Here is a 113,113-nt window from a genome sequence, read left to right on the forward strand (position 1 = left end):
ACCGATACGCTTTCGCCCGAACCCGTCACCACGAAGCCGAGGCGGGTCAGGATATCCTTGCTCTCCTCGGTCGAGACTTCGAGGCCGGTCAGGCGCCTGACTTCGCTGTAGGGGAAATCGACGATCTTCGGCTGATACCCCTTGTAGCCGACGACATCGGCCTTTGCCGGCGTGCCGCCGCAAAGTTCAAGAACGAGTTCGGTCGTGCGCTCCAGTCCGGGAACCATATATTCCGGATCGACACCGCGCTCGAAGCGATAGCGGGCATCGGTGATGATGCCCAGACCGCGGCCGGACTTGGCAATATTCATCGGGTCCCAGAGCGCAGATTCGATCAGCACGTCAGTCGTCTTTTCGTCGCAGCCCGAATGCTCGCCGCCCATGATGCCGCCGATCGACTCGATGCCGTCCGCATCGGCGATCACGACATTGTTGGGCCCAAGCTTGTATTCGCGCTGGTCGAGCGCCAGCACCGTCTCGCCTTCCCTCGCGCGGCGGACGGTCAGATTGCCGCTGACCTTGGCAGCGTCAAAGACGTGCATCGGCCGGCCCTGGTCGAAGGTCATGTAGTTGGTGATATCGACCAGGGCATTAATTGGACGCAGACCGATTGCCAGCAGCCGCTGCTGCATCCAGCGCGGGCTCGGGCCGTTCCTGACGCCGCGCACGAGGCGGAGCGCAAAACCAGGGCAGAGCTTTTCGTCGTCAAGTTCGAGCTTCACCCTGACAGGCGTCTCGCCCTCGACGGCAAAAGACGGCGCAGGCCGCGCCTTCAGCGTGCCGAGACCCGAAGCGGCCAAATCGCGGGCGATGCCAAAGATGCTCGTGCAGTCCGGACGGTTCGGCGTAAGATTGATCTCGATGACAGGGTCGTCGAGATGGGCATAGGCCGCATAGCTGGACCCGATTGGGGCGTCTTCGGGCAAATCGATGATTCCCTCATGATTGTCAGAAATCATGAGTTCCTTTTCGGAGCACATCATGCCGTGGCTTTCAACGCCGCGGATATTGCCGACGGAAAGCGTCACGTCGATGCCGGGAACATAGGTGCCCGATGCGGCAAATGCTCCGATGAGCCCCGCCCGGGCATTCGGCGCCCCACAGACAACCTGGATCGGAGCACCCTTGCCGGTATCGACCGAGAGAACCTTGAGGCGATCGGCCTGCGGATGTTTTTCGGCGGAGAGAACCTTGGCGATGATGAAAGGCCTGAAGGCCGCCTTGTCATCGACGTCTTCGACTTCCAGCCCGATCATCGTCAGGCGGGTGCAGATTTCATCCAGGGCGGCATCCGTTTCCAGATGATCCTTCAGCCAGGAGAGTGTGAATTTCATGGTCTCAATCCTCCCTTACACGCTCAAGCCGCCGAACAGCGTCGGCATGTCGAGCGGGCGGAAGCCATAGTGGGTCATCCAGCGAACATCGGCGTTGAAGAAATCGCGCAGGTCGGGCATGCCGTATTTCAGCATGGCGATGCGGTCGAGGCCCATCCCCCAGGCAAAGCCCTGATATTCGTCCGGGTCGAGACCGCCATAGCGCAGTACGTTCGGATGGACCATGCCACAGCCGAGGATTTCCATCCAATCCGTTCCCTCCCCGAATTTGACGATCGGGCCTGATCGATCGCATTGGATATCGACTTCAAAGGACGGTTCGGTGAACGGGAAGAAGGACGGGCGAAAGCGCATTGTCACGCTGTCGACCTCGAAGAAGGCCTTGCAGAACTCTTCGAGCACCCAGCGCATGTTGGCGACATTCGCCTTCGTGTCGATTACCAGTCCCTCGACCTGATGGAACATCGGCGAATGGGTCGCATCCGAATCCTGACGATAGGTCTTGCCGGGGATGATGATGCGGATCGGCGGCTTCTGCGCTTCCATGGTGCGCACCTGTACGGGCGAGGTGTGCGTACGCAGCACCTTGCGCTCGCCGTCCTCATCCGGTTGGAAGAAGAAGGTGTCATGCATCTCGCGGGCCGGGTGGCCTTCGGGGAAATTCAGCGCCGTGAAATTGTAATAGTCGGTCTCGACATCCGGACCTTCGGCTATCGAGAAGCCCATGTCGCCGAAGATCGCGGTGATTTCGTCGACGATTTGGCTGATCGGGTGAATGCGGCCGCGCTCGGCGGGCGAGGAGCGGACCGGCAGACTGATGTCGACCGTCTCGGCCTTCAGGCGGGCATTGACCGCCGCTTCCTTGAGCGTCGCCTTGCGAGCGGCAAGGGCATCCGCGACCTCATTCTTGAGGACGTTGATTGCAACGCCCTTGGTCTGGCGCTCTTCGGGCGACATCGTGCCGAGCGTCTTCAGGAGCTCGGAAACGGAACCCTTTTTCCCGAGGGCCGAAAGGCGCACGGCTTCGAGTGCCGGTTCGTCGTTAGCGGCAACAATTTCCGCAAGCAGCGATGATTTGAGCTGGTCGATATCTGACATCGTCAATTCTTTCCGTCCGGGATCAGGCGGGAATCGGAGGCTGGTTAAACCGGCCGGGCAAGGAGTAAAGAGAAAGAAAAACCCGCGCCAGCCCAAACCAGCGCGGGTTTCCCAAAATTCTAAAAAGCGTCAAGCTTGGGAAGCGCTGGTTAACGAACCGCGCTTTCAAACTCGTTCGTCGTACCGGCATCCTTGAGGTACTCGAGGGCCTTCTTGGAGGCTGCGACGAGCGCGCCGAATGCTTCCGGCTCATGGATCGCCATGTCGGAGAGGACCTTGCGGTCGACTTCGATGCCAGCCTTGTTCAGGCCGTCGATGAAGCGGCCGTAGGTCAGGCCGAATTCGCGGACGGCAGCATTGATGCGCTGGATCCAAAGCGCGCGGAAATTGCGCTTGTTGACCTTGCGGTCACGGTAGGCGTACTGCTTGGCGCGATCAACGGCAGCCTTGGCGGTACGGATGGTGTTCTTGCGGCGGCCGTAAAAGCCCTTTGCTGCCTTCAGAACTTTCTTGTGCTTGGCATGGGCTGTAACGCCTCTTTTTACACGTGCCATTTCATGATCTCCTTAATCTAAAGCGTTCGCGGAATAGTCCTATAGACCGTTCGGCAGGTAGTTCTTCACAACCTTGCGGCCATCGGGTTCTGCGAGAACCATCGTGCCACGTGCGTCGCGAATGAACTTGTTGGTACGCTTGATCATGCCATGGCGTTTGCCAGCAGCAGCGGCCTTGACCTTGCCGGTCGCGGTAATCTTGAACCGCTTCTTGGCGGAGGATTTCGTCTTCATCTTGGGCATTTTGCTACTCCGTTTCTATCCTCCTGCGCGCTTCTTCAAAAAAGCCCTCCTGCGATGTCCGGTCTTCCGGCCGTCGCAACAAGGTGCGGGAGCGTTTGTTGTTGATCCGCGGGCATGGCGACGAAACCGTCCCGCAAGCATTCGAAACTGCCACGGCATGCCCTGCCGGTCAGTTCGGACGCGCGCTTATACCCGCAGCGCCGCGAAAGTGCAACGGGGCAGAGGAGGATTCTTCAGTCATGCTGGATAGGCAGGATTTCGGCGAGGAAGCGGGCGAGCGAGGACAATGACCCGTTGACCTCGGGCTCAGCCATCTCGCCCTCTCACCGCCCATGAAGTGGTATCGTGATCGGGGTGCTGGTTGTTGCTCCCCTTGATCGCCGCGGCCCACTCGGCGCCGTTGTTTTCGGTCGCACCGGTATTTTCTATGCCCGTGATCTTATCGAACCATGCCACCATGTTCTCGGTGCAGGTATTGGCAAGCGGCGAGAAGGCGTGTGGATCGTCAAGCGAACCGATCATCAGGTTGGTGCGACCGTTTTCGAGGTGGTGGAAGAACAATGGGGTGCCGCAATTGGCGCAGAAGCCGCGCTCGACAAGCTCCGAGCTCTTCCACACGCTCGGCTTGCCGCGTGTCCAGGTGAGTGCATCATCGGGTGCGGCGACGAGCGCGGCAAAGATGTTGCCCGAAGCTTTCTGGCACATGCGGCAATGGCAGAGATGTGAGTTGTCGAGCATTGCGGTTGCGTGGTAGCGCACGGCACCGCACTGGCAGCCGCCGCTCACCTCCATCTCGATGCGTTTCATTTCTTCTCCTCCTTCAAGAGGCGAGTTTGGGATTAGTCTCTTTTAAGTTTTCGCCTTTTGGTCGTCCAGCCTCCCCGGAGCGGATCCAAATCTGGTGTTAGTGGGCGTAGTTTGCGAGCCCAAAAAAATGGACCCGATCACGCCTTATCGACCGTTCTGCCCACTCCTTCGGCTTCAACCGCCGGTTAAGTCGATGGCCGAAGCTGGCAGAGACTGTTGAGGTGGGTCCGCAGCCCACGAAGTTCCGGTGCAGACGCTGGTAATTTCCGCTTTTGGAAGTTGCTCAACGTGGCTTCGACGACCGATATGCGGCGCTCACGCGCGTTCGCCTTTGAGAGGCTGCGTCGGGTCCTCGGTGTCAATTCGGCCGAAACGGCTTGCCGGAAGCCCCGATTGGGGAACGGATCACCTGCTCGACAACTGTTGCGCTTCATTCTCTGGGCCTGTGAGGGGGCGAGAACTCACCTTGTCCCCGCAGTGAGCTTCCTGCGACCGCTAGTGCGCGAGCAGTTGCTCATAGGTGCCTCGTAAGCGGTCAAGGCGATCATTTTCCGGCAAAAGACGCTCCCTGGAAGTCCAGTCGGGTCCTTGGCGGTGTCCGCCAACTCATTTCCATCCGTTCGACTGCCCCACGGCGTGAACGCAGCTTCGATCCATTCAGCGATCATGATGTCGTCGTACATGTCTTTCACCTGGTTCGATGTGTCCGGGCAGCAAAATCCGACGAAGCGTGCTGATGTTGAAGACGTTAAACAGGCAAGACATCATTCCATCTCGTGAGTGAAATCAGGCCAAACGTGATGCGTTTCCGCCAGGTCGGGTCGATCTTGGCCGCCAGCTTTTTTCCAAACTATTGCGTCAACTGCAATTATGAACTGCCAAACGGGGCCGTTCTCATTGGCGGCCACCTGTCGCACCTTCGGCATGCGGATCGGGAATGGACCCGGCCAAGTTCGCAGGAGCACAACATGAAACTTTATCATCACCCTCTGTCGGGTCACTCGCATCGGGCACGTCTGTTCGTCTCGCTGCTTGGCCTGCCCCACGAGCTGGTCGAGGTGGACCTGAAGTCCGGCGCGCACAAGACGCCCGAATTTCTCAAGCTGAACCCATTCGGCCAGGTGCCGGTGCTGGAGGATGGCGACGTCGTGATCGCCGATTCCAACGCCATCCTGGTCTATCTCGCAAAGAAAGCGGCCCGTACCGATTGGCTACCCGAAGACGCCAAGGGCTCCGCCGCCGTCCAGCGCTGGCTGTCGGTTGCCGCCGGTGAAGTGGCTTATGGTCCGGCAGCGGCGCGGCTGATCACAGTCTTCGGCGCCAAATATAATCCCGAAGAGGTTATCGGCCGCGCCCATGCGCTGCTGCGCAAGCTCGAAAGCCAGCTTACCGATCACAACTGGCTCGTCGGCGACAGGCCAACGATCGCGGACGTTGCGATCTACAGCTATGTGGCCCGTGCGCCGGAAGGCAACGTCGACCTCTCCACCTACCCTGCCGTCGACGCGTTCCTTCGTCGTATCGAAGCGCTGCCAGGCTTCGTCCCCTTCGTTCAAACGCCCGTCGGCCTTGCCGCTTGAGGCCAGGGTACGGGCGTGCGGCTTGCGTGCGCCCGATCTACATTTTCGGGGAAACAGGACATGAACGAGACCTTGAAGCCCCTGCCGGTCTGGCACGAAGGCGAGACCTATATTCAGCAGAAGGTCGGCGTCGCCGAACGCATGGCGGCCATCGGCCAGCGTGTCATCCGCGATTTCATGCCAGACCAGCATCGCGACTTCTACGCTCAGCTGCCGTTCGTCGTGCTGGGCAGCGTCGACGGCCGCGGTGACGCCTGGGCAACCTTCCTTGAAGGGCACCCGGGCTTCATGTCCTCTCCATCGTCAACCGCCTTGAATATCGCGGCCACAAGAGATCCCAGCGACCCCGCAAGCGAGGGTCTGGCCGAGGGCCGGCCCATCGGCCTGCTTGGCATGGAGATGCACACAAGGCGGCGCAACCGCATGAACGGCTTCGTCTCCAATTCACCCGACGGCTTCCGCGTGGATGTCGACCAGAGCTTCGGAAACTGCCCGCGTTACATCCAGCTGCGGGATTTCGAATTCGTTCGAAATCCCGGCGGAGATTTTTCCGGCACCGTCGAAGACCTGCCCGACCTCGATAGTGCTGCACGCGCCATGATCACGGCGGCGGATGCGTTTTTCGTCGCCTCTTATGCCGATCGCGAAGATCGACGCCAGGTCGACGTGTCGCATCGCGGCGGCAAGGCCGGTTTCGTTCGCGTTGCGGGCGACGGGACACTGACGATCCCGGACTTTGACGGGAACCTCTTTTTTGCAACGCTCGGCAACATCCTGTTGAACGGCAAGGCCGGGCTTGTCTTCGTCGATTATTCCAGCGGCGACATGCTGCAGATGACCGGTGACGCCGAGGTTATCCTTAATTCACCGGAGATCGCGGCCTTTCAGGGCGCCGAACGACTGTGGACGTTCAAGGCACGTCGGATCATCCGTCGGCGGAACGCATTGGCACTGCGCTGGTCCTTCCGGGACGACGGCTGGTCTGCCAATTCGTTGATGACCGGCGATTGGGCGCAGGCGGCGGACCGGCTGCGCGCTGCGGAAGTGGCCACCCGGTGGCGCGCCCTGACCGTGACCAGGATTGTGGAAGAAAGCGCCTCCATCCGTTCGTTTCACCTTCAGCCGAGCGATGGGGCAGGTTTGCTGCCGCATGTTGCCGGCCAGCATCTGCCGATCCGCATCAGCGTTCCAGGCGTCGACAAGCCTGCTATCCGAACCTATACGCTGTCAGTGGCACCCTCGGACGGCCTTTACCGCATCAGTGTCAAGCGCGACGGTGCGGTATCGCAACATCTCCACGATCACATCCGCGTCGGCGACACGATCGAGGCGCGCTCGCCGGCCGGCAGTTTTACCGTCGACGCCCGCGCTGCCCGTCCGGCAGTGCTGCTTGCCGGCGGTGTTGGGATAACGCCCCTGCTTGCCATGTTGCGCCACGTTGTCTACGAGGGGCTGCGCAAGCAGCGCATTCGCCCGATCTTTCTTTTTCACGCGGCGCGTTCCAGGCAGGAGCGTCCGTTCGATCGGGAAATCGCCGAGCTCGTCGACGCCGCGCGAGGCGCGGTGAGGCTGATCCGGGTCTTGAGCGATGCCAATGGCGCTGAAGAAGGCGTTGACTACGACGCCATCGGGCGCATCGATATGCCGCTCCTGTCCCGCCACTTGCCGTTCGACGATTATGACTTCTACCTCTGCGGGCCGCCGCAGTTCACGCAGTCACTGTACGATGGCTTGCGCGGCTATAATATTGCTGATGCCCGCATTCACGCGGAGGCTTTCGGCCCGTCATCCCTGGAGCGAACGCTCGACGCCGGGGTGAGCCCGCCCACGCGTCGACCGCCATCCACAAAGCCGGTACCGGTCGCCTTCATGGGATCGCTGAAGGAAGCCCGCTGGACACCGGAGGCCGGCACATTGCTGGAGCTGGCGGAAGCGCGCGGCCTCAGTCCCGAATTCAGTTGCCGGGAAGGCAGTTGCGGCACATGCCGCACCAAGCTCACCAGGGGGGCAGTGACCTACATCAAGGAGCCGACGGCGGCGATTGCCGAAGGCGAAGTACTGCTGTGCTGCTCGGTCCCCGCCGCACAGGAGGGCGGTGAGGAAAACCAGATCCAGCTCGAACTCTGACGCTTCCCATTGATGCATCCGGCGCAAGAGTATCTTCCGCTTTTTCAACGTTCATCATCCGGCAGAACGGGAGCATCTTCCAAGTGACGAAGGGGACAGCCTTTCGCAATTAAACCAAGGAAATAGACATGTCTCGCATTGCCACGCCCGCCACAATCAACGATGCACCGGAAGCTTCCCGCCCCGTGTTGGAAGCCATTCAGAAACAGATTGGCTGCGTGCCGAACATCTTCCGCCTGGTGTCGAACAGCCCGGCCGCTCTGAACGCCCTGGCGGCCCTGCAGGGTGCTCTCGGCAAGGGCAAGTTGGCTCCGGCCACCCGCGAGCGGATCGCGCTCGCCATGGCCGAGGCCAATGGTTGCGACTACTGCCTGTCGGCGCATAGCTATACCGGCGCCAAGTTTGCCAAGCTGGACGAGAGCGAGATCGAGAAGAACCGGCGCGGCACTTCGAATGATCCAAAGGCAGCCGCCGCCGTCGAATTCGCTCGCGCTCTTGTCGTCGCCGGCGGTTCCGTGGCCCCAGGCGATGTCGAAAAAGTCCGCGCCGCGGGTTACAGCGATGGGGAATCCTCGAGATCATCGCGCATGTCGCGCTGAACACCTTCACCAATTATGTCAACGAAGCCCTGGGCACCGAAATCGACTTCCCCAGCATCGACCGCCTTGCAGCATGACTAACTCACGGTGGTCGCCTGGGCGGCGGCCACCCGCCCTATCCATTCCCAATCTATAAGGAACCGAACCATGTCTCGTCCGCCACTTCCCCCTTTCAATGAACAGAGCGCCGTCGAAAAGGTCCGCCTTGCCGAAGATGGCTGGAACAGCCGCGATGCCGCCAAGGTCGCGCTCGCCTATACACTCGACACACGCTGGCGCAACCGCGTCGAATTCGCGACCAACCGTGCCGAGGCTGAAGCTTTCCTCAGGCGCAAATGGAACCGCGAGCTCGACTACCGGCTGATCAAGGAGCTTTGGGCTTTCCAGGGCAACCGCATCGCCGTTCGATATGCCTACGAATATCACGACGACAGCGGTCAGTGGTTTCGTGCCTATGGCAACGAAAACTGGGAATTCGCCGAGGACGGGCTGATGCGGGCGCGGCATGCCAGCATCAACGAGCGCCCGATCACGGAGGCGGAGCGCAAGTTCCGCTGGCCGCTCGGCCGCAGGCCTGACGATCACCCGGGCTTGAGCGATTTGGGCTTCTAAAGCCAGGTCCGCATCAGGAAGCTCGCCACCATGGCAGGTTTCAAGCTCGATGCGCGGGCACGGCTGTCGATCGAGCTCGCGCTTACCGCCGGACGCGGAGATCCCATTTTTGCCCGACAGCAGGAAATGGACGCGAAGGCGCTCGGCATTACGGGGGCTGAAGTCGATATGGCCCGCAAGGGCTCGAGCTTCGATTTCCAGCTTTCCAAGGCGATAGCCTTGGCCCTCAAACCAGACGCCGAGCACCGCGAGCGCACCATGAAAGCCGGTATCGACGCACAAGCCTGTGCCGACATCGAAGAACTGGCGGCGTCCTACATCAGCCGATCTCGGTTGCGATCCCCATAGGCCATCGTCGACCTTTCACGACATCTCCAGCCATGTCATTCGTATCAATCTCGAAACGGTCTTGCTCGATCTGTTTCGGGATTGATACATTTCTGGGCGACGGTCACGTTGAGCAACACGAGCAATCTTTGAGGGGCGAATGGATCGATGGCAGGCAATGCGGATTTTCGCGAAGGTTGCGGAGACCGGAAGTTTTGCGGATACCGCGCGCCACATGCATATGAGTGCACCGGCTGTCACCCGCGCCGTCGCAGCGCTTGAAGATCTGATTGGCGCCCGCCTTTTCGTTCGCACGACGCGCTCCGTCAAGATGACGGAGGCAGGCACACGGTATTTCGAGGATTGCCGCCGCATATTGGCGGATATTGCCGAAGCGGAGGCTGCCGCGGGTGGCTCCTATGCCACTCCAACGGGTACGCTGGCCATCACGGCTTCAGCATTGTTCGGGCAGATGTATGTGTTGCCCATCGTGACCGAGTTCCTGAACACCTTCCCGACCATGCATGCACGGACCCTGTTCATCGATCGCCCGGTCAACATCGTCGAAGAAGGGGTCGACGTGGCCGTTCGTATCGGACACCTGCGGGACTCAGGTTTCTCTGCCATAAAGGTCGGGACCGTTCGGCATGTCATCTGCGGGTCCCCGAGCTATTTCGAGAGCCACGGCGTTCCAACCACGCCCGCCGACCTCAAGAACCATCGCATTGCCGCGTCCACAAGCGCCTGGGCATCGCCGGAATGGCGTTTTGCAAACGATCAGCGGGTGACGATCGACCCCCTTCTACAATGCAACACCAACGACGCCGTTATCACGGCCGCACGGGCAGGCTGGGGACTGACCCGAGTCCTGCACTATCAGATCGGCCCGGCCTTGCTTGCGGGGGAGCTGCAGATCGTCCTCAGCGATCATGAAGAGCCGCCAATGCCCATTCACATCCTTCATCCGGAAGGGCGACACGCGCCCGCCAAGGTTCGGGCCTTCGTGGACATGGCGGCGGCGCGTCTTCGGGAAAACCGGTTGTTGAACTAAAACCACCGCCGCATTCTTCCGCCGAAATGGTGCCAGATCCCGCCGTTGAGGGGCGCGGATCTCCAGTGACAGCTGCTGAAGCAACCCAGGTCGTGACGTCGCTCATTCTTTCACACGTCGTAATTATCACTTCCACACTGAGCAGATTATCGTTTCTATGTGAAAGGATATGTTGGTCTCCAAGGCAGCCGCAGCTGGCGCCTGACCGCCATGAAACGCCTGATCATGACCCTGATGCTGGCTACCGTCAGCTTTGCCCCCATGTCCTTTGCAGCCTCGTCCACGCCCGACCAAGCTATCATCACCCGGCAGGCTCCCGTTACCCTCCACTATCGGACCGCAGCAATCGATGGTGTGAACATCTTCTACCGCGAAGCAGGTCCGAAAGACGGCCCCGTAGTCGTTCTGCTGCATGGCTTCCCGACGTCTTCGCATATGTTCCGCAATCTGATGCCACTTCTCGCCGATCGCTATCGAGTCATCGCGCCGGACTATCCGGGCTTCGGCCAGAGTGACGCTCCGGACCATACCAAATTCGCCTACACTTTTGGTCATTATGCCGACCTCGTCGAGGGTTTGCTCGATCAGCTTGGTGCAAAAAAATACGCCATGTACGTCATGGATTATGGTGCGCCGGTCGGTTATCGGCTCGCCTTGAAGCATCCGGATCGCGTGACGGCTCTTATCGTGCAGAACGGCAATGCCTATGACGAGGGCCTTCGCGAATTCTGGGATCCGATCAAAAAATACTGGGCCGATGGCTCGAACGAAAGCCGCGACGGGCTCTCTGGCCTGGTCGCCCTGGAGACCACGAAATTCCAGTACACTGACGGCATGAGCGATCTGAGCCGCATCAGCCCCGACAACTGGATTCATGACCAGGCGCTGCTCGATCGTCCCGGCAACAAGGACATTCAGTTGGACCTCTTCTATGACTACCGCACCAACGTGCCGCTCTACCCGCAATTCCAGGCCTTCTTCCGCGATCGCAAGCCGCCGACGCTGATCGTGTGGGGCAAAAACGACAAGATCTTCCCTGCCGAAGGCGCGCATCCCTATCTTCGCGACCTGCCGGATGCAGAACTGCATCTTCTCGATACCGGCCACTTCGCGCTGGAGGACAAGCTGGACGTGATGGCGCCGCTTATTCACGACTTTCTTGGCCGAGAACTCGCTGGGAAAAACTGAATTCAAAGCCGCGCAGTCCAAGGACTGCGCGGCTCATTCATGCACTTCGCCTCTACCTGTTTTTCTGTGCTGCAGACGCGCTTTGGCTCTTTTTTTCATGCACCCTTTTTATGAAACCGATCCACCGATCTTCAACGTTGCAAGATCTCAGTGAACAGCCGCAATCACCGGAATTCCTGCTTTCTCGGCAGCGCGAATGAGCGCGGCACGCGCTGTCTTTGCCGGGATATCACCCTCAATGGCATCCAGGCATGTCTTCACTGCGGCAATATATGCTCGCCATCGTCTGTCGGCCACGCGGCGATCAGGTCGCCGGCAAGCTCACTCAGCGACCGCACCAGCCTGTGCTTTTCCTGACCGCTCATTACAAGCATCACAGGCGCGAAATCTTCGCTTGCTCCAATATCCCGACCGTTCGCATCACTATCTGTTCCACCATGGATCGATAACCTGGCGCTTCATCAGGAAAGGTTTAGATCGGGTTCAGCAACAACGACCAGCACCTCCTTGATGTCCTTTCGACAGGGTGAGCAGCATCTATGGCAGACGATGCCGAGGGAAAGCAGGACCTAAGTCGGACTGGCCACCGCAGGGCGCGGTGCTCATATACGGATATGATGCAATGTTGAGTCCGTTGAGGGGCGGAACAGGAGAAGGATATGAGATTCGGCCCCGACAATCACGAAGAGCGCTGCTTTGAAGGCCATAGTTCGGCATCGACCATCGCGACGATATCAGCAGCCCTTTCCGCCGACCCGGAAATTGACAGCAGCGCCATCGAGATCAGGATGCTCGGTCCGGTCGTGCTGCTGGAAGGCTACATAACGAAGGCTGCAGATCGCGACAAAGCGATCTCGATTGCAGCCATGATCGTAGGCTGGGAAAATGTCCATGACCGGATGCTGAGCCGCTTTCCCATGCAGTAGTCGACGGTGACTGGCGGGGGTCGGACGAAGGTCCCATCATGCCTCCGCCTAAAGTCCCAGCTCTGGAACACTTCTTCCATCTCCCCGTTGGCTTTCAAGGAAGCAATCGCATCAAAGGAGGAAAGAAGATGAATATCAAATCGATTGGTTTTGCCTCGGGTATTCTGTTGGCGTCGACGTGTGCCTTTGCGCAGTCCTCGACGGTTACAGGAGCAGCGGGTGGCGCTGCAACGGGTGCTATTGTCGGTGGCCCGGTCGGTGCGGCTGTCGGCGGCATCGTCGGCGGCGTGGCAGGCAGCATGATCGATCCACCGCCGCCGAAGGTGGTGACCTACGTTGAGCAGGCTCCCGCCCCGGCTGAACGCGTCGTGGTGAGGGAGAAGGTCGTCGTCGGGCAGCCCCTGCCGGAAACCGTCGTCGTCACCCCCGTTCCCGATGATCCGAAATATGCATATGCAATCGTCAACGATCAGCGCGTTATCGTCGAACCTTCCTCCCGGAAGGTCATCCAGGTCATTCAATGACCGTCGGGCGGTTCACACCGCCCCTTCCAACAACAAGGGCACGCATGCGAGGCATGAGAATGCGGGCGGCATGGCGTGCCCGAAGCCAGGAGATTGTCCCGAAGAGACGCCATCTCACCATGCTCGCTGCAACGATAGTGGCTGCCCCCACCCCTCGATAAGATTTGATCCGAGCGTGCTTGCAATAGTAGCGGCCATAAACGACGCTGGGGTGCCACAGCGGCCCAGACAGCTCCATTTAACGCACCACGCGCCATGCCTGGCGCAAAAACACAAAAGCCGCCCTTACGGACGGCTTTGATGCATCGATGTGGCCCGCTCACTTCGGCGCGAGCACCATCATCATCTGGCGGCCTTCAAGCTTCGGCTCGGCTTCGACCTTTGCAAATTCCAGTGTGTCGGCCTTGACCTGCTGCAGAAGCTTCATGCCGAGTTCCTGGTGGGCCATTTCGCGGCCGCGGAACTTCAGCGTCACCTTCACCTTGTCGCCTTCCTCAAAGAAGCGGCCCATAGCCTTCATTTTCACCTCATAATCATGGGTGTCGATGTTCGGCCGCATCTTGATTTCTTTGACTTCGACAATCTTCTGCTTCTTGCGCGCCTCGGAGGCCTTCTTCTGGTTGGCGTATTTCAGCTTGCCCAGATCGAGAATCTTGCACACAGGCGGTTCGGCGTTGGGAGAAATTTCCACAAGGTCGAGGCCGGCTTCTTCAGCCATTCTCAGGGCCTGATCGGTGGGCACCACGCCCAAATTCTGTCCTTCAGCATCAATCAACTGAACCTTAGGAATACGGATTTCCCGGTTCGAACGCGGCCCTTCCTTCACGGGCGCGTCGGTTTTAAAAGGTCTGCGAATGGTCGTACTCTCCTCGAGTTGTTTCAGATCGCAGCTTCGCGCTCCATTGGGGCGCAACGAAGTCTCGCTGCCGCTGCGATGTCGTCAATAACACGCTTTAGCGGAAAAATCACCTGCTGTCAGCCTATTCAAGAATCTGTTTTATAGGCACAAACAATGGGAGTTAGTGCTTATGTCCGAAGCAACAGCCATATCCGAGCCGCAGTTCCTGACGGTGGGCGAAGGTGACGCGGAGCGAAGGATCGCTTTCATCATTCGTCAAGCCACCTCGAAGGATTGCGGCCCGACCTTCGTCTGGCTCTCCGGCTACCGGTCGGACATGAGCGGCACAAAGGCGTTAGAACTCGATCGGCTGGCCGGTGAACTCGGACTTGCCTGCATCCGCCTCGACTATTCGGGGCACGGACTTTCCGGTGGAGAGTTTAAGGACGGAACGATTTCCCGCTGGCTGGAAGAGGCGCTTGCCGTCGTCCTCCATGCAAGACCCGAGCGCATCATCCTCGTTGGCTCCTCCATGGGCGGATGGATTGCATTGCGGCTGGCGCAGGAACTTGCAAGCTTGGAGGGGACGCCAAAGCTCGACGGGATGGTGCTGATTGCGCCGGCACCCGACTTCACATCGGATCTCATCGAGCCGCATCTGAGGAAAAAGGATCGCGCCTCGCTCGCCGAACGCGGCTATTTCGAAGAGAAGTCCGACTATAGTCCGGAGCCCAACGTCTACACCCGTGCACTCCTGGAAGATGGTCGCGAAAACCGCGTACTGACCGGCATCATCAACACGGGCTGCGCGGTACATATCCTGCAAGGCATGAAAGATCCGGACGTTCCCTACAGCCACGCGATGAAGCTGGTTGAACACCTGCCCGCCGACAATGTCGTGCTGACCTTCATTCGCGATGGCGACCATCGGCTTTCGCGGCCGCAGGATATCGAGCGGATACTATCGGCCGCTAAAAGCCTCGTTCGTTAGCCGAAGCCGGCGCCTGCGGCCTCTACCAGAGTTCGAGACCGCACTCTGCAAAAAACCACCGGTTGTGTGGCATTTTAACCATGTCTGGTTGTTAGGGCAGAGCCGCAAGAAGTAATGATTGACTCCTCAACACCCTCTCCGTTAACTCTTTGTTAACAAATACAAGGGCGATGCAGGGAAACGGGCGTGCGGATCAAGGGTTACTTGATGGCTATGATGGCCATTTGTGCGATGTCTTCGGCCGCGTTACCGGCCCCCACAAGAAACCTCTCGATGGTTACAGGCGGCGCCACCTCGCAGCCAATCGGCCATTATGATTTCTGCCAGTTGCACCGGATCGAATGCGGTGCGGACCGCAATGCAGGGCCGGCGGAAATGAATGGCGAGAAATGGGCTCTTGTCCGCTCGGTCAATTCCACCGTCAACAGTACCATCACCCCGATGACGGACAAGGAAATCTACGGCAAGGACGAAATCTGGTCTTATCCGACAACGGCGGGCGACTGTGAAGATTTTGCTCTCCTCAAGCGCCGCATTCTGATCCAGCGCGGCTTTGATCCGGCAAATCTTCTGATGACCGTGGTGCGCAAGCCAGATGGCGAAGGCCACGCCGTGCTGACGCTTCGCACAGCCGAAGGCGACTTCATTCTCGACAACCTCGCTTCCGGCGTGAAACCCTGGTTCGATACGGCTTATTCCTTCGTCAAGCGCCAGTCGAGCTACAATGCCGGCCGCTGGGTGACGATCGAAAACGGCCGCGACGTCCTGGTCGGCGCTCTGAAGTAAGAATTTCAATCTTCAAGCACGAAGGCCCGCGACCGTCGGCCGCTTTGGGAGACTTTGCTTTACGCACGGTCTCCCGTCTCTTCGATTGAGTTCAAGGCGTTCGGCGCTGCAACCGTATCCCTTGGTCGATTGCTTCGGCTGCGCGCCTGACCGGGCCTTACCCATTGCCGATCAGGATGCCGGCAGCCAGCACGAGACCCCCGCCAAGCACGACCTGAAAGGCCGCGCGCAAAAATGGCGTTTCCATATATCTGTTCTGGATGAACGCGATCGCCCAGAGTTCGAAAAAGACGATGACGACGGCAGTGATCGTCGCAGTCCAGAATTGGGGGATGAGGTAGGGCAGTGCGTGGCCGAGGCCTCCGAGCGTTGTCATGATCCCGCAGGCGAAACCGCGCTTGATTGGCGAACCGCGCCCGGAAATCTTACCATCGTCATGCGCAGCTTCGGTGAAACCCATCGATATACCCGCGCCTACCGAAGCCGAGAGGCCGACGAGGAATGTCTGCCACGTATCCTGCGTCGCAAAGGCGGCGGCGAAGATCGGCGCCAGCGTCGAGACAGAACCATCCATCAAGCCTGCAAGGCCCGGCTGCACATAGGTGAGCACGAATTGTCGCCGCGCCGTTTCGTCCTCGGCTTCCTTTACATCCTCAGGCGTATGTTTGTCGCCGAGCATTCTGGCAATGTCTTCATGACCCTGTTCGGCGAGCGCGAGATCGCCGAGAAGCTGGCGCGTCGAGGCATCCGAAGTCTGCTTTGCCGCCTCGACGTAGAAGCGATAAGCCTGCTCCTCCATCGTCTCGGCTTCCTGCCGAACCGCTTCCAGTGACAGGTTCTTGCGCAGCCAATCCGGCTTGCGCTCATAAAAACCCTGCACATGCTCGCGGCGAATTAGTGGAATGCGTTCGCCGAAACGCTGCCGATGTATCTCGATAAGCGACTTGCGGTGCGTGTTTTCGACTTCCGCCATGTCCTCGAGGATCTGCGCCGAGGCGGGATAAGCGACCTTCAGCTTGTCGGCATAGGCCCGATAGATGCGGGAGTCGTCCTCCTCTGAGGCAATCGCCAGCGCCAGAATTTCTTGTTCCGACAATGATTTGAATGAACGTTTGAAAGAGGTGAAAAACCGCGGCAGCATAACAAAGCTCCATTTTAGAATAATTCTAAATCTAAACAGTGCGCCGCAAAGCGTCAAGCATCGGGCGTTCGATCTGACAGATTGCCGCAATACAAATTGTGCACTTCAGCTGGACGAGGCAGGTGCCTATATGAGGCGTGCCGCAACAAAGCGATCATGGGTATGGGATGAATAGTGAATTGCAAGGCCGGGCGGCGCATGCCGCCGCAATCCGCCAGCGAGCGGAAATGGAAATGAATGCCATGGGCATCGACAATGCCTTCATCGACAGGCTGGTCGAGACTTTCTACGGCCGCGTCCTTGCGCATCCCGAACTCGGCCCCGTTTTCGACGCCCGGCTTTCGGGCCACTGGCCGGAGCACATGGCGAAGATGAAGAGCTTCTGGTCCTCCGTCGCATTCCGCAGCGGCGCCTACGGCGGCAAGCCGGTGCAAGCACATGTCGGTGTGGCCAACATGACGCCCGATCTTTTTCCCCAATGGCTGGAGCTCTTTTCAGCAACGCTCGACGATATCGCTCCGAATGCCGGGGCAAAGGCCTGGTTCATGGCGACGGCGGAACGCATCGCGAAGAGCTTGACGCTATCGCTATTTTACAATCCCGCACTCGACGATCCTGCTCGCAATTCCGCCTAAGCTTTTTCGGTTGAAAAGGTCGCACCTGCGCTCGCCGCGACGACCAGCGCGGTCCCGAGCATCTGCAACAGCGTCATGGGCTGGGCAAGGATGAGGAAGCCTGCGAGCGCACCGATTGCCGGTTCCAAGCTCATGAGGATGCCGAATGCGGCCGTCGTCATCCGTCGTAACGCAATCATTTCCAGGGTATAAGGCAGGAGCGGAACGAGGATCGCCAGACCTGCCATCTCGAAGAGACCGTAGCCATCGAAGTTCGACGCGGCACCGGCAAAGCCGAAGGGCGCCGCCACCACCGCCGCCGCGATCAGCGACATGGAGAGGCCTTCGAGCCCCTTGAACGCCGCGCCGACCTTTTTCGTCAGCATGATATAGCATGCCCAGCCCGCGCCGGCGCCGAAGGCAAAGAGAACGCCGGGCAGATTGCCGACCCATCCTTCGCCATCATAGGCGAGGAGGAGAACACCGGCTGCGGCGATCACCGGCCAGATCAGGCGCCGCGTCAGGCCATAACCGAACGTCGCGACGGAGAGCGGACCAAGAAAATCGATCGCCACCGCAAGCCCCAAAGGAATTCGCTCGATCGCCGCAAAGAAGGACATCGTCATCAGCGCCGTCGTGGTGCCGAGAACCAATGCGCCGATCCATTGCTCGCGGCAGTAACGCAGCAAGGGCGGACGAACGGCGATTGCCAGGATGGCTGCCGCGAAGGCAAGCCTAAGCCAGGAGGCACCTGCCGATCCATATGCTGCGATCGCGCCGGAAGAGAATGCCGCACCGAACTGAATGGACGACATCGAAAGCAGGCACATCAATGAACCAGCCGCAATACCGCCGGAAAATGCAGGCGCAGCTGCGGTTAACGCAACGACAGCGCCGTTTGGCGTTGGTTTGCCCCTCTTCTGATCCATTTCCTGCTCCCGATTTGCATCACTGATACGAACGCAATCACAGAGCGGCAAATGCAAACTTCTGATCCGGACATAAGCGGTCTTTATGCACCAAGACGCTAAAGCGCCAGCCCGGGTTCGAGCACCTCTTCAGCCTCGCCGCGGCTCATGGCGAATACTTTCCTGCCGATCTCAAAGCTGAATCCATTCCGGGCAAAAGCTGAAAGCTCCTTCACCTTTCGCTTCTCATCAACGTCGCAATGCCGGAACGGACCAAAGGAGCGCTTGCGGGCGAAGACGACGGCGGCGAACAGATCGTCGGCATGCTCGATCGCGGTATCGACGATATCGCTTGCCACCCCTTTCGAGGAGAGCTTTTGCGCGATGCTCCGTTTCGATTTGCCGCCGCGTACCGACGAACGGGTGCTCACCGCTGCATAGGCCACGTCGTCCAGAGCCTTCACGTCGTAGGCGAATTTGACCGCCGAAGCGGCAAGTGCCTTCAGCTGCGCCGGACTGATGTCTTCGAATTTCTGCTTCGCCTTTCGCGTGATCGCATCGAAGAGCTGTTTTTCCGTCATCATCCGGCGCTCGAGGCGATAGATCGTCGAGTTGCGTGCCCAGGAGAGCATGCGCGGCGTCGGAACATCGGATGGCTGATTTTGGTCGTCCATTGAAGGCTTCTAGGCCTCGAGCCCTTTCAGCATATTGGCGACGTTGAAACCGATTTCCCTCACTCCATAACCGCCCTCCATGCAGGTCAGGACTGGAAGGCCCGCCTTGGCGATCAACGCGCCCATGCGTGTGAAATCATCGGAAGTCAGCCTGAAAAAGGAGATCGGATCGCGTTCGAAAGTATCGACGCCAAGCGAGACGATGATGGCTTCGGCACCAAAAGCCTTGATGCGCGCAAGCGAATCCGCAAGCGCTGCCGACCATGCAGCCCAGGCCGTACCGCGCGGGAGCGGGTAGTTCGCATTGCAGTTTTCTCCTTCGCCCTCGCCGGTTTCATCTGCATAGCCCCAGAAATAGGGAAAGGCATTGGCAGGTTCGCCGTGCAGCGATGCAAAAAAGATGTCGCCGCGGCGGTAGGTGATGTCCTGCGTGCCGTTGCCGTGATGGAAATCGACATCGAGGATCGCAACCTTCTTTGCGCCGATATCCAGCAGGCGTTGCGCCGCGACGGCGGCGTTGTTGATGAAGCAATAGCCGCCGAAGAGGTCGATGCCTGCATGATGGCCGGGAGGCCGGCAAAGCGAGAAGGCGAAACGGTTTCCGCAATTCAGCCAATCAGCGCCGGTGATCGCGCATTGCATCGAGGCGACGGCCGCCTCGTGGGTGCCGTTGGTGATCGAGGTTTCGGTGGCATTGGCGTAATAGCCGAGCATGCCGTCGATATCGTTCGGTACGCGCTGCGTTGCACGGCGCACCGGCAGCGAGGTCGGGATCGCCTCGCCCGCAGCCCCGCTTGCCTGCCACATAGTCCAAGCCTTTGACAGGAAGTCGAGATAGCCGGCGTCATGCACTTTCAGTGCGGTTTCCAGTCCATGCCGTTCCGGCGCAACAACATCCGAAAACCCCGCCTCTTTGACTGCTTCCAGGATCCACTCTGCGCGAAACGGTCCTTCGAACGGCGTCACCAACAGGCCGCCATGCAGCTCTGTCTTCGCATCGCGCAGCTTGTGGTCTTCGGAATAGATGACGCGCACCGGCTTCTCCCGATCTGTTTTGTTGGATAAGGCGCGGCAGACGGCTGCCTTGTCAATGGTTTAAGCGGCGATGCGCTTGTAGAAAAGCGTGGTCGCGCAATAGCCGCCCTCCGGCCACATCGCATAATCCGGGATGACGCCGGCGCGCTCCCAGCCGAGCCGCGGATAGATCGCCTCCGCTTCGCTGCCGGTTGCCGTGTCGAGCACCAGCAGGCGCTTGCCATGTCTTGCGGCTTCGTATTCGATCGCCTCCATCAGCAGCCGTGCCAAGCCTTTGCCGCGTGCAGACCGATGCACGAGCAGCTTCTTCAAATCGCCACGGTGCGGCTGGTTCGGCATCGAGGCAAATCCGACCTGCACTGTTCCGACGATCTTTCCGTCGATCTCCGCCACGGCGAGCAAGTTGACGCCCGCCCCGACTGTTTCTGCGACGCTCCTCCAATAGGGCTCCGCGTCGGCCGCCGTGTAAGGCTGCATGAAACCGACCGAGGCGCCGCCCTTCACGCAGTCGGCAAGTATCTCGCAAAGTTCCGGAATGGCCGCGTTGGCCTGTTGTGAATCAAGAATACGAATAACGGTCACGATCTCTCTCCTGAAATCAAATCAGCGGGTGCCACGGTTGAGCACGACGCAATAGCGGGCGGGTCTGGTGGTGGGATTGCAGAAGACATGGCCCTCCCCGACCGGCATGAAGAGGCAATCGCCGGGCAGAAGGTGATGCACCGTTTCGCCGGTGGTCATCTCCATCTCGCCTTCGAACATCCAGACGTGCTGGGTCATGCCGTGGCTTGCCGTATGCGGCGGAAAGCTGACGCGGGCGCCGGCGGGAAACTCTACGTCGACGATATCGACCCCGGACGAGGTTGCGGGCGGCGAGACGGAGCGGCGCAGATAACCGGTTTCCGGATCGCGCCAGACCTGCTGCTCGTGACGCCTCGCAATTGGCGAGCCCTGCCCTTCATCGGCAAAGAAGGACGAAAGCGATAGCCCGAGCGCGGCACAGACCCTTGCAAGCAGCGAGGCCGTCGGGCTCGCCTCCGCCCGCTCGATGCGCGAAATCATCGCGCGGCTGACGCCGGAGGCATTGGCAAGGTCATCCAGCGTCAGCCCCTTTTCGATCCTGAGCTTGCGAATGCGAATGCCGATTGCCGTCTCGAGTTCCGTTTCCATCGTTCGATCCATATATTCCAATATAATAGAAATACATGGTCATATAATAGAATCAAGTGGTTTTTGCCACCGCCCATGACATGCATTTTATCCTAAACGGAGTCCTTCTTTTCCGCTTTGCGGCGGGGGGCGGCACTGCTATATGGCGCGCATGAGCACCAATCCGACGACTCCGCTGTCCCACATCCGCAACTTCTCGATCGTGGCCCACATCGACCACGGCAAATCGACGCTTGCCGACCGCCTGATCCAGACGACCGGCGGCCTTGCCGAGCGCGAAATGTCCGAGCAGGTGCTGGACAACATGGACATCGAGCGCGAGCGCGGCATCACCATCAAAGCGCAGACCGTGCGTCTGCACTACAAGGCGCAGGACGGCGAAACCTACATCCTGAACCTGATCGACACCCCCGGGCACGTCGACTTCGCCTACGAAGTCTCGCGCTCGCTCTCGGCCTGCGAGGGGTCGCTGCTCGTCGTTGACGCGTCCCAGGGCGTGGAGGCGCAGACGCTTGCCAATGTCTACCAGGCGATCGACAACAACCACGAGCTCGTCACCGTCCTCAACAAGATCGACCTACCGGCGGCAGAACCTGAGCGCATCAAGGAGCAGATCGAGGAGGTGATCGGCATCGACGCTTCCGACGCGGTCCTGATTTCCGCCAAGACCGGTCTCGGCATTCCAGCCGTGCTGGAAGCCATCGTCCACAAGCTGCCGGCGCCGAAGAGCCCGGGCGGCGAAAAGGCGCCGCTCAAGGCCCTGCTCGTCGACAGCTGGTACGACGCCTATCTCGGCGTCATGGTTCTGGTGCGCGTCATCGATGGCGTACTGACCAAGGGTCAGACAATTCGCATGATGGGCACCGATGCCAAATATCAGGTGGAACGCGTCGGCGTGCTGACGCCGAAGATGGTCAATGTGGATTGCCTCGGTCCTGGCGAAATCGGTTTTATCACCGGCAGCATCAAGGAAGTGGCCGATACCCGCGTCGGCGATACGATCACCGAGGACAAGCGACCGACTGCCGAAGCGCTGCCTGGCTTCAAGCCGGCCCAGCCCGTCGTCTTCTGCGGTCTCTTCCCGGTCGATGCTGCCGATTTCGAAGATCTGCGCGCCGCGATGGGCAAGCTGCGCCTTAACGACGCCTCCTTCTCATTCGAGATGGAATCGTCCGCAGCACTCGGCTTCGGCTTCCGTTGCGGCTTCCTCGGCTTGCTTCATCTCGAAATCATCCAGGAACGCCTGGAACGCGAATTCGACCTGGACCTCATCGCAACCGCGCCTTCCGTCGTCTATAAGATGTACATGACCGACGGTACAGAGCGTGAGTTGCACAATCCCGCCGACATGCCGGATGTCGTGAAAATCTCAGAAATCCACGAACCCTGGATCCGAGCTACGATCCTGACGCCGGACGATTACCTCGGCGGCATCCTGAAGCTCTGCCAGGATCGTCGTGGCATCCAGATCGAACTAACCTATGTCGGCACGCGGGCAATGCTGACTTACGATCTGCCGCTCAATGAAGTTGTGTTCGATTTCTACGACCGGCTGAAATCGATTTCGAAGGGGTACGCCTCCTTCGACTATGCGTTGACCGACCACCGCGAAGGCAACCTCGTCAAGATGTCGATTCTGGTCAACGGCGAACCGGTCGACGCGCTGTCGATGATGGTGCACCGGACAGCGGCTGAAAAGCGCGGCCGCGACATGTGCGAAAAGCTCAAGGAGCTGATCCCGAAGCACATGTTCAAGATCCCGATCCAGGCCGCGATCGGCGGCAATGTGATTGCCCGCGAAACCATCTCAGCGCTGCGCAAAGACGTGACCGCCAAGTGCTACGGCGGCGACGCCACCCGCAAGCGCAAGCTGCTCGACAAGCAGAAGGCCGGCAAGAAGCGCATGCGCCAGTTCGGCAAGGTGGAAATCCCGCAGGAGGCGTTCATCGCAGCGCTGAAGATGGGCGACGAGTAGATCCTTGTTTTCGACGTTATGCCCAGATTGTCTGCCCATAACCTGCGCCGGCGTTGCGAGCACTGTTGGCCGGCTTCTCTATGCAGGAGCCGCTCCGGCATCATGATGCGGCTTGATCCGCTTGTCGTCTTCAACGCGACATGACATGGCGACAGAACGCATGGCAGAAGTGCTAAGCGGCGAAGCACCTGCCCCTGAAAAGCAAGTTACCGTCCCGCTCCGCCGTGGCCGCGCAAGATTGCGCCGGCTTGCAAGCCGCCGCCGTTCCTACAGTTTCCAGCAGCAGACGACGAATCGCCCTTGGCCGATCGGTGCACCCATGCGATCGTCCTTGAAACATCTGCCGGAAGAACAGCAGCGCGAGCTTGCCTGCGGCGTTGTCTTGGTTGGCTGCTCGAGCGGACAGAAAACCTCCACCGTTCCGCTGAAGCGATCTGCAGGAGCGCCTGGCGGAACTGGAGCGAGGACAGCGGTTATCAACTTAAGATCGGATCAGAGGACAACATTGTCTGCAAGGGCATCGTGGTCGAACCCTCAAATCAAGAGATCGTTGGCGTTGTTCAGCCGGACGAAACGGGGGATTGGTCGCAGACCTGACTTCGAAAGGCAACGAGATTTCTGCCGCCTGAATTTCTCTGATCCAAGGCTTCTAAGCCTCATCCCGCGCCATATACTCCTTGACCAGCCCCTCATAGGCATTCATTTCCGGCAGCGTCTCAAAGCTATAGACCGCGCCGGTTTCGGCAAATGACAGCTTCTCCCTCGTCCAAGTCTCGATGAAAGGTGCGAACCAGCTTGTATCATCCAGCATGGTTGCACGCAGATTGACGAACCAGTCCATGCCCTCGGGTCGCGTAAAAATCCAACTCATGCAATGTGGGCAGAAATAGTGCCTTGTTACGCCGTGCAGCCCGCCAATTACGGGTTCGCCCCGCGTTATCTCGAAGCCTTCCGCCGGTATCGCGGCGCTCAGAGAATAGGCGCTGGACGACATTTTCTGGCAGCCGGCGCAATGACATGCCATTGTGAGCAGCGGCTTTGCGCTGATCTTCAGCCTGACGCGGCCACAACGGCAGCCACCTTCCCATGGCAGGTTCTTCTTGGCCATCGCCTATCCTCCGTGTTCGCCGTTAATCTAGCGCCATCCGGCGTCAATCAAGGCCAATGTCGATATGGATAAGAAATCACATCTGTATCCGAGCCGGATTGCCGACGACCCTCGCACCGCTCGGCACATCTTTCGTCACAACCGCGCCTGCGCCGACGATTGCGCCATCCCCGATCGAGACGCCGCCAAGAATGGTTGCGCCGCCGCCGATCCAGACATCCTCCCCGATTGAAACCGGCCGTGCGATCTCGATCCCGGCTTTGCGAAGGGCCGCATCCTTGTGATGTTCCGCGCAATATATATGCACGCCCGGCCCCAGCATGGAACGCTCGCCGATTGATACCGTTGCCGAATCGAGAATGGTACAGCCGGCATTGAGATAGACGCGATTGCCGAGGGCTATGTTCACACCATAGGAGCAATGAAACGGCGCCTCGATGAATGCGTCGGCAGGCGCCTTGGCAAACAGCACCGCCAATGCCGGTGCCATATTGCCGCGTTCGTCCGGCGGCATCGTGTTGTGCTGATGAACCGCCTTGCGCGCTAGCCGGCGCAGCCCCTCGAGTTCGCCATCAAGACAACAATACCACTCGCCAGCCGCCATCTTCTCCCGCTCGTTCATCTGCCTCTCCCGCTTTTGTCCGCCTATCATGCGAACTTGCCCGCAAAGCACCACAGCTGATTTCGTGACATGAACATGCCATGGCCTTCCCGCGCAAGCCGGACGTTGCGAAGCGGCCACGAAGGCCCTAAATCGGAATATTGAAAGGAACCTGCCGATGACCGACAAAGCCCGCGTGACGATCCTCTACTGCACCCAATGCAACTGGCTTCTGCGCGCCGGCTGGATGGCACAGGAACTGCTGCACACCTTTGCGGACAGCCTCGCCGAAGTGGCGCTCGTTCCGGGTACGGGCGGCAATTTCGAAATCCGCGTCAACGGCGACCTCATCTGGGAGCGCAAGCGCGACGGCGGTTTCCCAGGGCCGAAGGAACTCAAGCAGCGGGTGCGGGACATCATCGAGCCCGGCCGCGATCTCGGTCACGCCGACCGCGTTTCGCTCGAGAGCTGATCCTCAGTCGAAGGGCGATTTGCAGGTCTTGTAGATGCCCTCGTAGGTCACGAAACGATCGGTCCTCGGATTGTAGGTCCGGTACTGATTTCGGCACCATTCGACATGCATATCCTTCGCTGGCGGACGTATCCGGCGGATTGGCGGCGGATCGTAGTAGAGCTGCCGCCTGGGCTGGGCGCGCGGCTGGTAATAGGTCGGTCCTCTCGCCTCCGGCGGACGATAATTCGGCTGGATATAAGCAGGACGGTGCCATTGTTGCGGTCCGAAGCCGAAGCACCCGCGATAGTCGCAGTAGGTCGACTGAACATTGATGATCGTCGGATTGCGCTGTTGCAGCGGCGCAAGCGGAGGCGCGGCACTGGCCGCAAGCGGCACGACGGCGATGACGGAGCCAAAGATGATCGTTCGAAGAGCAGACATCACTGATTCCTTTCTGCTACTGCAGATATAGAACACCCGCCGCCGCATGGCATCCACCACAAGATTGAAATCCGTTCAGTTCGGCGTGATCGTCCCGTATCGACTTCTTCGGGAGGCATATTCGCTCTTTTTTCCAGCCTGTCAGGAAAACTTCAAAAAGCCAGTTGACAGCAAAGAGCCACCCCCTTACATGCCTCTCCGTCGCCCAGATGGCGGAATTGGTAGACGCGCCAGCTTCAGGTGCTGGTACCCGAAAGGGTGTGGAGGTTCGAGTCCTCTTCTGGGCACCATTCCCACTTAACTTGTTGATTTGTTGATAACGGCTTCCCGGCCGCTCGCTGGGTCATTGGCGCGGGTCACAGGTGATAACTCGAATGCTGCGGAAACGTCCGGACCGTTCCCCAGCCTCGGGGACCCCGATCGGCGAAGTAGCTCAAGGTTCGGGCAGCCGCATAAGGACCGAAGACGGGATCATGGTCATCGCGCCCGCTGTGGATGGCGAGAGCCTCAGTAGCGAGCGGATTGCGCCATCCATCAGGCAGTCATCGCTACTGGCCTCATTCGTCAAGTCCAAAGGCGGGCCCCCTCTTTATCGTCGCTCATCCGCGAAGCTAGCGTCGGGTTCACTGACGCACGTCACGCGCTCCGCCATTACTTCAGGAGCGCTGACTATGCGTAAAATCGCATCGCTTAGGCGACACGCATCGCCATGCGGCCGATTCCGATGACGCGAGCGCCTCAATCCCCGGCAGCGTCCAAAGCCCAACATCGTCGGTGACTTCGAATTTCCGGAAGATCCTCCTGAATGCCGTGACGCTGCCTAAAATAGCGGGGTCCTTCGCGCAATCGATAATTCCAAATGGCTAATATATAGAGCGGCTTCAACGTGATATTCAATTCATTCCAGTTGTGAGCTAAGCCACGGAGGGCAAGATGTTTCGGTTGAGCGCCCGGTTCGCATTCTTGGCCGCCTATGCAATGTGTCTGCAGCCTTCCATGGCAGCGGCTGCCGACGATACGAAGATTGCCCGGGGCGAATATCTCGTCAGGATCGGCGGCTGCAACGACTGCCACACACCGGGATATTTCTTCGGAAAACCGGATAGCTCGCGATTTCTGGGCGGCTCGGATGTCGGTTTTGAAATACCGGGGGAAGGGGTTTTCGTCGGCCGCAACATTACGCCTGACAAGGAGACCGGCATCGGCAGCTGGACCAGGGAGCAGATCGTGACTGCGATTCAGACCGGGCAGAGACCCGACGGTCGCACCCTGGCGCCAATCATGCCGTGGCATGCATTCGCGGAGCTCACTGAAGAAGACGTGACATCGATTGCAGCATTCCTTCAAAGCCTGAAACCGGTCAGCCATCAGATACCTGGTCCTTTCAAGCCGGGGGAGAAGGTTTCGACCTTTATGTTCCGGATCTTACCACCGGGTGAAACCGCAGCCGCTGCGCCAAACTAGGATACCGCGAGACGGTGACGGTGGAGTTATGAGCCTCAGCCGGCACCCGAAGCAGCCGACGAACGCTGCATCGATCCCTCCTATCTCAGCACTTCCTCCAAGGTGGTGTCCTGTCTCGGCCAAAGCCGGTTTTGCCCTACGCCCTTTGAAAACGAGCTTCGTTTCCCCGGTAAGGGCAGCTTGCGGCTCGAGGTGCACAGGGCCCCCGCCGCTTGCGCTTGTTCAGCGCCTTGATCTGCTCTGCCGTGTATCGGGCACCGTGGTAACAGCGGCGCGCGTTCTGTTGCTTACGCGAGATATTCCTTCTTCAGCTTGCAGTGATCGACGCCCGAAGATACGGGCCCCTGAGCAGGGACAGCCTACGTTTGTGGCGTCATCACTTTTGATTAGGGAATGTGGTTGTACCGCCGCTCGACTCACTTCAAGCCTGGGCGCAAAATTGCGCATCCAACCGGGCGGTGCGTAATGATCAAGGAACTCGTTACCTTCTTCTTGAAGATCTGGATCTTTCTCGGGACCCTCTATCTTGCGGTCGTAGTTTCCGACCGCTACAGCCTTGTGCCGCCGCCACCGGCGAAATGGACGGCGGAACTGCGCAACGCTCGCGAGCTCATAGACGAAGCAAACAAGCTCGCGGACAAAGCCCAACCGGTGGCGAAGGCCGCTTCCGACGTTTCCAACGCGGTCACGGCTCCTCTTCAGCTACTCACGCAGGTTTTAAAAGCCATTCCGTCAACATCGCCAGGTGCAGGCGGGATCCGACAAGCTCCAGAGCTGCCGATCACACCTCCTGGGCCAACCAGTCCCCCCGGCACCTCGGGCGGAGCAACAAACCCCCCGCCCAGTACCTTGCGGCCGCATATATTCGATCCGAGTCGGGGGGTCTTGCAGCCCCCCAAGTTTTGGTGATTGCCTGGTATTCTGAGCGCGATCCGACAACGTTAGTTACGCTATTGCTTGGGCCGCCTGAACCAACTTGTTATTCAAATCGTTCCTAAGGTCGGCATCGCAAACTTGGGAGGACGGAATGGCAGACAACAAGAAGGCCACAGGAAGGGATCGCACACGGGTTGCAACCAACCAGCCGTACGAGCTGTACTACTTCAAGCAAAAGCATGGCCTAACGGTAGAGCAAGCGAAGGACATCATAAAGAGGGCCGGCAATAGTCGCGACAAGGCAAACGAGTTGGCGAAAGCGCTGCAGAAATAACCGCTCAGGTTCAGGCGATGAGCACGAAGCATCGAAAACCACCGCGCCGCATGATGACGTTCGTCGCGATAATCTTTCTGATCGCTTGCGCCGTTGCGTTGATCTTCACCTGGACAACGCACCCAGGTGATCCGGAAGGGCAATCCCCTCCCCATGCGATCGATCAATCGCAATGAACACGAAGTCGGCAAGATAGAATACAAAGGGGCCGCCGAAACATCCCCGTAATTCGCGAATTCGACAATCACTTGTGTCTATCGCAGGCTTCCAAAGCCGATGGCGAAGACACGTCGCCTCGTAACCACCGCTCTCTTACCACTTCAGATATCGTGATCCGATCAGCGCGCCGATGGCTGTCACTGCCGCGATTGCCGTGGTGTACCAGACCGCGATAAATAGCGGGCTGTCGTCCGTGCAGTGCCAGGCATAAAGAGCTGCCGCTATCCCGCCGGCAGCAAGGCCGGCTGCGGCTCCGGCAAGGCCCGGGCTTTCCGCAGCACCACTTTTCAGCGCCCAGAGAAAACCCGCAAGCGGCGCGAGCGACAGGACCGGGATGAAGAACAGGCAGAAGCTCGCGTTGCGCCCGAGCATCGCGGTTTCCCATGCATCCTGCGGTGTGACCGACAGTTCGGCGGCGGCGCCTGTCACGAGCAGGATCAGCGGCACGAACAGCGCCAGGCTTGAAAGCCAAAGCGGAACGCCTGGACGGCCTATGCGAAAGACAAGCCCGCAAGCGGCGACGGCAAGCGTCAAGGTCACAACCACCTTGAACAGCACGCGTGCCGTTTCGATCGCGCTTGCCATGTCGGGGCGAATACCGACTGCCGACAGAAGCAACGCTGTCGAGACTGCGACGCCGATCAAAAGCGCTCCCACGAGCAAGGGCCCGAGCCGCATGCGGATGGGCGCGTCTTGTGCCAGCAGGCTGATCAGGTCATCGGTCTTCACTCGTCTCACTCCGGTATAAGGCCGCCAGCGACTTCAACGCCCGGTGCAGCGCCACGCGTACCGCACCTTCGCTCATCTTCAGCCTTTCGGCCGTTTCGCGAACACCTGCTCCCTCGATCGAAATCGAACGCACGATATCACGCTGCGGATCCTTCAGGCGATTCAACATATGTTCGGCGTCGAGCCGATCCAAGTTGCTGGCCTGTTCTTCCGCCTCGAGCGTTGTCATAACATCGTCGATCGGCACATCGATGTGACGGCCGCGGCGGCGCAGGCTGTCTATCAGCTTATTGCGCACGATCGTCGACAGCCAAGGTCCGATGGGCCGAGCCGGATCCCAGGTTCCGCGTTTCAGGTGAACAGCAAGCAGCACCTCCTGAACGACATCCTCCGCCTCGCCTGCCGGCGCGCCAAATTGCTCGCAGCGCCTGCGGGCCATGGCGCGCAGATGAGGCGTTACAGCTGAAAGAAAGCGATGATAGGCCTTAACATCGCCATCCATGGCGCTCCGCATCCAGCCTGCCCATTCCTCTTCCCGCGCTGAATATTTCACCCGACATAATCCTCTACGAGAGGGCACACATCTTTGTTACCGCTCGTTCGAGATTATTTCGCGGTAGCGGGCGAGCCTTTGTTCTCAGGCCTTTTCCCCTGCAATCGCGAAGTCGGCAAGCCGAGCCGGCAAAAAAAATGCAATACGCGATGTAACATTCCATCGATCGCCTCCGTAGCCCGCAATGCAAGCCAATCACGGATTGCCATTCTCACGGAGATGAACAATGAAAAACAGCATCGTTACGCTGGCTCTCGCAGGCTCGCTCGCTGCGGCGCTTGCCACTCTTGCCGCTCCTGCCGCTTCGGCCGCGGACAACAAGGAAAAGTGCTACGGCGTTGCCATGAAGGGTCAGAACGACTGCGCGGCCGGACCGGGGACCACTTGCGCCGGAACGTCGAAGGTCGACTATCAGCAAAACGCCTGGAAGCTCGTTCCGGCCGGTACCTGCGAGGCGATGAAGACGCCGAATGGTCACGGCTCTCTGAAGCAAGGCCCGGCCCCGGCCTGACATCCAAACATATGCGAAAAGATCGGCGGCGCCCGACTATCAGCACCGCCGTCCCACTTCCAGGAGAGATGACATGAAAGCGTCAGGACTTCCCCGTCGCGCCGGCGTCGGCTTCAAGCCGCAGCATTTCACCGACATCAATGCAAAGCCACAGCCGATCGGCTTCTTCGAAGTGCATGCCGAAAATTACATGGGTGCAGGCGGGCCGCCGCATGCCCAGCTTGGAAAGTTGCGAGAAGATTACGCGCTGTCGATCCATGGCGTCGGCCTTTCCATCGGCTCGACGCAGCCACTCGACAAGATACATCTTGCCCGCCTGAAATCCCTTTGCGACCGCTACGAACCGGAGAGCTTTTCCGAACATCTCGCCTGGTCGACGCACGCTGCAGTCTTCCTCAGTGACCTCCTGCCGCTGCCTTATACCGAGGCGACGCTTGCGCAGGTCGCCGAACATGTCGATGAGGTGCAAAACACGCTGAAGCGGCAGATGTTGCTCGAAAATCCGGCCACCTATCTGCTCTTCGAGGAAAGCACGATCGAAGAGACCGATTTTCTCGCCGAAGTCGTCAGGCGAACCGGCTGCGGCCTGCTCCTCGATGTCAACAACGTCTTCGTCGCCTCCACCAACCATCATATGGACCCGCGCGATTATCTCGCCCGCTTTCCAGTTCAGTTTGTCGGCGAAATCCACCTGAGCGGCCATTCGGAAACGATGGACGATTTGGGCGCGCGGCTTTTGATCGATTCGCATGACACGCCCGTAAAGGATCCCGTCTGGGCGCTCTACGAGGAACTGATCAACCGAACCGGGCCAATCGCAAGCCTGGTGGAATGGGACAACGACGTGCCGGAATGGCCGGTATTGCGCGCCGAAGCAGAGGCCGCTGATGCGATCCTCAAGAGCTCCGCACGCCGGGCCGCATGAGGTTCTCTGTGCCAACCACGACGCAAGACGACTTCGCAGCAGCACTGACCGACATCTCCCTGCCGGTTCCCGAGGGCTTGACCGCCTGGAATGGGCCGCGGCCGAAGCGCCGTTTTGGCGTCTATCGCGACAACGTGGCGATTGGACTGACGGGGGCGCTCGCCTCTCGGTTTCCCGTGGCCGAAAAGATCGTCGGCAAAGAGTTCTTTGCCGCGATGTCGCATGAATTCATTCGGCTCTGTCCGCCGCGCTCGCCGCTGCTTCTTGCATACGGCGACGACCTTGCGGATTTCGTCGAACGCTTCGAGCCCGCCAGGGACGTCGCCTATCTTGCGGATGTGATCCGTCTGGAAGCGGCGCGCGGGCGAGCCTACCACGCGGCAGACGCGGCTCCGCTGCAGGCCGAGCGGCTGGCCGCAATCGATCCGGATCGCCTCGCCGAGTTGACATTCCTCGCCCACCCCTCCCTGTCGGTCCTCACATCCCCTCATCCGATTGTGACCATCTGGGCAATGAATGCCGGCGAGATGGAGCTTCGGCCGATTGAAGACTGGAGCGGCGAGGACGTGTTGGTCGTGAGGCCCGGTACGATTGTCGAAGTGCATCGTCTGCCGGCAGGCGGAGCGACCTTCCTATCGGAACTTGCAAAGGGTGCCGCACTCGTTGCCGCCTTGGAGCACGCCACGGAAGCGGCGCCGGATTTCGATCTTTCATCCAACCTCGCCGGCGCGCTGCAGGCCGGCGCCTTCATCGACGTGCGCTGGAACGGCGCGGGAGACAATCATGAATGAAGAGAGCACCATGACAAGGATAGAAGCTCGCGGCCTTCCGCAGAAACTCAGCGGTGTGCTTCGTCTCCTCGGTCATATCCCGCACGACCTGATCGCCCTGGTTTCACGCATCTCGATCGGCGCGGTTTTCTGGCAATCCGGGCAAACCAAGCTCGACGGCTGGCGCGTTTCCGATAATGCCGTCTATCTGTTCCAGACGGAATACCGGCTGCCGTTTATCGATCCCTGGCTCGCCGCGCATCTTGCAGCCTTCGCCGAGCACCTGTTCCCGGCTCTTCTCATCATGGGATTTGCAAGCCGGCTCTCGGCACTGGCTCTTCTCGGAATGACGCTGGTGATCGAAATCTTCGTCTATCCCGATGCATGGCCGACACATGGAACCTGGGCCGTCTGCTTTCTGGTTATCATCGCAGGCGGACCGGGACGCATTTCAATCGACCACTTCATCGCACGACATTTTGCCCGCACGGCATGAAGCCTCAGCGCACCGGCTGATAATGGCCTCTTGCAGGCACTCTCGTCCCTTGGGTCACATAGCCGTCGCGATCGCAAACATAGACGGTGGTTGGCATGCCGCCGGAGCGGAAGATCCAGTCCCCATTGCGACGGATGCCGCGTGTTTCGGTGCGGCAGGCATATTGTTCCTCATCCTTCTTGTCAGGCTGAGACTTGACACCGGGGAGATCGGGATAGGGATAAAGGGGCTGAATGTCTGCTTTGCCCGCCCGGCTCCAATCCGCTGCAAAAGCCGGCCCGGCGATCACGCCGCTGACAACAGAAAGGGCAGCGAGCAACATCGGCAGGGATCGCATATCGGTGACCTTTCATCGCAGGACGGGCTCCAGCGTCCTCAAATCTAGGAAGCAGCAAAGCAGGCATCAAGCCGTCGAGCAGGCACGGGCACGACAAATTGATTTCGAAGCCCTTTACCGCTGGGCCTGCCGGCGGAAATAGCTCCGAATGACCGGATGGGCAAAGAGGCTTGCCAGGATCGCAAATGCCGCGCCGGCGGCAAAGCCGGTGAACAGCCCGCCGATGACGCCGGCGACCAACAGGGTCTTCTTGCCGGGGCCGTCCGCTTTCGTTGGGGGTTCGGCTTCTGAAATGACGCGGATATTGCTCTGCGGAAGGTTCTGCTCCTCGGTTGTCTGGCTGGAGCGCTTCAGGACGCTCTCGTAGATTTCCCGGGCGGCCGTCGCCTTGCGCTGCAGTTCGTTGAGTTCCACTTGCTTGTCGGACGTGGTCGCCTGCAATGCCTTTTGAATGTTAAGTTCCTTGGCAATCGCCTCCTCGGCCTTTGTCGCCTGCTCGTAATCGGCGCGCGCCGAAGCCACCATGCGCTGCAATTCCCCCTTTATTTCGCCCGAAATGCTCTGCAGTGACGAGCGGGCGGCCTGCAGGCGCGGATGGCGCGCACCCATCTGGCTTTCGAGGCTGCCGACGGCTGCGGCCTGCGCGGAATATTGCTGTCGAAGGCTCGCAAGCGACGAGTTCACAGAACCGCCCTCGGTTCGACTGTTGGCGACGACATCCTCGAAGCTCATGTTGGCGGCCGCATCCGCGCGGGCCTTGGCCTGAATCGTCTTTTCCTGCGCAGTCAGCAGCAGCGTATTCAACGAGGCAAGGCGCTGGTCGGAAATCAGATTGCCCTCCGTTGCCGCCATGTCGTTGCCGGCGCGGAAGGTCTCGACGGCCTGCTCGGCCTCCTGCACTTTCTGGCGCAGATCGGTCAATCGAACATCGAGCGTCGCCGTGGTATTTTTATACAGACCTGTCGAGGCACTGCTTTCCTCCTGCATGAAGGAGGTCACGACCTGGTTTGCAAGCGCGGCGGATTTCTCGGGGTTGTTCGTCACGGCCGTCAGCGATACGACATAGGTACTGCTCTGGCGGGTGATCGTGAGCGCCTTCTCAAGGGCGCCGACCACAGCTGCGTCGTCGCTCCGGCCGCCGTTGAATTCCGGATCCTCTGCAAGCTTCATCGTATCGGCAACCCGGCGCAGCACATTTCCGGACATCAAAATCTGCACCTGGCTGTCGATCATCGACGAAATCATCTCGGGCGAAATCGTCGTTGATTGCGTCTGCGGATCAGCAAGTCCGATCTGGCGCGGGTCGAAGTAAAGGCTGGTGCTTGCGGTGAATTTTTGCGGCAGCAACGGCAGCAGGGCGCCGCCCGCCAAAGCGCCGAGCGCGGCCAGGGCGAGGACAATCAGCCTTCTGTTCCAGATCGCAAAGATGACCGAGCGCGTATCGACAAGCGGCGCGTCAGGATCGACTGAAACCGGCACTGCGCGGACAATGGCAGGCTGCGGCTTCAATGGCACAGGCTGTGTCCGGCGCAAGTCCTTTTCTGGCGGTGCGGGCGACGGCTGCGCCTCCGGCTCGGGATTGGATTTTGCGAAATCACCAGGCCTGAGGACAGGCGCGCGCGCGGGAGAGCTTTCCGGCGCGGTTGGCGCAGGCTCGTAGCTTCGCCAGCTAGGCAGCCGACTAACCCTGTTCCTGTCGAATTGACTCATGAACACACTCGTGACCTGCCGACACAGATCTTTGGCGGAGGTAGACCGACTTTAGAAATCCTTAGCTAACGGAGCGTTAAGATACCCTACCCGATATTGCCGGAACATGGCAGAACTCCTGAAAGCGAGATCGATGAAGGCCGCGTTTTCCACAAGGCGCCACATGCTGACGATTGCCGCGGCAGCAATGCTGCCGTGGAACGCGGGCCCTGCCGACGCCGCGGGCCCCTGCTTTCGCGGCATCAATCTTTCCGGTGGCGAATTCGGCAATCCGGATGGAGCGATTTTCAAGGACTATGCCTACCCCTCCGAAGTGACGATCGGCTACTTCAAGCAGAAGGGGATGAATATCGTCCGCTTGCCTTTCTTGTGGGAGCGGCTGCAGCCCGAGCTCGGGCAGGCACTGAACGACGCCGAACTCCAGCGCATCAAGGACACGGTGGCCCTTTTTCGAAAACATAAGATGAGCGTCATTCTCGATCCGCACAATTATGCCCAGTACAGGAAAACCCAAGTCGGGACACCGCCGGCAACGACGCTGGCATTTGCAGATTTCTGGACAAGACTCTCATCCGAATTTGCCAACCAGGACGACGTGATTTTCGGGCTCATGAACGAGCCCCACGACATTGCCAGCGACAAATGGCTGAGCGCAGCCAACGCGGCGTTCCGCGGCATCCGGGCAGTCGGCGCCAACAATCTGATCCTCGTGCCGGGCACGAAATGGACAGGCGCCCATTCCTGGCAGTCCGATGGCCCGGGCGGGCCAAACGGCACGGTGATGCTCGGCGTCAAGGACCCGCGCAAGAACTATGCCTTCGAGGTTCACCAATATTTCGACAGCGACTTTTCCGGCACGCATGACGAATGCTCCGGCAATGAGAATGCCAGGAATGCCATCGTCGGCATGTCCGATTGGGCTCGCAAGAACGGCACCAAGGTCCTGCTGGGCGAATTCGGCGTTTCGCAGGCACCGGAATGCATCGCCGGCTTGAAGGCGGTTCTGGATGCGATCCACGACAATTCCGACGTCTGGCTTGGCTGGACCTATTGGGTGGCCGGCGACTGGTGGCCAGAAAGCGAGCCCTTGAACGTGCAGCCCCACGAGGGCCATGAGCGAAAGCAGATCGCGGTGCTGGAAGCCGCCGCCAAGGCGCCTTCTCCTGCCGAGGACGCGTGCCGGACGATGGGCAGGTAGCGGAGATGGAGCAGCGAGATGCAACAACGAAGGAACCGATCGACTACGGCATCCTGGCAGTCGGCGTGCTGGCGGTCACTTATAATTGCATTCTCGCCTTCATCAATCACAACATCACGCCCCTTGCGTCGTCACATGTCGCCCTCAGCGAAATCCTGCTGCTGATCTATTCATTTGGCTTCCTTTTGAAGAGGGGCCTTTATGAAGAAGACCTCGCTCCGCTTGGCTATTTGCTGGCGACAATCTTCCTCACCATCTATGTGATCGCGGTCAATCGCTCAGGCTATATCGACCACCTGCGCAACGTGCTCATCATCTTCGCTTTCGTCATCATGGGCCGATGGACGAACGAACGAACGCTGAAGCTGATATTCAAGTTATGCTGCGTTGTCGTGCTGGCGGTGCTGATCTGCGAGATTGTCTCTGTGCAAGCCTATGTGGCGCTCTTCCATCCGGCTGAATATTTCGAAAACACCCGCGGCGTGCCGCGCGCCACCTATAGCGACATCGGGCTGTTTCGCGGCGCGCTCGGCTTCCCGTCCCGCTTTTCCTTCGGAATTATCGATCACCGGTCCTCATCGATCTTCCTGGAGCAGGTGTCCCTTGCCAATTTCTGTGGCGTGCTGGTCATCTATCTCGTCAGTTTTTCCAATCGCCTGAGATCGTTCGACCGGCTGCTCTTCGTGTTCACCGTCATGCTGATCCTCGTCACCAACGACACGCGTACGATGCTGATATTCAGCCTGGCCTGCCTCGGCGGCTACTTTATCTTTCCGTGGATTCCGAAGATTTGCGATTTCTTGATGATGCCGACGATTATCGTCATGGGCTTCGTCATCCATGCATTCCGTCCCGATGCCCATGACGACGATTTCGTCGGCCGCATCAGCGGTACAATCCGGAACATCCTCGCGATGGATATCCCGGCTGCACTCGGCCTTGAACTCGAGAAAGCCACGACCTTTGTCGACAGCGGCTACGTCTACATAACCTATGGCGCCACGATCTTCGGCCTCATCCTCTTCTGGCTGTTCGTCTCCTTTTTCCCGGCAAGCGAGACGCCGAACCAGAAGCGTCTTGCCCATTCGCTGTCGCTTTTCATGTTCCTGAACCTGATGATCGGCTCCACGGCGATATTCTCCATGAAGACGGCCGGCCTCGTCTGGCTGCTCGTCGGCTTCCTGAGGGTCAACGAGGGCGTGCGCGGGAAACGCACTGCCGGTAAAGTGGGCATGCCGGTTTCTGCCTGAGCGGTTGCGCGGCGGGGATACGCGACGGCGCAGGCGGAACAAAGCCTCGCCATGATTTGCGTAAGTTGGAGCGTAACGAGCGGATGCAGGAGCCTGCAAGTCCTTGACAGCTTCTCTTGCAAACGTTGCACGAACGAAAGAGCTTCGCCCGATGCGGCGTAGCTGCTTTGATCTAAGCAGACCTGTCGGCTAATGCCGCGAGAGAGAAGAAAGCCATGACGCATTATGTACTGACTGTATCGTGCCAATCGACGCGCGGCATCGTGGCGGCGATTTCGAATTATCTCGCCGAGCAGGGTTGCAACATCGTCGATAGCTCGCAGTTCGACGACCTCGACACCGGCAAATTCTTCACCCGCGTCAGCTTCATTTCCGAGGAAGGCGTTGCACTGCCGGCGCTGAAGGAAGGCTTCAAGCCGATTGCCGAGAAATTCGCGATGGAGGCTGAAATCCACGACGGGGACAGCCGCATGAAGGTGCTCTTGATGGTCTCCCGCTTCGGCCACTGCTTGAACGACCTGCTCTACCGCTGGAAAATCGGCGCACTGCCGATCGACATCGTCGGCGTCGTGTCCAATCACTTCGACTATCAAAAGGTCGTGGTCAACCACGACATTCCCTTCCATCACATCAAGGTCACCAAGGAGAACAAGCCGCAGGCCGAAGCCCAGCTGCTTGAGCTCGTCGACCAGACCGGCACGGAACTGATCGTGCTCGCCCGCTATATGCAGGTGCTTTCCGATGCGATGTGCCGCAAGATGTCAGGCCGGATCATCAATATCCACCATTCCTTCCTGCCGTCCTTCAAGGGCGCCAACCCGTACAAGCAGGCCCACGAGCGCGGCGTAAAGCTGATCGGCGCCACGGCGCACTACGTCACCGCCGACCTCGACGAGGGTCCAATCATCGAGCAGGACACGGCGCGCATCACGCATGCCCAGAGTGCCGAGGACTATGTCTCGATCGGCCGCGACGTCGAAAGCCAGGTGCTGGCACGCGCCATTCATGCCCATATTCATCGCCGCGTCTTCTTGAACGGCAACCGCACCGTCGTCTTCCCGGCAAGCCCGGGAAGCTACGCCTCCGAACGTATGGGTTGAAACCGCACCCGAAAGGGTAGTAGTGAGCGCTTGCCTATGCCATGCATTCGATTATCTGCTTAATGTGGAAAATCGAATCATGCTGGGGGATGCCATGACCGATGATGCGCGTGCCGATCGTATGGAATTGCCGCGCCCGGACGTAACGCCGGCCGAAGCAGAAACGATCCTGCAATCCCGCTACGGGCTCCACGGCACGATCACGGAACTCGGCAGCCAGCAGGACCGCAACTACCGGATCAATACTGGTGATGGCAGCTATGTGCTGAAGATCTGCCACATGGCCTACGATACGCTGGAGCTGGAGGCGCAGAATGCGGCAATCCGGTATCTGACCAGCAAGGACGGTACGCCCCGTGTCCCGAGAGTCATGAGCTCGACGGACGGCCAGGACATCATCGCCGTCACGGTCCGCGAACAGACCTTCAAGGTGCGCCTGCTCGAGTATCTCGAAGGCGAAGGGCTGACGCATCGCAAATACCTGCCCAAGGCTTCGGTCGCAGCCCTCGGCGCGCTCTGCGCCCGGTTGGCACAGGCGCTCGCCGACTTCAACCATTCCGGCCTCGACCGCAGCCTGCAATGGGACCTGCGCCGGGCAGGGCCTGTTGCCGTCCAGCTGCTTTCGGCCATCACCGACAGCGCGGCGCGCGACCGCATCGCCAAGAGCATGGTGCTTGCCGTCCGCCGCATCCAACCGCTTGCGCCATCGCTTCGCGTCCAGGCCGTGCACCATGATGTAACAGGCGACAACGTCGTCTGCAGGATTGATGAGCAAGGACGGCCGATGCCTGATGGCGTCATCGATTTCGGCGATATCATTCGAGGCTGGCTCGTCGGCGACCTTGCCGTTACCTGCGCCTCGCTGCTGCATCAGGCTGATGGCGATCCGTTCTACATCCTGCCCGCGGTCAAGGCCTATCACGAGATCTATCCGCTGACAGACGAGGAACTGAAGGCGCTCTGGCCGCTGATTGTGGCGCGCGCCGTCATTCTCGTCGCAAGTAGCGAACAGCAAATTTCGATCGACCCGGAAAACGATTACGTCCGCGCCAATCTGAAGCTTGAACGGCAGATCTTCGACACGGCCATGTCCGTTTCCTTCGAATTGATGGAGGCGGCAATCCTCGACGCCGTGGGCGCCGACATGGCGACGGTCGACATGTCCGGCTGGCACGCGCTTCTGCCGGAGATCGACCTTGCAAACATCGCCTATCTCGACCTCGGCGTTCAAAGCCCGCATTTTGCGGCCGGAAACTGGCTGAATGCGGAAATGGACTGGCGGCTCTTGGCGCGCGCAGCGAATGAGGCGGGAATCGCCGCGACCCGCTACGGCGAATACCGGCTTTCGCGCGCCGTTCTTCGAAGCGCCAGGCAGCCATCGACCTACGCGCTGCATACCGACATCTGCCTCCCCGGTGGCAACCGCGTTGCTGCACCTTTTGCAGGACGCATTGATTGCAAGAACCACCATCTCGTCCTGATCGGCGACGGTATCAATCTGCATCTCGATGGCCTCGAACTCTCTGTCGAGGATGGCGCCGGGGTGGAACAGGGGCAGATCATCGGGACCGTCTCGGGCGACGTCTCTTCGCTCGGCGGCTTGCGTGTCCAGCTTTGCACGGTTCCCTCGCTCGAACCGCCGCTCTTTGCCTCGCCGCAGGAGGCCGCCGCCTGGTCGGTCCTTTGCCCCTCGCCTGCAGGCCTGCTTGGGCCTGGCGCCCGTGCGCCCGAGCCGGAGGCGGAAGGACTGCTCTCGAGGCGAAAGGCACATCTCGCAAAACCGCAGAAGAATTACTACGAGGTGCCGCCGCAGATCGAGCGCGGCTGGAAGGAACACGTGTTCGATGTCGAGGGGCGCGCCTATCTCGACATGGTCAACAATGTCACGATTCTCGGCCACGGGCATCCGCGCATGGCAGAAGCGATCAGCGAACAATGGCTGAAGCTCAACACCAATTCGCGCTTCCACTATGCAGCGATCGGCGAGTTCTGCGAGCGACTGGCAGCTCTGGCGCCCGACGGACTGGACCGTATCTTCCTCGTCAACAGCGGATCGGAGGCAAATGACCTGGCGATCCGGCTCGCCTGGGCGCATACGGGAGCGCGCAACATGCTTTGCCTGCTGGAAGCCTACCATGGCTGGTCGGTCGCAAGCGAGGCTGTCTCAACCTCGATTGCCGACAATCCTCAGGCCCTGGCGACCCGGCCGAATTGGGTGCATGCGGTCGCTTCACCCAACACCTATCGCGGCGAATTTCGGGGGCCCGATTCGGCCGGAGACTATCTCACCGCGATGGCGCCTGATTTGCAGTCGATCGATGCCGAAGGGCAGGGGCTTGCGGGCTTCATTGCCGAATCCGTCTATGGCAACGCCGGCGGCATTTCTCTGCCGGACGGATATTTATCGCAAGTCTATGCTCAGGTTCGCGCCCGCGGAGGAGTCTGCATCGCCGACGAGGTGCAGGTCGGCTATGGCAGGCTTGGACATCACTTCTGGGGCTTCGAACAGCAGGGCGTCGTGCCCGATATCATCACCATCGCCAAGGGTATGGGCAACGGCCACCCGCTCGGCGCGGTGATTACGACGCAGGAAATCGCCGGATCGCTGGAAAAGGAAGGCTATTTCTTTTCCTCCTCCGGCGGCAGCCCCGTCAGTTGCGTTGCCGGCATGACGGTGCTCGACGTCATGGTGGACGAAAAACTCCAGGACAACGCACGCGATGTCGGGGACCATCTTAAAAGCCGGCTCGCAGCTCTGATCGACAAGCACCCGATTGCGGGCGCCGTCCACGGCATGGGGCTCTATCTCGGTCTTGAATTCGTGCGCGACAGAACGACGCTGGAGCCAGCCACGCAAGAGACGGCGGCCATCTGCAACCGTCTTCTCGAGCTCGGCGTGATCATGCAGCCAACCGGCGACCACCTGAACGTGTTGAAGATCAAGCCGCCGCTTTGCCTGACCATCGAGAGCGCCGACTTCTTCGCCGAGATGCTGGAAAAGGTCCTGTCCGAGGGCTGGTGATCCTCCTGCGCCATTAAACAATGCGGTCATTTCGAGGCTTTCGGTTTTTTAATCAAAAGCCCCATTGCCGGAATCAAAACGACTTCCTATGTCTTTCCCGGTGATCGAAACGAGGCTTCCGGCCGTCACGCAATTTGCACAAAGATCTGATAGGGTTCTTTCAGCAAGTATGACTGTGGTGGAATTATTTTTTTCGAAACGTCGATATTTTGACACGTTTCGGAATATGTTTCTGACAGGCTGTACTCTATTCTCTACAAATAAGGTAGATTAAGAGATAGTCGTCGCCGGGTCCCGACCCTTTCGAGACCTCAAGAGTGCAACGCCAACACAAGGAACGAGACATGATTGATATCGGTATTCTCGCCACCCTCCTTGGGCGAATTGTGCTCGGTAATGACCGTCCGGGCGCTCTCTCCCGCCCGAACTGTCGAATGTGACCTTCGTCCCCTTTCAACGGTATCAGACAAGTCAATTCGTCATCGCCTCGCAGTCCGCGCGGCAGGAGTTCTACGCATGAAAAAGCAAGTTATCGAATATGCAGGCGTTCCCGTGGGGATCGTCATTCCAGATGAAGACCGGCTGAAATTCATCGCCGTGAAGTTTCACGTGCACGACCTTGACGAGCAGCGTTTCAGTTCGCCGGACGAGGTGAAGCTCGCGATCCACGACCTGATGACCCGGCGCCATCCAAAGCCAATCCATGCCTGAAAACAGGCTTTGGTTGCCGCATTTCATCGCGTTTAAAGGTTCATGACCGGTCCCAAAACGGGGCCGGTCTTGTTTTTTCGTGCTGGTTGCGATCCTATCCGACGTCAACAAGGACGGCGCACTTGCTCAATCTCATTACCGACATCGAAGGCGTTTCGGTCGGCCAGGCAACGGACCTGAAGCTCGGTTCCGGCGTCACCGCGATCATCTTCGACGAACCGGCGACGGCTTCGGCCACCGTTCTCGGCGGCGCGCCCGGGGGGCGGGACACCGCCTTGCTCGATCCGTCGATGACCGTCGAGAAGGTTGATGCCTTCGTTCTTTCCGGCGGCTCGGCCTTCGGGCTGGATGCGGCAGGCGGCGTCCAGGCCGGCCTGAGGCAATCAGGCCGCGGATTTCAGGTGGGTACAGTGCGCGTGCCAATCGTACCAGAGGCGATCCTCTTCGATCTGCTGAACGGCGGTGACAAGGATTGGGGCCTGCATTCACCTTACCAGGAGATGGGCTATGCGGCCTTCCAGGCAGCGGCGAAGGGCGAATTTCCGCTCGGAACGGTGGGGGCTGGAACGGGTGCGACGACAGCGACATTCAAGGGTGGGCTCGGCTCGGCAAGCGCGGTCAGCAGCGCCGGGCATCGGGTGGCGGCAATCGTCGCAGTCAATGCGCTCGGTTCGGCAACGATCGGCGACGGGCCGCATTTCTGGGCCGCACCCTTTGAACAAGACAGTGAATTCGGCGGGCTCGGAATGCCGGAGGTGGCAGATCATCGCTTGCGGCTGAAGGGCCTGACGGTGCCTGCAACCACGATCGGTGCTGTCGTGACCGATGCGGCGCTGACGAAGACCGAGACTCACCGCTTTTCGCTGGGCGCACAAGACGGGCTCGCAAGGGCACTGCTTCCGGCGCATCTGCCGCTCGACGGCGATACGGTCTTTGCCGCCTCGACCGGTGCACGAGCGATGGCCGACAGGGGCGAACTGATGGAGCTTTGCCATCTTGCAGGGATGGTCATGGCCCGGGCCATCGCGCGCGGTGTTTACGAAGCGACAGCGCTGCCTTACGAAGGTGCGCAGCAAGCCTGGCGGGAGCTTTACCCGTACGGGCGCTGATTGCCTGGACGAAGTAAAGAAGGCCCAAGCGGCGGAGAGAAAAAATGCAGATCCGGGCCCTGATGTATTTCGACGAGCTGGTGAGGACAAAGTCCATGCGCCAGGCCGCCGAGAACCTGGGCGTCGCGCCGACTGCCGTCAGCCGCCAGATCGAGAATCTCGAAGAACATTTCGGCGCGGCGCTCGTCGAACGCAGCGCGCGCGGCGTGACACTGACGGCCGCAGGCGAGCTGCTTGCAGGGCGCGCAGGCAGGACGCTTCGCGAACTCGAGCACGTGCAACAGCTGATCGAAGATCTCAAGGGGCTCGGGCGCGGCAGGGTGACCATCTACGCCAATGGAGCGATCGTCACCAGTCTTCTTGCTCCCGCGCTTTCGCAGTTCAGCCTCAGCTATCCCAATATTCGCTTCGAAGTGACGATCACCAGCGCGCGGCAGGCCATCGAAGCGGTGAACGCAGCACAGGCCGACATGGCCCTGACGCTATTTGCGCCGCCGATATCGGAGGCAAAAGTGGTCACACGATTTGAGATCGCTTACGACGTGATCGTGTCGGCGCGTCATGCAGCGGCGCTCCGCAAGGAAATCAGCCTTCGCGAATTGGCGCGCGATAAGCTCGCTCTGCCCGAGAAGTCGTTTGGTTTCCGCCAGAGCTTTGATGCACTTGTCGAGCGGCAGGGGCTGACGATCGACCCTGTTTTCACGGTGAGTTCGCTGGAAATGCTTAAGGAACTCGTGCTCAGCGATAGCGCGGTGACGCTCCTGCCGGCCCTTGCTGTCCGCCGCGAGATCGAGGCGGGTCAGCTTGCTGCAATTGCGCTTTCCAGCGAAAGCTCCATCCGCACCCATGCCGAACTTTCGATCGCACCGGACCGGCAGCTCTCCTTCGCCGCCGGCAAGCTCATCGGGTTTATCGAGAATTTCATGCGGACGAAACTGAAGAGCCGCTGAGACCGCGGTCGCGAAGGCAGACCGCTTGCATTTCTTCTGTTTTTGGTGTGTAGCTTTTTTCGATACACTGTGAACACATAATGTGCATATCGCTTCACATCGTTTTTTTAGGATCCGCAGGACCATGATCACCAGCCTGTTGCCGGCACCGTTCACACGCCTTGCCCACGGCATTTTCCTCAGCGCCGCCCTTTCCGTCGCGATGATGGCTTGCGCCGTCATGCCGGCACAAGCGGGCAAGGCGGCGCTCAATCTCGCCATGAGCGTCGAGCCGACCGGGCTCGATCCGACAATCGCCGCACCGGTCGCGATCGGTCAGGTGACCTGGCAGAATATCTTTGAAGGGCTGGTGTCGATCGACGAGGTCGGCAAGGTCCGACCGCAGCTCGCCAAGAGCTGGGAAATTTCGCCGGACGGGCTGACCTATAGGTTCAAGCTTCAGACCGGCGTCAAGTTCCACGACGGCGAAGCCTTCGATTCCGCGACCGCCAAGTTCGCGTTGGAACGTGCCCGCGGCAAAGATTCGGTCAATCCGCAGAAGCGCTTCTTCGCCTCGATTGCCTCCATCGATACGCCGGATCCCGAAACGCTGGTCCTGCGCCTCTCGCAGCCGACGGGAAGCCTGCTTTACTGGCTTGGCTGGCCGGCATCGGTCATGGTTGGTCCGAAATCTGCCGCGAGCGACAAGACACACCCGGTCGGAACCGGCCCGTTCAAATTCGTCAACTGGGCGAAGGGCGACAAGGTCGAGCTCGCGAAAAACGAAGCCTACTGGAACAGCCAGGTATCCGTGAAGCTCGACAAGGTGACCTTTCGCTTCATAGCAGACCCGCAAGCACAGGCTGCCGCATTGAAGGCAGGCGACGTCGACGCCATTCCGGAATTCGCCGCACCCGAGCTGATGAGCTCCTTCGAAGGCGATCGACGGCTCGTGACGAAGATCGGCAATACCGAACTCAAGGTCGTTGCGGGCATGAACAATTCCAGGAAGCCATTCGACGACAAGCGGGTGCGCCAGGCTCTGATGATGGCGATCGACCGCCAGACCGTCATCGACGGGGCCTGGTCGGGTCTCGGCACGGCGATCGGTAGCCATTATACACCGAACGATCCGGGTTATCAGGACATGACCGGCGTGTTGCCCTACGATCCCGAAAAGGCCAAGGCGCTCCTTGCGCAAGCCGGTTATCCGAATGGCTTCACCTTTACGATCAAATCGCCGCAGATGGCCTATGCGCCCCGCAGCGCCCAGGTCATGCAGGCAATGTTTGCCGAGATCGGCGTGACCATGAATATTGAACCGACGGAATTTCCGGCAAAATGGGTCCAGGATGTGATGAAGGACCGCGCCTACGAAATGACCATCGTGGCGCATGCCGAGCCGATGGATATCGACATCTATTCCCGCGATCCCTACTACTTCAACTACAAGAACCCCGTCTTCAACGATCTGATGAAGAAGGTGCAGGAGACGACCGATCCCGCCTTGCAGAGCAAGATCAACGTGGAGGCGCAGAAAATCCTCGCCGAGGATGTGCCGGCGCTATATCTGTTCGCCATGCCCAAGCTCGGCGTATGGGACAAGAATCTCAAGGGCTTGTGGGAAAACGAGCCGATTCCTTCGAACGTTCTGACGAATGTGGCATGGAAGGAGTGAGGCTGAGTTTGGACTGGACATGCAGAAGGCATGAATAGGTGACGCGCAATTCTCCTTATTCTCATCCCTGTGCCTGTCACAGGGATCCAGAACGCCGAACCCCTTGGGCGCAAATGAACCTTTCGATAGGGTCGTTCGCGCCACCTGCGCGCCGTGGGTGGTTTTCTTTGCTGACCTTCGGCACAAGCGCGGGGACAGGAAATGTGTCGGCTGCAAGCAAGCTGCGCCTATGATCGCTCTTCTTGGCCGCCGCTTTGCCGGACTGATCCTGACGCTTGCCGCCGTCTCCTTCCTGGTCTTTGCGGTCATGGACCTGCTGCCGGGCGATCCCGCTTCGATCATGCTCGGAACCTCGGCGACGCCCGAGACGCTTCTAGCACTTCGCCATGAACTCGGCCTCGATCAGCCTCTGATCCTTCGCTACGGCCAATGGTTAGCCGGGGTGTTTTCCGGCGATCTCGGCCAGTCTTATACCTATGGCGTGCCGGTTGCAGGACTGATCCTCGAACGGTTGGCGGTGACGCTGCCGCTGGCGCTGCTCGCGATCCTCCTTTCCGTCGTCATCGCCGTGCCGCTCGGTTCCTTTGCGGCGGCTCGGCCGAACGGCATCGCCGATATCATGGCGACGCTCTTTTCACAGCTAAGCATTGCCGTTCCCGCCTTCTGGGTGGCACTGCTGCTGATCATCGTGTTTTCGACAACGCTCGGACTATTGCCTGCAGGTGGCTTCCCCGGCTGGAATGGGGGGCTTTGGCCGGCACTGCAGGCGCTGGTTATGCCCGCCACGGCCTTGGCGCTTCCGCAAGCGGGCGTGCTGACGCGCGTCACCCGCACAGCGGTACTGGAAACGCTGCACGAGGATTTCACGCGGACGGCATTGGCGAAGGGATTGTCCGGGCGCGCCGTCTTATGGCGGCACGCCGTGCCGAATGCACTGGTGCCGATCCTGACGACCCTTGGACTGCAGTTCACGTTCCTGGTAGCGGGCGCGGTTCTGGTCGAAAACGTCTTCAACCTTCCAGGTCTCGGACGGCTTGCGTACCAGGCATTGTCGCAACGCGACATCATCGCGATGCAGGACGTCGTGCTGTTTCTTGCCGCGCTCGTCGTCATCATGAATTTCCTCGTCGAGATGTCCTATCTGGCGATCGACCCGCGACTGCGAAGGAATGTATGACAATGGCGTTCGCATCCGATACTTCCATCAAAAGGCGCCCATTTATCATTAGCCGGCACACAAGGCTTCTCGCAGGATCATCGGTCGTCGGACTGCTTGTTTCGGTTGCACTTCTGTCACTCGTCTGGACGCCGGTGCCGCCAGCAAAGATGCACATCATCTACAAACTGCAGCCGCCTTTCGCTTACGGCGTGCTCGGCACCGACCAATTCGGCCGCGACGTTCTTTCGATGCTGATGGCCGGATGCTGGAATTCGCTGTCGATCGCCATCACCGCGGTAGCCATCGGCGGCGCGATCGGTTCGCTTGCCGGCATTTCGGCAGCAGCGACCCGAGGCATTTTCGAAACACTGCTGATGCGCGTCTGCGACGTCATCTTCTCGCTGCCGCCGATCCTCTCGGCGATGATTCTCGGTGCTTTTCTCGGATCCGGCAGGGCCACGGCGATCATGGCGATTGCCGCCTTCATGATCCCGGTCTTCGCGCGGGTGACACTTGCTGCTGCCCTTCAGGCCTGGAGCCGCGACTATGTGCTGGCGGCGCGCGCGATCGGCAACAGCCGCTTGACGATCTCGGTGCGCCATGTGCTTCCCAACATCATGAACCAGATCATCGTCCATGGCTCAATCCAGCTTGGGCTGGCGATCCTCACTGAGGCCGGATTGAGTTTCCTTGGCCTCGGCGTGGCGCCGCCGACGCCGACCTGGGGTCGGATGCTCGCCGATTCCCAAACCTATCTTGGGCTGGCGCCATGGCTTGCCATCCTGCCCGGCCTTGCAATCGCGCTCGCCGTTCTCGGCTTCAACATGCTGGGCGATGGACTGCGCGATTTCCTCGACCCGCGGCGATTTTGATCAGACCGGACGGCGGTAGCCGGTCGGCTGTTGGTAGAGCTCGCCGATCCGTTTGACGGCCGCCTCAAAATTCTCGCGGGCAACTGTCATCGTGTAGCCGTTGGCGTGAATGATCGTTTCGGGGTCCTCCATGATTGCGACATGTCCCTTCCAGAAGACCAGGTCGCCGCGGCGAAGTCCTGAGCGATCGATCCTCTCGCCAAGACCTGCTGCCTGCATGTCCGTGTCGCGCGGCGCGCTTCGGCCGGTCATCAGCATGGCCAATTGAACGAGGGCAGAACAATCGATGCCAAGGCCTGAACGACCGCCCCACAGGTAGGGTGCATTCATGAAGCGCGACGCGATCTCGACGTAGTCGTCATCCTTGCCGGCGCTGACCGGCTGGACATGCCTTGCAAAAATGGCGGTGCCATCCTCCAGAACCACGTAGTGGTTTCCGCGCACCTCTTCCTCACCCGCGACCCTGACGCGGCTGCCCATGGAAAGCACGAAACGATAGGGCGTTCGCAATTCGGGTTGCGGATAGAGGAACGTGCGCTGCACGGTGACGATATGTGTCGGCTCCGCCTGGGCGCCTGACAGCATCTCCTCCGGCATGTAGCCGACATAACCGTCCGAAGAGGCCTTTATCCAGCACCAGCCCCCGGCGCGGTCAAAGACCGTCACATCCTCCCCGAGGAGCAGTTCGGTGTCGATGCCGACCGAAATGTCCGGTTGCGGGCGAAGCGGTGCAACGGGAACGGCGATCCGCGCCGGGCTACCGGAAACGAAGCGCAAGGCCTCGACCTTGCCTTCAAGACCCGCTTCGGCAAGATCGGGCCGATAGGCATGCAGGCGGCGGTCGAGCATCGTCATCTCCATTCCACTTAGATCGGCAGGCGGCGCCCCTGGTCACGCACCAGGTCGCCGAGCTTCTCGAGATAGAGCGCGCCGCCGACGGTGCGCTTGATGATCACGTTCCGGCGGTCACTTTCGTCGCGTGCCCGATCGACAAGGCCCATTTCGCCCATCGTATCCAGCGCCCGGGTAATAACCGGTTTCGTCACGTTCAGCGTCGAGGCAAGCCCACGCACCGTATGGGGCGGCGGCACCAGATAGATATGCAGCAGGATCGCCATCTGGCGCAACGTCAAATCACGTTCGTCATGGTGAACCTGGTTGAGGGTCACGCCGTGCCAAAGCCGCAGGGCCTGCGATGCAGTCAGTTCGATCGGCAAGGCTCCTCCGGAAAATCATTACGCCAGCGTTCTATTTTCCCGGACAGGATGCCGGCAGGCAAGAGGCGCCAGAACCTGCCGCCCCGCAAGGTGAATAAAATTTTAACGATTGCCAGTCAGCCGTGGCGGATATGGTGGTAAAGCGCGCGGATTGCCTGCGCCTCGCCGCCGCCTGGCGAATGAGCCCGCTCGGTCGGCGCCCATCCGTAGATGTCGAAATGCGCCCAGCTCTTGGCGTTGCTGACAAAGCGCTTCAGGAACAGTGCTGCCGTGATCGCACCCCCCATGCCGCCCGCCGGGGCGTTGGTGATGTCGGCGATCTTGGCGCGGATATCCTTGTCATAGCCCATATAGAGCGGCAGCCGCCATAGCGGGTCGTCCGTCTCCAGGCTTGCTTCGGTCAGATCGTGGGCAAGGTTTTCGTCATCCGTGAAGAAGGGCGGAAGATCAGGGCCGAGCGCAACGCGGGCAGCGCCCGTCAGCGTCGCCATGTCGATCAGGAGATCCGGTGATTCCTCGTCGGCATAAGCCAGCGCATCGGCGAGGATCAGGCGGCCTTCCGCATCGGTATTGTCGATCTGGACTGTCAGGCCCTTGCGGCTCTTGTAGATGTCTCCCGGGCGGAAGGCATTTGCCGAGATCGCATTTTCAACGACGGGAATGATGACGCGCAGCTCGACCTTCAGCTTCGCGTCCATGATCATCAGCGCAAGGCCCATCACGTTCGCCGCACCGCCCATGTCCTTCTTCATCAAGAGCATGGAGGAGGCCGGCTTGATGTCGAGGCCGCCGGTATCGAAGCACACGCCCTTGCCGACCAGCGTGACCTTGCGATGGCCCTTCTTGCCCCAGCGCAGTTCCAAAAGCCGTGGCGCGTCGGCGCTGGCGCGGCCGACGGTGTGGACCAGCGGGAAGTTCTCCTTGAGCAGATCATCGCCGATGATGACCGACATTTCCGCCTTATAGTGCTCGGCAAGGCCGCGGAAGGCCGCTTCGAGCTGTTCGGGGCCCATGTCATTGGTCGGCGTGTTGATGAGATCACGGGCAAGGAAGACGCCAGCAAGCTGACGCTTGATGTCCGCGCCGTCGGCATCACGCGGGATCATCAGCGTCGCGGCTGCCTGCTTGTCGGAACGATAGCGGTCGAAACGGTAGCTGCCGAGACCGAAACCGAGCGAGAGGCGGTTTGCCGTCAAAGGTGCGGTTTCGACATGCCAGTCGCCGGCGGGCAGTGAACGGGCAAGCTTGCCGGTGATATAGGGCTGCTCCGATGGATTGGCGCCGAGACCGAAAAGCGCGCCGCCCAGATGACCGGCGGCGGTCGGGATCAGCAGCAGCGAACCGCTTTCTGCCTTGTAACCTGCCTTCTTCGCCCAATCGAGCGCGATCGGATCGATCGTGCCGGTCTCGATATGGGCCGGAGTAACCGCGAAGATCGGCAATGTGGAACCGCCTTTGGTGTTGAAAGGCGTGGGTCTCTCGATGAACTGATAGGGGGCCATATTTATCCTTCGACGATGTCCGGGAATCGTTTTTTTAACCGTCCGTTAGGGTTAACAGACTATTGCTGGAGTGAAGATTGCGTCAAACCTTTCCCTGTTCCGCTTAGAGGTCAGGCGCCAGTTTCTGAATTCAGGAAAGCGCAATGCCTCTCCCGGCCATCCATCCACTCAAGAACCGTATTCTCCCCTGTGTCGCAGCAGCGCTGGTTGTCGCCGCGCTCGCCGGTTGCTCGGCGACCAAGGACAAGATGACGACGGGTTCGGTGCCGAAGTTAACAAAGCCCGTCGAAACCATGGATTCGAACGAGCTTCACGCAATGACGGAACGGGTCGGACAGGCCTACGAGAAAGATCCCCGCGATCCGGTAAACGGCGTCAACTACGCCAACCTGCTGCGCATGGCCGGGCGCGACGCGCAGGCCCTTGCTGTCATGCAGCAGGTTGCGATTTCCAATCCCAAGGATCGCAATGTCCTTGCTGCCTATGGCAAGGCTCAGGCAGCTGCAGGACAGTTCCAGCAAGCGCTCGACACGATCGGCCGGGCGCAAACCCCCGACCGGCCCGACTGGAAGCTCATTTCTGCCCAGGGCGCGATTCTCGACCAGATGGGCAAGCCCAGCGATGCGCGGGCGCGTTATCGCGATGCACTGGACATCATGCCGAACGAGCCTTCCGTGCTTTCAAACCTCGGCATGTCCTACGTGCTGACAGGCGATCTCAGGACCGCCGAAACCTATCTCAAGCAGGCGGCGGGCCAGCCGGGTGCCGACAGCCGTGTCAGGCAGAACCTCGCCCTTGCTGTCGGCCTGCAGGGTCGTTTTCGGGAGGCCGAAGAGATTGCCCGTCGCGAGCTCGCCCCGCAGCAGGCAGACGCCAACGTCGCCTATTTGCGTTCGATGCTTTCCCAGCAGAATTCATGGCAGAAACTGGCGGCGAAGGACAGCGCCCCGCCAAGCAACACCAACTGACCTCCGACTACCGAAGCATCGCGCCGGAGAACATCAGGCGCAATCCCAGCCCGCCCATGACAACCCCGGCTGCGCGGTCGATCCAGTGCTTGGCGGCCAAATAGACCTGGCGCGGACGGCGGGCGGAGAAAGCCAGCGCCACGATCGAGTACCATCCGGCCTCAATCGCGAAGATTCCGATCGGCAGACCGATCATGACACCTGCGGGCACCGTTTTCGGCAGAAAAGCTGCAAATATGCTCGCATAGACGATGATGGTCTTCGGATTGCTGAGCTGCGTCAGCAACGCCATCGAGAAACTGCGTCCGAGCGACGCCCTGCCCTCAACCGCACCCGGGACCTCGAGAGGCGCCTTCGCGCCCTGCCAGATGCGAAACGCGATGTAGACGAGATAGGCACCGCCTGCAAATTTCAGCACCAGGTAGAGCCACGCGAATTGCGTCAGCAAAGCCGTCAGGCCGGCAAGCGCAAGAATGCCGAAGATGACGCCACCGACACCCATCGCCAGCGCCGCCGCCAGGCCATCAAGGCGCGAGCGGGAAATGGCGATGCGGGAAACGACGACAAAACTCGGGCCGGGGCTCATCGCGCCGACCATCAGTGCTGCAAAGATACTGGTGAGGATGGCTGCAGAAGACATCATGGCTCCTCCTGATTTCCAAAGGCCCCAGACGAGCGGAGAGCCCGTCGGCACTTGCCTGGTCTTCCATCTCATTTGCCACGGAGAACTACGGCTAGCCGGTTTCCGTCTCGCCTGCAAGCCGCATCAGAACCTGTCGGCGATCTGGATGCCGGCCGGGCCGAGGATGACGGCGACGAGGACGGGAAGGAAGAACAGGATCATCGGAACGGTCAATTTCGGCGGCAAGGCAGCCGCCTTCTTTTCAGCCTCGTTCATGCGCTCGTCTCGTCCTTCCTGTGCAAGAACGCGCAGCGCCTGCGAAATCGGCGTGCCGTAACGGTCGGCCTGGATGAGGGCCTGGGTGACGGACCGCACGAGATCGATCTGCGTGCGCGTGCCCAGATTTTCGAGTGCCTGACGGCGGTCGGGCAGGAAGGAAAGCTCGGCCGTCGTCAGCACCATCTCCTCGGCAAGCGGCGGCGATTGCTCGCCGAGTTCTTCCGATACGCGGCGCATCGCTGCTTCGATCGAAATGCCGGACTCGACGCAAATCAGCATCAGGTCGAGGGCATCGGGCCAGGCACGCTTGATCGAATGCTGACGCTTCGACATGCGGTTCGAGACGAAGATGTTCGGCGCATAGAAGCCGAGATATCCCATACCGATCATAGCAAGCAGGCGGATGGGAAGCGGCTTGGCTGCGAGGTTGCCGAGACCGAAAATCCAAAAGGCTGCGAGGGCGAGGAAGACAAAGGGCAGAAGGAAGCGGGCGACGAGGAAGGTGTTCAGGGCGTTTTCCGAGCGGTAGCCGGCTGCACGCAGCTTGTTCATCGTGTTTTCGTCGACGAGCGCCTTGCGCAGGTTGAAGCGCTCGACGATCTGGCGGACAGAGCGATTGTTTTGGTTGCGGAGAGACCCCTTGTTTCCCGCCTCCGTCATGCGGGCACGCTCACGTGCGCGAATCTGGTCACGCTCGGTCGAAACGGCACGCATGCGCTTGTTCAGGTCGCCGCGCTCGAAGAAGGGAATGGCGATCGTGTAGAAGGTCGCAAAGACAGCGACCGCAACGAGAAGCGCGACGAGCATGGCCGGATCGGTCAATCGCGCTGCAAGATCTGCTGACATGACGCGTCCCCCCAGGCTAGATGTCGAAATTGACCATGTTGCGCATGACGAAGATGCCGATCGACATCCACACCGCCGATAGCCCCATGATGAAGTGACCACGCGGATCGGTGAACAGAACCATCATGTATTGCGGCGATGTCAGGTAGACGAGCGTGGCGACGATAAAGGGCAAGGCGCCGATGATGACAGCCGAAGCCTTGGCCTCCATCGACAGCGCCTTCACCTTGGCCTTCATCTTTTTGCGGTCGCGCAGTACCTTCGAGAGGTTGCCGATCGCTTCGGAAAGATTGCCACCGGCCTGCGACTGAATGGCGATCACGATCGCAAAGAAGCTCACTTCCTGCAGCGGCATGTAGTTGGTCATGCGCCCGCAGGCGTCGGGAACACTGAGGCCGACCTGCTGGGATTCCACGACACGGCGAAATTCGCTCTTGACCGGATCGCGGCCTTCATTTGCGATGAGGCGGATCGCATCGTTCAGCGGCAGGCCCGACTTGATCGAACGCACGATGACGTCGAGCGCGTTCGGAAACTCGTCGAGGAATTTGTTCTGGCGGCGCTTTATCAGGAAGCCGAGGATCCACCGCGGCAGACCGAGGCCGGCAACGATCGGAAGCGCAAGTACGAAAAGCATCGGCGCGCCCGCGAGCAGCGCAATCAGCATCAGGAACAGGCCGAAGGCGGCGCTGAACATGTAGAATTTGGCGGGCGTGATCGCAAAGCCCGCCTGGGTCAGCCGCGACTTCAGGGACAGTTTGCGTTTTGTGTTTTCCTGCTGGCGCTTTTCGAGATCCTTGAGATTGTCCTGGACCGACTTGCGGCGCTTCGACATTTCCTGGACACGGTCGCGTGCCGCCTTGACCTTCACCCGGTCGGTCTCGGTTGAAGCAACGCGGCTGACGCGATTGGCAGCCTTCTTCTCGGTTTCCAAACGGCTGAAAAGCAGGCCATAGCAAACCGCGCCCGCAGCGACCGCAACCAGCACGATGATGGCGAGCACTATCGGATCGAGACCGAACATCATATTTCCTTCGACTTTGCTTCCATCTCATCCAGGGCGGCGGCCAGGCGCTTTTCCTCGTTATAGTAGCGCGCGCGATCCCAGAAATGCGGTTTGCCGATACCGGTCGACATATGACGGCCGATCAGCCGGCCGCCAGCGTCCTCGCCTTCAATCTCGTAGCGCATCAGGTCCTGGGTGATGATCACGTCGCCTTCCATGCCGATTACCTCGGTAATGGCTGTGATGCGCCGCGAGCCGTCGCGAAGACGCGCTGCCTGGATGATGACGTCGATCGAGCCGGAGATGATCTCGCGAACGGTCTTTGCCGGGAGACTGTAGCCGCCCATGGCAATCATGGATTCGATACGGCTCAGGCATTCGCGCGGCGAATTCGAGTGGATCGTTCCCATCGAGCCGTCGTGACCGGTATTCATCGCCTGCAGAAGATCGAAAACCTCCGGTCCGCGCACTTCGCCGACGATGATGCGTTCGGGACGCATGCGCAGGCAGTTCTTGACGAGGTCACGCATGGTGATCTCGCCTTCGCCTTCGATGTTGGGCGGACGGGTTTCCAGCCTAACCACATGTGGCTGCTGCAGCTGCAGTTCGGCCGTATCTTCGCAGGTGATGACCCGCTCGTCTCTGTCGATATAGTTCGTCAGGCAGTTCAGAAGCGTCGTCTTGCCCGAACCCGTACCGCCGGAGATCACCACGTTGCAGCGCACCCGGCCAATGATCTGCAGGAGCGTTGCGCCTTCGGGCGTGATCGCGCCGAAGCGGACGAGCTGATCGAGGGTGAGCTTGTCCTTCTTGAATTTACGGATCGTGAGCGCCGGACCGTCGATGGCGAGCGGCGGGGCGATGACGTTGACACGCGAGCCGTCCGGAAGACGGGCGTCGCAGATCGGGCTCGATTCATCGACGCGGCGGCCGACCTGGCTGACGATGCGCTGGCAGATCGACAGAAGCTGGCCGTTGTCGCGGAAGCGAATTTCCGATTCGACCGTCTTGCCGCCGACTTCGATGAATGTCTTGCCGGCCCCGTTGACCATGATGTCGGCGATATCGTCGCGCGCGAGCAGCGGCTCCAGCGGACCATAGCCGAGAACATCGTTGCAGATGTCTTCGAGCAGCTCTTCCTGCTCGGATATCGACATGGCGAAATTCTTGATGGTGATGATGTCGTTGACGATGTCGCGAATTTCCTCGCGAGCGCTTTCGGCATCGAGCTTGGCAAGCTGGGAGAGGTCGATCGTATCGATCAGCGCCGAGAAGACCTGCGCCTTGGTGTCATAATATTCTTCGGTGCGGGCCGGCCGCCGGCGCTGCGGCGCCTGCATCGGCGGCGGTGTCACCTGATGCCTGCCAGGATCCCTTGCCGGCTCGACCAGCACGGCGGGCGCGGAAGCGGGAGTCGCCGCGGCCGGCGGCGGTGGCGGTGCGCTTACTGCGCCGACCTTTCCGAGGCCTTCATTTCCGCGTTTTCCGAACATACCAAAAGATCCAATCTACTCGTTTTCGTCTCTTACTTGGCGCGCTTCAGCAGCCCCATCAGCCCGCCCCGCTTCGCCTTCTTGATCGCCACACGGCCGGTGACGATGTGTGCCAACTGAGAGAAGGTTTCGGCAGTCGGCGATTTCGGGTCCATCTCGGAGATCATGCGACCGCTATTGGCGGCATTGCCGAACAGAGCGACGTCGAAGGGAATGATCGCGATCGGCTCGATCTCGAGCGGTTCGCAGAAATCGGACGGGGCGATTTCCGGCCGTTTCGGCATGCCCACCTGGTTGAGGATCAGATGCGGCATCTTGTCGTTCGGGCGCAGCTTGCGCAGGGCATCGAGCATGTTCTTTGCATTGCGCAGGTTCGCAAGATCGGGAACGGCGCAGATAACGACCTCATCCACTGCAGCCAGGACCGAACGCGTCCATTCCGACCAGGCGTGCGGGACATCCAGTACCGTTACCGGCGCGCTGCGCTGCAGCACTTCAAGAACCGGCTGAAATGCCTGGCCATCGAAATCATAGGCGCGGTCGAGGAGCGAGGGTGCTGCAAGCAGCGACAGGTGTTCAGAACATTTCGTCAGCAGTCGGTCGAGAAAAACCTCGTCCAGCCGATCGGGAGCAAAGACCGCCTCTGCGATCCCCTGCGTCGGATCCTGGTCGAAATCGATATTTGCCGTGCCGTAAGGCAGATCGAGATCGGCAAGGATCGTCTCGGTCGAGAACAGATTGGAGATGCCGAAGGCGCAGTTGTGGGCGATCGTCGAGGCACCGGTGCCTCCCTTGGATCCGATGAAGGCAATGCTGCGGCCAAGCGGCTCGGCATCTGGGTCGACGAAGATCGACGCCAGGGCCATCATGACGTCCGGCATCGCGATCGGCTGAACCATGTATTCGGAAATGCCGTTGCGGATCAGCTCCCGGTAAAGCGCGATATCGTTGTAGTAACCGACGATAACGACCTTGGTGCTTGGATCGCAGACGGCCGCAAGCGGCGCAAGCTCCAGGAGAAGGCTTGCCGCATTGGCCTTTGTTTCGAGGATGATCAGATTTGGGGTCGGAGCGCTGGCGAACATGTTCGCAGCAGCCGCAATGCCGCCGCTGGTGATCCGCAGGCTGACCTTGGCCATCCGCCGATCGTTTCCGCAGCGCTCCATCACTCGCTGAAGCGCCTCGCTTTCGCAGAAGGCATGCACGGAAATCCGCGGCAGCGGCCGCATGTTTTCCAGCTCGCCCATGCGAACGGCGTCTTCGGCATGCTGCAGCTCCGTCGTGTTCTTGATCTCGTATTCGATCGGGCTCATCGTCTGGATCCGCTCCTCATTAGAATGTGTCTGAGTTGTTGTGCTCGAGGATGGTCCTGTATTCGCGATATTCGGTAATGGCGTCATTGCGGCGCGCAGCATCGATCGGCGTCATGCCGCGCGGCGCAATCAGATCTTCCGGATTGGCGATCTGTGCGGCCAGATTGTTCTGGGTAGCGCAGCCGAAATTGTAATAATTCTGGTTGTCGAAGCCGCCGCCGATATCCTTCGGCCATTGTCCGCACTGCGTGGTCATGGCCGTCATGCCCACGAAACTGAGGCGGATCGGCGCTGCATCGCCAGGAGCTGCCGAATAACTGGCATTGACGATCTTGGAGCTCGGTATCCCTCTCTTCGAGAGCTCGGCCCGCACCTGGCTCCGCAACTGGCTTGCGGCAGCCGAGTTTGGCGAACCTTGCGGGGCCATGACATAGACCGGGCCGGACGCCCGGGATGTATAATTGGCTGCAAAGCCGCGGATCATGTCGCGCTGGGCAATCGTCAAGCGCCGATCCGTCGTGGCAACCGGGAGGTCGACAGTCTGCTCGGCCTCGGCCACCACGATCGGATGGCGTTGGCGGTAGTCGTCGGGGATGCCGCCGGTCGTCAGATTGTCGCGTGGAGCCGCGCAGCCGGAAAGCATCGCGGCCGCAAGTGCCGCGCCAAGCATGGTCCATCGCATCGTGGATTTCGCGCCTTGAGCCATCGCCCGGTCACCATGTCGTTTCATCGTTTTCGATCCTGCGCCGCTCATTTGTAGATAAACCCAATGGAACCGTGGAATTGCGCGTCTGCCACCGGGGCTTCGCGCCGGCCATAAACCTTGTTGACACGGTTCATGAGGAACGCCTGGCCATCATGTTCCGGGCTGAAATTGTCATCCGGCCGGTTAAGCTCGTTGCGGGCGACGGGGCGTACCAGATAGGGGGTTGCGATAATGACAAGCTCGGTTTCTTCGCGCTGCACCGTCCTTTGGCGGAACAATGTCCCCAGCAGGGGGATCTTGTTCACACCCGGCGTGCCGTTCGACGTCTGCGAAACGTTGTCCCTGATGAGGCCGGCAAGCGCAATCGACCCCCCGGACGGCAGTTCGACGGATGTCTCGGCCGAACGCCGCTGATAGGTCGGCTGCGAACCCGAGACGGATGGGGCAGGCTCGGACACGTTGGTCACGATTTCAAGACTGATGCGCCCTGAGGAGAGGACAACCGGCTTGAAGGAAAGATTGATGCCGTAGTTGTAGGGGACAACGGTCACGTTGCCGTCGTTGTCGGTCGTAGAATAGAGAACCTGACCGCCCGAATTGAAGACGGCAGCCTGTCCGGAAATCGCCGTCAGCGTAGGCTCGGCGAGCGTTCTGACGACTTTGGCCTGCTCCAGCGCATTCAGATAGGTTGAGATGTCGTAGCGGCCGATCGAGGTCTTGAAGAGGGCTGCAAGTCCACCACCGAGCGTCGCAGCGGCGCCATCCGCAGCAGGCGAGCCCAGCTGCGCCACAGTCATACCAGAGGAATTGGATACAAGATTGTCGAAGCCGATCTGCTTCAGGATCTCGCGACGGACTTCGGCGATCGTCACCTTGAGCGTGACCTGGTCCTCGCCCTCGATCTGCAGCAGATTGACGACCTGCGATTGCTGGCGCGCCTCGGCGAAGATCGCGACATCGCCCTGTTGTGCGGTGCTAGCTGCCGTCTCGGTTCGCGTCGTCGCTTCGCCACCTGTGAGAAATGCCTGGGCAAGGTCGGCAGCCTGCTTGGCATCCTGCGGCGTGCGGACGGTGCCGGTCAGCACGATGTTGTCGGACACGATCTCGACCTTGATGTTGGAGTCGACGATGAAACGCCTCAGGTTCGTCTCGAGGCCGGAGACATCGCGCTCGATTTCGATGTCGAGGCTCACGACCTCCTGGCCATCACTTCCGAAAATGAAGATGTTCGTTTGACCGACCTTCTTGCCGAAGAGATAGATGCGGCGCGAGGTGCGCGTTACGGCATCGGCCATCGACGGATCGGAGACGAGAATATCATGCGCTTCTTCGGGCAGGTCGACGACGACCGCCTTGTTGAGCCCGAGTTTCAGCCGGCGGTGGGCGCCGGGACCCGTCCGCGAGATCTGGATGACGCCTTCCGAACCTGCATGCGCAGTCCCTGCGCCGACGAGTGGCGCGAAGCCGGGAGGCGTTAAGCCCGAAGCTGCGACCGTCAGTGTGAGAAAGCCTGCAAGGAAGGACTTGGTGCGCCGCATCATATTGACCATTACATTCCCCTCATTCGGCCTTTGGCGCACTGCTGTCTGTGACGATCGAACCGGACTTGATGACCTGAACCAGCGCGCTTCCATTGTCTCCGTTCAGGAGATAGTCGGCAGCGCTCGTATCCTGTTCCTGCGCGTCGGCTACTGAACGCAAGGCCAGCGACAGCTTGTCGGCCATCTGCTGCGCAACCGTCAGAACCTTGGTTTGATCGGGCGTCAGTTCGAGCGTCGCGGTGGTTCCAACGACAGATTTGGAACCATCGTCTTTCTCTTGAATCTGCTGATCGATGGCGAGAACGCGGACATTGCTCAGCACGGCTTCGGTCAGGAACTTGTCGCTTCCCTGCTCCCTGCGGACCATGATGACGTCGACACGGTCGTTCGGAAGGATGAAGCCGCCGGCGCCGGTTGCGACGGAAATTTCCGTTGCGACGGCGCGCTTGCCGGCGGGCAGAAGCGCCGAGAGGATGCGGCTGTTGGAGTCGGCGATTTTTTCAGCACGGATCGGCTCGCCCTCGAAGATCGGCAGGCGGATAACCGCGCCCAGCATATCCTTGACCGCATCCGGCTTGTCGGTTTCAGTGATGAAGCCCTGTACGACAGCGCCCTTGGGCCAGGCCATCCAGTGAACTGCCTTGTCGTCGATGCGGGCGCCAACCGGAAGATTGGCGCTCGAGACCAGCACGTTGACCGTCGGCTCTTTTTCGACGACCGATTGTACCTGCTTGACGACACCGCCCCGTCCGGCAAGCTGCATCGCCAGTAGACCGGCGAGGCCAGCGGCAACGACGGCCACTGAAAGTATTATCAAACGGGCGGGTTTCATTATTCAGTCCTCGGGAGACGGCATGTTCACCCGAAGAATGCTCAGAAATTGGTGTAATTATAGTTAACGGAACACTTACAACTTAAGTTAACGGACGTTTAAATCACCGTTACTTCAGCGATTCCAGCGCACCGTTCAATATTGGCGAACTCGGGAAGGCCATGAAGCCGCCAATGGCGATCGCGATACCGTAGGGAATTTTCTTTGCAAGCAGAAGTGAATTGGGAACAGGCAGACCGATGGCAAGGATCGTATTGGTCTGGGTACGCAGGAGAAGAATGAGAAAGGCGAGGAGGCCGCCGAGGAGACCTACAGTGGTGACGAACAACAGAAGCGATTGATTGAAGCCGAACCACATGGCCGCAGCACTCAACAGTTTTGCATCGCCCCCACCCATCACGTTAAGGGCAAACAGCACGAAGCAGGCAAGAAATACAATGAACCCCGCAAGGAGGTGCATGCCGATGGCAGCAAGCGGCATGCCAGACAGCAAAGTGATGATGGGAAACGCAGCAATCAAAATGAGCGACACACGATTGGGGATCGTCATCGTGAACAGATCGGAAAATGCCGCCATGGCCAAGCACAGAGGAAGGGTCAGGAATATGGCAGCTTCCAGCATCGGGGCTTCTCCACTCGGCAGAAAAATAAAAACCGCTCATATGAGCGGTTTTCGCTTGCTTGAGCATAGCAAGAATAGTCAGGATTACTGGGTCTGAGCTTCCGCGTCGACCATCTTATCCGAGATATTCTGGAACGTGTTGTTCAGCGAGTTGCCGAGGGTGGTTGCACCGGCGATAAGCGCTACGGAAATCAGCGCTGCGATCAGGCCGTATTCGATTGCGGTCGCGCCGGATTCGTCCTTCAGAAAACGGCTAAAAAGCTTGGTCATGATTACTCCTAACTCCAGTTGAGGTTCAGCACGTCCGCCAACTGTTGCCGTTGATCGGATGCCACAACCTAGCGAGGGGCTGTTTCAATCGGCTTAAGGAAGAGGGTTACCAGATCGTAAATGCTAAAGTAAAAACTTCCATGGTAAGCATTTCGTTACTCGGATATATTCAAATTTATCTATGTCGGAAATCCTTTAGAACACAGATCTTCGGGATGAACCAATACATTACATAAGCTGCGCCATTACTGATCATCCTGCCACCGTCAATCCTCCTTGCCTGACCCGATTTGAACAAACACGTGCCGCCATCATGCAGGACCGGCAATTCTTAAAGCTTCATTCACCATTTTTTTCCATTGTATCTTGAGATTTCCACCGGACTATGATCCGGATCCAATAAAAGAGAACGCTATGCCATCGAGCGGCAAGACCATCTCCTTTACCGCGGCTGCCATCCTCGTGCTTTGCGGGCTGCAGGCTCCCGTGCGCGCCGAGGATGACGTGCTGCGCGTCTATATGGATCACGCGCGTGTTTTGAAGCTCGACCGGCCAGCCAGCAAAGTGATCATCGGCAATTCCAAGGTCGCCGACGCCACCGTTGCCGACCCAAAGACGATCGTGCTGACAGGCCGCAGTTTCGGGACGACCAATCTCGTTCTGCTCGATGTCGACGGCAATGCGATCCTCGACGAGACAGTCCTCGTTTCCATCGACGAAGGCAACACCGTTCGTGTCTATCGGCAGACCGATCGTTCCGTCCTTTCCTGCACACCGAACTGCGAACAGCACACGCAGCAGAACAATGCGGCAGATGCCGGCGGCTGATCGTCGTCATCCATTAAACTGTTGACCCGCCATGAAACGGAAAATCAACGAACATACTTTACGATCGCTGCATGAACGTTCCATCGGACGGCCCCGTCGCGGCCAATGATCATCAGGCAGACAGAACCTGCATGCCGGCCGGCCGGCAGGGCAAATGGCTAGCTCTTGCGCGCTCGCGCGACGGATCGGCGGCGATAGAATTTGCGCTGCTGGCCATTCCCTATTTCATGGTGATCTTCGCAATCCTGGAGACCTTCATCGCCTTCGCCGCGGAAGAACTGGTCTCCAACGCCGTCGATACCATGAGCCGCAAGCTGCGGACCGGACAGATCACCAATGTCGTCGGGCAGACCACCTATAAGGACCGCACGGCATTCCGGCAGGAATTTTGCGAGGAAGTCTCGATCCTGATCCAGTGCTCCGACAGCGAAATCGCCACGCCGAACAAGCTTTGGCTCGATATCCGCACATTCAGCAAGTTTTCCGATATCCCCGTTACCATTCCGATGAACGCAACGGGCCTCGATACGACCGCAATGCAATATTCGCCCGGCGGGTCAGGCGCGATCAACATGGTTCGCGCCTATTACCACTGGCAGGTCGTTACCGATCTTATCCGGCCCTATATCACTCCATATCGCACGACCGACGGATCGAGGCTGAACGATTACCTTATCGTCGCCACAGCCGCCTTCCAGAACGAGCAATACTGATGGCGGCGAGCAAAACCCTGATCAGGCTGAAAGACAAGCTCGTCCGGTTCGGGCGCGATCGAAGTGGCGTTGGTGCAATCGAATTTGCGATCCTCTTTCCCGTCCTGGTGATGCTTTATATCGGCGCCTTCGAGATCACGATCGGGTTGAATGTCAGCAAACGCACCAGCCGCGCTGCCGGCTCGATCGCAGACCTGATCACGCAGCAGCAGAACGTCACCAAAAGTTCGCTGAGCGAGATCAGCTCTGTTGCCGGCGGGATTTTCGCTCCCTTCGGTACGACCGGTATGCAGATCAAAGTGACCGGCATCACCATCGATGCTGGTGCCAATGCCAAGGTTTTATGGTCTTGGGCAAACGACGCGACGACGGCGCCATACGCGGCCAATTCCGCCGTTACGGGCATTCCGGCCGACATGCAGAAGGCAGATAGCTTTCTCGTGCGGGCCGATCTCAGCGTTCCCTACACGCTGTTTGCGTTCGGCCGTGATTTTCTTCCAGGCGACATCCAGGAACTCACCATTCGCCGCACCTACTATTACCGCCAGCGACAGGGCGACAATGTCGCCTGCAACGATTGCTGATCGCAATCCATTGAAATTTGCCAAGCCCGCGGCGGCATTATATGCCTGAGCCGAATTGCGGCTCTTGGCCGCCCAGCTTGATGGTTTGCGATGGCACGTGCATTTCTCTTCGTTCTTGATTCCTTCGGCGTCGGCGGCGGGCCGGATGCGGCACAGTATGGCGACGAAGGTTCGGACACGCTTGGCCATATCGCGGAATTTTGCGCAGCCGGGGCTGCCGACAGGCAAGGCTTGCGGTCCGGCCCGCTTTCGCTTCCCAATTTGTCGGCACTCGGCCTGATGCAGATTGCCAGAACCGCAACCGGGCGTGCTCCAGCCGGTATGCCGGTTCCAGATAAAGTCTACGGCATCCATGGCTGCGCCAACGAGATCTCCCGCGGCAAGGATACGCCGTCCGGCCATTGGGAAATCGCGGGAACACCGGTGACATTCGACTGGGGCTATTTTCCCACCGAAGGCGAGGCCTTTCCGTCGCAGTTTATCGAGGCGCTCTGCAACGCGGCGGAGGTCCCGGGCATTCTCGGCAATTGTCACGCCTCAGGCACGGAAATAATAGCTCGGCTCGGCGAGGAGCATATCCGCACCGGCAAGCCAATCTGCTATACCTCGTCCGATTCCGTTTTTCAGGTCGCGGCCCACGAGACCCATTTCGGTCTCGACCGGCTGCTCGGCTTTTGCCGCATCGCCCGCACACTCCTCGACAGCCACAACATAGGCCGGGTGATCGCCCGGCCCTTCGTCGGCGAGAGGCCCTCAACATTCGAGCGCACCGGCAACCGCCGCGATTTCTCGGTGCCGCCGCCGGAGCCGACGTTGCTCGATCGTCTCGTCAATGCGCAGCGCAAGGTTCATGCCATCGGCAAGATCGGCGATATCTTCGCCCATCAGGGTGTTTCCAGGGTCATCAAGGCGAACGGCAATGATGCACTGATGGACGCGTCGCTCGCCGCAATGGAAGCGGCCGAAGACGGCGACCTGGTCTTCACCAATTTCGTCGATTTCGACATGGTCTACGGCCACCGGCGCGATGTGGCTGGCTATGCTGCCGCGCTCGAAGCCTTCGATGCGCGGCTGCCGGACGTGCACCGCAAGCTTGCACCCGGCGATCTCGTCGTCCTTACGGCCGACCACGGCTGCGATCCAACCTGGCGGGGCACGGATCACACGCGCGAGCGCGTGCCGATCATCGCCTACGGGCCGGGTTTGAAGTCGCGCGATATCGGCATTCGCAGCACATATGCCGATGTCGGCGAGACGGTTGCCCGCCATCTCGGCATCGCAGCCGGACCGCATGGGAGAAGCTTTCTGTGACATCACATTTGAAGAAGGTCGAGCTGCATTGCCATCTGGAGGGCGCGGCACCTCCGGCGCTGACTGAAGCGCAGGCGCAAAAATACAATACCGACATCAGCGCTTATCTCCGCGACGGAACATATGTCTGGCATGATTTTGCGAGTTTCCTCGAATGCTATGACAAGGTCTCCGAGGTCTACAAGACCGACGAAGACTATGCGCTCCTCACCGAGACCTACCTGCAGGAGCTTGCGGGGATCGGTACGATCTATAGCGAACTTATCGTTTCGCCCGACCACGGCGATCGTATCGGGCTTGGGGCAGACGCCTATATCGCCGGCATCTGCGAAGGCATTCGCCAGGCCAAGGCAAAAAGTGGCATTGAAGCGCGGCTCATCGTAACCGGCGAGCGGCATTTCGGGCCTGAGCGCGTGATCGCCGCTGCGAAATACGCGGCAAAGGCCGACAACCCGCTGATCACCGGCTTCAACCTGGCTGGCGAGGAGCGCATGGGGCGCGTTGCAGATTATGCCCAGGCCTTCGATATCGCCCGTGACGCAGGCCTTGGCCTCACCATTCACGCCGGCGAAGTCTGCGGCGCCTTCAGCGTCTCCGATGCGCTCGACGTCGTGCGTCCATCGCGCATCGGCCATGGTGTTCGTGCAATCGAGGACGCCGACCTCGTCAGGCGGCTTGCCGATCTCGGCACAGTTCTCGAGGTTTGCCCCGGCTCCAATATTGCGCTGAACGTCTTTCCCGATTTCGCTTCCCATCCCCTGCGCAAGTTCAAGGAAACAGGCGTTCGCGTGACGATCAGTTCCGACGACCCGCCCTTTTTTCATACTTCGTTGAAGCGCGAGTATGAGCTCGCCGCCGATGCGTTCGGTTTCAGCGACAAAGAAATCAACGAACTGACGCGGACCGGCATCGAAGCGGCTTTCGTTGATGAAAAAACCCGCATGGCGCTGCTCGCCCTCATTTGAACCGCCCGGGCCTGAAGATCATCCCATGAAAATCGCCTCCACTCTTGCAGTTGAGGCGCTTTCCGTGAAAGAAACGTCCGATAAGAACAATTAAAGGAAGGCCCGGCCATGGAAGGCGTCATCGTCATCGATCACCCGCTCGTGCAGCACAAACTCACCATCATGCGGCGCAAGGAGACATCGACGGGCAGTTTTCGCAGGCTGCTTCGCGAGATCTCGACGCTGCTCTGCTACGAGGTGACGCGCGATCTCGAACTGACGATGGAAACCATTGAAACGCCCCTTCAGACAATGGAATCGCCTATCCTGGAAGGCAAGAAGCTCGTCTTCGCCTCGATCCTGCGCGCCGGCAATGGCTTGCTCGAAGGCATGCTCGACCTCGTGCCTTCTGCCCGCGTTTCCCATATCGGTGTCTATCGCGATCACGAAACGCTGCAGCCTGTGGAATATTACTTCAAGGCGCCGGAGGACGTGGCAGAGCGTCTTATCATCGTCGTCGATCCGATGCTCGCGACCGGCAATTCCTCGATTGCGGCGATCGACAAGCTGAAGGAACGGGGCGCACATAATATCCGCTTCCTCTGCCTGCTCGCTGCTCCGGAAGGCATCAAGAATTTCCGTTCGGCGCATCCCGATGTGCCGGTCTTCACGGCAGCGATAGACAGCCATCTCAACGAGAAGGGCTATATCGTGCCTGGACTAGGCGATGCGGGCGACCGCATGTACGGGACGAAGTAACTTCAGCTTTCCTTTACCAAGTCCTTGGATATAGAAGGCCCGGAGCACGGATCCGGGCCATTTTAACTTCGCCATTAGCGACTTGTCAGCAAATGCGGCGTAGCGGTCTTGAAGTCTCAAACCCGCATGAGGCGTGGTTCATACAGGCAGGATTTCCGTTCATGCTCATGCGTATCGCCATTTTCGCGAGCATTATCGCCGCATTCGCCACGCAAGTCCCCTCGTTCTTCGAAAGCGGCCAACCGGCTACCGAGACCGCTTCGGCCAACATTGTCTCAACCGCCACTGAACAGCCTGTGACACCCGCCCCGGCTCCTGGTAACGGCCGCATGCGCCTTCAGGCCAATGCGCAGGGGCACTATACAGGCGACTTCAAGATCAACGGCAGACCCGTGAAGGGACTGATCGATACCGGCGCGACCTATGTGGCGCTGAACGAAAGCCTTGCCCGCCGTCTCGGCTACAGTGCCAATCAGCTCGACTTCCGGCATACAGTAAATACGGCCAACGGCCAGACCAAGGCCGCACATGTCACACTCGATCGCATGGAAATCGGCGGCATCCGCGTGCAGGGCGTGGAGGCTTTCGTGCTCAATGATGATGCACTTTCGACAACTCTGGTCGGCATGAGTTTCCTGAAGAAACTGGAGTCTTATTCCTTTGCGGACGGCTCGCTCAATCTGAAGCAATAATCAAATGCGGTCGGAAACAACCGGCGGCAACGAAGGCGTCTTGCCGTGGATGCGGTAGCTTGACGCGATCGAGGCTGCCGCCTTTTGCGCCGCCGCCTCGCTTGCAGCATGCACGATCGCGAGCCTATCGCCCTTGTCGACGCGCGTGCCGAGCGGCAGCAGAGCCGAGAAGCCGACCCGATGGTCGATCTTGTCTTCCGGACGGCGTCGCCCGCCGCCGAGATCGATAACGGCCAAGCCGATCTCGCGAGCATCGCAAGCTGAAAGCCATCCGCTCTCACTTACGAGAACCGGCATTTCGATTGGCGCTTTGACCAGATATCTCGCGGGCTTGTCGACAAAATCCGCCGGGCCGCCCAGCATATGCACCATGCGGGAAAAAATCTCGGCCGCCTTGCCAGAGGCCAGCGCCTCACGGGCTTTCACTTCGCCGTCTTGCAAAGACGGGCAAATGCCGGAGCTCACCAGCATCTCGGCTGCGAAAGCCACAACGACGGTCTCCAGCCGGGTTCCAGCTTTTTTTCCGGACAGGAAATCCAGGCAGTTCCATATTTCAACGGCGTTTCCCGCTGCGTCTGCCAGCGGCTGGTTCATATCGGTGATCAACGCGGTGGTCTTGATCCCTGCCCCATTTGCCACATCCACCAGAGACTGCGCCAAAAGCTTTGCCTGCGCGTGATCTGCCATGAAGGCGCCGTTACCGGTTTTCACGTCGAGCACCAAGGTCTGAAGCCCGGCGGCGAGTTTCTTGGAGAGGATGGAGGCCGTGATCAGCGGGATGGAATCGACCGTCGCCGTGACATCGCGCACGGCGTATAGTTTGCCGTCGGCAGGCGCCAACGAGCTCGTCTGTCCGATGATGGCGCAGCCAGCTTGGCTGACGACGTTGCGGAAGAGTGCTGGATCCGGCGTAATTTCATAGCCGGGAATGGATTCCAGCTTGTCGAGCGTTCCCCCGGTGTGACCGAGGCCGCGACCGGAAATCATCGGTACAGCAAGCCCGCAGGCAGCCGCAATCGGCGCCAGCATCAGAGAAACATTATCGCCGACGCCGCCGGTTGAATGCTTGTCGACGATCGGGCGATCGATCCCGGGCCACGTCAGCACGTCGCCTGAGCGTGCCATGGCGAGCGTCAGCGCGACGGTCTCACCGCGCGACATGCCCCTGAACCAGACGGCCATCGCAAATGCGCCGATCTGCCCCTCTGATAACTTACCGGCGGAAAGCGCCGTAATGAACGACTGGATCTCATCCGTGGAAAGGACATCGCCGTTCCGCTTTCGCCGGATGATCTCCTGCGGGATCATGCTCAATAGCTCGAGGCCTTGGCGGGCGCCGACTGGGCGCCGCTGAGAACAGCGAGAATGTCATCGAGCAGGCCGGAGGCCCCGAAACGGAAGGTAGACGGCATCGGCCAGTCCGGCGTCATGATCGTTTCGGCAAGGCTGAGATAAAGGGCGGCATCGGCGACGGAGCCGATGCCGCCGGCCGGCTTGAAGCCAACCTTGCGGCCGCTGTGACGGATCGCGCGGATCATGATATCTGCTGCTTCGAGCGTCGCGTTCACGGCTACCTTGCCGGTGGATGTCTTGATGAAATCCGCGCCCGCGTCGATTGCAAGTTCGGAGGCGCGCCGAATGAGGCCAGGGTCCTTGATCTCACCCGTCTCCAGGATGACTTTCAACAATACGCCGCCGGTGCATTCAGCGCGCACCGCTGTCACCATGTCGACGACGGCCTTTTCGTCACCTTCGCGGAATTTCCGATAGGGGATCACCAGATCTATTTCATCTGCACCGTCTGCAATTGCCTCCCGGGTTTCAGCGGCGACATCGGCCACTTCCATCTCGCCGGACGGGAAATTGACAACCGTTGCAATTCGGACCGCATGGCCTTTGCCAAGAACCATGCGGGCATGGGCCACGAAGCGTGGCCAGATGCAGATCGCGGCACTATTGCCGTAGGGAGTCTGCGCGCGGGCGCAAAGCGTATCAATCTGCTCCTGCGTGCAATCGTCCTTCAGATTGGTGAGATCAAGCAGCGACAGCGCGACCGCTGCCGTCTCTTTCTGCGAGTAGTTATTCATTATTGCTTCCTCCACCCGCAATCGTTTCCTTCAAGATTGCGGCGAGACGCGCGCCGCCGACGGGCGCCATGTCTTTTGTTTCTTCGTGGCTGAGTTCGGAACCCGTCATACCAGCTCCATAATTGGTGATTACCGAAGCTGCGGCAACCCTTAAACCCAGCATGCGGGCGATGATGACCTCCGGTACGGTCGACATGCCGACAGCATCCGCGCCTAAAATCCGCGCCATGCGGATTTCCGCAGGCGTTTCAAAGCTTGGTCCCGAAAACCACATATAGACGCCGTGAAAGAGCTTGATGCCAAGCTTCTCGGCCGCCTTGCGCATCGATGAGGAAAGATCACCATCATAGGCGCTCGTCATGCCGACGAAGCGGCGGTCGCTTTCCTCGCCGATGAGAGGATTCATGCCGGAATAATTGATGTGGTCGGTAATCTGCATAACCGAGCCCGGCGCCATCTCCTCAAGTAGCGAGCCTGCGGAATTGGTAAGAAACAGCGATTGCACGCCAAGGCCCTTCAGCACCTCGATCGGCAGCCGCATGGCGTCGGCATCGCCCTTTTCGTAGTAATGGACGCGGCCCGACAGCATGATGACAGGCACGCCGCCGAGACGACCGGCAACGACCTCGCCCGCATGCCCGGAGACGGCGCTGACAGGAAAGCCCGGCAGATCCCGATAGGGAATGCGCACTGCATCCGTCAGTTCGCTTACCAGCGAGCCAAGGCCCGAGCCGAGCACGATGCCGTGTCGGGGCACGAGCCCACCGAGTTTGCCGACGAGCAGATCGATGGCGGCCTTCATCCGAGTTCGGTCTCGAAGCTGAAGGGAAGAAGTTCTTCCATCGTCATGGCCTTCTTCACGCCCGTCTCGTCGCAAAGATAAATCTTCGTATCTCTCGACGCAAACTCAGAGATCTTCTGCCGGCAGCCGCCGCAAGGCGGGCAAAGCGGCAGCTTTTCGGCAATGACCGCCATTTCGACGATTTTCTTCGCTCCGCCCATGATCATGGCGCTGATGGCCGTCGGCTCGGCACACCAACCCTGCGGGAAGGAGAGGTTTTCGATATTGGCACCGGTATAGATCTTGCCGTCCTCGGCGCGGATCGCCGCTCCGACCGGGAATTTTGAATAAGGCGCGTGGGCAAAGGCCATCGCACCACGGGCGGCTTTAAAAAGGTCGTGCGACATATTTCAACGCTCCTTCGTATAGGGGACCCCACCGGCCTTCGGCGGAGTTGCAACGCCGATGAATCCAGCAAGCAAGATACAGGTGAGAATATACGGCAGAGCCTGGAATATCTGCACCGGCACTGCGCCGATCAGCGGCACCTGCTTGCCCTGCATGAAATTGGCAAGTGCATCGAGGAAGCCGAAGAGCAGGCAGGCGAACATCACAGGCACCGGTTTCCATTTCGCGAAGACCAGCGCGGCAAGGGCGATATAACCCTTGCCCGCCGACATGTCCTTGATGAAGGCTGCCGACTGGGCGATCGCCAGATAGGTGCCCGAGAAGCCGCAGAGAACGCCGGCGCACATGACGGCACGGTAGCGCAGCCAACTGACCGAGATACCGGCTGTATCAACCGCTCCTGGATTTTCGCCGACGGCGCGAAGGCGCAGCCCAAAGCGCGTCCGGTAGAGGATCCACCACGAAAGCGGAACTGCCAGGAATGCGAGGTAGGTCAAAATGTTGTTGCCGGAGATCACGTTCGAATAGAGCGGACCGATGATCGCAACCTCGCGGATCGCATCTGCGCCCGGAAGCGTAATTGGCGAGAACCGGCTTGCGGGGGATAGCTGCGGCGTGCGGCCGCCCTGACCGAACCAGGCCTGGCCAAGCACAATGGTGATACCGGCGATGAAAAAATTGATGGCAACGCCCGAGATAATCTGATTGCCCCGATTGGTGATCGATGCAAAGCCGTGCACCAAACTCAGCGAGACAGAGCACAGGATGCCCGCGACGAGGCCGAGCCAGGCCGAGTCGGTGATGTATGCAACGCAGGCGGCGGCAAAGGCCGCGCCCAGCATCTTGCCTTCCAGACCGATGTCGAAGACGCCGGCGCGTTCGGAAAAGAGGCCGGCAAGGGCAGTAAAGATCAACGGGATCGAGAGTCGGATCGTCGAACTTAGAACGTTGATCAGGATGTCGTAGTAATCCATCGTCCGCCCCTCACTTGACCTTGAACTGTTGGTAGACGTGGACGAGCGCCGGGCGGAACATGTACTCGAGCGCGCCCGCAAAGAGAATAACCAGACCTTGAATCACAAGGATCATTTCGCGGGTAATGTTCGGCATCTCGAAGGAGATCCAGTCGCCGCCCTGATAGAGGATTCCGAAAAGGATCGCCGAGAAGATGATCCCCACGGGATGATTGCGTCCCATCAGCGAGACGGCAATTCCGACGAAGCCGGCGCCGCCGACGAACTCGACCTGCAGGCGCGCTGAAGAGCCCATGACCGGGTTCAGCGCCATCATGCCGGCCAGCGCGCCAGAGAGCAGCATGGCGATCATGACCGTGCGGGCATAGGGAATGCCTGCATAGGAGGCGGCAGTGGGGCTTGCGCCGAGCGTGCGCATCTCAAATCCAAGCTTCGTTCGCCAGACGAGCAGCCAGACGAAGTAGGCGGCGACAAGGGCGATGATGAAGGAGACATTGAACGGCGCGGCCCCGAGCTTCGCACCGAACAGGTTCATCACCCATCCGAGCTTCGGCAACTGGCCCCCGTCGAGGAAGGTGCGCGTTTCCGGCGCCATCTTGCCGGGCACGATCAGCACGTGGACCAGCAGATAAACCATCAGCGCCGCGCCGATGTAATTGAACATGATGGTCGTGATGACGATGTGGCTGCCGCGTTTTGCCTGGAGGAAGGCCGGAATGGATGCCCATGCAGCGCCGAAAAGGCCGGCGCCGACAACGGCAACCGGCATCGTGACATACCAGGGAACGAAGCGGTCGAGCGCCAGCGCAACCAGTGCGCAACCAAGGCCCCCGAGATAGGCCTGACCTTCCGAGCCGATGTTGAAGAGACCGGCATGGATCGCAACCGCGACCGAAAGGCCCGTGAAAATGAAGCTTGTGGCGTAATAAAGCGTGAACCCGATGCCTTCGCCGCTGCCGAGCGCACCCTCGATCAGCAAGGAAAGAGCACCAAGCGGGCTTTCGCCGATCAGCCAGACGACAACGCCGGAGATCAGGAATGCAACGATCAGGTTCAAAACCGGGATGAGACCGTAGGTGATCCAGTTTGGAAGAGAAACGGAAGCAGTGCTCATTAAGGCCTCACGCGGCAATGCCGGCCATCATCAGGCCGAGGGTCTGTTCACCGGCATCGGGCGTCTTCTCGCCGACGACATGGCCGGCAAACATGACAAGGATACGGTCTGAAAGGGCGCGGATTTCATCGAGCTCGACGGAGACGAGCAGGATCGCCTTGCCCGCGTCGCGCATCTCGATGATGCGGCGGTGGATGAACTCGATGGCGCCGATATCGACGCCGCGCGTCGGCTGGCCAATGATGAGCACGGCAGGGTCGCGCTCGATTTCGCGGGAAACAACGATCTTCTGCTGGTTGCCGCCCGAGAAATTGGCCGTCTTCAGCCGCGGGTTCGGCGGACGAATGTCGTATTTCTCGATCTTCTCCATGGCATCCTTGCGGATCGCATCGAGGTCAAGCAGCGGTCCTCTGCTGTAGGCAGGCTTGCGGTGATAGCCGAGAACCGAATTCTCGTATTCCTCGAACTTCAGCACCAGACCCATGTGGTGGCGGTCTTCGGGAATATGGGCGAGCCCCAGCTCGCGCAGCCGCGCCGCGTCGGCCTTGTCGATCGGCTGGCCATCAAGGAAAATCTCGCCGGAATGCGGCTTGCGGATGCCCGCGATCGCCTCCAGCAGCTCCGACTGGCCGTTGCCCGCTACGCCTGCAATACCGACGATCTCGCCGGCCCGGACATCGAAGGAGACGTTGTCGACCATGGTCACGCCGCGATTGTCCTTGACTGTCAGGTTTCGCACCGACAGCAGCACATCGCCGGGCGTTGCCTCGCCCTTCTGGACGCGCAAAAGTACACGGCGCCCCACCATGAGTTCGGCAAGTTCTTCGACCGTCGTTTCCGCCGTCTTACGGGTCGCCACCATCTCGCCGCGGCGCATCACCGAGACGGTGTCGGTGATGGCCATGATTTCACGCAGCTTGTGCGTGATGAGGATGACGGTCTTGCCCTGGTCACGCAGCACCTTGAGGATGCGGAACAGGTGGTCGGCTTCAGCCGGCGTCAGGACACCTGTCGGCTCGTCGAGGATCAGGATTTCAGCGCCACGATACATGGCCTTGAGGATCTCGACCCGCTGCTGCAGGCCGACCGGGAGCTGCTCGATCAGCGCATCCGGATTGACCTCGAGGCCATATTCCTTCTCCAGCCGTTTCAATTCGGCGCGAGCAGACGCCACGCCTTTTGCCAGAAGTGCGCCGCCTTCGGCGCCGAGCATGACGTTTTCCAGGACCGTGAAATTATCGACTAGCATGAAGTGCTGGTGGACCATGCCGATACCAGTCGCGATCGCCGCCTGGCTGTCGCGGATGGTCACCGGCGTGCCGTTGACGCGGATCTCTCCGGCATCGGCATGATAAAAACCGTAGATGATCGACATCAACGTCGATTTACCGGCACCGTTTTCCCCGATAATCCCGTGGATCGTGCCCTTGGCGACGGTAAGGTTGATGTCCTTGTTTGCGTGAACGGCACCGAATTTCTTATCGATGCCCACAAGTTCAATAGCGGGCGTGTCTGTCACTGCAGGCTCCAAATACGAAAAGGGCGTATGGCGGATAATCTGGCCGCCATACGCCCATCTCAGTCGCGGATCACTTCGGGCAAGAGTTGTCCGTCGTGTAATCGTGAACCTTGATGGTTCCTGCGATGATGTCAGCCTTTGCCTTGTCGACGGCGGCCTGCATTTCCGGCGTGATCAGCGGCTTGTTGTTGTCGTCGATCGCAGCGCCGACGCCGTCTTCCTTGACGCCGAGAGCCTGCACGCCGCCTGTGAACTTGTCATTCTTGGTATCGGTGTAAGCATTGTAGACGGCAAGATCGACGCGCTTGACCATCGAGGTCAGCACGGAGCCCGGATGCAGATGGTTCTGGTTGGAATCGACGCCGATCGAAAACTTCTTGTTGTCGGCAGCCGTCTGCAAAACGCCAAGGCCGGTCGCGCCTGCAGCGGCGTAAATGACGTCGGCGCCCTGGTCGATCTGGTTTTTGGCGAGCTCGCCCCCACGAACCGGGTCGTTCCAGGCAGCACCGGTTGTGCCGGTCATGTTCTGAAAGACTTCGATGTCCGCCTTGACGGAGCGGGCGCCCTGCTCATAGCCGCATTCGAACTTGCGGATCAAAGGAATATCCATGCCGCCGACGAAACCGACCTTACCGCTCTTGGAAGCCATGCCGGCGAGTACGCCGACGAGGAAAGAGCCTTCTTCTTCCTTATAGACGACCGAGCGGACATTCGGCTTGTCGACGACCGAATCAACGATGATGAACTTGGTGTCCGGGAATTCGGCGGCGACCTTTTCGATTGCCGAGGTCCATGCGAAGGACACGGCTACCACCGGGTTGAAGCCGCGGCTTGCGAAGTTGCGGATCGCCTGCTCACCCTGTGTGTCGCCGGTCGGCTCGAAGTCGCGATAGGCTATGCCGGTTTCGGCCTTGAACTTCTCAGCTCCATTATAGGCTGCTTCGTTGAAGGACTTGTCGAACTTTCCGCCAGTGCCGTAAACCAGAGCCGGCTTGACGTCGGCAGCGAGCGCCGTCGTGGACATCGCGGCCACGGCCAGGAAAGAAAGAAGGGTTTTTTTCATAGTGCAGCCCTATTGTTGCTATTTGTCTGGGTCCTCCCGCAAGCCCTTGCCAGGCATGTCTGCGGAACCACCAGGCCTCCCCCCGGAGGCCTGGCTGCGCGCATCCTTGCATGGCTCACGGAAAAATTCACGAGAAATTTTTCGGCTGGTAAAAATTCGACGTAGATGCTGAAAAACAGTCCAAACGGGCTGATTTTTGCGCAAAATCAGCGGTTGGAATGCGATTTTACGAACCAATCGGGCGCCTCGCTCCGGTTCCTCAAAGACCGCAATGACCCTCCGGATCCTTCGCCAGATGCGGCCGGTGATAATCTCGGCATGGTAGTATTTTCGCGCCCCAGCGATCCCCGGGGTGATCTTCGACGTGCGGCCGGCAGATCTGGCCTCCGTCTGGAACGTGTGGCCAAGCGCTCTGGCATGGCAAGCTTTGCGTCGTCGGCGTGGATGCGGGCTCAAAGCCGTTACGAAGGGATCGCGGTTTGTTAGGCGGTAAAGCGGCCCGCCACCGGCGGCTTCTTGTAGCCGATCATCCAAAGCAGCAGCGCGATCACCAGAAAGACGGCAAAAGCGGGCTGGAGCATCAGCCATTGGAATACGAAGGCGTAGAAGCGCGGGTGCACATAGTAAGAAACAGACGACTGGAGTGCCGAAAGCGACGAAGGGCTCAAATCCTGCCAAGCATCGCCCATCGGAGTCATCACGACTGCCGACGCCGCAACGGATTGAATTGAATCGATCGTTCCTGCAATCACGGCTACCGCAAGCGCGACAAGGCTAGCCAAACGCAACAAGAAACGCATCAATACCTCCGACGCCCCGCCGCCGGATTTTTCCAGTCAGCCGCGCCATTCTCCACCCTAGCCAATAAATAATTATCTCACGCTCAAAGCACAATGGACAGCGCGGGCGGAGTTTTATCGCAAGAAGTCAAAAAACTGTTAGATTTAGGTTGATCAGCAAAAATTCATCGGTATATATCGCGCCGTTCCGACGATTTGCTCCTCTCCGGGTGCGAAACGCAAATGGACAGGTGGCCGAGTGGTTGAAGGCGCACGCCTGGAACGCGTGTGTACGTGAAAGCGTACCGAGGGTTCGAATCCCTCTCTGTCCGCCACTTCAGTCTAAAGTGGGCGCTGAGTTCGATTTGTAACTGTCCGGTCGGTCTCAAGGTCTCGGGTAACAAAGCTGGGCGCATATCGGCCCTTTATGTGCTGCGTGACCAGCTTCGCGGAAGTCATACCTGTCGTTCATCGAAAGATTACCTGACACCGGCGTGGCCTCTGCGTGCGTCAAGACTTCCACCGCGTAAGAGCGCCTTACTGCGAATTCTCTTCCTCCCAGCCGAAGACGCTTCTGCCGCCCCAGTCGGGTGAGTTTCGAAATTCACCGGCGACGATCTCCTTGAGGTCGGGGCCAGTGGCATATCGCTCGAGCTGGCGGGACTGGTCGTCGAGACGCTTCAGCGCCTGCAGTTCCTCCTCGCGGCCGAGCCTGCCCTTTTGCACGGCAGACTTCATCACCTTGATCGTCTCATCATAGACCTTCAGCGGGACGGGAAAGGGATGCCGGTCCTTGCCGCCATGGGCAAGCGAGAAACGCGCGGGATCGGAAAAGCGGCAGGGCGCACCATGAACCACTTCGGCCACCATCGCCAGCGCCTGTACCGTTCGGGCTCCGACGCCGGGCACGAGCAGAAGCTGCTCGAAATCTGCCGGTCCGCGGTCGGCGGCGGCTGCAAGACTGCCGTGCAGACGCTTCATGTTGACGTCCTTTTCGCGCACGTCGTGATGGGCGGGCATGATGAGATGCGGCAGAAGCGGCTGGTCGGGCTGTGGCGCGGGCTTTGCGGTATCGAGCGCCAGAGCTGCCGCTTCGCGCAAGATACGATCCGGACCGAGCGTTGCTAGGAGATCAAGCTGCCCCGAGCGCGAACGCTCCGCACGCCTGTCGGCCAGATTGATGATATTGCCCTGGCTGCGGCCCTCGATTGCCGTGTGCGGCGAATTGACGAAGCTCTCCAGGCCTTCCGAGAGCCAGTGATAACGCCGGGCCTGCCGCTTGTCGCCATTCATGCCTTGCTGCACCACGACCCATTTGCCGTCATCCGTGACAATGAAGCCATGGAGATAGAGAGCAAAACCATCCTGAACCGCGGCGCTATCGACTTTCGCCACAAGCCTGCTCACAGTCGCCAGCGCCCTGCCATCCAAACCAACACGGTTACCGATCGCAACGAGTTCGTCCGGCGTCTTGCGGGAATGCGAACCGCGGCCACCGCAGACATGCAGGCCAAGTTCGCCTGAAAGCGGAGTGAGCCCGCGCTTGAGGGCACCGAGCACGCTGGTGGTTATTCCGGACGAATGCCAATCCATGCCCATCACGGCACCGAAAGACTGGAACCAGAAGGGATGCGCGAGGCGCCGGAGCAGTTCATCCCGGCCATAATGGTGCACGACTGCTTCGGTGACCACGGCTCCGAGCTTCGTCATCCGCTCGCCAAGCCACCTCGGAACTCTGCCGCCATGCAATGGAAGATCAGCGCTGCCTGCTCGTTGGGCCATGCTGCGACTATAACGCGGCCGACGGCGTGAAGGAATGTTTTCCTTGCATGCGCTTCGCAAATAAAAAACGCCGGTTGCTAGGCAACCGGCGCCCTTGGGAGGAAAGCCTGAGGCTTAGGCAGCAGCCGAAGCGAAGCTAGAGGTCGGGACTTCCGATATCGTCTTCAGGACCTGCGAAGCGATCTGGTAAGGGCAACCCTGCGAGTTCGGGCGGCGATCTTCCAGATAGCCCTTGTAGTCGTTCTTGACGAAGGAGTGCGGAACCCGGATCGACGCGCCGCGGTCGGCAACGCCGTAGCTGAACTTGTTCCACGGGGCCGTTTCGTGCTTGCCGGTCAGACGCAAGTGATTGTCCGGGCCGTAGACGTCGATGTGAGCCTGCAGGTTCTTGTCAAACTGCGCCATGAGCGCTTCGAAGTAGGCCTTACCACCGACTTCGCGCATAAACTTGGTCGAGAAGTTGCAGTGCATGCCCGAGCCGTTCCAGTCGGTATCGCCGAGCGGCTTGCAATGGAACTCGATGTCGATGCCGTACTTTTCGCAAAGGCGGAGAAGCAGGTAGCGAGCCATCCAGATCTGGTCGGCGGCGCGCTTGGAGCCCTTGCCGAAAATCTGGAATTCCCACTGGCCCTTGGCCACTTCGGCATTGATGCCTTCGTGGTTGATGCCAGCAGCCAAGCAGAGGTCGAGATGCTCTTCGACGATTTCACGAGCAACGCTGCCGACGTTCTTGTAGCCGACACCGGTGTAGTACGGACCCTGCGGAGCCGGATAACCCTGCTCCGGGAAGCCGAGCGGACGGCCGTTTTCGTAGAAGAAGTATTCTTGCTCAAAGCCGAACCAGGCGTCTTCATCGTCAAGGATGGTTGCGCGGCTGTTCGACGGATGCGGGGTGACGCCATCGGGCATCATGACTTCGCACATGACGAGCGCACCGTTGGTACGGGCCGGGTCCGGATAGACGGCAACGGGCTTCAGTACGCAATCGGAGCTGCGGCCTTCGGCCTGCATCGTGGAGGAGCCATCGAAGCCCCACAGCGGAAGCTGCTCAAGAGCAGGAAACGCGTCAAATTCCTTGATCTGCGTTTTGCCGCGCAGGTTCGGCGTCGGTGTGTAACCGTCGAGCCAGATGTACTCGAGCTTATACTTTGTCATTGGCCAGTCTCTCAAACGTAAGGGTGTGAGCAAATTCCGAAGCGACCGCTAAGCGCGTGCTTGATCACCACCGGATGCCAGGTACCAAGCACGTGGCGTGCCAGTTTCGAGCAGACAGACGACTGCAACGAGACGCGCGGCGGGAATCAAACATCAGACGATCGCCAACTTTCAACGAAAGCGAGGGTTTAGAGCCACGGAACTCATCGGCGCACCGCACGTTTTTTTGATCTATACTCAACGCCTCAAAAAGATGCAGGCAATCCGAGGCATTTTCGACGTTTTATCAAGTGCTTATGAATCCCCCAGCTATTGGCGTTTTTTTAGGCGATTTGCGCAAATGATGTGCACTCTGTTACTATGAATACCCGGGCAACCGGTATGCGAAGAGAATGGAAGGCAAGTCGATGCCAGCAAATGTTCATCGCGAAACCGCGAAGATCTATCAGTTCCCAGTGAAGTTCCGCAGGCCGGACGAACGCCTTGGCGCCCGCAAGCCGCTCGACATCGATCCCGATGTCTGCGACGCCGCCTTCGATACCTGGTACCACGAAGACGCCATTCGCGAAGCTGAAGAGAAGCGAAAACCGCAAGCATGAATATCTGACCGACGCGGCGGGGGAACAAGCGGCTGCGCGGTCAGTTTGCCTTGCATGGCAAGGAACGGCACTATCCGTATCGGCATATCCGGCTGGACCTATGCGCCTTGGCGCGGGGTGTTTTATCCTGAGGGCCTGCCACAGAAGTGCGAATTGAATTTTGCCGCTCGCAATTTTGCCTCCATCGAAATCAACGGCACATTTTACGGGTTGCAAAAGCCTGCCGCCTTCGCGCGCTGGCGCGAGGCGACACCGGACGGCTTTGTCTTTTCCGTGAAAGGTTCACGCTACATCACGCATTTGAAGCGGCTTCGCGATGTCGAGACGCCGCTTGCCAATTTCATGGCGTCCGGCCTCCTGCGGCTTGGGCCAAAGCTCGGCCCCATTCTTTGGCAGTTTCCGCCGACCATGAAATTCGACGGAGAAGTTTTCGCACGATTTCTTGCAATGCTGCCGAAGGACACGGATGACGCGGCAAAGCTTGCAAGGCGACACGATGACCGGCTGAACGGCCGCGACTGGTTGGAAAGCGATGTGCAGCAGCCGCTTCGCCACGCGCTGGAAATTCGCCACGACAGTTTCTGCTCCAAGCAGTTCATCGAACTGCTGCGCGAACATCAGGTGGGGCTCGTCTGCGCCGATACCGTCCAGTGGCCGCTTCTGATGGATGTCACTGCCGACTTCGTCTATTGCCGCCTTCATGGATCCGAGGAGCTTTATGTCAGCGGATACGACGACGCGTCGCTCGATGTCTGGGCCAAACGGATCGCGGCATGGGCGCGCGGACACGAGCCGGAAGATGCCAATCGCGTATTGCCGCCGCTTAAGACGTCAGCCAAAGGCCGTGACGTCTTCGTCTATTTCGACAACGACGTGAAGGTGCGCGCACCAGCAGATGCACGCTCGCTTGCCGAGAGGCTTGGCGTTGCCTCGCCATTCGAGGAAACTGCCATGTCGGCCAAACCGCGGAGAAGAAGTCGGCGGAAGGAAAAGGAACAGGCAAGGCCGCACTGGCCCTCCCCATAACCTTTATCAAACGAAAACCGTTTGCTCAGTGCGGTCTTCCGCGCCGAAGAATTTGAGGTAACGCTCGACCTCTGCCGGATCTCCAGTTGCCTTTTGAGGATTGTCGGAGAGCTTGACCGCCGGGCGGCCGTTTGCCTCGCTGACCTTGCAGACGATCGAGATCGGGTTGAGCCCGGAAATTTCGGTCGGCGCGCAGCCCGCAAAATCATTGGTCAGATTGGTGCCCCAGCCGAAGCTCATGCGAACACGGCCCTCGAAATGCCTGTAGGTATCGATGATTGCGTCGACATCGAGTCCATCCGAGAAAATCAGCAGCTTCTGGCGTGGATCGCGACCCATCTTCTTCCACCAATCGATGATCTTCTCGCCACCCTCGATCGGCGGCGCACTGTCCGGCCGGAAGCCGGTCCAATCAGCGACCCACTCGGGCGCGTCGCGCAAGAACGCAGCGGTGCCGAAGGCATCCGGCAGCACGATCAGCAGGTTGCCGCCGTAGAGTCTGTTCCAGTCCCGCAGGATCTTGTAGGGCGCGTTGCGCAACTCCTCGTCGGTGTCGGCAAGTGCGGCGGCCACCATCGGCAGCTCGTGGGCGTTTGTTCCTACGGCTTCCAGATCGGAATCCATAGCAAGCAATACATTGCTCGTGCCGGTGAAAGCGGGACCGATACCTTCCTTGAGCGCCTCAACGCACCACCGTTGCCACAGGAAGCTGTGGCGGCGGCGTGTGCCGAAATCGGAGATCCGCAGGCCGGGCAATTCGCGCAGCCGCTCTACCTTTGCCCACATCTTGGCTTTGGCGCGTGCATAAAGCACATCCAGCGTGAAAGGTCCGAGCGCCCTCATCGCCGAGCGCGAGCGCATCTCGTTGATAATCGCCAGCGCCGGGATTTCCCACATCGTCGTCTCCTTCCACGAGCCATGGAAGTCGAGCACGTACTGGCCGTCCTTCTTTGACAGCTCGTATTCCGGCAGTTGGAAATGAGAAAGCCAGGCGAGAAACTCCGGTTCGAAAATCTGCGCGCGGCCATAGAAACTGTTACCGGCGAGCCAGATCATCTCCTTCTTTGAGAGCCTCAACGTACGGGCATGATCGAGTTGATCGCGCAGTTCCCCCTCGTCGATCTCCTCGGCCAGGCGCACACGCTTGGTGCGGTTGATGAGCGTGAAAGTGGTGCTGACATCCGGATAAAGCTTCCAGATCATTTGCAGCATCAGTAGCTTGTAGAAGTCCGTATCAATCAGGCTACGGACGATGGGATCAAGCTTCCAGGCGTGATTGTAAACGCGCCTTGCAATGTCTGTCTTGGCCATGCTCCATCCCGTCCCAATCCGGTCGGGTGCCGCAAAAGGCCAGCACACGACGACCGGCTCGTGCGCCTTCTTATCGAAAAATCAGCGGGTAATGTCCAGCGCAAATAAATGCCCTGCCGCAGCACGGCGGCAGGGCCTCTTTCGACGACCGCCTTTTACCCGAGCCTATTGCGCCGGCTGAGGTGGCGCTGGTGTGCTGGGCGCGGCGGGATCAGCGTTCGGTGCCGGTGGCTGCGTGTTCGGCGTCACGGTGGGAACCGCACTGCCATTTTGCAGGGTTGGCGGCGCAGCCGGTGCCGGTGACTGGGACTGCATTTCCTGACCTGGCTGCTGTGGCGCAACTTCATCAGCTTCGCGGTTGCCCCAGATTTCGACCGGGATCCAAACGACGAATGCAAGAATGAGCGCAACGACCAGGACCATCAGGATGCGGGCACCAGTGCGGCCCTGCTTTGCCTCTGCCGCGGAAATCTGCTCTTCGGCATGCCGCTTTCCATCCGCATTTTCCCAGCGCTTTTCCATCTGATGAGCCATCTTCGTCTCCCTTACGATGTCTCGTGGGCCGCATGCCGGCCCGCCTCAGAACTGTCGTTAGGGGCAACGGATATGCGGCGGCATGGTTCCACGCCGCCTCAGTAGCCTGCCGTCCGGTCCACCACGAACTCCAGCGGCTCACCGCGCTCGTAGCGGGCAATCTGCGCCTCGACATGGCGGAAGAGCGCATTCTCTTCGGAGATTGCGGCATCATGCGGGGTGATGAAAACGCACTCAAAACCCCATAGCGGGTCGTCCGCCGGGAGCGGCTCGACCTCAAAGACATCGAGCGATGCGCCGCCGAGCACGCCGCTTTCAATCGCCGCAACGATGTCGCGTTGCACCTGACTTTTGCCGCGGCCGGCATTGATGAAGACCGGCTTTGCGAGTGCACCGTCCCGACGGAGCTTTGCAAACAGCCGCGCATCATAAAGGCCCGACGTTTGCGGCGTCAGCGGCAGCAGGCCGACGAGGAAATCGGTCTTCGACAGAAAGGTATCGAGTTCGCTTGCGTCGAAGGTTTCGATCCCATCAAGCCGCTTGCGGCTTCGCGACCAGCCAATGACATTGAAGCCCATGGCCTTCAGCTTGCGCACGGCATCCTGCCCCAATACCCCAAGTCCCATAACGCCAACGGTGATGTCGGCAGCTTCCGGCGGCGCCATCTGGCTCCAGATCCGATCGCGCTGATGCCGGTCATGTGCGCGCTGCTGGCGCAGGTGCATCAGGCACTGCAGCACCACCCATTCGCTCATTCGCACCGTCAGGCTTTTGTCGACGAAGCGAACGACCGGCACATCCGGCAATCCCGGAAGGTTCATGAAGCTATCGACACCGGCACCACCCGAGAAGATCACCTTCAAGTTCGGTGCGCGTTCGAATAGGTCGGCATCCGGCTTCCACAGCAAGGCGTAGTCGATCGCGCTCAAATCGCGGTTCCTGGCCGCAGGATCGGCAAGATTGATGCTGCCGCGATCAGGAAACGCTGTTTTCAAAATACGGGCGATGCCTTCAGGGTTGAACTTCAAATCAACGAGAACAGGAGGTCTTGCGGGCATAATCTCTTCTACTGCTTTACGGCAGGCGCCGGCACTGCCTCGATATTGAAAGCGGCCGCCATCAGCGCCTTGGTGTAGTCGTCTTTCGGCGTCCGGAAAATTTCTGCCGACGGCCCCTGCTCTACCACCTTGCCGAAACGCATGACGATGACGTCGTTGGCGAGCGCCTTGACGACCTTCAGGTCGTGGCTGATGAAGAGGTAGGCCAGATCGTGCTTCTTCTGCAGGTCGCGCAAAAGGTCGACAACCTGTGCCTGGACGCTCATGTCGAGGGCCGATGTCGGCTCGTCGAGCATGACGAAGCGCGGCTTCAGCACCATGGCGCGGGCAATCGCGATACGCTGACGCTGACCGCCGGAGAATTCGTGCGGATAGCGCCAGCGGGTCAGCGGGTCGAGGCCAACTTCCTCCAGCGCCCAGCAGACGCGCTGGTCCCGCTCTTCATGCGACTGCGAGCGCTCATGCACTTTCAGCCCTTCCGCGATGATATCGCCGACCGACATGCGGGGGCTGAGCGAGCCGTAGGGATCCTGGAAAACGACCTGGAGCTGGTTGCGTAGCGGCCGCATTTCGGTGAACGAATAGTCTGCTATATCCTTGCCGACGAAGCTGATGCGCCCCTTGGAGGAAATCAGTCTTGTGAGCGCAAGTCCGAGCGTCGTCTTGCCAGAGCCCGATTCGCCGACAACTCCGAGTGTCTGGCCGGCGCGCAGCGAAAGATCGATGCCGTCGACGGCCTTTACATGGTCGACGACCCTGCGCATCAATCCCGCCTTGATCGGGAACCAGACCCGGATATCCGAGCCCTCCATCACCAACGGCTTGGACGGATCGGCAACAGGTGGCTCACCGCGCGGCTCGGCGGCGAGCAGATGGCGCGTGTAGTCATGCTTGGGATTGCTGAAGACCTCTTCGACCGTACCCGTCTCGACAATCCTGCCTTTGGTCATGACACAGACGCGATCGGCGAATTTGCGGACGATGCCGAGATCATGGGTAATGAAGAGCAGCGACATGCCGTGCGCGGATTTCAGCTTGCGCAGCAGATCCAAAATCTGTGCCTGGACCGTGACATCGAGCGCCGTCGTCGGCTCGTCGGCGATCAAGAGTTCGGGCCGGTTGGCGAGCGCCATCGCGATCATGACGCGCTGGCGCTGGCCGCCGGAGAGCTCGTGCGGATAAGCTTTCAGCCGCTTTTCGGGCTCGCGGATGCCGACCTGGTTCAAGAGTTCCAGCACCCGCGTGCGGGCCGCCTGTCCCGTGACGCCCTGGTGCAGATCGAGGATTTCGGCGATCTGCTTTTCGATCGTGTGAAGCGGATTGAGCGAGGTCATCGGCTCCTGGAAGATCATCGTGATATCGTTGCCGCGCACCTCGCGCAGCGCCCTCTCCGATGCCTTGAGCAGATCCTTGCCCTTGAAGAAGATTTCGCCAGTCGGATGGCTTGCTGCAGGATAAGGCAAAAGCCGCAGGATGGAATTTGCGGAGACGGATTTGCCCGATCCCGATTCGCCGACCAGCGCCACGACCTCGCCCTTGTTGACGTCGAAGGAGATGCGGTCGACAGCCAGCGATGTTTCGCCGCTTTGATGGAAGGCGACGGAAAGATCGCGGACGGAGAGAAGGGGTTCATGCATCTGGCTCATGCGAAGGTCTTTCTCGGGTCGAACGCGTCGCGCACGGCCTCGCCGATGAAGATCAGTAGGGAAAGCATGATCGACATTGTGAAGAAGGCCGCCAACCCCAGCCATGGCGCCTGAAGATTGGCCTTGCCCTGCGCGATCATTTCGCCGAGCGACGGCGAACCGGGCGGCATGCCGAAACCCAGGAAGTCGAGCGAGGTGAGCGTCGTGATCGAGCCTGACAGGATGAAGGGCAGGAACGTCAGGGTTGCCACCATGGCGTTCGGCAGCATGTGGCGCCACATGATCGTCCGGTTGTTGACACCGAGCGCGCGGGCGGCGCGGACATATTCGAAGTTGCGGGCGCGCAGGAACTCCGCGCGCACGACACCGACGAACCCCACCCAGGAGAAGAGCAGCATGATGCCGAGCAGCACGAAAAAGCCCGGCGGCAGGATCGCGGCGATGATCAGCAAGATGTAGAGCACGGGCATCGAGGACCATATCTCGATGAAGCGCTGCAAGAGCAGGTCCGTCCAACCGCCGAAATAACCTTGCACGGCACCGGCCGTCACGCCGACGATTGCCGAGCAGATGGTCAATGCAAGGCCGAAGAGCACGGATATACGAAAACCGTAGATGATGCGCGCCAGCACGTCGCGCGCCTGATCGTCGGTTCCGAGCCAGTTGAGATTGCCGTAATTGCAATTGGGATCGTTGACGCCTTGCGGATAGCCTGAGCAGCGCTCCTCCTTGCTCATAAGCCAGAATGGCGGCGTCGGCGCGGAATGCGGGATGTTGGAATTCACAGACCGATAGGAATAACGGATCGGCGGCCATATCATCCAGCCATTGGCCTTGATCTCATCGGCAATCACATCCGAGCGGTAATCCGTTTCCGCCAGGAAGCCGCCGAACTTTTCCTCCGGATAATCAACCAGCACCGGAAACAGAATTTCCCCCTTGTAGGAGGCGATGACCGGCTTGTCGTTGGCGATGAATTCCGAAAACAGCGTCAGGACAAACAGCGCCATGAACAGCCAGAACGACCAGTAGCCGCGCCGGTTCGCCTTGAAATTTTGCCAGCGGCGAATGTTCGTTGGGGAAAACAGGCCCTTGCGCGGTGGCTTGACCGGCGAAACCGACGTCGGGTTGGCAGCCGCATCCATCAGACATCCCTCCGCTCGAAATCGATACGCGGATCGATCCAGGTATAGATCAGGTCAGAGATCAGGCTGACGAAAAGGCCGAGCAGCGAGAAGATGTAAAGCGTTGCAAAGACGATCGGGTAGTCGCGGTTCACGACCGAGAGATAGCCGAGGCGGCCAAGTCCGTCGAGCGAGAAGATATTCTCGATCAGCAGCGAACCGGTGAAGAAGGCGGAAATAAAGGCGCCCGGAAAACTGGCGATGACGACCAGCATGGCATTGCGGAAGACATGACCGTAGAGCACCTGCCGCTCATTCAAGCCTTTGGCGCGGGCCGTCGTGACATATTGCTTCTTGATCTCCTCGATGAAGGAATTCTTCGTCAAAAGCGTCGTTGTCGCAAAAGCGGAAAGCGAAAGTGAAATCAGCGGCAGGGTCAGGTGCCAGAAATAATCGAGCGGCTTCTGCCACCAGGCGAGCTGGTCGAAATTGTCCGAGACCAATCCGCGGAGCGGAAACCAGTTGTAGAACGAGCCGCCGGCGAAAAGCACGATCAAGAGGATGCCGAACAAGAAGCTCGGCACAGCGTAACCGACGATAATGGCGCCGGACGTCCATACGTCGAAGGTCGATCCATCCTTCACCGCCTTGCGGATGCCGAGGGGAATGGAAATGGCGTACGAGAAGATCATGATCCAGATGCCGAGCGAAACCGAAACCGGCAGCTTTTCCTTGATGAGATCCAGCACCGAGGTATTGCGAAAGAAGCTCTCGCCGAAATCGAAACGGATGTAGTTCCACATCATTTCCAAAAAGCGCGTCAGTGGCGGCTTGTCGAAGCCGAACTGCTTCTCGAGCTTGGCGATCAGTTCCGGATCGAGGCCCTGAGCACCGCGGTAACTGGAATCGCTGCTATCGAACTGCTGTGCGACATCGCCGCCACCGGAAATCCTCTGGTCGGCACTGTCGGCCTGGCCTGTCAGCTGCGCAATGACCTGCTCAACAGGGCCACCAGGCGCAAACTGAATGACGGTAAAGGAAATTGCCATGATGCCGACAAGCGTCGGTATCATCAAAAGCAGGCGTCGAAGAATGTATGCTCCCATCAGCGCCCAGCCTTCCAGGTCTCGAATTTCATCAGGGTGCGCGTTGCATCAGGAGTCTTCAATTCGCCAGCCTTCCCGCCGGGCGCACCGGCTTTTCAGGGTTTCCGAAGTGATTCGGACGGTCCATTTGGAACCCAGCCATTCCGGCAATGCAAGCCCGCTACTTTGCGTCCTTCGACCACCACACGTCCGGGAAGCCGAGGGAGTATGCCGGCAGCTCCGCCGGCCGTGTGATCGTGTTCCAATAGGCAATCCAATAGCTGTCACGATAAAAGAGCGGGATGACATAGTTGTTGGCAAGCAGAACGCGGTCCATGGCCTTGATCGCCGCCACCTGTTCGGCGCGGTTCGGCGAAAAGATGATCATGCGGACAAGCGCGTCGACTGCCGGATTGGCAATGCCGGCATAATTGCGCGAGCCCTGTTGAGCGACCGAATCCGATCCCCAATAGTCGGCCTGCTCGTTGCCCGGATTCATCGTCTCTGCCCAGACGTTCCAGATCATGTCGTAATCGAAACTGCGCACCCGATTGGTATATTGCGAGGCATCGACGGTCCTGACCCGAGCATCCACGCCGATCTTCTTGAGGTTGTTGACATAAGGCACGACCCAACGCTCCAGCATCGGGCTCGACAGCAGGATCTCGAAACTCATCGGCTGACCGGTCTTGGCATTGACCATGCGATTGCCCTTGAGGTTCCAGCCGGCCTCCTTGAAAAGCGCGATGGCCTTGCGAAGGTTGTCACGGCTCTTTTGTGGATCGCCGCCAACCGGATTGCTGTAGGGCGCAGTGAAGACCTCCGGTGGCACCTTGTCCTTCAAGCCTTGAAGAATCTCCAGTTCCCGGCCCTGCGGCAGGCCGGAAGAGGCAAGCTCGGTATTCCAGAAATAGCTGTCGATACGCTTGTAGCTGTTGAAGGCGACCGTGCGGTTCAGTTCTTCGAAATCGAACCCGTAGTTCAGCGCCTCGCGCACCTTCTCGTCCTTGAAGAGGTCACGTCGCATGTTGGGCACCAGAGCCTGCAGAATGCCGGTGGCACGGAGCGGGTTGGTGGGTGCCTCCTTCTTGACGCGGCCTTCCCTTACCGCCGGAAAATCGTATCCGGTCGCCCAGCGGCTTGCCTGCGTTTCCTGCCAGTAGTCGATATTGCCGGAGCGGAAGGCCTCGAATTCCACGTCACGATCGCCGAAATAGGTGTATGTGACCGAACGAAAGTTGTTCTGGCCGACATTCACATTGATGTCCTTCCCCCAATAATCGTCCCGCAGTTCATAGCGGATGGTTGAGCCTGCGGAAAAGGCAGCGATCTTGTAAGGTCCCGACCCCATTACCGGCTCGAGCGTCGTCTTCGAAATATCCCTGGTTTTGCCGTCCGGGCCGGTGCCCTCCCACCAATGTTTGGGGACGACAACAAGCTGGCCCAGAATATTGGGCAATTCCTTGTTGTCTTTTTCATCGAAGGTGAACTTCACATCGCGATCGCCCACTTTCTCTGCCTTGACGACATGCTTGTAATAATTGGCCTGAAGCGGACTGAGTTCTTTGGTCTTATCGAAGCTGAAGATGACGTCTTCGGGCGTCACAGGCCGGCCATCCGCCCATTTTGCCTCCACGCGAAGCCGGAACGTCGCGCTCGATACGTCGTCAGGAAAGGAAACGCCCTCCGCCAGAAGGCCATATGACGAGAGCACTTCGTCATCGGCGGATTTCAGTAAGGTTTCGAAGGACAATGCCATCCCGATCGCAGCCTCGCCCTTCGCAAGCACAGGGTTGAAGGTGTCGAAAGTGCCCGATGTCGAAAGCCTCAGGTTCCCCCCTTTCGGTGCCTCCGGATTAACGTAATCGAAATGTTTGAAGCCGGGCTGGTATTTGAGCTCGCCTATCGTCGAGGTGCCAATCCTGAAGTCCTGGTCTTGCGCCGACACTCCCATTGGCAAGGAGATCAAGGCAACCAGAGCAACGAGCATACTTCTTTTCGACCATGCGAGTGCCATTCACCAAACCCCGTACTATCTTAGCTTTCTTCGAGAATACGGGAAATACAGGCAAAAAACAGGAAAGTGTGACGTTTTCGTCCATCTCGCAGAATTTTGACCGCCTGCAGGCCCTCCCGCCTCACGCAAACATCGTCCGGACCTTTCTGCCAAAACATCGATTCACCAAAATTGCTTTTCACGGTAGGCTCGATGCAAATCACTTCGGCAGACATTCGAGATACCGCATGACAATCCGCCTTGCTGCGCCTTTCCAGACAATCGGCAGACTCGCCTTGGCGGGTATTATCGGTGCGAGTCTGATCGCGGGCGATGCGGGAGCACAGCAGAAACAGCCGAGTCCCGGCAGCGCCAAAGCACTCTTCGGTTCGGCTTCCCTGCCCGCACAGGGCCCGGCCCAATCGATCGGCTTCTATTCGAAGGGGTGCATGCTGGGCGGCATCGCGCTACCCGTGGACGGTCCGACGTGGCAGGCGATGCGCCTTTCCCGCAACCGCCGCTGGGGCAATCCGGCAATGATTGCATTGCTTGAGCAATTGTCCCGCGATGCGCAACAGAAGATCGGCTGGCCGGGCCTGCTGGTCGGCGATATTGCCCAACCTCGCGGCGGGCCCATGTTCAACGGCCACGCCTCGCACCAGATCGGCCTCGATGCCGACGTCTGGCTGACACCGATGCCTTCACGCCGGCTGACAGCACAGGAGCGCGAAGAACTTCCCTTCACCACGACGCTGCAGAAGGGGAAGTTCCTGACCATCGACCCTAGGGTCTGGACGCAATCCCATGCCAAGCTCCTGATGCTTGCGGCAAGTTATCCCCAGGTGGAGCGCATTTTCGTCAACCCCGCGATCAAGAAAAAGATGTGCGATACCTGGACGGGCGAGCGCACGAACCTCGGCAAGCTGCGTCCGATATACGGCCACGATTCGCATTTTCACATTCGTATGAAATGCCCGCCAGGCGCTGCGGCTTGCAAGCCGCAGGCGCCAATTTCCGACGGCGATGGCTGCGGCAAGTCGCTGGCCTGGTGGTTTACCAAGGAGCCGTGGGCCGCGCCGAAGCCAAATGTCCGGCCACCTAAGCCGCCGCGCGAGATGATGGTGTCCGATCTTCCGAAATCTTGCGCTGCCGTTCTGGATGCGCCGCCGGCTGCATCCATCGCGGCGGCTGATGGCGGTCCGGACGCAACCGCCCTGACAGTGGCACCAGCCGTACCAGCAGCAGCCGGTGACCTTCTTCCTGCCATCGGCCCGGTCCCCACCGACAAGCCCCTGGTGCAATGAGAGCGGAAATGCTTGTTTTTCAGATCATGGGCTTGGTATAGAAGCGGCCAAATCGATTGAATTCAAGGGTTGGAGGTTCTTTTTCATGGCCGGCGGCAAATGCCTCGCATTGATTGCGCATGACCAGAAGAAGAACGAGATGGCGGAATTTGCCCGCCGCAACAAAGACCAGCTTTCCAAATGGAAGATCGTGGCAACCGGAACAACCGGCGGCCGCGTCCTCGATGCCGTCCCCGATCTCGACGTCACCCGGCTGAAGAGCGGGCCGCTCGGCGGCGATCAGCAGATCGGCGCATTGATTTCGACTGGTGAAGTTGGCGCCCTCATCTTTTTTGTCGATCCATTGACGCCGATGCCGCATGATGTCGACGTGAAGGCATTGATGCGGCTTGCGATCGTTTACGATATTCCGATGGCGCTGAACGAAGCGACTGCCGAAAAACTCATCCCGACTCTGCACGCCTAGACACGGAAAACGGCTATGTCCATGCTCAAAACAAAGGGTGCCCACCTGCCTTTTCCAATCCTGATTGGCGATATCGGCGGAACAAATGCACGCTTCTCCATTCTCGCGGACGCCTCTGCCGAGGCCGTCAATTTCCCCAACGTTCGTACCGCCGATTTCGGAACCATCGATGAAGCGATCCTGAAGGGCGTTTTTGCAAAGACTGAGATGCGCCCGCGTGCGGCTATTCTCGCCGTTGCCGGTCCGATCAACGGCGATGAAATTCCGCTGACCAATTGTGACTGGATCGTCCGTCCTGGCACGATGATTGAAGATCTGGGGATCGAGGACGTGATTGTCATCAATGATTTCGAGGCACAGGCACTGGCGATTTCCGCCCTGGGTGAGAACGATCGCGAGCGCATTGGCGCCGCATCCGGAGAACTTGTCGCTTCCCGTGTTGTGCTCGGTCCCGGCACCGGGCTTGGCGTTGGCGGGCTGGTGCATGCGCAAGGCTCGTGGATTCCCGTTCCGGGCGAAGGCGGACATGTCGATCTCGGACCGCGCAGCAAGCGCGACCTTCAAATCTTCCCGCATGTCGAGACCATCGAAGGCCGCGTCGCAGCCGAACAGATCCTTTGCGGGCGGGGCATCGTCAATCTCTACCGCGCGATCTGCAAGGCCGACGACATTGAAATCAAATACCACGATCCAGCCGATATCACCTCTCATGCGCTTGCTGGAACCGACAAGACGGCGGGGGAGACCATCTCGCTTTTTTCAACTTACCTCGGCCGCCTCGCGGGCGATCTGGCAATGATCTTCATGGCCAAAGGCGGAGTCTATCTTTCAGGCGGCATCTCACAAAAGATCCTGCCGGCATTGAGACGGCCCGAATTCCGCGCCGCTTTCGAGGACAAAGCGCCGCACTCGCACTGGCTGAAAGCGATTCCGACTTATGTGGTGACTCACCCGCTTGCAGCTCTTGCAGGGCTTTCCTTCTATGCACGCCAGCCCGCAAGCTTCGGCGTCTCAACCGAAGGCCGCCGCTGGCGCCGATAGCCCCGCTCTAGCCAAAGGCGCGCCAACTCTTTATAGAGCCGCCGCAAGCGCGCGGCTCATGTGGCGCACGCAGTCCGAGACAGGAAGCTTATTTTTGGAATCGTCCGCGAACAAAAAGCGCACCGTCAGCAGCGATACCATCACCGGCGTCTTGAAGCGCATCATCGCCGAAAACGGCCGTGATCATATCGGGGGCTATGCTTTCGCAATCAGCTGCCTCGTTGTTGTCGCCCTTTCGACTGCGTTCACCGCGTGGATCATGAAGGTGATCATTGACGAAGCTTTCGCCAATCGCCGTGCGGACATGGTCTGGATCATTTGTCTTGCGATCTTCATCGCGTTCGTACTGCGTGGCTTTGCGAGCTACGGCCAAGCAGTGGCTTTGTCCAGGATCGGAAACAATATCGTGGCGCGCTACCAGCGGCGCCTTTATGCCCACCTGATGACGCTGTCCGTCGGCTTCTACAACGAAGCCCGTTCGGCGCATATCGCAGCGCAAGTCAGCCAGAATGTCGGCGGAATCCGCGATGTCATGAATTTGACCATCACGTCGACTGCGCGAGACCTGCTCACTTTCATCGCTCTGATCGGCGTAATGGTTTTTCAGGATCCGCTGCTGACACTCGCAGTCTTCATCCTGGCTCCACCGCTCCTCTATGGCTTGCGGTACCTTTCCAAGCGTCTGCGTCAGGTGACCAGGGAAGCCATTCATCTCAACAGCCACGTCTTGGGCGCAATGCAGGAAACGATCCAGGGAATTGCGATCGTCAAAGCCTTCACAATGGAAGCCGAACTGGTACGCAAGCTCGACAAGCTTGTCGCGGCTGCTGAAAACCGTGCAAATCGGATCGCGCGCCTCTCGGAGCGCAACGCGCCGATGACGGAGACCTTCGCCGGTTTCGCCGTCGCCAGCATCCTTGCCTATGCCGCTTACCGTTCGATCTATCATAATGTGCCGCCGGGCGCATTCTTCTCCTTCGTAACGGCATTGCTGCTCGCCTACGATCCGGCCCGCCGCCTTGCAAGGCTGCAGGTTCAGCTGGAGCGCGCCGTCGTCAATGCCCGCATGATCTACGAACTGCTCGACATGGAACCGCGTCAGCGCGATCTTCCCGATGCCAAGCCGTTGAACGTGACGAGCGCCAGCATCGAGTTCCGTGACGTGTCCTTTGCTTACAGTGCCGATCCGATCCTCAACAACGTGAGTTTCGTTGCAGAGGGCGGGAAGACGACGGCGCTTGTCGGCCCTTCCGGTGCCGGCAAGTCGACGGTCATCAATCTCATTCCGCGCTTCTTCGACCCCACGAGCGGTCAGATCTTCATCGATGGCCAGGATATCGCACATGTCGCCAAACAGTCGCTCCGCCAGCAACTCGCCTATGTGTCGCAGCAGCCGTACCTCTTCGAAGGCACGATCCGCGAAAACATCCGTTACGGGCGGCCGGAAGCCACGGACGCCGAGGTGGAAGAGGCCGCCCGGCTTGCCTACGCCCACGATTTCATCCTGGCGCAGCCCAACGGCTACGACACGCCTGTCGGAGAAAACGGCGTGACGCTTTCAGGCGGCCAGCGCCAGCGACTGTCGATCGCCCGGGCGCTCGTCCGCAAGGCGCCCATCCTGCTTCTCGACGAGGCGACGTCGGCACTCGATACGGAATCCGAGGCGGCCGTGCAGAGGGCGCTCGATGAAGCGATGACCGGCCGCACCGTGGTCGTCATCGCCCATCGTCTTTCCACCGTCATGCGTGCCGACAAGATGGTCGTGATGCAGCAGGGTCGTGTCGTCGAAGAAGGCAATCACGAGACGCTTGCGAAGCGTACCGACGGACTTTACGCTCGCCTCAACAATCTTCAGCGGCCCGCCGCCTCGGATTCTTTTTGACACGGATTATGAGCTGACATGAGCGATACTGCGATGAAGCTGGTGGTGGTGGGGGCAGCGGGTCGCATGGGACAGGCGCTGATCCGGCTTATCCATGCCATGGAGGGTGTCACGCTGCATGCGGCCGTGGCCCGGTCTGGTTCGCCATTCGTCGGCAAGGATGCAGGCGAAATTGCAGGCCTTGGACCAAACGGCGTCACCATTGGCGACGATCCTCTCGCGGCCTTTCTTCATGCCGACGGCGTCCTGGATTTTACGACGCCCGGGACAACAAACGAATTTGCTGCACTCGCCGCTCAGGCGCGTATCGTCCATGTCATCGGCACCACCGGGTGTTCGGATGCGGATAATGCCAAAATCGTGGCAGCATCGCGTCATGCGCGTATCGTGAAATCGGGCAATATGAGTCTTGGCGTGAACCTCCTCAGCGTTTTCGTGGAGCAGGCCGCACGAGCGCTCGACGCTGCCGATTGGGATATCGAAATCCTCGAAATGCACCACAAGCGCAAGGTCGATGCGCCGTCGGGCACCGCATTGCTTCTGGGAGAAGCTGCCGCCAAAGGCCGGAATATCGACCTGTCGGCGCAATCCGTCCGCGTTCGCGACGGCCATACCGGCGCGCGCCAAACGGGTACGGTCGGCTTTGCGACGCTGCGCGGCGGTTCGGTGATCGGAGAACATTCCGTCCTCTTCGCCGGAGAAGGCGAGATTGTATCGATGTCGCACAGCGCCGCTGACCGTTCGATCTTCGCTCGAGGCGCCATCAAGGCGGCGCTCTGGGCGCGCGACAAGAAGCCCGGCTTCTACTCCATGCTCGACGTGCTCGGGCTCCCTTCACATTGATCTCATTACGGAGGCATATTTCATGAGCGGCACCCTCGTCCTCGTTCGCCACGGCCAGAGCGACTGGAACCTGAAAAATCTCTTCACCGGCTGGAAGGATCCAGGTCTCACGGAACTCGGTATCGAAGAAGCCAATGCGGGTGGACAGGCGCTCGCCGACTACGGCATGAAATTCGATATCGCCTTCACGTCGGCGCTCGTGCGCGCGCAGCACACGCTTACGCTCATTCTCGACAAAATCGGCCAGCCGGACCTCGAGACGATCCGCGACCAGGCGCTTAACGAGCGCGATTACGGTGACCTCTCGGGCCTCAACAAGGACGATGCACGCGCCAAATGGGGCGAGGAGCAGGTTCATATCTGGCGGCGTTCCTACGACGTCCCCCCTCCTGGCGGCGAAAGCCTGCGCGATACGGGCGCGCGCGTCTGGCCGTACTATCTCACCGAGATTCTTCCACGCGTATTGCGCGGTGAAAAAGTGCTTGTCGCTGCCCACGGCAACTCGCTGCGTTCGCTGGTCATGGTGCTGGACCGCCTGACCAAGGAGCAGATCCTGGCACTCAACCTCGCGACCGGCGTTCCCATGGTCTACAAGCTCAATTCCGACTCCACCGTCGCTTCCAAGGAAGTGCTCGGCGACATGTCCGGGGCCCATTAAGCCTTCGAAATCTCATTCAAAAGCCGGGCTCGCTGCCCGGCTTTTTCAATTCAGTTCTCTATCGTGAACTTCACCCTGTCGGCTGCAAAGCGGCTGATCGAATATTGAACCGGCACGCCGTCAAGATCGGTATTCGTCGCCTTGGCGACGAGCAGGATGGCGCCCGGCGTCAATTCCAGCGTGGCAATGTCGTGTGAATCGGCGTGGGCGGCGGTAATCTCGGTCGTTGCACGGACGTAATCCGGCAGGCCGAGCTCGGCAAAGGCCTTGGTGATCGATTCCGTCTTGCGATAGACTTCGTCGATACCGGCAAACCGGTCTGCCGGAAACCATGTCGTTGCGCAAGATACCGGCCGCTTGTCGGCCAGACGCAATGTTTCGAGGCGAATCACCGCGGTCCCGGACCTAAGTCTCAGCCAGCGCGCAACGTCAGCATCGGCTCTCTCTTGCGCATGGTCGAGCAGCAGGCCGCGCATCTCGCGCGCCTGAGCGCCGATACCAGCGGTGAAGCGCGTGCGCCGCGTAATCGGGAAATTCAGCCTCTCCTTGCGCTCGATCAGGGTGCCGCGGCCCTGCACTGCGCGCACGATCCCTTCCTGAGCAAGGGCAGCAAGCGCGCTTCGGACCGTATGACGATTGACCCCGAATTGCAGCGCCAGGACCGTTTCCGGCGGCACCATGCCGGTCTCGTCATAAGCCCCGGAACCGATAGCGTCGCGAATACGGTCGGCGATCTGACGCCAGAGCGCCACGCCCGTTTGTCTCTGTACCTGGTTCAGTCCGGCCATTCGTTCCAGCCCTGCACTTTCGCTTGAGTGTTGTCACACGCTTGTCACGTCCTCCCCTTAAGGCTACAACTACCTTGTACGGTTGTCTATATCAATAGACATTTAAGGAACGGCAATGACATCAGCAAAGCACCAGAGTCATGTGACCCAGCCAGCCAGTGAGCGCAAGCGCGTTGCCGATCTTCTCGCGCGGGCTGAACGGAACGAACTCGTTGAAGCCTTTGAGGCAATCACGGACAAGCCAGCGGTCCAGCCGGTGCGCGGACCGGAAACCGGCCTCGTCATGGTGCGCGGCCGCATCGGCGGCGGCGGCGCCTCCTTCAATCTCGGCGAGGTCACGGTTACGCGCGCGACAATGAAGCTTGGGTCTGGCGCCGTGGGGCATGCACAGGCGCTTGGCACCGATCGCGAAAAGGCAAGGCTTGCCGCGATCTTCGACGCACTGTGGCAGGACGATGCGATGAAGGATTTCGTCGAGGAGAGGCTTCTTTTGCCAATCGCGGCCCGGATCGCCGGGGTCGATCGGCGCAAGGCGGACGAGACGGCGGCGACACGGGTCGATTTCTTCACAATGGTGCGCGGAGACGACTGATGAACATCAAGACAGAAGCCCTGACGGGCGGATTTGGCCAACCGGTCTTCCACGCCCAAAGCGTCTTCAAGGCCATGATGGACGGCATGGCGCGGCCCGGCACGATCCAGACCATCGCGCCAGAAGTCGCGCCACCTGCGCCACTTGGCATGGCCGCAGCCGCAATTGCACTGACGCTGTGCGACCATGAGACACCAGTCTGGCTATCTTCCCGACTCGCCAAATCCTCAATGGTCGATTGGCTCGCCTTTCACACCGGCGCATACGTGGTGCCGGAAAGGACTGAAGCCCGATTTGCCTTTATCGAGCACGGCGTGGCGCTTTCCTCGTTCGGACTCTTTGCCTTGGGAACCCAAGAATATCCGGATCGCTCGACGACGCTGATCGTCGAGCTTGCAGGCCTCGAAGGCGGCTCCCGGCTCGCCTTGACGGGCCCCGGCATTCAAGGCGTCAGCGAGATTGCGCCGGCCGGCCTGCCGCAGGCGTTCCTGCGTCTGTGGACGGAAAACCGCGCCCTCTTTCCGCGTGGCATCGACCTCGTCATGACGGCAGGCAGCCGTTTTCTCTGCTTGCCGCGCACCACCAAGATCATCGCAACGGAGATGTGAGCCATGTATGTTGCCGTCAAAGGAGGTGAGGCCGCCATCGACAATGCCCATCGCCTGCTGGCCGACCGCCGTCGCGGCGACCGCTCGCTGCCTGCGATAGGCATCGACCAGATCGTCGCACAGCTGGCGCTTGCCGTCGACCGTGTCATGGCGGAAGCCTCGCTCTACGACCGCACGCTCGCCGCACTTGCCATCCGTCAATCGCGCGGCGACATGATCGAGGCAATTTTCCTGCTGCGCGCCTATCGCACGACGCTGCCACGCTTCGGCTATTCGAAACCGCTCGACACCGCGGCGATGAAGATCGAGCGTCGCGTTTCGGCGACCTACAAGGATTTGCCTGGCGGCCAGCTTCTCGGTCCAACCTTCGACTACACGCACCGGCTGCTCGATCCTTCGCTGCTTTCCGACGAGTCCGTTGAAGAACCGGCCCAACGCCCGGCAGAAGCCGGCCGCATCATGCGCGTGTCGGAGATCCTTGGCCAGGAGGGGCTGATCGAGGCCGACGGCGATATGCCGGAAGATCACGAGATCGGTGACCTTACCCGTGAACCGATGGAGTTTCCGATGAGCCGCGACCTTCGCCTGCAGGCGCTCGCTCGCGGCGACGAGGGCTTCCTCCTGGCACTCGGCTACTCCACGCAACGGGGCTATGGCCGCAATCATCCCTTCACCGGGGAAATCCGCATCGGCGAGGTCGAAGTCGAATTTTACGTTCCAGAACTCGGCTTTGCCGTGTCGCTTGGCACGATCCAGTTGACCGAGTGCCAGATGGTCAATCAGTTCAAGGGTTCGGCCAAGGCCCCGCCGCAATTCACGCGCGGTTACGGCCTCGTCTTCGGCCAGAGCGAACGGAAGGCGATGTCAATGTCGCTGGTCGATCGCGCCCTACGCGCCGAAGAGCTCGGGGAAGACATCACGGCGCCGGCACAAGACGAGGAGTTCGTCATTTCTCACTCCGACAATGTCCAGGCGACCGGCTTCGTCGAGCATCTGAAATTGCCGCACTACGTGGATTTCCAGGCCGAACTGCACCTCGTGCGCCGAATGCGCCGCGACTTCGAAGCCAACCGTGCCGGCGGCGACACCACCAAGGAGGCGGCTGAATAATGAGCGATCTTGCCACCTACAACTTCGCCTATCTCGACGAACAGACCAAGCGGATGATCCGCCGTGCCATCTTGAAGGCCATCGCGATTCCCGGTTATCAGGTGCCTTTTGCTTCGCGCGAAATGCCCATGCCCTATGGTTGGGGTACCGGTGGGGTCCAGGTGACCGCTTCGATCATTGGACCGGACGACGTGCTCAAGGTCATCGACCAGGGCGCCGACGACACCACGAACGCTGTCTCCATCCGCGCCTTCTTCCAGAAGGTTGCAAACGTCGCGGTGACCACTCACACCAAAGATGCGACGATCATCCAGACGCGTCACCGCATCCCTGAAGAGCCGCTCGCAGCCAACCAAGTGCTCGTCTATCAAGTGCCGATTCCCGAACCGCTCCGCTTCCTCGAGCCGCGCGAAACCGAAACGCGAAAAATGCATGCGCTGGAAGAATACGGCCTCATGCATGTGAAGCTCTATGAGGACATCGCCCATAACGGCCGCATCTCCAAGACCTATGCCTATCCGGTCAAGGTCGCCGGCCGCTACGTGATGGACCCTTCTCCGACGCCGAAATTCGACAATCCGAAAATGCATATGTCGGATGCACTGCAGCTGTTCGGCGCCGGCCGCGAGAAACGGATCTACGCCGTGCCGCCCTATACGGAAGTCGTCAGCCTCGATTTCGAAGACTACCCTTTCGAGATCCAGCGCTTCGGCAAGCCCTGCGCGCTTTGCGGCGCGCAGGACGTCTATCTCGACGAAGTGATCCTCGACGACAAGGGAGGACGTATGTTCGTCTGCTCGGATACCGATCATTGCGAAGACCGCCGCGAGCAGGGACACGCAGGCGAGATGCTTGCGCCGAAGGAGGCTGCGGAGTGACCGACGCCCCTCTTCTCAAAGTCAACGACGTCTCGAAATTCTACGGCAATCGTATCGGCTGCCGGAATGCATCTTTCGAACTCTGGCCCGGCGAAGTGCTGGCTGTCGTCGGCGAGTCCGGTTCCGGGAAAACGACGCTACTCAATTGCATCTCGACGCGCCTGATGCCGACGACCGGTAGCGTCGAATATCATATGCGCGACGGCAACTATCGCGATCTCTACCGGATGAACGAGGCAGAGCGTCGCTTCCTGATGCGCACCGATTGGGGTTTCGTGCACCAGAATCCGGCCGACGGCCTGCGCATGACCGTTTCGGCCGGCGCCAATGTCGGCGAACGGCTGATGGCGATTGGCGATCGGCACTACGGCCAAATCCGCTCGACGGCCGTCGATTGGTTGGAGCGTGTCGAAATCGACGCCAGCCGTATCGATGATCAGCCCCGTGCTTTCTCTGGCGGCATGCGCCAGCGCTTGCAGATCGCTCGCAATCTCGTCACCAAGCCGCGGCTCGTCTTCATGGACGAACCGACCGGCGGCCTCGACGTCTCGGTTCAGGCGCGCCTGCTCGATCTGGTTCGCGGTCTCGTCAATGATCTCGGCCTTTCGGCCATCATCGTCACACACGATCTCGCAGTCGCGCGTCTGCTCTCGCATCGCATGATGGTGATGAAGGACGGCTGTGTCATCGAACACGGTTTGACCGATCGGGTGCTCGATGACCCACGCGAGCCCTACACGCAATTGCTCGTCTCATCGATCCTGCAGGTCTGAAAGGCAACAATCATGGCAACGCCCCTCGTCGTTTCCGAAGTCTCGAAGAGCTTCACCATGCATTTGCGCGACGGCATCAAGCTGCCGGTCGTCTCCGATGTCGCCTTCTCCGTTGCCGCCAGCCAATGCGTCGTCCTTGGCGGTCCTTCGGGGATCGGCAAGAGTTCCCTGCTCAAGATGATTTACGGCAATTACGCAGTCGACGCCGGCCAGATCCTGATCAGCCACAAGGCCCGGATTGTCGACCTTGCCTCTGCGGACCCACGCACCATTATCGATGTCCGGCGTCATACGCTCGGCTATGTCAGTCAGTTCCTGCGCACCGTGCCGCGCGTTGCCGCGATCGATGTCGTTGCCGAACCGCTGGTTGCCCTTGGCGAGGCGGCAGCCGGCGCTCGCGAAAAGGCTGCAGCACTACTCGAAAAGCTCAACCTTCCCGAAGCGCTATGGCAATTGCCGCCTGCGACTTTCTCGGGTGGCGAGCAGCAGCGCGTCAACATCGCTCGCGGTTTCATAACGGAGCATATGGTGCTGCTGCTCGATGAGCCGACCGCTTCTCTCGACGCAAGAAACCGCGCCGTTGTCATCGGCATGATCGCGGAGAAAAAAAAGGCAGGTGTTGCCCTTCTCGGCATATTCCATGACGAGGAGGTGCGAGAGGCGGTCGCCGATCGCATCCTCGACGTCCAGCAGTTTTCACCGCGAAAGGCGCTTGCAGCATGAGCCGGAAGCTGGGCGACATGCCCTTTATTCATGAGACCGCCTCCGTCAGCGATGCCACCCTTGGCCGTTATACCGAAATATCCGAGCGCTGCCGGATCAGCGAAGTCGAATTCGGCGATTATTCCTACATCATGCAGGACGGCTCCATCTGGTGCGCGACGATCGGCAAGTTCGTCAATATTGCCGCCGCCGTCCGCATCAACGCGACCAACCATCCGACATGGCGCGCCACGTTGCATCACTTCACCTATCGCGCCGCGGACTACTGGCCGGATGCGAACATGGAGACGGAATTCTTCGAATGGCGGCGTTCCAATCGCGTCGTCATCGGCCATGACGTCTGGATCGGCCACGGGGCCACCATCCTGCCCGGCGTCACCGTCGGCAATGGTTCGGTGATCGGCGCAGGCGCCGTCGTTTCCAGCAATGTCGCACCCTATACGATCGTCGGCGGCGTTCCCGCAAAGCTTATCCGTGAGCGCTTTCCCAAGGAAATCGGCGAGCGCATGGACAAACTTGCCTGGTGGGACTGGGAACATTCACGGCTGCGTGCAGCGCTTGAGGATTTCCGTGCACTGTCGGCCGAAGACTTCCTTTGCCGGCATGCTGGCTAAGGCTCAGCTTACAAGGAAAGTTCTATGTCGCCGCCTGATCATCATTCTGTCACGGAAATCTTTTAGCCGGGGAGCTTGCTTGCAGTGCGTCGCCAAATCACTGACATTGCGGCTCTGCTCGACCATTTTTTCAGGACAAGAACGTTGCGCTACGCCCTTTATTTCACGCCGCCGAAGGACGATCCCCTGAACGTTGCTGCTTCCGTCTGGCTTGGGCGCGACGCATTTGCGGGAGAAACTTACCCGGCTCCCGAGGAACAGGGGATGCCGGCGGCAGAGCAGTTCGCGCTGACAGCCGATCCGCGCCGTTACGGCTTTCATGCGACCATAAAGGCGCCTTTTGCGCTTGCCGCTTCAGTCAACGAGAAAGACTTGATGGCTTTCGTCGAGGATTTCACCGGCCGTACACCGGCTGTCGAAATCCCCGAAATTGTCCTCGGGCAGATCGGTCGCTTCTTTGCGCTCGTTCCAGGTTTTCTGCATGCGCCGCTTCAGGATTTTGCGGCAAGCGTGGTAAAGTCCTTCGAGCCGTTTCGCGCAGCGCTTTGCGAGGCCGATATTGCAAGACGAAAGCCTGAAAAGTTGACTGAAAGCCAGCGCGCCAACCTCATGCGCTGGGGTTATCCCTATGTAATGGAGGACTTCGGTTTTCACATGACGCTGACCGGCCAGGTGCCCGAAGAGCGATCGGCATTGATGAAATCGATCCTTGAAAAGCGTTTTGCCGCCTTCATTGGCCGGCCGCTTTCCATCTCCGGCCTCGCCGTTTTCACTGAAGAAGATCGGGGCGGGCCCTTCAAGATTCATTCCTGGCTGCCGCTTGCTGGCGCCAAACGCTGAGAGATCCGCAGATGACCACAGAGACAGTGCTTTCCAACGCCCGAGTCGTTCTTCAAGACGAGATCGTCAATGGCTCGCTTTTGATCCGCGATGGCAGGATTGCCGATATCTCCGAAGGCAATTCGGCAAGTGGAGAGGATTTCGAAGGCGATTACCTCATCCCCGGCCTCGTCGAACTCCATACCGACCATCTGGAGGGCCACTATTCGCCTCGTCCCGGCCTGCGCTGGAACAAGACGGCGGCAATCCAGGCCCATGATGCCCAGATCGTCACCTCCGGCATCACCACAGTTTTCGACTGCCTGCGGATGGGCGCGGACGAGGACGGAGGCTTTGAACATGGCGAAATGCGCGAGATGGCTGATGCCATCCAGAAGGCAGAGCAGGAAGGCAGGCTTCGCGCGGAGCACCTGATCCACCTGCGCTGCGAAGTCTCGGCCCACAACGTGCTGGAGCACTTCGCGGACTTCGAGGACGATCCCTATGTTCGCCTCGTTTCACTGATGGACCACGCGCCGGGACAGCGTCAGTTCCAGACCATGGATCAATACGTCTTCTACTATCAGAAGAAGCGCGGCCTTTCGGACGAGGAGTTCGCGCGCTTCATAGAAAAGCGGCTCGGCGAATCGGCTCGCAATTCGACGCCGCACCGCACCGCGATCGCCAAGGTCTGCAAAGAGCGCGGTATCACGGTTGCGAGCCACGACGATGCGACCCTTGCCCATGTCGACGAGGCGATCGAAAACGGCGTGCGCCTTGCGGAATTTCCCACGAGCTTCGATGCTGCCAAGGCATCGCACGAACATGGAATGAGCGTGTTGATGGGCGCTCCCAATGTGGTGCGGGGCAAGTCTCACTCAGGCAACATCGCCGCTCGCGATCTTGCCGAGCGCGGCGTCCTGGACGTGCTCTCTTCCGATTACGTGCCGCTCAGCCTGCTTTACGCACCCTTCATCCTTGCCGACGAGGTGGAGACCATTTCGTTGTCCAGGGCCATCGCAATGGTGACCGCCACGCCCGCGCGCACCGTCGGCCTGGATGATCGCGGCCGGATCGACATCGGCCTTCGTGCCGATCTTGTCCGCGTCTTCCGCAAAGAAGGCGTCCCGGTGACCCGTTCCGTCTGGCGCGAAGGGCGCCGGGTCGCATGATCCCCTCGCACGAGCCACACTTGGTACCAGGCACCGAGCGGGGCATCATGGTCGTTGTCGTCGGCCCGAGCGGCGCCGGCAAGGACACGCTGATAAACCTGGCGGCACAGCATTTCGCCGGCCGTCCCGACGTGCACTTCGTCCGCCGCGTCATCACGCGGGACGGGGATGCCGGCGGCGAGAATCATCTGTCCGTTTCCGACGGAGGCTTCGTTTCTATGGAGCAGTCCGGCAACTTCGCCGTTTGGTGGGAGGCGCATGGCCTGAAATACGGAATTCCAGCAGAGGTTTCCGTCGCGCTCTCCAAGGGACACCTGGTAATCGCCAACGGCTCCCGCTCGGCACTCCACCTGTTTCACGCCGTTTTTCCCCGCCTCAAGGTTATCAACGTAACCGCCCGCCCAGAAGTGCTGGCAGGCCGCCTCGAAGCCCGCGGCCGCGAGACGCACGAAGATATCATGGCCCGCCTCGCTCGAGGCCCGCTGACCGTCCGCGGCGACTACGACGTCACCGAACTTGACAACAGCAGTTCCCTGGAAGAAGCCGGGCGCAAGATCATCAAGACGCTCAGCGGCTTCCTCGCCCAAATTGGTTAGCCGACTTCATTCTTCGCGCCCCGAGACGATCTCACGTTTGCCGACATGGTTCGCGGGGCCGACGAGGCCCTCCTTTTCCATGCGCTCGACAAGCGATGCCGCCCGGTTATAGCCGATGCCGAGGCGGCGCTGGATGTAGGAGGTCGAGCACTTCTTGTCGCGCAGCACGACCTTGACAGCCTGGTCGTAAAGCTCGTTGCCATCCTCGGACGCGATCGCGCTCTTGTCGAAGACGGCGCCCTCTTCAGGGTCGGCATCTTCTTCTTCGTCAGCCGTGACCGTCTCCAGATATTCCGGACGGCCCTGCGTCTTCAGATGCGCGACGACCTTTTCGACTTCGAGGTCGGAGACGAACGGGCCATGAACACGGGAAATCCTGCCGCCACCTTGCATGTGCAGCATGTCGCCCTGGCCGAGCAGCTGCTCGGCGCCTTGTTCGCCAAGGATCGTGCGGCTGTCGATCTTCGACGTGACCTGGAAGGAAATCCGGGTCGGGAAATTCGCCTTGATGGTGCCGGTGATGACGTCGACGGACGGACGCTGGGTCGCCATGATGAGATGGATGCCGGCAGCGCGCGCCATCTGCGCCAGGCGCTGGATCGCGCCCTCGATCTCCTTGCCGGCGACCATCATGAGGTCGGCCATTTCGTCGACGATGACGACGATGTAAGGCATCGGCGTCAGATCCATTTCCTGCTGCTCTTCGATCGGTGCACCTGTGCCCTTGTCGAAACCGGTCTGGACCATGATGTGGACCGTCTCGCCCTTTTCGCGGGCCTGCGCGACACGGCCGTTGTAGCCGTCGATGTTGCGCACACCGAGGCGCGACATTTTCCGGTAGCGCTCCTCCATCTCGCGCACCGCCCATTTCAGCGCCATCACAGCCTTCTTCGGATCGGTAACGACGGGCGTCAATAGGTGCGGGATGCCATCATATACGGACAGTTCCAGCATCTTCGGATCGACCATGATGAGACGGCACTGTTCCGGTGTCATGCGATAGAGCAGAGAGAGAATCATCGTGTTGATGGCGACGGATTTTCCGGAGCCGGTTGTGCCGGCGACCAGCAGGTGTGGCATCTTTGCAAGCTCGGCGATCACCGGCTCGCCGCCGATCGTCTTGCCGAGGCCGAGCGCCAGCTTATAGCCGCTCTTCTCGAAATCCTGACTTTCGATCATCTCGCGGAAATAGACCGTCTCCCGCATCGCGTTCGGCAGTTCGATGCCGATGACGTTGCGGCCGGGCACGACGGCGACACGAGCCGACAGCGCCGACATGGAGCGGGCGATATCGTCGGCAAGTCCGATGACGCGCGACGACTTCACTCCGGGTGCAGGTTCGAATTCATAAAGCGTTACGACCGGACCCGGGCGGACGTGAATGATCTCGCCCTTGATGCCGAAGTCCTCCAGCACGCTTTCCAACAGCCCGGCATTCTGCTCCAGCGTTTCCTGGGGCATGATTTCGCCAAAGCGCTCCGGTGGTTCCTGCAGCAGCGAGCGCGGCGGAAACTCGTAGCCGGATGGATCGATATGCGCCGGGATTGCCTTTTGCGTTACGGCCCGCGGTGCGGGCGCCAGCGGTGCAGGGGCCTGCACACGGACCGGCATCGGCGCGATCGGCTGGGTTTTCGCGCTCAGCGGTGCTGGGCCCGACCTGGCCGCCGGAGCCTCGGCCGATATGGACCTTACAGGCGCTGGAGCGGCTATGGCCGTGGCTGGTGCGTCGGGCTTGTGCAGTCTTGCTCCCGGGCGCCATTCCATCACGCGGAAGTGTGAGATGATCGATTCCGCTGTTGCCTCAACCTTCGGCAGGAAGGCAACCGGCAGGATAATCGGGGCCGCAGTTGCTTCCTCGAAGGCCATGACTTCCCAGAAGGCGAAATCGGAAATGTCTGCAAGCTTTGACGAAGCGCGAAATTCAGGCTCGACCTGGACGTTGGGGATATATTTGGGATGATCGATCTCGGACACGGATGGCGCGGCTTCCGGCTCATAGATGTCGAACGGCACGTCGACCATCACCGGTGGCTCGACATCAACGGCCGGCTCTTGGCTGACGGTCGCCTCGCCATACGGCTGTTCCGATTCGGCCGGCGGGCGGCGTTTAATGATCAGGTTTTCCGGCGTGCGGGTAAAGCGCACGTTCGGTGCGAGCGAGAAATTGCTCTGCCAAACCGGTGCTGCGGGAGCGACATTCACGTCGTCGCCCGCGTGCTGTACGTCTATTTCCGAGGAAAAATCACCGGCATCCGTCAAATTCGTTCTGGGAAAACGCATGCGACCCGCTACTCACTCAAATTTCCGACCCGACCGGATTAGAAAATGAAGGTTAACAAGTTCCTTCCAGCCGCATCTAAACGGGACACCTCAAATACAAAAAACAACGCTTCGCCAATGAGTTAAGTCATCAAGAAAAATCTTTGAGGCCGAAAGCACGAAGGGCTCAGTGCGCTTGGTCCCAATTGGTAGCGGCACGGGCATCGACCTTCAACGGCACGCGCATTTCAAGGGCCGGCATGGCGGCGTTTTCCATGACGGAAACAATGATCGGCATCGCCTTTTCGACGTCGGCATCCTCGACCTCGAAGATCAACTCATCGTGCACCTGCAGCAGCATGCGAACCCGATCCGCAAGGCCGGCTTCGGCGAGTGCCGGTTCGATCTTGATCATTGCCCGGCGGATGACATCGGCAGCCGAACCCTGGATCGGTGCATTGATCGCCGCCCGCTCGTTAAAGGCGCGCACGGAAGGATTGGAGGAGCGGATTTCCGGGTAGTTGATTCGCCGCCCGAAGATCGTTTCGACATAGCCCTTGTCGCGCGCCATCTGTTTGCGGCTGTCCATATAGTCGCGAATGCCGGGAAACCGCTCGAAATATTTCTTGATGTAGTCACCCGCTTCCGAGCGCTCGATCGAGAGCTGGTTGGCAAGGCCGAAGGCGGAAATACCGTAGATGATGCCGAAGTTGATGGCCTTGGCACGGCGGCGCACTTCGGCCGGCATGCCATCGACAGGAACGCCGAACATTTCGGAGGCCGTCATCGCGTGAATATCGATGCCTTCGGCAAAAGCCTGTGTGAGCTGCGGAATTTCCGCGACATGTGCGAGCACGCGCAGTTCGATCTGGCTATAATCGGCAGAGATCAGCTTATGCCCGGGCGTGGAGATGAACGCGGTGCGGATTTTCCGGCCCTCCAGCGTGCGCACCGGAATATTTTGCAAGTTCGGCTCGGACGACGAAAGGCGCCCTGTTGTCGTCGAAGCCAGCGAATAGGAAGTGTGGACGCGCTTCGTCTGCGGATGCACGTATCCCGGAAGCGCATCTGTATAGGTGGATTTCAGCTTGGTCAGCTGGCGCCAATCGACGATCTTGCGCGGCAGCTCGAAACCCGCGGCAGCAAGGTCTTCCAGCACGCTTGCCGAGGTCGACCACTGCCCGGTCTTCGTCTTGCTGCCACCAGCAAGCCCCAGCTTGCCGAACAGGATATCGCCAAGCTGCTTTGGCGAGCCGATCGTGAATTTCTCACCCGCCAGCGCATAGATTTCGTCCTCCAGGCGCGCAGCGCCTTGCGCCAGTTCACCCGATAGGCGGGACAGGATCTGACGGTCGACCGTGATGCCGCGTTCTTCCATGCGCGCCAGTACCGGCAGCAGCGGGCGCTCCAGGCGTTCGTAGACGGCCGTCAGCTTTGCCGCGGCAAGACGTGGCTTCAGCACCATCCAGAGCCGCAATGTCACATCGGCGTCTTCGGCAGCGTAATGCGTAGCACGTTCGATATCGACGAGGTCGAACGTGACATTCGCCCTGCCGCTTCCTGCGATGTCCTTGTAGGCAATCGGTTTATGTCCGAGAAATTTTTCCGAGAGCGAGTCCATCCCGTGGGCGCCGGTGCCGGCGTCGAGCACGTAGGACATCAGCATCGTGTCATCGAAGCTCTTTGTCTCGACGCCGTATCGCTTCATCAGCAGATAATCATATTTCAGGTTCTGCGCGACCTTGAGGACGGACTCGTCTTCGAGCAGGGCTTTCAGCCGCGGCAGCGCGTCCCGCATCGGTATCTGATTGTCCGCAAGCCCTCCACCAAGGAGATCGCCGACGCCGTTCTTGTGGCCGATCGGGAGATAGGCAGCGCGCGTCTTGACACCTGCCGGGTTCTTGTCGTTGTCGGCAATCGCCATCGAGAATCCCACCAGCTCCGCCTGCATCGCATCAAGTGAAGTGGTTTCGGTATCGAATGCTACCAGACCGGTTGCCCGCGCATCGGCAATCCATTTGTCGAGCGTGGCAAGATCGCGAATCGTCACGTAGGTAGAATGATCGAATGGCAGCGCTGCAAACGCTTCGGCGCGGGTCCTGGCAAGTTCGGCGGGCGTAAAGCCTTTGCTGGCAGGCTTGGCCTTGACGGGGATCGGAACGGCGGCGCCCTCAACATCCGGAATGCCCCCCGCAACCGGCTCCGGCTCAACGGCATCGAGATCGGGGCCATGGGCAGCACTACCCCACTCGACTTTTACGTCGGCCGCCTCGATGGCACTGGCATCGCAATTGCACGCCTCCGCCACCCGGCGCGTCAGCGTCGTGAATTGCAACGCCTTCAGAAAGCCAATCAACTTCGGGCCGTTCTGCACTTCGAGAACGAGGTCGTCCAGACCAAGCACCAGCGGCACATCAGATCGCAACCGCACCAACTCGCGCGAGAGCCTTGCCTTGTCGGCATTTTCGAGGATCGCCTGGCGGCGCTTTTCCTGCTTGATCTCATGCGCGCGGTCCAAAAGCGTGTCGAGATCGCCATATTCCGCAAGAAGCTGCGCGGCGGTCTTCGGACCGATACCGGGAATACCGGGGACGTTATCGACCGAATCACCGGTCATGGCCTGCAGGTCGATCATCTTTTCGGGCGACACGCCCCATTTCTCGATCACGTCCGGGATGCCGATCTGCTTGTCCTTCATGCTGTCGTACATGTGGACGTTCGGCGTCACGAGCTGCATCAGATCCTTGTCGGAGGAGACGATCGTCACATCGGCGCCGGTCGCTTCCGCCTGTCGGGCATAGGTGGCGATGATATCGTCGGCCTCGAAGCCCTCGGTCTCGATGCAGGGCAGGTTGAAGGCGCGCGTCGCCTCGCGGATCAGCCCGAACTGCGGTATCAGCTCATCCGGGGGCGCAGAGCGATTTGCCTTGTAGGCATCATACAAATCCTTGCGAAAGGTCTTTGCCGAGTAGTCGAAGATAACCGCAAGATGCGTCGGCGTGACGCCGACGGAGGTGTCACGCGCATCGGTCAGCAGCTTCCAGAGCATATTGCAGAAGCCAGAGACCGCGCCGACCGGCAAGCCGTCGGACTTGCGCGTCAGCGGCGGCAGGGCATGAAACGCCCGGAAGATGAAACCCGAACCGTCAACAAGGAAAAGATGATCGCCTTTTTTCATGGCTGCATGGATAGCGTGGCGGGATGGAAACGTCCATTGCACATGGAGTTTGCGGAACTATTTTATTGCTGGGACAACTGACCTTCGCAAAGGGTTACCGTCGGAAAAGCGCAGCATCGCGGCGGCCCAGGCCGTGCCGTTTGTCTCGTGGCAGTCGTCTTTATCAGTTGCTGCGCACTTGCGGCGGTCGAGGACCTGCGATTGGTTTGTACCAGCAGATTTCAGCGGCTGAACGTTCTGCTTCTTTCCCGGTCAGCCCTTACGAGACTTTGCCTCACTGGGCTGATCTGCGCCCTTTGAGGCATGACGCTAATGCCGGATGGACCTTGGGTTCTGCTGGAATGGTCGCTCAAGGGCGCGGGAATAGTGCTTCACCGAACTGTTACCAATTTGTAATTGTCGGCTCGGCCGGCTTCCCTTGAAAAACCACATTCCCGGTCACAAATCAGATGTACCGGCGTTTGATCGCGCCGAGGGTCTGATTACCGGCTTGTCCCCCGCCGCATCAGGCTTGGACAAAGGCCTTATCCCCCTCTCCGGGCCTTTGTCCCCATTTTCAAGCCGCCATGGCCAACCTCCAGGCCATGGCGGCTTTGTTTTTTGTCGAAGATGCACATTTATGAAGCTGAAGGACAAGTTTTGATCCATCGCATGCGATTTGTTGCATTGTTTCGCGCCAGTTTTTGAGCCTAACTGCAATCATGGGATTCAACAGGATGGATTCAGGAGCATACCTTGCCAGCCAGTTGGCCAAGGGATTTGCCCGCTCGCTGCAACAGCGCGCGGCGGGGTTAGGTTTTTCTCCCGGGCAATTCCCGATCCTTCTCGAACTTTGGGCAGAAGACGGCCTCACGCAGAAGCAATTGCTCGAACGCGTCGATATCGAACAGGCGACGATGGCCAATACGCTTGCGCGCATGGCGCGCGATGGCCTCATAGAGCGCCGCCCCCATCCTTCAGACAAACGAGCGCAACTGATCTTCCTGACGCCCAATGCGCGGGCCATCGAAGATGAAGCGGTCAAGATCGCGCGTGAAGCCGATCTGGCGCTTTTCCAAGGCTTCAAGACCTTCGAACGCGAACTGATGCTGGAATATATCCGCCGCCTCCTTGAAAACGCGAAGAAAATCTGAGCGATTACGCCCTGTCTTGTTTCGATTTTCTTCCTCGAAACGTTCCCGCCTTTGGTCTATCGTCCGCCGAATTTCGAAAGGAGTCGGAAATGACAGACGTATCCTCGGTGCTTTCGCGCGCCGATCAGAATCTTGGTTCAAGCCTGGACAGACTGTTCGAGTTGCTGCGGATCAAATCGATCTCGACTGACCCTGCGTATAAAGCCGAGTGCCGCACGGCCGCCGAATGGCTGGTGGCCTATTTGAAGACCCTGGGCTTCGAGGCTTCCGTTCGCGATACTCCCGGTCACCCGATGGTCGTTGCGCATCATGCCGGCGCCAGTGCGGATGCGCCGCATATGTTGTTCTACGGCCACTACGACGTTCAACCAGTCGATCCAATCGAGCTTTGGGAAAACGATCCCTTCGAACCAGTCGTCAAGGACATGGGCAATGGCCGCAAGATCCTGACGGGCCGCGGTACAGCCGACGACAAGGGCCAGCTCATGACTTTCGTCGAAGCCTGCCGGGCCTACAAAGAGGTCAACGGCGCGCTTCCTTGCCGCGTCACCATCCTTTTTGAGGGCGAAGAGGAATCCGGCTCGCCGTCCCTCAAGCCATTTTTGGAGGCAAATGCGGCAGAACTGAAGGCCGATTATGCGCTTGTCTGCGATACCGGCATGTGGGACGGGCAGACCCCGGCGATTGCTGCTGCGCTTCGCGGCCTTGTCGGTGAAGAAGTCGTCGTTACGGCTGCCGACCGCGATCTGCATTCCGGGCTTTTCGGCGGCGCGGCGGCAAATCCCATCCATGTCCTGACAGCGGCGCTTGCCGGTCTCCACGACGATACCGGTCGCATAACACTCGAGAATTTCTATGAAGGCGTCGAGGAAACGCCTGCAAACATCAAGGCCTCATGGGAAAAGCTCGGCCAGACCTCTGAGGACTTCCTGGGCCAAGTCGGCCTTTCTGTGCCGTCCGGTGAAAAAGGCCGCTCCGTTCTGGAACTCACCTGGGCGCGTCCGACGGCTGAAGTCAACGGCATATGGGGGGGCTATACCGGCGAGGGCTTCAAGACAGTGATTGCCGCCAAGGCGTCGGCCAAGGTTTCCTTCCGCCTCGTCGGCAGACAGGATCCAGCAAAGATTCGAGAGACGTTCCGAAACTATGTCCGCTCGAAGCTTCCGGCCGATTGCTCGGTCGAGTTCCATGCCCATGGCGGTTCGCCGGCAATTCAACTTGCCTACGATTCTGCGGTGATTACCAAAGCAAAGAACGCGCTTTCGGACGAATGGCCCAAGCCCGCCGTCGTCATCGGCATGGGCGGCTCTATTCCGATCGTCGGCGATTTCCAGAGGATGCTCGGGATGGAATCGCTGCTCGTCGGTTTCGGCCTCTCAGATGACAGGATCCATTCGCCCAACGAGAAATACGAACTCGCCTCCTACCACAAGGGCATCCGCTCCTGGGTGCGCATCCTCGACGCATTGGCAGCTTGAATAAAAAGCGTGCCTGGCAATTTATGCCGGCACGCATCCAGACAGAACAATAAAGGCCGGATAAACCGGCCTTCATCAATCCGCTTCGCTTCAATGCCAGTACATCCGTGGTCAAGGAAAAAGCGGACTTTGGAGCCAAGATTGATCCCGAAAGATTAACACGCGATTAAAGCGCATTTGCAGTCGGGATGATAGGGAAACGGTCAAACGCCCGAGGCGCACGAAAACAATCCACCTGGCTTCGATCTGTGGAACCTGATATCGGAAGCCGCTCGGGCACTTTCAAGTGCCTGAGCCCGGAATCTTCCGTTCAAGCTGCGTTCATGCAATACGCGCTATAAACCATTGAAAGACAAGACGAATGGTTGCCGACTTATCAAAAGCGGCAAGGGCTTCGACTATTGCTCGCAACCGGCAAGAGCCGGAGCAAGAACAAATACCGGAGTGGCATGATGCTGCCTCCCAGGGAGTTGAAAACGTGAAATGTACCCTCTTGAAATTTGCCGCGGCCGGTATGGTGTTGTTTGCTCCGGCGATCGCTCAGGCGGCAGAAGGCTTCGCGACGACGAACGTCAATCTCCGGGCCGGCCCCAGCACAGCATATCCGGCAGTCACCGTTATTCCGGCCGGCGAATCCATCGAAATCTACGGCTGTCTTGCCGACGTGCCATGGTGCGACGTGGAGTTCTACGGCGCCCGTGGCTGGGTGCATGGCGGATATATCCAGGCTCTTTATCAAACGCGCCGCGTTTATGTCGGGCCTGAATATTATCGCCCGCTCGGCATTCCCGTCGTTGTCTTCAGCTTCGGCAGCTATTGGGATCGTTACTACCGTGACCGTGACTTCTATCGCGACCGCGATCGCTGGCGCCGCGGACCGGACTTCTATCGCGACTCGGATCGCCGTGAAAGGCGTCGGGACTTTGATGATCGTTCTGATCGCCTGCCTGATTTCGATCGCGCGCCCGACCGCAGGCCCAATATCGACAGGCAGTCGGACTTTTACCGTGATCTGCGCAGCGGCGATCGCAACCGCCGCAACTTCGAACGCCGAGACGATGATGGCGATCGCGTCATCCGGCGTAGCGACGACAATCGTGATCGCAGCCGCGGCGACAATGACCGCCGCAACTTCGAACGCCGAGGCGATGACGGCGATCGCGTCATCCGGCGTAGCGACGACAATCGCAATCGCACCCGTGGTGACAACGACCGCCGCAACTTCGAACGCCGAGGCGATGACGGCGATCGCGTCATCCGGCGTAGCGACGACAATCGCAATCGCACCCGTGGTGACAATGACCGCCGCAACTTCGAACGCCGAGGCGATGACGGCGATCGCGCCATCCGGCGCGGCGACGACAATCGCAATCGCACCCGTGGTGACAATGACCGCCGCAACTTCGAACGCCGAGGCGATGACGGCGATCGCGCCATCCGGCGCGGCGACG

General features: G+C 59.7%; 111 protein-coding genes, 2 tRNA genes and 3 pseudogenes (1 of these 116 only partly in view). 62 read left to right on the plus strand and 54 right to left on the minus strand.

The annotated features are described in order from the left end of the window. From pheT to EV130_RS12095, 5 genes are all read right to left on the minus strand, one after another. Positions 1-1,334: the 5' portion of a phenylalanine--tRNA ligase subunit beta gene (gene pheT, locus EV130_RS12070; protein WP_074059875.1), read on the minus strand. 1,090 nt of this gene lie to the left of the window's left edge; the window shows 1,334 of its 2,424 coding nt (coding positions 1-1,334); the start codon lies at positions 1,332-1,334; its stop codon lies off the left edge, out of view. 15 nt (positions 1,335-1,349) lie between these two features. Continuing rightward, the gene (gene pheS, locus EV130_RS12075) at positions 1,350-2,432 is read right to left on the minus strand and encodes a phenylalanine--tRNA ligase subunit alpha (protein ID WP_132551270.1); all 1,083 of its coding nucleotides are present in this window, start codon (positions 2,430-2,432) and stop codon (positions 1,350-1,352) included. A 149-nt stretch (positions 2,433-2,581) separates the two neighbouring features. Then, positions 2,582-2,986, minus strand: a complete 405-nt coding sequence (rplT, locus tag EV130_RS12080) for a 50S ribosomal protein L20 (protein WP_074059873.1) — start codon at positions 2,984-2,986, stop codon at positions 2,582-2,584. A 39-nt stretch (positions 2,987-3,025) separates the two neighbouring features. Further along, entirely contained in the window at positions 3,026-3,229 is a 204-nt protein-coding gene (gene rpmI, locus EV130_RS12085; protein WP_004108077.1) for a 50S ribosomal protein L35, read from the minus strand. Positions 3,230-3,535: 306 nt separating this feature from the next. After that, positions 3,536-4,036 carry a GFA family protein gene (locus EV130_RS12095; protein WP_132660404.1) on the minus strand — a complete coding sequence of 167 codons (501 nt, stop codon included), beginning with the start codon at positions 4,034-4,036 and terminating at the stop codon, positions 3,536-3,538. Positions 4,037-5,004: 968 nt separating this feature from the next. Here EV130_RS12095 and EV130_RS12100 point away from each other — a divergent pair. The 7 genes and pseudogenes from EV130_RS12100 (at position 5,005) to EV130_RS12130 (ending at position 11,520) form a co-directional block, all read left to right on the plus strand. Next, complete coding sequence (locus EV130_RS12100; RefSeq protein ID WP_132551274.1) at positions 5,005-5,616, plus strand: glutathione S-transferase family protein; 612 nt, start codon at positions 5,005-5,007, stop codon at positions 5,614-5,616. A gap of 60 nt (positions 5,617-5,676) precedes the next feature. Then, on the plus strand, positions 5,677-7,743 hold the full coding sequence (locus tag EV130_RS12105; RefSeq protein ID WP_132660406.1) for a 2Fe-2S iron-sulfur cluster-binding protein: 2,067 nt from the start codon (positions 5,677-5,679) through the stop codon (positions 7,741-7,743). Positions 7,744-7,871: 128 nt separating this feature from the next. After that, positions 7,872-8,419 (plus strand): annotated as a pseudogene (locus EV130_RS12110) (carboxymuconolactone decarboxylase family protein). Positions 8,420-8,489: 70 nt separating this feature from the next. Then, positions 8,490-8,954, plus strand: a complete 465-nt coding sequence (locus EV130_RS12115) for a nuclear transport factor 2 family protein (protein ID WP_074059868.1) — start codon at positions 8,490-8,492, stop codon at positions 8,952-8,954. A 30-nt stretch (positions 8,955-8,984) separates the two neighbouring features. Next, a complete protein-coding gene (locus tag EV130_RS12120) occupies positions 8,985-9,302 on the plus strand; it encodes a hypothetical protein (protein ID WP_237358521.1) in 318 nt (105 codons plus the stop codon). A gap of 139 nt (positions 9,303-9,441) precedes the next feature. Continuing rightward, entirely contained in the window at positions 9,442-10,332 is an 891-nt protein-coding gene (locus EV130_RS12125; RefSeq protein ID WP_132551280.1) for a LysR family transcriptional regulator, read from the plus strand. A gap of 210 nt (positions 10,333-10,542) precedes the next feature. After that, the gene (locus EV130_RS12130; RefSeq protein ID WP_132660408.1) at positions 10,543-11,520 is read left to right on the plus strand and encodes an alpha/beta fold hydrolase; all 978 of its coding nucleotides are present in this window, start codon (positions 10,543-10,545) and stop codon (positions 11,518-11,520) included. A 147-nt stretch (positions 11,521-11,667) separates the two neighbouring features. Here EV130_RS12130 and EV130_RS12135 read toward each other — a convergent pair. Continuing rightward, positions 11,668-11,894 (minus strand): annotated as a pseudogene (locus EV130_RS12135) (DUF982 domain-containing protein). 285 nt (positions 11,895-12,179) lie between these two features. Here EV130_RS12135 and EV130_RS12140 point away from each other — a divergent pair. Both EV130_RS12140 and EV130_RS12145 read left to right on the plus strand, forming a co-directional pair. Next, positions 12,180-12,446 (plus strand): BON domain-containing protein, encoded by a 267-nt coding sequence (locus EV130_RS12140; protein ID WP_074059866.1) that lies wholly within the window; start codon positions 12,180-12,182, stop codon positions 12,444-12,446. 128 nt (positions 12,447-12,574) lie between these two features. Continuing rightward, positions 12,575-12,970, plus strand: coding sequence for a DUF1236 domain-containing protein (locus tag EV130_RS12145; protein ID WP_132660410.1), 396 nt, complete (start codon positions 12,575-12,577; stop codon positions 12,968-12,970). Positions 12,971-13,289: 319 nt separating this feature from the next. On the opposite strand, the gene infC is transcribed toward EV130_RS12145, so the two are convergent. Next, on the minus strand, positions 13,290-13,826 hold the full coding sequence (gene infC, locus EV130_RS12150) for a translation initiation factor IF-3 (protein WP_074063010.1): 537 nt from the start codon (positions 13,824-13,826) through the stop codon (positions 13,290-13,292). Between the two features lie 172 nt (positions 13,827-13,998). Between infC and EV130_RS12155 the strand changes: the two genes are divergently transcribed. Beyond that, positions 13,999-14,799: an alpha/beta hydrolase gene (locus EV130_RS12155; RefSeq protein ID WP_132660412.1), complete on the plus strand. Its 801-nt coding sequence runs from the start codon at positions 13,999-14,001 to the stop codon at positions 14,797-14,799. Between the two features lie 186 nt (positions 14,800-14,985). Continuing rightward, on the plus strand, positions 14,986-15,585 hold the full coding sequence (locus EV130_RS12160; RefSeq protein ID WP_074059863.1) for a transglutaminase-like cysteine peptidase: 600 nt from the start codon (positions 14,986-14,988) through the stop codon (positions 15,583-15,585). A 157-nt stretch (positions 15,586-15,742) separates the two neighbouring features. Here the strand turns inward: EV130_RS12160 and mbfA are convergent, their stop codons facing one another. After that, positions 15,743-16,726, minus strand: coding sequence for an iron exporter MbfA (gene mbfA / locus EV130_RS12165; RefSeq protein ID WP_132551286.1), 984 nt, complete (start codon positions 16,724-16,726; stop codon positions 15,743-15,745). A 167-nt stretch (positions 16,727-16,893) separates the two neighbouring features. Between mbfA and EV130_RS12170 the strand changes: the two genes are divergently transcribed. Continuing rightward, positions 16,894-17,361: a group III truncated hemoglobin gene (locus EV130_RS12170; RefSeq protein WP_132660414.1), complete on the plus strand. Its 468-nt coding sequence runs from the start codon at positions 16,894-16,896 to the stop codon at positions 17,359-17,361. On the opposite strand, the gene EV130_RS12175 is transcribed toward EV130_RS12170, so the two are convergent. The 5 genes from EV130_RS12175 to EV130_RS12195 all read right to left on the minus strand — a co-directional run bounded on the left by EV130_RS12175 (position 17,358) and on the right by EV130_RS12195 (position 21,127). Next, a complete protein-coding gene (locus tag EV130_RS12175) occupies positions 17,358-18,269 on the minus strand; it encodes an EamA family transporter (RefSeq protein ID WP_132660416.1) in 912 nt (303 codons plus the stop codon). The two genes, EV130_RS12170 and EV130_RS12175, sit on opposite strands and share 4 nt — an antisense overlap. A gap of 98 nt (positions 18,270-18,367) precedes the next feature. Continuing rightward, on the minus strand, positions 18,368-18,922 hold the full coding sequence (recX, locus tag EV130_RS12180) for a recombination regulator RecX (RefSeq protein ID WP_132660418.1): 555 nt from the start codon (positions 18,920-18,922) through the stop codon (positions 18,368-18,370). Positions 18,923-18,931: 9 nt separating this feature from the next. After that, positions 18,932-19,957, minus strand: a complete 1,026-nt coding sequence (locus EV130_RS12185; RefSeq protein WP_074059858.1) for a histone deacetylase family protein — start codon at positions 19,955-19,957, stop codon at positions 18,932-18,934. Between the two features lie 60 nt (positions 19,958-20,017). After that, positions 20,018-20,539 (minus strand): GNAT family N-acetyltransferase, encoded by a 522-nt coding sequence (locus EV130_RS12190; RefSeq protein WP_074059857.1) that lies wholly within the window; start codon positions 20,537-20,539, stop codon positions 20,018-20,020. 21 nt (positions 20,540-20,560) lie between these two features. Beyond that, a complete protein-coding gene (locus tag EV130_RS12195; RefSeq protein WP_074063009.1) occupies positions 20,561-21,127 on the minus strand; it encodes a helix-turn-helix domain-containing protein in 567 nt (188 codons plus the stop codon). 142 nt (positions 21,128-21,269) lie between these two features. Between EV130_RS12195 and lepA the strand changes: the two genes are divergently transcribed. After that, the gene (gene lepA / locus EV130_RS12200) at positions 21,270-23,102 is read left to right on the plus strand and encodes a translation elongation factor 4 (RefSeq protein WP_074059856.1); all 1,833 of its coding nucleotides are present in this window, start codon (positions 21,270-21,272) and stop codon (positions 23,100-23,102) included. A gap of 649 nt (positions 23,103-23,751) precedes the next feature. Here the strand turns inward: lepA and EV130_RS12205 are convergent. Next, positions 23,752-24,210, minus strand: a complete 459-nt coding sequence (locus EV130_RS12205) for a GFA family protein (RefSeq protein ID WP_132660422.1) — start codon at positions 24,208-24,210, stop codon at positions 23,752-23,754. A 76-nt stretch (positions 24,211-24,286) separates the two neighbouring features. Next, a complete protein-coding gene (locus tag EV130_RS12210) occupies positions 24,287-24,832 on the minus strand; it encodes a sugar O-acetyltransferase (RefSeq protein ID WP_132660424.1) in 546 nt (181 codons plus the stop codon). Positions 24,833-24,989: 157 nt separating this feature from the next. Here EV130_RS12210 and EV130_RS12215 point away from each other — a divergent pair, with 157 nt between their 5' ends. Continuing rightward, positions 24,990-25,283: an Rdx family protein gene (locus EV130_RS12215; protein ID WP_074059852.1), complete on the plus strand. Its 294-nt coding sequence runs from the start codon at positions 24,990-24,992 to the stop codon at positions 25,281-25,283. A 3-nt stretch (positions 25,284-25,286) separates the two neighbouring features. Here EV130_RS12215 and EV130_RS12220 read toward each other — a convergent pair whose 3' ends face one another. Beyond that, positions 25,287-25,706: a BA14K family protein gene (locus tag EV130_RS12220; RefSeq protein WP_132551294.1), complete on the minus strand. Its 420-nt coding sequence runs from the start codon at positions 25,704-25,706 to the stop codon at positions 25,287-25,289. Between the two features lie 203 nt (positions 25,707-25,909). On the opposite strand from EV130_RS12220, the gene EV130_RS12225 reads away from it, so the two are divergent. The 4 genes from EV130_RS12225 to EV130_RS12240 all read left to right on the plus strand — a co-directional run bounded on the left by EV130_RS12225 (position 25,910) and on the right by EV130_RS12240 (position 28,380). Next, positions 25,910-25,996, plus strand: a tRNA-Leu gene (locus EV130_RS12225). Positions 25,997-26,639: 643 nt separating this feature from the next. Then, positions 26,640-27,170, plus strand: a complete 531-nt coding sequence (locus EV130_RS12230; RefSeq protein WP_132551296.1) for a c-type cytochrome — start codon at positions 26,640-26,642, stop codon at positions 27,168-27,170. Between the two features lie 465 nt (positions 27,171-27,635). Beyond that, entirely contained in the window at positions 27,636-28,079 is a 444-nt protein-coding gene (locus EV130_RS12235; protein ID WP_132551297.1) for a hypothetical protein, read from the plus strand. Between the two features lie 118 nt (positions 28,080-28,197). Beyond that, positions 28,198-28,380 carry a DUF3606 domain-containing protein gene (locus EV130_RS12240; protein WP_074059848.1) on the plus strand — a complete coding sequence of 61 codons (183 nt, stop codon included), beginning with the start codon at positions 28,198-28,200 and terminating at the stop codon, positions 28,378-28,380. A 312-nt stretch (positions 28,381-28,692) separates the two neighbouring features. On the opposite strand, the gene EV130_RS12245 is transcribed toward EV130_RS12240, so the two are convergent. Beyond that, entirely contained in the window at positions 28,693-29,328 is a 636-nt protein-coding gene (locus tag EV130_RS12245; RefSeq protein ID WP_132660426.1) for an NrsF family protein, read from the minus strand. Next, positions 29,315-29,881, minus strand: a complete 567-nt coding sequence (locus tag EV130_RS12250; protein ID WP_074059846.1) for a sigma-70 family RNA polymerase sigma factor — start codon at positions 29,879-29,881, stop codon at positions 29,315-29,317. Before EV130_RS12250 ends, EV130_RS12245 begins: the two co-directional genes overlap by 14 nt. 226 nt (positions 29,882-30,107) lie before the next feature. On the opposite strand from EV130_RS12250, the gene EV130_RS12255 reads away from it, so the two are divergent. The 4 genes from EV130_RS12255 to EV130_RS12270 all read left to right on the plus strand — a co-directional run bounded on the left by EV130_RS12255 (position 30,108) and on the right by EV130_RS12270 (position 32,583). After that, a complete protein-coding gene (locus EV130_RS12255; protein WP_132660428.1) occupies positions 30,108-30,392 on the plus strand; it encodes a BufA1 family periplasmic bufferin-type metallophore in 285 nt (94 codons plus the stop codon). A 73-nt stretch (positions 30,393-30,465) separates the two neighbouring features. Further along, a complete protein-coding gene (gene bufB / locus EV130_RS12260) occupies positions 30,466-31,317 on the plus strand; it encodes an MNIO family bufferin maturase (protein WP_132660430.1) in 852 nt (283 codons plus the stop codon). 8 nt (positions 31,318-31,325) lie between these two features. Beyond that, on the plus strand, positions 31,326-32,108 hold the full coding sequence (locus EV130_RS12265; protein ID WP_132660432.1) for an HvfC/BufC N-terminal domain-containing protein: 783 nt from the start codon (positions 31,326-31,328) through the stop codon (positions 32,106-32,108). A 10-nt stretch (positions 32,109-32,118) separates the two neighbouring features. Beyond that, a complete protein-coding gene (locus tag EV130_RS12270; RefSeq protein WP_245520053.1) occupies positions 32,119-32,583 on the plus strand; it encodes a DoxX family protein in 465 nt (154 codons plus the stop codon). A gap of 4 nt (positions 32,584-32,587) precedes the next feature. On the opposite strand, the gene EV130_RS12275 is transcribed toward EV130_RS12270, so the two are convergent. Both EV130_RS12275 and EV130_RS12280 read right to left on the minus strand, forming a co-directional pair. After that, positions 32,588-32,920, minus strand: coding sequence for a hypothetical protein (locus EV130_RS12275; RefSeq protein WP_132551309.1), 333 nt, complete (start codon positions 32,918-32,920; stop codon positions 32,588-32,590). Positions 32,921-33,034: 114 nt separating this feature from the next. Further along, positions 33,035-34,630 carry a GumC family protein gene (locus tag EV130_RS12280; protein WP_132660434.1) on the minus strand — a complete coding sequence of 532 codons (1,596 nt, stop codon included), beginning with the start codon at positions 34,628-34,630 and terminating at the stop codon, positions 33,035-33,037. Positions 34,631-34,763: 133 nt separating this feature from the next. Between EV130_RS12280 and EV130_RS12285 the strand changes: the two genes are divergently transcribed. The 10 genes from EV130_RS12285 to EV130_RS12330 all read left to right on the plus strand — a co-directional run bounded on the left by EV130_RS12285 (position 34,764) and on the right by EV130_RS12330 (position 47,658). Next, positions 34,764-35,828, plus strand: coding sequence for a glycoside hydrolase family 5 protein (locus EV130_RS12285; protein ID WP_132660436.1), 1,065 nt, complete (start codon positions 34,764-34,766; stop codon positions 35,826-35,828). 5 nt (positions 35,829-35,833) lie between these two features. After that, positions 35,834-37,078 (plus strand): hypothetical protein, encoded by a 1,245-nt coding sequence (locus EV130_RS12290; protein WP_132660438.1) that lies wholly within the window; start codon positions 35,834-35,836, stop codon positions 37,076-37,078. Positions 37,079-37,293: 215 nt separating this feature from the next. Beyond that, complete coding sequence (gene purU / locus EV130_RS12295) at positions 37,294-38,178, plus strand: formyltetrahydrofolate deformylase (RefSeq protein ID WP_074059837.1); 885 nt, start codon at positions 37,294-37,296, stop codon at positions 38,176-38,178. Positions 38,179-38,272: 94 nt separating this feature from the next. Beyond that, positions 38,273-41,200 carry an aminotransferase gene (locus EV130_RS12300; protein WP_132660440.1) on the plus strand — a complete coding sequence of 976 codons (2,928 nt, stop codon included), beginning with the start codon at positions 38,273-38,275 and terminating at the stop codon, positions 41,198-41,200. Between the two features lie 516 nt (positions 41,201-41,716). Beyond that, entirely contained in the window at positions 41,717-41,911 is a 195-nt protein-coding gene (locus tag EV130_RS12305; RefSeq protein WP_027510551.1) for a hypothetical protein, read from the plus strand. Between the two features lie 122 nt (positions 41,912-42,033). Next, complete coding sequence (locus EV130_RS12310) at positions 42,034-43,020, plus strand: P1 family peptidase (protein ID WP_132660442.1); 987 nt, start codon at positions 42,034-42,036, stop codon at positions 43,018-43,020. A gap of 44 nt (positions 43,021-43,064) precedes the next feature. After that, positions 43,065-43,970 (plus strand): LysR family transcriptional regulator, encoded by a 906-nt coding sequence (locus EV130_RS12315; RefSeq protein ID WP_132660444.1) that lies wholly within the window; start codon positions 43,065-43,067, stop codon positions 43,968-43,970. 124 nt (positions 43,971-44,094) lie between these two features. Then, a complete protein-coding gene (locus EV130_RS12320; RefSeq protein WP_132660446.1) occupies positions 44,095-45,627 on the plus strand; it encodes an ABC transporter substrate-binding protein in 1,533 nt (510 codons plus the stop codon). Positions 45,628-45,856: 229 nt separating this feature from the next. Beyond that, complete coding sequence (locus EV130_RS12325) at positions 45,857-46,804, plus strand: ABC transporter permease (protein WP_132660448.1); 948 nt, start codon at positions 45,857-45,859, stop codon at positions 46,802-46,804. After that, complete coding sequence (locus tag EV130_RS12330) at positions 46,801-47,658, plus strand: ABC transporter permease (protein WP_425375517.1); 858 nt, start codon at positions 46,801-46,803, stop codon at positions 47,656-47,658. The genes EV130_RS12325 and EV130_RS12330 overlap by 4 nt, the downstream gene beginning before the upstream one ends. On the opposite strand, the gene EV130_RS12335 is transcribed toward EV130_RS12330, so the two are convergent. From EV130_RS12335 to EV130_RS12345, 3 genes are all read right to left on the minus strand, one after another. Further along, the gene (locus EV130_RS12335) at positions 47,659-48,513 is read right to left on the minus strand and encodes a C40 family peptidase (protein ID WP_132551326.1); all 855 of its coding nucleotides are present in this window, start codon (positions 48,511-48,513) and stop codon (positions 47,659-47,661) included. A gap of 11 nt (positions 48,514-48,524) precedes the next feature. Then, positions 48,525-48,875, minus strand: a complete 351-nt coding sequence (locus EV130_RS12340) for a MarR family winged helix-turn-helix transcriptional regulator (protein ID WP_132660450.1) — start codon at positions 48,873-48,875, stop codon at positions 48,525-48,527. 116 nt (positions 48,876-48,991) lie between these two features. After that, complete coding sequence (locus tag EV130_RS12345) at positions 48,992-50,377, minus strand: leucyl aminopeptidase family protein (protein WP_074059831.1); 1,386 nt, start codon at positions 50,375-50,377, stop codon at positions 48,992-48,994. Positions 50,378-50,520: 143 nt separating this feature from the next. Here EV130_RS12345 and EV130_RS12350 point away from each other — a divergent pair, with 143 nt between their 5' ends. Beyond that, positions 50,521-51,345: a tetratricopeptide repeat protein gene (locus tag EV130_RS12350; RefSeq protein ID WP_132660452.1), complete on the plus strand. Its 825-nt coding sequence runs from the start codon at positions 50,521-50,523 to the stop codon at positions 51,343-51,345. A 7-nt stretch (positions 51,346-51,352) separates the two neighbouring features. Here the strand turns inward: EV130_RS12350 and EV130_RS12355 are convergent, their stop codons facing one another. The 10 genes from EV130_RS12355 to EV130_RS12400 all read right to left on the minus strand — a co-directional run bounded on the left by EV130_RS12355 (position 51,353) and on the right by EV130_RS12400 (position 60,875). Further along, positions 51,353-51,985: a LysE family translocator gene (locus EV130_RS12355; RefSeq protein WP_132660454.1), complete on the minus strand. Its 633-nt coding sequence runs from the start codon at positions 51,983-51,985 to the stop codon at positions 51,353-51,355. Positions 51,986-52,111: 126 nt separating this feature from the next. Beyond that, positions 52,112-53,092 (minus strand): type II secretion system F family protein, encoded by a 981-nt coding sequence (locus EV130_RS12360; RefSeq protein ID WP_132660456.1) that lies wholly within the window; start codon positions 53,090-53,092, stop codon positions 52,112-52,114. 16 nt (positions 53,093-53,108) lie between these two features. Beyond that, positions 53,109-54,116, minus strand: a complete 1,008-nt coding sequence (locus EV130_RS12365) for a type II secretion system F family protein (RefSeq protein WP_132660458.1) — start codon at positions 54,114-54,116, stop codon at positions 53,109-53,111. Next, a complete protein-coding gene (locus EV130_RS12370; protein WP_132660460.1) occupies positions 54,116-55,591 on the minus strand; it encodes a TadA family conjugal transfer-associated ATPase in 1,476 nt (491 codons plus the stop codon). Before EV130_RS12370 ends, EV130_RS12365 begins: the two co-directional genes overlap by 1 nt. Before the next feature lie 32 nt (positions 55,592-55,623). Beyond that, positions 55,624-56,904, minus strand: coding sequence for a CpaE/TadZ family protein (locus tag EV130_RS12375; protein ID WP_132660462.1), 1,281 nt, complete (start codon positions 56,902-56,904; stop codon positions 55,624-55,626). Between the two features lie 19 nt (positions 56,905-56,923). Further along, complete coding sequence (locus EV130_RS12380) at positions 56,924-57,658, minus strand: CpaD family pilus assembly protein (RefSeq protein WP_132660464.1); 735 nt, start codon at positions 57,656-57,658, stop codon at positions 56,924-56,926. After that, the gene (locus tag EV130_RS12385; protein WP_132660466.1) at positions 57,655-59,160 is read right to left on the minus strand and encodes a type II and III secretion system protein family protein; all 1,506 of its coding nucleotides are present in this window, start codon (positions 59,158-59,160) and stop codon (positions 57,655-57,657) included. The genes EV130_RS12380 and EV130_RS12385 overlap by 4 nt, the downstream gene beginning before the upstream one ends. Positions 59,161-59,170: 10 nt before the next feature. After that, the gene (gene cpaB, locus EV130_RS12390) at positions 59,171-59,983 is read right to left on the minus strand and encodes a Flp pilus assembly protein CpaB (RefSeq protein ID WP_132660468.1); all 813 of its coding nucleotides are present in this window, start codon (positions 59,981-59,983) and stop codon (positions 59,171-59,173) included. A gap of 109 nt (positions 59,984-60,092) precedes the next feature. Then, a complete protein-coding gene (locus EV130_RS12395) occupies positions 60,093-60,605 on the minus strand; it encodes an A24 family peptidase (RefSeq protein ID WP_132660470.1) in 513 nt (170 codons plus the stop codon). 84 nt (positions 60,606-60,689) lie between these two features. Further along, positions 60,690-60,875 carry a Flp family type IVb pilin gene (locus EV130_RS12400; protein WP_132660472.1) on the minus strand — a complete coding sequence of 62 codons (186 nt, stop codon included), beginning with the start codon at positions 60,873-60,875 and terminating at the stop codon, positions 60,690-60,692. A gap of 414 nt (positions 60,876-61,289) precedes the next feature. Between EV130_RS12400 and EV130_RS12405 the strand changes: the two genes are divergently transcribed. The 7 genes from EV130_RS12405 (at position 61,290) to EV130_RS12435 (ending at position 66,706) form a co-directional block, all read left to right on the plus strand. Continuing rightward, the gene (locus EV130_RS12405; protein ID WP_132660474.1) at positions 61,290-61,703 is read left to right on the plus strand and encodes a pilus assembly protein N-terminal domain-containing protein; all 414 of its coding nucleotides are present in this window, start codon (positions 61,290-61,292) and stop codon (positions 61,701-61,703) included. Between the two features lie 131 nt (positions 61,704-61,834). Further along, on the plus strand, positions 61,835-62,416 hold the full coding sequence (locus EV130_RS12410; RefSeq protein ID WP_074063005.1) for a TadE/TadG family type IV pilus assembly protein: 582 nt from the start codon (positions 61,835-61,837) through the stop codon (positions 62,414-62,416). Further along, positions 62,416-63,000 (plus strand): TadE/TadG family type IV pilus assembly protein, encoded by a 585-nt coding sequence (locus EV130_RS12415; RefSeq protein ID WP_132660476.1) that lies wholly within the window; start codon positions 62,416-62,418, stop codon positions 62,998-63,000. The genes EV130_RS12410 and EV130_RS12415 overlap by 1 nt, the downstream gene beginning before the upstream one ends. 90 nt (positions 63,001-63,090) lie before the next feature. Further along, positions 63,091-64,311 carry a phosphopentomutase gene (locus EV130_RS12420; protein WP_132660478.1) on the plus strand — a complete coding sequence of 407 codons (1,221 nt, stop codon included), beginning with the start codon at positions 63,091-63,093 and terminating at the stop codon, positions 64,309-64,311. Further along, entirely contained in the window at positions 64,308-65,276 is a 969-nt protein-coding gene (locus tag EV130_RS12425; protein ID WP_132551345.1) for an adenosine deaminase, read from the plus strand. The genes EV130_RS12420 and EV130_RS12425 overlap by 4 nt, the downstream gene beginning before the upstream one ends. Before the next feature lie 108 nt (positions 65,277-65,384). Beyond that, complete coding sequence (upp, locus tag EV130_RS12430; RefSeq protein ID WP_074059816.1) at positions 65,385-66,014, plus strand: uracil phosphoribosyltransferase; 630 nt, start codon at positions 65,385-65,387, stop codon at positions 66,012-66,014. 161 nt (positions 66,015-66,175) lie between these two features. Beyond that, positions 66,176-66,706: a retropepsin-like aspartic protease family protein gene (locus EV130_RS12435; RefSeq protein ID WP_132660480.1), complete on the plus strand. Its 531-nt coding sequence runs from the start codon at positions 66,176-66,178 to the stop codon at positions 66,704-66,706. Here EV130_RS12435 and deoA read toward each other — a convergent pair whose 3' ends face one another. The 9 genes from deoA to EV130_RS12480 form a co-directional block, all read right to left on the minus strand. After that, the gene (gene deoA / locus EV130_RS12440; RefSeq protein WP_132660482.1) at positions 66,707-68,014 is read right to left on the minus strand and encodes a thymidine phosphorylase; all 1,308 of its coding nucleotides are present in this window, start codon (positions 68,012-68,014) and stop codon (positions 66,707-66,709) included. 2 nt (positions 68,015-68,016) lie between these two features. Beyond that, the gene (gene deoC / locus EV130_RS12445) at positions 68,017-68,793 is read right to left on the minus strand and encodes a deoxyribose-phosphate aldolase (RefSeq protein ID WP_074059813.1); all 777 of its coding nucleotides are present in this window, start codon (positions 68,791-68,793) and stop codon (positions 68,017-68,019) included. After that, positions 68,786-69,595, minus strand: a complete 810-nt coding sequence (locus EV130_RS12450; protein WP_132551352.1) for a purine-nucleoside phosphorylase — start codon at positions 69,593-69,595, stop codon at positions 68,786-68,788. The genes deoC and EV130_RS12450 overlap by 8 nt, the downstream gene beginning before the upstream one ends. Next, on the minus strand, positions 69,592-69,981 hold the full coding sequence (locus tag EV130_RS12455; RefSeq protein ID WP_074059811.1) for a cytidine deaminase: 390 nt from the start codon (positions 69,979-69,981) through the stop codon (positions 69,592-69,594). Before EV130_RS12455 ends, EV130_RS12450 begins: the two co-directional genes overlap by 4 nt. Positions 69,982-69,984: 3 nt before the next feature. Continuing rightward, positions 69,985-70,956, minus strand: a complete 972-nt coding sequence (locus tag EV130_RS12460) for an ABC transporter permease (RefSeq protein ID WP_074059810.1) — start codon at positions 70,954-70,956, stop codon at positions 69,985-69,987. Positions 70,957-70,966: 10 nt separating this feature from the next. After that, a complete protein-coding gene (locus tag EV130_RS12465) occupies positions 70,967-72,070 on the minus strand; it encodes an ABC transporter permease (RefSeq protein WP_074059809.1) in 1,104 nt (367 codons plus the stop codon). Positions 72,071-72,077: 7 nt separating this feature from the next. Continuing rightward, the gene (locus tag EV130_RS12470) at positions 72,078-73,589 is read right to left on the minus strand and encodes an ABC transporter ATP-binding protein (protein WP_074070113.1); all 1,512 of its coding nucleotides are present in this window, start codon (positions 73,587-73,589) and stop codon (positions 72,078-72,080) included. 70 nt (positions 73,590-73,659) lie between these two features. Further along, complete coding sequence (locus EV130_RS12475; RefSeq protein ID WP_074059807.1) at positions 73,660-74,652, minus strand: BMP family lipoprotein; 993 nt, start codon at positions 74,650-74,652, stop codon at positions 73,660-73,662. Between the two features lie 482 nt (positions 74,653-75,134). Continuing rightward, a complete protein-coding gene (locus EV130_RS12480; protein ID WP_074059805.1) occupies positions 75,135-75,452 on the minus strand; it encodes a hypothetical protein in 318 nt (105 codons plus the stop codon). 224 nt (positions 75,453-75,676) lie between these two features. Here EV130_RS12480 and EV130_RS12485 point away from each other — a divergent pair. Next, a tRNA-Ser gene (locus EV130_RS12485) sits at positions 75,677-75,766 on the plus strand. 202 nt (positions 75,767-75,968) lie between these two features. Here EV130_RS12485 and EV130_RS12490 read toward each other — a convergent pair. Together EV130_RS12490 and EV130_RS12495 are read right to left on the minus strand one after the other, a co-directional pair. Continuing rightward, on the minus strand, positions 75,969-77,213 hold the full coding sequence (locus EV130_RS12490) for a DUF763 domain-containing protein (protein ID WP_074059804.1): 1,245 nt from the start codon (positions 77,211-77,213) through the stop codon (positions 75,969-75,971). A gap of 114 nt (positions 77,214-77,327) precedes the next feature. Beyond that, positions 77,328-78,368: a glutamine synthetase beta-grasp domain-containing protein gene (locus tag EV130_RS12495; protein ID WP_074059803.1), complete on the minus strand. Its 1,041-nt coding sequence runs from the start codon at positions 78,366-78,368 to the stop codon at positions 77,328-77,330. Positions 78,369-78,775: 407 nt separating this feature from the next. On the opposite strand from EV130_RS12495, the gene EV130_RS12500 reads away from it, so the two are divergent. Both EV130_RS12500 and EV130_RS12505 read left to right on the plus strand, forming a co-directional pair. Next, entirely contained in the window at positions 78,776-78,967 is a 192-nt protein-coding gene (locus EV130_RS12500) for a DUF2735 domain-containing protein (RefSeq protein WP_074063004.1), read from the plus strand. Between the two features lie 54 nt (positions 78,968-79,021). After that, positions 79,022-79,993 carry a DUF72 domain-containing protein gene (locus EV130_RS12505; protein WP_074059802.1) on the plus strand — a complete coding sequence of 324 codons (972 nt, stop codon included), beginning with the start codon at positions 79,022-79,024 and terminating at the stop codon, positions 79,991-79,993. A gap of 6 nt (positions 79,994-79,999) precedes the next feature. On the opposite strand, the gene pncB is transcribed toward EV130_RS12505, so the two are convergent. The 7 genes from pncB to EV130_RS12540 all read right to left on the minus strand — a co-directional run bounded on the left by pncB (position 80,000) and on the right by EV130_RS12540 (position 88,768). Next, a complete protein-coding gene (gene pncB / locus EV130_RS12510; protein ID WP_074059801.1) occupies positions 80,000-81,304 on the minus strand; it encodes a nicotinate phosphoribosyltransferase in 1,305 nt (434 codons plus the stop codon). A 165-nt stretch (positions 81,305-81,469) separates the two neighbouring features. Continuing rightward, a complete protein-coding gene (locus EV130_RS12515) occupies positions 81,470-81,838 on the minus strand; it encodes a flagellar basal body-associated FliL family protein (RefSeq protein WP_074059800.1) in 369 nt (122 codons plus the stop codon). Between the two features lie 98 nt (positions 81,839-81,936). Continuing rightward, positions 81,937-82,896, minus strand: a complete 960-nt coding sequence (locus EV130_RS12520; RefSeq protein ID WP_074059799.1) for a 2-hydroxyacid dehydrogenase — start codon at positions 82,894-82,896, stop codon at positions 81,937-81,939. Positions 82,897-82,904: 8 nt separating this feature from the next. Beyond that, positions 82,905-84,542 carry an ABC transporter ATP-binding protein gene (locus EV130_RS12525; protein WP_074059798.1) on the minus strand — a complete coding sequence of 546 codons (1,638 nt, stop codon included), beginning with the start codon at positions 84,540-84,542 and terminating at the stop codon, positions 82,905-82,907. Continuing rightward, positions 84,539-85,687 carry an ABC transporter permease gene (locus tag EV130_RS12530; RefSeq protein WP_074059797.1) on the minus strand — a complete coding sequence of 383 codons (1,149 nt, stop codon included), beginning with the start codon at positions 85,685-85,687 and terminating at the stop codon, positions 84,539-84,541. The genes EV130_RS12525 and EV130_RS12530 overlap by 4 nt, the downstream gene beginning before the upstream one ends. After that, positions 85,687-86,772 carry a microcin C ABC transporter permease YejB gene (locus EV130_RS12535; RefSeq protein WP_074059796.1) on the minus strand — a complete coding sequence of 362 codons (1,086 nt, stop codon included), beginning with the start codon at positions 86,770-86,772 and terminating at the stop codon, positions 85,687-85,689. Before EV130_RS12535 ends, EV130_RS12530 begins: the two co-directional genes overlap by 1 nt. A gap of 160 nt (positions 86,773-86,932) precedes the next feature. Continuing rightward, complete coding sequence (locus EV130_RS12540; protein WP_074059795.1) at positions 86,933-88,768, minus strand: extracellular solute-binding protein; 1,836 nt, start codon at positions 88,766-88,768, stop codon at positions 86,933-86,935. Between the two features lie 227 nt (positions 88,769-88,995). Here EV130_RS12540 and mepA point away from each other — a divergent pair, with 227 nt between their 5' ends. The 6 genes from mepA (at position 88,996) to EV130_RS12570 (ending at position 94,941) form a co-directional block, all read left to right on the plus strand. Then, on the plus strand, positions 88,996-90,051 hold the full coding sequence (gene mepA / locus EV130_RS12545) for a penicillin-insensitive murein endopeptidase (RefSeq protein ID WP_074059793.1): 1,056 nt from the start codon (positions 88,996-88,998) through the stop codon (positions 90,049-90,051). Between the two features lie 85 nt (positions 90,052-90,136). Next, positions 90,137-90,517, plus strand: a complete 381-nt coding sequence (locus EV130_RS12550) for a methylglyoxal synthase (RefSeq protein WP_022713281.1) — start codon at positions 90,137-90,139, stop codon at positions 90,515-90,517. A gap of 15 nt (positions 90,518-90,532) precedes the next feature. After that, complete coding sequence (locus tag EV130_RS12555; RefSeq protein WP_074059792.1) at positions 90,533-91,558, plus strand: glucokinase; 1,026 nt, start codon at positions 90,533-90,535, stop codon at positions 91,556-91,558. A 58-nt stretch (positions 91,559-91,616) separates the two neighbouring features. Continuing rightward, the gene (locus EV130_RS12560; RefSeq protein ID WP_420493361.1) at positions 91,617-93,440 is read left to right on the plus strand and encodes an ABC transporter ATP-binding protein; all 1,824 of its coding nucleotides are present in this window, start codon (positions 91,617-91,619) and stop codon (positions 93,438-93,440) included. 18 nt (positions 93,441-93,458) lie between these two features. Then, complete coding sequence (dapB, locus tag EV130_RS12565) at positions 93,459-94,283, plus strand: 4-hydroxy-tetrahydrodipicolinate reductase (protein WP_074059790.1); 825 nt, start codon at positions 93,459-93,461, stop codon at positions 94,281-94,283. A gap of 22 nt (positions 94,284-94,305) precedes the next feature. Beyond that, positions 94,306-94,941, plus strand: coding sequence for a 2,3-bisphosphoglycerate-dependent phosphoglycerate mutase (locus EV130_RS12570; protein WP_074059789.1), 636 nt, complete (start codon positions 94,306-94,308; stop codon positions 94,939-94,941). Between the two features lie 50 nt (positions 94,942-94,991). On the opposite strand, the gene phnF is transcribed toward EV130_RS12570, so the two are convergent. After that, entirely contained in the window at positions 94,992-95,729 is a 738-nt protein-coding gene (phnF, locus tag EV130_RS12575; protein ID WP_074059788.1) for a phosphonate metabolism transcriptional regulator PhnF, read from the minus strand. A 115-nt stretch (positions 95,730-95,844) separates the two neighbouring features. Between phnF and phnG the strand changes: the two genes are divergently transcribed. The 10 genes from phnG (at position 95,845) to phnN (ending at position 103,614) form a co-directional block, all read left to right on the plus strand. Further along, positions 95,845-96,321: a phosphonate C-P lyase system protein PhnG gene (gene phnG, locus EV130_RS12580; protein WP_074059787.1), complete on the plus strand. Its 477-nt coding sequence runs from the start codon at positions 95,845-95,847 to the stop codon at positions 96,319-96,321. Continuing rightward, the gene (gene phnH, locus EV130_RS12585) at positions 96,321-96,929 is read left to right on the plus strand and encodes a phosphonate C-P lyase system protein PhnH (RefSeq protein ID WP_074059786.1); all 609 of its coding nucleotides are present in this window, start codon (positions 96,321-96,323) and stop codon (positions 96,927-96,929) included. The genes phnG and phnH overlap by 1 nt, the downstream gene beginning before the upstream one ends. A 3-nt stretch (positions 96,930-96,932) precedes the next feature. After that, the gene (locus EV130_RS12590; RefSeq protein ID WP_074059785.1) at positions 96,933-98,039 is read left to right on the plus strand and encodes a carbon-phosphorus lyase complex subunit; all 1,107 of its coding nucleotides are present in this window, start codon (positions 96,933-96,935) and stop codon (positions 98,037-98,039) included. Then, complete coding sequence (locus tag EV130_RS12595; protein ID WP_132551398.1) at positions 98,039-98,917, plus strand: alpha-D-ribose 1-methylphosphonate 5-phosphate C-P-lyase PhnJ; 879 nt, start codon at positions 98,039-98,041, stop codon at positions 98,915-98,917. Before EV130_RS12590 ends, EV130_RS12595 begins: the two co-directional genes overlap by 1 nt. Beyond that, the gene (gene phnK / locus EV130_RS12600; RefSeq protein ID WP_074059783.1) at positions 98,914-99,690 is read left to right on the plus strand and encodes a phosphonate C-P lyase system protein PhnK; all 777 of its coding nucleotides are present in this window, start codon (positions 98,914-98,916) and stop codon (positions 99,688-99,690) included. The genes EV130_RS12595 and phnK overlap by 4 nt, the downstream gene beginning before the upstream one ends. Before the next feature lie 12 nt (positions 99,691-99,702). Beyond that, positions 99,703-100,413, plus strand: a complete 711-nt coding sequence (phnL, locus tag EV130_RS12605) for a phosphonate C-P lyase system protein PhnL (protein ID WP_074059782.1) — start codon at positions 99,703-99,705, stop codon at positions 100,411-100,413. Next, positions 100,410-101,027 (plus strand): DapH/DapD/GlmU-related protein, encoded by a 618-nt coding sequence (locus EV130_RS12610; protein ID WP_132660484.1) that lies wholly within the window; start codon positions 100,410-100,412, stop codon positions 101,025-101,027. The genes phnL and EV130_RS12610 overlap by 4 nt, the downstream gene beginning before the upstream one ends. A gap of 144 nt (positions 101,028-101,171) precedes the next feature. Next, entirely contained in the window at positions 101,172-101,867 is a 696-nt protein-coding gene (locus EV130_RS12615) for a DUF1045 domain-containing protein (RefSeq protein ID WP_074063003.1), read from the plus strand. An 11-nt stretch (positions 101,868-101,878) separates the two neighbouring features. Next, positions 101,879-103,018 (plus strand): alpha-D-ribose 1-methylphosphonate 5-triphosphate diphosphatase, encoded by a 1,140-nt coding sequence (locus tag EV130_RS12620; protein ID WP_074059780.1) that lies wholly within the window; start codon positions 101,879-101,881, stop codon positions 103,016-103,018. After that, positions 103,015-103,614 (plus strand): phosphonate metabolism protein/1,5-bisphosphokinase (PRPP-forming) PhnN, encoded by a 600-nt coding sequence (phnN, locus tag EV130_RS12625; RefSeq protein ID WP_074059779.1) that lies wholly within the window; start codon positions 103,015-103,017, stop codon positions 103,612-103,614. The genes EV130_RS12620 and phnN overlap by 4 nt, the downstream gene beginning before the upstream one ends. Positions 103,615-103,620: 6 nt before the next feature. Here the strand turns inward: phnN and EV130_RS12630 are convergent, their stop codons facing one another. Then, entirely contained in the window at positions 103,621-105,894 is a 2,274-nt protein-coding gene (locus EV130_RS12630) for a DNA translocase FtsK (RefSeq protein WP_132660486.1), read from the minus strand. A gap of 166 nt (positions 105,895-106,060) precedes the next feature. Continuing rightward, positions 106,061-109,051 (minus strand): DNA polymerase I, encoded by a 2,991-nt coding sequence (gene polA, locus EV130_RS12635; RefSeq protein ID WP_074059777.1) that lies wholly within the window; start codon positions 109,049-109,051, stop codon positions 106,061-106,063. A gap of 716 nt (positions 109,052-109,767) precedes the next feature. Here polA and EV130_RS12645 point away from each other — a divergent pair. From EV130_RS12645 to EV130_RS12655, 3 genes and pseudogenes are all read left to right on the plus strand, one after another. After that, positions 109,768-110,184, plus strand: coding sequence for a MarR family winged helix-turn-helix transcriptional regulator (locus tag EV130_RS12645; protein WP_022713262.1), 417 nt, complete (start codon positions 109,768-109,770; stop codon positions 110,182-110,184). An 89-nt stretch (positions 110,185-110,273) separates the two neighbouring features. Next, entirely contained in the window at positions 110,274-111,662 is a 1,389-nt protein-coding gene (locus EV130_RS12650; RefSeq protein WP_132551410.1) for a M20/M25/M40 family metallo-hydrolase, read from the plus strand. A gap of 478 nt (positions 111,663-112,140) precedes the next feature. Further along, positions 112,141-112,893, plus strand: a pseudogene (locus tag EV130_RS12655) (SH3 domain-containing protein); the annotation flags it as partial. Positions 112,894-113,113: the final 220 nt, after the last annotated feature.

The organism is Rhizobium azibense, assembly GCF_004342325.1.
Lineage (GTDB): Bacteria > Pseudomonadota > Alphaproteobacteria > Rhizobiales > Rhizobiaceae > Rhizobium > Rhizobium etli_B.

Excerpts from the sequence above, each read along its gene's own strand:
- pheS (WP_132551270.1), bottom strand. The coding sequence starts at position 2,432 with ATGTCAGATATCGACCAGCTCAAATCATCGCTGCTTGCGGAAATTGTT.
- rplT (WP_074059873.1), bottom strand. The coding sequence starts at position 2,986 with ATGGCACGTGTAAAAAGAGGCGTTACAGCCCATGCCAAGCACAAGAAA.
- rpmI (WP_004108077.1), bottom strand. The coding sequence starts at position 3,229 with ATGCCCAAGATGAAGACGAAATCCTCCGCCAAGAAGCGGTTCAAGATT.
- EV130_RS12095 (WP_132660404.1), bottom strand. The coding sequence starts at position 4,036 with ATGAAACGCATCGAGATGGAGGTGAGCGGCGGCTGCCAGTGCGGTGCC.
- EV130_RS12100 (WP_132551274.1), top strand. The coding sequence starts at position 5,005 with ATGAAACTTTATCATCACCCTCTGTCGGGTCACTCGCATCGGGCACGT.
- EV130_RS12105 (WP_132660406.1), top strand. The coding sequence starts at position 5,677 with ATGAACGAGACCTTGAAGCCCCTGCCGGTCTGGCACGAAGGCGAGACC.
- EV130_RS12115 (WP_074059868.1), top strand. The coding sequence starts at position 8,490 with ATGTCTCGTCCGCCACTTCCCCCTTTCAATGAACAGAGCGCCGTCGAA.
- EV130_RS12120 (WP_237358521.1), top strand. The coding sequence starts at position 8,985 with ATGGCAGGTTTCAAGCTCGATGCGCGGGCACGGCTGTCGATCGAGCTC.
- EV130_RS12125 (WP_132551280.1), top strand. The coding sequence starts at position 9,442 with ATGGATCGATGGCAGGCAATGCGGATTTTCGCGAAGGTTGCGGAGACC.
- EV130_RS12130 (WP_132660408.1), top strand. The coding sequence starts at position 10,543 with ATGAAACGCCTGATCATGACCCTGATGCTGGCTACCGTCAGCTTTGCC.
- EV130_RS12140 (WP_074059866.1), top strand. The coding sequence starts at position 12,180 with ATGAGATTCGGCCCCGACAATCACGAAGAGCGCTGCTTTGAAGGCCAT.
- EV130_RS12145 (WP_132660410.1), top strand. The coding sequence starts at position 12,575 with ATGAATATCAAATCGATTGGTTTTGCCTCGGGTATTCTGTTGGCGTCG.
- EV130_RS12155 (WP_132660412.1), top strand. The coding sequence starts at position 13,999 with ATGTCCGAAGCAACAGCCATATCCGAGCCGCAGTTCCTGACGGTGGGC.
- mbfA (WP_132551286.1), bottom strand. The coding sequence starts at position 16,726 with ATGCTGCCGCGGTTTTTCACCTCTTTCAAACGTTCATTCAAATCATTG.
- EV130_RS12170 (WP_132660414.1), top strand. The coding sequence starts at position 16,894 with ATGAATAGTGAATTGCAAGGCCGGGCGGCGCATGCCGCCGCAATCCGC.
- EV130_RS12175 (WP_132660416.1), bottom strand. The coding sequence starts at position 18,269 with ATGGATCAGAAGAGGGGCAAACCAACGCCAAACGGCGCTGTCGTTGCG.
- recX (WP_132660418.1), bottom strand. The coding sequence starts at position 18,922 with ATGGACGACCAAAATCAGCCATCCGATGTTCCGACGCCGCGCATGCTC.
- EV130_RS12195 (WP_074063009.1), bottom strand. The coding sequence starts at position 21,127 with ATGGAAACGGAACTCGAGACGGCAATCGGCATTCGCATTCGCAAGCTC.
- lepA (WP_074059856.1), top strand. The coding sequence starts at position 21,270 with ATGGCGCGCATGAGCACCAATCCGACGACTCCGCTGTCCCACATCCGC.
- EV130_RS12205 (WP_132660422.1), bottom strand. The coding sequence starts at position 24,210 with ATGGCCAAGAAGAACCTGCCATGGGAAGGTGGCTGCCGTTGTGGCCGC.
- EV130_RS12210 (WP_132660424.1), bottom strand. The coding sequence starts at position 24,832 with ATGAACGAGCGGGAGAAGATGGCGGCTGGCGAGTGGTATTGTTGTCTT.
- EV130_RS12215 (WP_074059852.1), top strand. The coding sequence starts at position 24,990 with ATGACCGACAAAGCCCGCGTGACGATCCTCTACTGCACCCAATGCAAC.
- EV130_RS12220 (WP_132551294.1), bottom strand. The coding sequence starts at position 25,706 with ATGTCTGCTCTTCGAACGATCATCTTTGGCTCCGTCATCGCCGTCGTG.
- EV130_RS12230 (WP_132551296.1), top strand. The coding sequence starts at position 26,640 with ATGTTTCGGTTGAGCGCCCGGTTCGCATTCTTGGCCGCCTATGCAATG.
- EV130_RS12235 (WP_132551297.1), top strand. The coding sequence starts at position 27,636 with ATGATCAAGGAACTCGTTACCTTCTTCTTGAAGATCTGGATCTTTCTC.
- EV130_RS12240 (WP_074059848.1), top strand. The coding sequence starts at position 28,198 with ATGGCAGACAACAAGAAGGCCACAGGAAGGGATCGCACACGGGTTGCA.
- EV130_RS12255 (WP_132660428.1), top strand. The coding sequence starts at position 30,108 with ATGAAAAACAGCATCGTTACGCTGGCTCTCGCAGGCTCGCTCGCTGCG.
- bufB (WP_132660430.1), top strand. The coding sequence starts at position 30,466 with ATGAAAGCGTCAGGACTTCCCCGTCGCGCCGGCGTCGGCTTCAAGCCG.
- EV130_RS12270 (WP_245520053.1), top strand. The coding sequence starts at position 32,119 with ATGACAAGGATAGAAGCTCGCGGCCTTCCGCAGAAACTCAGCGGTGTG.
- EV130_RS12275 (WP_132551309.1), bottom strand. The coding sequence starts at position 32,920 with ATGCGATCCCTGCCGATGTTGCTCGCTGCCCTTTCTGTTGTCAGCGGC.
- EV130_RS12280 (WP_132660434.1), bottom strand. The coding sequence starts at position 34,630 with ATGAGTCAATTCGACAGGAACAGGGTTAGTCGGCTGCCTAGCTGGCGA.
- EV130_RS12285 (WP_132660436.1), top strand. The coding sequence starts at position 34,764 with ATGAAGGCCGCGTTTTCCACAAGGCGCCACATGCTGACGATTGCCGCG.
- EV130_RS12290 (WP_132660438.1), top strand. The coding sequence starts at position 35,834 with ATGGAGCAGCGAGATGCAACAACGAAGGAACCGATCGACTACGGCATC.
- purU (WP_074059837.1), top strand. The coding sequence starts at position 37,294 with ATGACGCATTATGTACTGACTGTATCGTGCCAATCGACGCGCGGCATC.
- EV130_RS12300 (WP_132660440.1), top strand. The coding sequence starts at position 38,273 with ATGACCGATGATGCGCGTGCCGATCGTATGGAATTGCCGCGCCCGGAC.
- EV130_RS12305 (WP_027510551.1), top strand. The coding sequence starts at position 41,717 with ATGAAAAAGCAAGTTATCGAATATGCAGGCGTTCCCGTGGGGATCGTC.
- EV130_RS12315 (WP_132660444.1), top strand. The coding sequence starts at position 43,065 with ATGCAGATCCGGGCCCTGATGTATTTCGACGAGCTGGTGAGGACAAAG.
- EV130_RS12320 (WP_132660446.1), top strand. The coding sequence starts at position 44,095 with ATGATCACCAGCCTGTTGCCGGCACCGTTCACACGCCTTGCCCACGGC.
- EV130_RS12325 (WP_132660448.1), top strand. The coding sequence starts at position 45,857 with ATGATCGCTCTTCTTGGCCGCCGCTTTGCCGGACTGATCCTGACGCTT.
- EV130_RS12330 (WP_425375517.1), top strand. The coding sequence starts at position 46,801 with ATGACAATGGCGTTCGCATCCGATACTTCCATCAAAAGGCGCCCATTT.
- EV130_RS12335 (WP_132551326.1), bottom strand. The coding sequence starts at position 48,513 with ATGACGATGCTCGACCGCCGCCTGCATGCCTATCGGCCCGATCTTGCC.
- EV130_RS12345 (WP_074059831.1), bottom strand. The coding sequence starts at position 50,377 with ATGGCCCCCTATCAGTTCATCGAGAGACCCACGCCTTTCAACACCAAA.
- EV130_RS12350 (WP_132660452.1), top strand. The coding sequence starts at position 50,521 with ATGCCTCTCCCGGCCATCCATCCACTCAAGAACCGTATTCTCCCCTGT.
- EV130_RS12355 (WP_132660454.1), bottom strand. The coding sequence starts at position 51,985 with ATGTCTTCTGCAGCCATCCTCACCAGTATCTTTGCAGCACTGATGGTC.
- EV130_RS12360 (WP_132660456.1), bottom strand. The coding sequence starts at position 53,092 with ATGTCAGCAGATCTTGCAGCGCGATTGACCGATCCGGCCATGCTCGTC.
- EV130_RS12365 (WP_132660458.1), bottom strand. The coding sequence starts at position 54,116 with ATGTTCGGTCTCGATCCGATAGTGCTCGCCATCATCGTGCTGGTTGCG.
- EV130_RS12370 (WP_132660460.1), bottom strand. The coding sequence starts at position 55,591 with ATGTTCGGAAAACGCGGAAATGAAGGCCTCGGAAAGGTCGGCGCAGTA.
- EV130_RS12375 (WP_132660462.1), bottom strand. The coding sequence starts at position 56,904 with ATGAGCCCGATCGAATACGAGATCAAGAACACGACGGAGCTGCAGCAT.
- EV130_RS12380 (WP_132660464.1), bottom strand. The coding sequence starts at position 57,658 with ATGAGCGGCGCAGGATCGAAAACGATGAAACGACATGGTGACCGGGCG.
- EV130_RS12385 (WP_132660466.1), bottom strand. The coding sequence starts at position 59,160 with ATGGTCAATATGATGCGGCGCACCAAGTCCTTCCTTGCAGGCTTTCTC.
- cpaB (WP_132660468.1), bottom strand. The coding sequence starts at position 59,983 with ATGAAACCCGCCCGTTTGATAATACTTTCAGTGGCCGTCGTTGCCGCT.
- EV130_RS12395 (WP_132660470.1), bottom strand. The coding sequence starts at position 60,605 with ATGCTGGAAGCTGCCATATTCCTGACCCTTCCTCTGTGCTTGGCCATG.
- EV130_RS12400 (WP_132660472.1), bottom strand. The coding sequence starts at position 60,875 with ATGACCAAGCTTTTTAGCCGTTTTCTGAAGGACGAATCCGGCGCGACC.
- EV130_RS12405 (WP_132660474.1), top strand. The coding sequence starts at position 61,290 with ATGCCATCGAGCGGCAAGACCATCTCCTTTACCGCGGCTGCCATCCTC.
- EV130_RS12410 (WP_074063005.1), top strand. The coding sequence starts at position 61,835 with ATGCCGGCCGGCCGGCAGGGCAAATGGCTAGCTCTTGCGCGCTCGCGC.
- EV130_RS12415 (WP_132660476.1), top strand. The coding sequence starts at position 62,416 with ATGGCGGCGAGCAAAACCCTGATCAGGCTGAAAGACAAGCTCGTCCGG.
- EV130_RS12420 (WP_132660478.1), top strand. The coding sequence starts at position 63,091 with ATGGCACGTGCATTTCTCTTCGTTCTTGATTCCTTCGGCGTCGGCGGC.
- upp (WP_074059816.1), top strand. The coding sequence starts at position 65,385 with ATGGAAGGCGTCATCGTCATCGATCACCCGCTCGTGCAGCACAAACTC.
- EV130_RS12435 (WP_132660480.1), top strand. The coding sequence starts at position 66,176 with ATGCTCATGCGTATCGCCATTTTCGCGAGCATTATCGCCGCATTCGCC.
- deoA (WP_132660482.1), bottom strand. The coding sequence starts at position 68,014 with ATGATCCCGCAGGAGATCATCCGGCGAAAGCGGAACGGCGATGTCCTT.
- deoC (WP_074059813.1), bottom strand. The coding sequence starts at position 68,793 with ATGAATAACTACTCGCAGAAAGAGACGGCAGCGGTCGCGCTGTCGCTG.
- EV130_RS12450 (WP_132551352.1), bottom strand. The coding sequence starts at position 69,595 with ATGAAGGCCGCCATCGATCTGCTCGTCGGCAAACTCGGTGGGCTCGTG.
- EV130_RS12455 (WP_074059811.1), bottom strand. The coding sequence starts at position 69,981 with ATGTCGCACGACCTTTTTAAAGCCGCCCGTGGTGCGATGGCCTTTGCC.
- EV130_RS12460 (WP_074059810.1), bottom strand. The coding sequence starts at position 70,956 with ATGGATTACTACGACATCCTGATCAACGTTCTAAGTTCGACGATCCGA.
- EV130_RS12465 (WP_074059809.1), bottom strand. The coding sequence starts at position 72,070 with ATGAGCACTGCTTCCGTTTCTCTTCCAAACTGGATCACCTACGGTCTC.
- EV130_RS12475 (WP_074059807.1), bottom strand. The coding sequence starts at position 74,652 with ATGAAAAAAACCCTTCTTTCTTTCCTGGCCGTGGCCGCGATGTCCACG.
- EV130_RS12480 (WP_074059805.1), bottom strand. The coding sequence starts at position 75,452 with ATGCGTTTCTTGTTGCGTTTGGCTAGCCTTGTCGCGCTTGCGGTAGCC.
- EV130_RS12490 (WP_074059804.1), bottom strand. The coding sequence starts at position 77,213 with ATGGCCCAACGAGCAGGCAGCGCTGATCTTCCATTGCATGGCGGCAGA.
- EV130_RS12495 (WP_074059803.1), bottom strand. The coding sequence starts at position 78,368 with ATGACAAAGTATAAGCTCGAGTACATCTGGCTCGACGGTTACACACCG.
- EV130_RS12500 (WP_074063004.1), top strand. The coding sequence starts at position 78,776 with ATGCCAGCAAATGTTCATCGCGAAACCGCGAAGATCTATCAGTTCCCA.
- EV130_RS12505 (WP_074059802.1), top strand. The coding sequence starts at position 79,022 with ATGGCAAGGAACGGCACTATCCGTATCGGCATATCCGGCTGGACCTAT.
- pncB (WP_074059801.1), bottom strand. The coding sequence starts at position 81,304 with ATGGCCAAGACAGACATTGCAAGGCGCGTTTACAATCACGCCTGGAAG.
- EV130_RS12515 (WP_074059800.1), bottom strand. The coding sequence starts at position 81,838 with ATGGCTCATCAGATGGAAAAGCGCTGGGAAAATGCGGATGGAAAGCGG.
- EV130_RS12520 (WP_074059799.1), bottom strand. The coding sequence starts at position 82,896 with ATGCCCGCAAGACCTCCTGTTCTCGTTGATTTGAAGTTCAACCCTGAA.
- EV130_RS12525 (WP_074059798.1), bottom strand. The coding sequence starts at position 84,542 with ATGAGCCAGATGCATGAACCCCTTCTCTCCGTCCGCGATCTTTCCGTC.
- EV130_RS12530 (WP_074059797.1), bottom strand. The coding sequence starts at position 85,687 with ATGGATGCGGCTGCCAACCCGACGTCGGTTTCGCCGGTCAAGCCACCG.
- EV130_RS12535 (WP_074059796.1), bottom strand. The coding sequence starts at position 86,772 with ATGGGAGCATACATTCTTCGACGCCTGCTTTTGATGATACCGACGCTT.
- EV130_RS12540 (WP_074059795.1), bottom strand. The coding sequence starts at position 88,768 with ATGGCACTCGCATGGTCGAAAAGAAGTATGCTCGTTGCTCTGGTTGCC.
- mepA (WP_074059793.1), top strand. The coding sequence starts at position 88,996 with ATGACAATCCGCCTTGCTGCGCCTTTCCAGACAATCGGCAGACTCGCC.
- EV130_RS12550 (WP_022713281.1), top strand. The coding sequence starts at position 90,137 with ATGGCCGGCGGCAAATGCCTCGCATTGATTGCGCATGACCAGAAGAAG.
- EV130_RS12555 (WP_074059792.1), top strand. The coding sequence starts at position 90,533 with ATGTCCATGCTCAAAACAAAGGGTGCCCACCTGCCTTTTCCAATCCTG.
- EV130_RS12560 (WP_420493361.1), top strand. The coding sequence starts at position 91,617 with ATGTGGCGCACGCAGTCCGAGACAGGAAGCTTATTTTTGGAATCGTCC.
- dapB (WP_074059790.1), top strand. The coding sequence starts at position 93,459 with ATGAGCGATACTGCGATGAAGCTGGTGGTGGTGGGGGCAGCGGGTCGC.
- EV130_RS12570 (WP_074059789.1), top strand. The coding sequence starts at position 94,306 with ATGAGCGGCACCCTCGTCCTCGTTCGCCACGGCCAGAGCGACTGGAAC.
- phnF (WP_074059788.1), bottom strand. The coding sequence starts at position 95,729 with ATGGCCGGACTGAACCAGGTACAGAGACAAACGGGCGTGGCGCTCTGG.
- phnG (WP_074059787.1), top strand. The coding sequence starts at position 95,845 with ATGACATCAGCAAAGCACCAGAGTCATGTGACCCAGCCAGCCAGTGAG.
- phnH (WP_074059786.1), top strand. The coding sequence starts at position 96,321 with ATGAACATCAAGACAGAAGCCCTGACGGGCGGATTTGGCCAACCGGTC.
- EV130_RS12590 (WP_074059785.1), top strand. The coding sequence starts at position 96,933 with ATGTATGTTGCCGTCAAAGGAGGTGAGGCCGCCATCGACAATGCCCAT.
- EV130_RS12595 (WP_132551398.1), top strand. The coding sequence starts at position 98,039 with ATGAGCGATCTTGCCACCTACAACTTCGCCTATCTCGACGAACAGACC.
- phnL (WP_074059782.1), top strand. The coding sequence starts at position 99,703 with ATGGCAACGCCCCTCGTCGTTTCCGAAGTCTCGAAGAGCTTCACCATG.
- EV130_RS12610 (WP_132660484.1), top strand. The coding sequence starts at position 100,410 with ATGAGCCGGAAGCTGGGCGACATGCCCTTTATTCATGAGACCGCCTCC.
- EV130_RS12620 (WP_074059780.1), top strand. The coding sequence starts at position 101,879 with ATGACCACAGAGACAGTGCTTTCCAACGCCCGAGTCGTTCTTCAAGAC.
- phnN (WP_074059779.1), top strand. The coding sequence starts at position 103,015 with ATGATCCCCTCGCACGAGCCACACTTGGTACCAGGCACCGAGCGGGGC.
- EV130_RS12630 (WP_132660486.1), bottom strand. The coding sequence starts at position 105,894 with ATGCGTTTTCCCAGAACGAATTTGACGGATGCCGGTGATTTTTCCTCG.
- polA (WP_074059777.1), bottom strand. The coding sequence starts at position 109,051 with ATGAAAAAAGGCGATCATCTTTTCCTTGTTGACGGTTCGGGTTTCATC.
- EV130_RS12645 (WP_022713262.1), top strand. The coding sequence starts at position 109,768 with ATGGATTCAGGAGCATACCTTGCCAGCCAGTTGGCCAAGGGATTTGCC.
- EV130_RS12650 (WP_132551410.1), top strand. The coding sequence starts at position 110,274 with ATGACAGACGTATCCTCGGTGCTTTCGCGCGCCGATCAGAATCTTGGT.